Consider the following 115,343-nt stretch of genomic DNA (forward strand, 5'->3'; position numbering starts at 1 on the left):
TCGCTTCATTGCGGCTGATATTTAGGCGAAATATTTCTCAGGCTGAGGAAAGGCGATATTTAGGTGTCATGTAGTGTGGTTAAAAACAATTGCAATAGCCTACAGTATGTTGAACAGCGGGTTGACGGTATAGCTAAAACAACCAAAGAGATTTTAGCATATCAGCGCCTAATGTTAGATTATGTGGATACGGGTTATTACGCATATAATTCAAATGTTGATTATTTTATATATGAGGATAAGCCAAAACAGCAGTTATTAGGGTCTGTCAATCTTGCCCTGCATAACTATTGGAGTAAAAATGAATATTTTGCCACGGCTTCCAATGTAAATATTGATATTGATCTGGCACATCGTTCATGGCACAACTGGGCTGGGACACCAAATATCACATTCGAGCTATGCCCAAATAAGGCTTTTGAAATTAGCAAAGACTCGTTGTTTGATGGAGTGAATCGTGTCGTCATCTTTGGTGATAGCTTGTCTGACGAAGGCAATTTGTTTGCATTAACACAAGGAGTGATACCCAGTTCACGCAATTATTACAATGGAATGTTCAGTAATGGCAATACATGGTCAGCTATTTTTAGAAATGCGTTGTTACAGCATAATATCAAAGTAAGTAATTATGCCGTAGGTGGTGCAACAACTTTAAGCTATGACGATAATCTCCATTTACCCTACACTTTAACCGATGAGACTCATATGTATTATGCCAATGCGTTGTACGAAAATTGGCAGGATGCAAATTCAACTTTAGTGGTAATTTGGATTGGTGGTAATGACTATCTGACTCAGCCTAACAATCTGGATGAAAAGTCACAGCAACAGCTTACAACAAATGTTGTTGATACCATAAAGGCAACGATTGAAGAGTTAGCTGCTTCGGGAGTTAAAAAATTTGTAGTATTTAATCTGCCCAATTTGTCTTATGTGCCAGCCTCAGTCAGTATAAATAAAAATACCGCTGTAACAGAAGCACTGTCAAAACAGCACAATGATAAGCTTAAGACAATGATTGCATCACTTATTGCGACATACTCCAACGAACATGTGTTTAAGGAGATGGATATAGCTGATTTGTTTGGGCAGTTTATGGAAAAATCACAAAGGCAGCAACTTAATGGTCAATATAAACTTAAGGTAGATGTTGTCAATAAGCCATGCTATCAAGGCAATTATGCCTGGTTAAACATGGACCTCATTAAAGCTGTATACAATGCGTACACAGAACAGGTTATTCCAGGACTGGTGAGTTTAAAGAATATAATGTATGACGCCTATAAATATTTCAATGTATGTAATAATCCTGAGGCTTATTTTTTCTACGACCAGACCCACCCAAGCGCGCAAGTGCACGAAGTTATCTATGACAAGTTTGTTAAAAACACCTAGGAACTCGGCAGTTCTGATGTAGACAACATGCCGACTGAACTGTGCTAGAAAAGCCTTTAAGATTTTACGAAACAAAAAAGCCGCACAGATGGCGGCTTATATTTTTAGAGCTAATTAAGACTTATTCAGCAATAACGACTAACTTGATTTGAGCATCGACATCCGAGTGCAAATGAACAGATAATTCATATTCACCCAATGAACGAATGGTCCCTTCTGGCATGCGCACGTGACGTTTCTCAACTTCAACGCCAGCTGCAGCAATGACGTCCGCCACTTCTTTAGTCCCAACGGAACCAAACAGCTTGCCACCATCACCTGCTGCGGCAATGATTTTAAATACCTGACCAGAAATTTTCTCTGCCTTTACCTTAGCACTTGCTAAACGCGCAGCTTCTAGCTGATGCAACTCTGCTTTCTGTTTTTCAAAAGCAGCAATGTTAGCTTCTGTTGCCTGAACCGCTTTCCCAAAGGGCACTAGATAGTTACGCGCATAGCCTGGTTTTACGTTAACAACATCCCCCAGTGAGCCCAGGTTTTCTACTTTCTGTTTTAATATAACTTGCATTATCAAAGACCTCTTAACCTATGATTAGTTGAAGTGACGATCACAGTAAGGGATCAACGCTAAAAATCTTGCTCTTTTGATAGCATTAGCAAGCTGACGCTGATACTTAGTTGAAGTACCTGTGATACGACTTGGAACGATCTTACCTGTTTCAGTAATGTAACCCTTCAACATGTTTAGATCTTTATAATCAATCTCTTTAACGCCTTCAACGGTAAAACGGCACACCTTACGACGACGATTTGGACGCATACTCATCTCCTTACTCAGCTTCACTTATTTCTTTAACTTCTTTCTTCTCATCCTTTACCATCATGATTGAAGGCTCAGTGATTGCATCATTGGTGTTAAGCACCAAACGACGAAGAATTGCATCATTGTATCTGAATGATTCGTTTAGCTCATCTAGTGCATCTGTACCACACTCAATATTCATTAAGATGTAATGGGCCTTGTGAAGCTTCGCGATTGGGTAAGCAAGCTGACGACGTCCCCAGTCTTCCAGTCGATGAATCTTACCGCCTCTGGATTCAACGATTTCACGGTATTTTTGTAGCATGTTTGGTAACTGATCGCTTTGATCAGGATGAACCATGAACACGATTTCATAATGTTTCATATTTTACTCCTTTCGGTTTATCGTATTTACTCTCGATAAGCTATTACCACCCTTGCGAGTTAAGCAATAGCAAAGAGCCGCGCTATTGTCACAGTTCAGCACCCAAAACTCAAGCGCTAATTCAGGACACAAACAAAAAAGGCTTCACATGGAAGCCTTTTAAATCTCTGGTGGGTGCTGAGGGGATCGAACCCCCGACCCTCGCCTTGTAAGGGCGATGCTCTCCCAGCTGAGCTAAGCACCCGAGAACGAAGACAGATTATATGGTTTAAAAAATCAAAGTCAACGCCTAAAATTGTTATTTTTAAATTTTTTAATATTCCTGCTCAGCCCTGATTTCTGCTTTGCTTATTTTGCCACCAGCAATCTCGCGTAAAGCGACAACTGTAGTCTTGTCATTATCCCAATCAACACGAGGCTCTTTCCCGCTTAAGCTTAAAAATCTTGCTCTTTTGGCCGCCAAAACGATTAATTCAAAGCGACTATCAATTTTTTCTAAGCAATCTTCTACCGTTACACGTGCCATAAATATTCTCCTAGGTTCAAAAGCTGCTCGATTCTATAGAAATTTTGGAATTTTGCCAAGCTATGGTTGTTAAATCTTCTGGCAAATAGTTAAAACGAGTTAAGTCACCGACTTTCATCAATAATTGTCTTTAACATCTTGATATGTAAATCACTGTCATTTAGGCAGGGAATGACCCTATATTCTTTACCACCTGCATTCATAAAGGTTTCACGTTCGGTTTCGGCTAATTCCTCCAGAGTTTCCAGACAGTCAACGGCAAACCCTGGTGCCATAATGAGCACATTTTTCTTACCTTCTTTAGGTAAGTTTGCCAAAACATCTGTTGTATAAGGTTTCAGCCACTCTTTAGGACCAAAGCGTGATTGAAAAGATAAACTCACTTCAATCTTGATATCAATAAGCGCCTGCATCAATAATTCATAAGTCGATTGGCAATGCTGCCGATAAGGATCACCCTTTTGTACACATTCCAAAGGAATACCATGAAATGATAGTAAAAGCACATCTGGTTTAAAATGAATGGTTGTTAGATAACTCAAAACACTTTGCTTTAACGCCTCGATATAAGCACCATGTTGATAGTAAGGTGCAATACCCGTAATATTGGGTTGATAGCGCATACCCTGCAATACGCGAAATATTTCATCAAAAACTGAAGCTGTTGTCGTTGCGGAATATTGCGGATAAAGCGGGAAAGCTATGATTTCTGTTATTCCCTGTTTCACAAGAGAATGAAGTTTATACTCGATGTTTGGTTTACCATAGCGCATGGCAAAATCAATCAGTGTATTACCCTCCATGACTTCCGCTAATTTCTGTGCCTGCATTTGCGTATAGTGCATAAGTGGCGAGTTATTTTTAGCTTTTAACCACACCTTCTCATATAGTTTTGCTGTTTTGGGAGAGCGAAATGGCAAAATAAACAAGCGCAAAATAGGCTGCCAGATCAAAGGCGATGCCTCGATCACTCGCCGATCGGATAAAAATTCTTTTAAGTAACGACGCACATCTTTTACTTGATATGATTCTGGGGTTCCCAAATTAATAAGCAAAATGGCTTTTTTATTCATTGTTGCTGCCTTCCCTCTTTCCAAGAAAATAACTCAATATCATACTCATTTCACGATACTCACACTCGAAACAATTAATTCACACTTGTATCCAGCAAACTTGCGCAAATTCATCACCCCTGTATCAAGGATAATGTATTGCCCCTTAATGCCAAGCAGAACCCCCTCAACCTGTGAATTTTTATCCAGGTTATGTGAATTGACCTTTTGTGGGTAACTTAGCACTGGATAGTGAATATTTATCTCCTTAGTATCCACAATGTCGATTGCATGCGTACCATATTCAACTTGTAGTGATTCAATAAAGTGCTGCTCTTGTAAGAGCAATTCTCTTTTAATCGCCACCAAGTCAGTGGCATCAGGGTGTTGTTTCAACATCGCCTGCCAGTTAGTTTTGTCTGACAATGTTTGTGCCAGCTCAACTTCAATCAATCCAGATAAGCGCCGCTCACTAACCTTAATAATTGGCAAGACCTGTACGGCTCCTTGGTCAATCCAACGCATGGGAATATTTTTTTCACGCGTAATACCTACTTTTACGCCCCCTGTATTTGCCAAATACACATAATGCGGTTTAAGGCAATGTGCCTCTCCCCAAGAGCTATCACGACATGTTCCTTCGTGATAATGACACAGCTCAGGCTTAACAATACATGTATCGCATTCAGCCAGACTACGCACGCAAGGAAAACAATACCCCTGGTTAAAGCTTTTTTTGGTCAGGCGCCCACAAGCCACGCAATTGATTTGATTGAGAAATATAAGCTTGATTTTTTTACCAACCAGACCATTCATCTTGATGTCCTGCAGTTGATAGCAGGCATTGTTATCACTATCTAATGTAGTCTTCATTTTCTGCAAATGCAGCGTATATTCGCTCATTAAACCCTCTTTCCCTAGGCTTTTATTTTTTGATGAAACTCGGTGATGACCTTCTTGGCATATGACTTCACCGTCTGCCAATTCACAGGACCTGACTCATCCGCATACGCCACAGGATCTTTTAATCCCAATGCCAAAAATGCCTCGATGCGCCCAATGGACGAGGCTGATTTATAATCGCTATAACTCATATGGTCATATTCAACTGGAATATAGGATGTAAAAGTCATCTTATAAATTTCTTCGTAATTTAAATTTAGTGCTTCACAAGCATTAATACCATCACGTAAAACCACCGTCTTACTCGCATTGATATAAGGCAAATGGTAAGTCACTTTTTCGGCATCCCAATTCCCAGCAAGAAATGCCTCATAATCCTTATCGCGAAACACCTGGCGGCAATCAGGATAAGTCGCATAATCTCCACTATGAACTCCCATCGCAATAATGACAGATGTTTTTTGTGCTTCTGCTATCGATAGCGCTGCGGCTTGAATAATGGAGCTAAAAATTTTATTACGATTGGGAACAACCGTCAGGCGCATATTACTCTCATGATAATGCCCAAGCGGAACCTCTTCTCCACCACTGATCAGTGCAGAGTCTAAGAGTACTGAAAGCCCATCGATTTTAATAATATGATGCCTGATTTTGCAGCCTTTCTTTTTAAGATAATCCGTTAAGCTTGCGGCTTTCTCCAATTCCACTCTATGCTTTTGCCCATAGTCAAACGAGATTGCCATCACATCATATTCATCAGCCAGTAAACGTAACATCAATGAAGATGAATCCATCCCACCTGATAGCGATAATACGGCATATTTTTTCTTTTCCATTAGCTTTCCTTATTGCTGAGTTCACCCGCTAATTAACTGAAGTTATACACTCTCACAAATTTTGTAGTTTAGAAAACACCCCGTCAACCTTAGGTTGCCACCCCTTTTGGAAAGAGGGGAATCTAGTAACAACCTTGTCGGAAAAATTCCCCTCTTTCCAAATAGGGGTGCCGAGTCTGCCCGACCACTCTGGAGTGGTCAGCCCTTGTTCAAAAATGCAAAAGTACGTAACTCCAGTGATTAACCCTTGCAATTGCTTGCAGCAACTGCAGATTTCACCTATACCACTCGTAAATCATTTTGCGGTGTTTACCTGACCACTCTGGAGTGGTCAGGTGTAGTTGCGAAGCAGCTTGTGAAGATTTTGGCAAGTTGAATTGCAGGGAATAGCTGAGACTATTGCCAAAGTTCAACTTGTCAAAATCACGCAAAATGCAAAGCAAGAAACTCTGTAAAATGGTTTATGAGTGGTATATAGTGCTCAAAAACCTTAAGCATCATATCACAAATGATTTATCGTGTTGAAAAATATCTTGATGGCTTCTCTACCTGCTTTCGCCAATGGAACGCTACGCACTCCCATTGCCGCTTTTTGCATGGTTATGCGATCTCGTTTCGCCTGCATTTTGCCGCCAAAAGTTTAGATGAGCACAATTGGGTATGGGATTTTGGCTGGCTAAAAGACCCACAATTTCAGATTAATGGTTTAACGACAAAAGAGTGGTTTCATTATATGTTTGATCACACCGTCGTGTTATCGGAAAAAGACCCTGCACTGAAAACCTTTCAGGATCTGGAGAATCAAGGGCTGCTACAGCTTCGCACTTTGCCTTATTTCAGCTGTGAAGGCATTGCCGAATTTGTCTTAAACACGCTTAATCCCATGATCCAAGAGCATAGCAACCATCGCGTGAGTCTGTTTCGCGTTGATGTAATGGAAAACAACAAGAATCTGGGTGGCGTTGAAATTGACCACGAATTTGCCTGACTACCATAAAATTCTACCGATTATTGAGCTTTACCCTTGCTTACAGGGTGAGGGTTCTCGCCGTGGGCACCCATGTTTTGCCATTCGCACCACAGGCTGTACACATCGCTGCTACTTTGGTGAGTCTGGGGGATGGTGTGATACCTGGTATTCAAGCATTCATGCGGATAAGGGTAAGTTTTCTTTTAGCGACATCATCAGCATGATTAGGGCACACCCCGACATTAGGGAAATTATGCTAACAGGTGGCGCACCCACCATGCACCCAGCTCTTATAAATGAGATCATGCAGCTTGCGCATGCGTATCAATTATTTGTAACTTTAGAGACGGAAGGGTCTCACTTTGTTAAGACCGATTACCCGATTGATCTTGTGAGCCTGTCACCTAAATTCAGCAATAGCATTCCTCAATTAGGCATAACCACACCAAAAAACAAGGTTGTCGATCAGACATTTATTGATCAACACAACAAATATCGACTTAATATTGATGCAATAAGCCAAATGATTGCCTATCACAAAGATTATCAATTTAAACCCGTCTGCGATGGGAGTGAAGCAAATATTCAGGAGATAAAAGCCCTCATCAGTCAATTAAATATTCCTAACCACAAAGTCTATCTAATGCCTGCAGGCAGTACACGTAAAGAAATGATCAAAGCCTACCCTCTGATTATTGAACTTGCGCTACAGAATGGCTTTAATTTTACCGGACGCGATCACATTATCGCGTTTGATGACAAGATTGGAGTGTAATCAATCAGTGAGTGAAGCCCCAAAATCATATCTCAAGCAACATCCTTGAAGGATCTTCAATCAATTCTTTAATTGTTTTTAGGAACTTCACTGAAACACTCCCATCAATGATCCGATGATCATAGGATAACGCTAAATACATGATGGGGCGAACGACGATTTCGCCATTTATGACCACAGGGCGCTCAACGATATTGTGCATGCCTAAAATCGCGCTTTGTGGCGCATTGATAATCGGAGTGGATAACATCGAACCATAGGTGCCGCCATTAGTAATAGTAAACGTGCCACCCTGCATTTCCTCAAGTGACAACTTGCCATCACGCGCTTTGATCGCCATTTCGATGATTTCATTTTCAATTTTGGCAAATGATTTTTGATCAGCATTACGAATCACAGGAACTACCAGACCACGATCTGAACCAACCGCAACACCAATATCAAAAAAGCCATGATAAATAACATCGCTACCATCGATTGACGCATTGACTTCAGGAAAACGTTTTAATGCCTCTGTCGCTGCCTTTAGGAAGAAAGACATAAAGCCAAGTTTGGCATCGTGTGTCTTTTGAAATAGATCTTTATATTGTTTTCTCAAATCCATGACAGGCTTCATATCGACTTCATTGAAGGTCGTTAAAATGGCATTAGTATGCTGCACTTCAACTAAACGCTTAGCAATCGTTTGACGCAAGCGTGTCATCCGCACACGCTTTTCAAGACGACCGCCCGCAAAACTCACCGCCTCAACGCTAGGTGCTGCCACTGCTGTAACTGGCATATTAATCACATCCTGTTTGGTAATACGACCATTTTTACCTGTGCCTTGAACCGTGGTAACATCAATCTCATTGACCTTAACCGCACGACGCACAGAAGGGGATAAATGATCATGTGACTGCATAGAGGTTTCTGCACTTCTGGCAGTTGATACGGATTCAGCACTAATGGCACCTGTAGTCATTTCGGCAACTGCTTCAGCGCTTAGTACCGTATCACCTTCATTTTTAAGTTTTTTGACTAATATACCACTCTTCGAAGCAGGGACTTCCATCATGACTTTATCCGTTTCGATTTCAACCAGGGTTTCACCTTCTGTCACTGTATCACCGATATTTTTGTGCCAGGTCGCCACCGTCCCTTCAGCAATCGATTCTGGAAAAACAGGCGCATTGATAGTCACGCTTTCGGCAACTGATCCAGTCTGTATTTTTGACCCTGTAGTGACGACTTTAGCTGCTGTTTTAGCTGAGAGTTTCGCTCTACCCTCACCAATTGTACCAATCGTTTCTTGTGATAACACCGTGTCACCTTCATGCTTTTTAATTTCACCCATAATGCCAGCACTCATCGCTGGAACCTCCATCACGACTTTATCCGTTTCAATTTCGGCTAAAACATCGCCCTCTTCAACAAGATCCCCTGGCTTTTTATACCAGGTCGCTATGGTGCCTTCTGCAATCGACTCTGGAAAAACAGGAACTTTTATCTCTGTCATTTTCTTACCCTTTTTTACTTTTCTACTTTAAAAATCTACTTGCGCTGCCATATGCCCAAAAGGCGTATTCAATACGCCCCTACTATGTAAATACACAACCTAATTCAGGTTCAATTTAAGCGCTTCATTAACCAACTCAGTTTGTTGCGCATGAAATAATGACGGATAACCTACCGCAGGTGCTGCTGCCGCCTTTCTGCCAACATAGGATAAACTTTGATCTTTATGCAGCACTTTACGCAACTGATGCTGAATCATCCACCACGCACCCTGATTTTCTGGCTCTTCCTGTACCCAAACAATGTCTGTGATATGTTCATATTTCGCTAGTACTTTTCCTAAATCCACCTGAGGGAAGGGATAAAGCTGCTCAAGTCTTATAATCGCAACATCTTTTACCGCCTTGTCTGTCCGCTCAGTCAATAAATCATAATACACTTTACCTGAACACAGAATCACGCGAGACACCTCTGAAGGTTTGATATTTTCAACTTCAGCAATGACATTTTGGAACTGACCATCAGCAAGCTCATCGATACTCGAATGGACCAAGGGATGGCGTAATAAGCTCTTAGGCGACATAACAATCAAGGGTTTTCGATAGGTCCTTAACATCTGTCGGCGCAGCATATGAAATATTTGCGCAGGTGTTGTTGGCATACAAACCTGCATATTGTCATGCGCACACAACTGTAAAAATCGCTCAAGCCGTGCTGAAGAATGCTCTGCTCCTTGCCCTTCCTGACCGTGAGGCAAGAGCATGACAAGACCTGATAAAATACCCCACTTTTCCTCTCCCGCAGCAATAAACTGATCAATCACAACTTGTGCAGTATTAACAAAATCCCCAAACTGCGCCTCCCACAACACCAGTGTTTTTGGGGATGAGCAACTATAACCATACTCAAAGCCGAGCACGGCATATTCAGATAGTATTGAGTCAATAATATGGCATTGAGCATTTTGATTAATATGTCGTAACGGTGTGTAATCTAGCAAATTGGCATTACTATGATCGTAATTATGTAATACCGCATGCCGATGAGAAAATGTGCCGCGCCCAGAATCCTCGCCAGATAAACGTATATTAAAACCTTCCGACAACAGCATCGCATAAGCCAGGTTCTCAGCAAAACCCCAATTGACAGGTATTTTACCACTTGCCATTTTAATGCGATCATCCATTGCTTTTCTTACTTGCGGCTGCAAAGCTAACGCTTGCGGCAGATCATTAAGTTTTTGCGCAAGCTCTATAAGTTTATCCTTGGCAAAACGAGTGTCTACACTTTGATCCCATTTCTGGTTCACGTAAGGACGCCAATCAGCAATACACCTGCTCTTACGTTCATGCTTGCCTACGATAATATCCGCAACCACTTTTCCTGCCTGCAACCGATCACGATAAGCCTTTGCCATTTCATCAGCCTGCGCTTTTGTTACAACACCCTCTTTTTCAAGCTTTTCAGCATAAATAGCGCGCGTTGTTGGCAGCTGTTTGATAACGCTATACATGAGGGGCTGCGTCCCAGACGGTTCATCTGCTTCGTTATGACCCTGCCTACGGTAGCACACCAAATCAATGACCACATCTTTGTTAAACATCATGCGATAGTCCATCGCAAGACCTGCCACACGTATAACCGCTTCAGGATCATCGCCATTGACATGAAGCACAGGAGCCTCAACGACTTTAGCAATATCCGTACAATACAAGCTGCTACGGTTATCTTCCTTTTTATCCGTGGTATATCCAATCTGGTTGTTAATCACAATATGAATCGTACCACCCGTACCGTAGTATCGAGTTTGCGACAACGCAAAGGTTTCCATCACCACGCCTTGACCACAGAAAGCGGAATCGCCATGAATCAAAACAGGTACCACTTTACTGTGTGGGTTTTCAGTAAAACAATCCTGTTTGGCTCTAACAGCACCCTCTACCACAGGATCTACGGTTTCTAAATGAGATGGGTTAAAGGCGAGTGCCAAACGCACTTCCTCTTTTGGCGTTTTATGCCAGGAAGCAAAGCCCAGATGATATTTCACATCCCCCGACAAGAAACGCTTACTTTGCACCCCCTCAAACTCTTTAAACAAATCTTCAGGGGATTTACCCATAATATTGACAAGGACATTTAAGCGACCTCGATGAGCCATTCCTAAGCCAATTTCCTCAACAGCAACCTCACCTGCTTTATTGATGATTTCATTTAAAGCGGGAATCATCGACTCTGAACCTTCTAATGAGAAGCGCTTTTGACCAACGTATTTCATGCCAAGGTACTTCTCCAAGCCTTCAGCTGCCGTTAATCGATCCAACAGCCAGGCTTTGCGCTCATTCGACAAACTGGGAATGGTTTGTTCAATACGCTGTCTAAACCACAACTTCTCTGCCATATTGCTTAAGTGCATAAACTCATAACCGATACTACCCGCATAAATATGTCTAAGCTGTAGCAGAATATCTTTTAATGGCATAGCTTTATAGTCAGAGAAAATACCAACATTAAAGCTTTCATTCAAATTGGATGTGTTCAAACCATGAAAATCCAGTTCAAGCTCAGGCGTTTCTTGTGCTTGCTTGATGCCAAGTGGATCAAGATTTGCAATCTTATGCCCAATACTGCGATACATATACACAAGATCCATCACCGCAGAGACTTTGTCTCCGCCATCTGGATAACTACCAGAATCTATGACAGCACCTTGCGATCCATATAACGCAAAACGAAATGGATTCTTGCTTAGCGCAATAAAATCCTCTCTAACCTCCGCATGTGAGACTTCGTGCTTATTATCACGAATCGCATCAAAATATTGGCGCCAGCTACCATCAACAGCATTTGGATCTTTTAGGTAATCTTCATAGATGGCATCTAAGTATGCGCTGCTACTGCCCGATAACTGCGAACTCTGCCACCAGGAGACCATTGATTCGTGGGTTTCACTCATAGTATTACTCTTGTTCTTAATTACACGTTATTCTTTAGCATCATTGATCTTAATTTTCCAATCGCCTTTGTCGGGTTGAGCCCCTTGGGACAAACGCTCACACAGTTCATGATCGTACGACATCTAAAGACGCTAAATGGATCTTGTAAAGCGTCAAGACGCTCTTGGGTCGCGCCATCCCGCGAGTCAATCACAAAACGATATGCCTGCAAAAGACCAGATGGACCAATGAACTTCTCTGGATTCCACCAGAATGACGGGCATGAAGTTGTGCAACAGGCACATAATATGCACTCATAAAGTCCATCTAACTTCGCGCGCTCCTCAGGGGACTGCAAACGCTCCTTGACAGGCGTATCACCTTCAGCTGGAATTAAATAAGGCTTAACCTTTTCATAATTTTTATAGAACTGACTCATATCCACTACTAAATCACGAATTACTGGCAATCCAGGTAAGGGCTGTAATTTAATGGGTTGAGACAACTCGCCAATAGAAGTAATACACGCCAGGCGATTTTTACCATTGATATTCATGCCATCGGAACCACAAACCCCCTCGCGACATGAACGGCGCACTGCTAAGCTTGGATCCTGATTTTTAATAAGCTCAATTGCAGTTAATACCTTAGTCCCTTCATTTTCCACCGTGACGGTATAGTCCTGATAGTAGGGCTTGCTATCCACTTCGGGATTATAGCGATAAACTTTAAACTTGACTTCCACCGTTATCTCCTTAGTAGCTTCTTACTTTTGGTTGAAATGGTTCTAATTTTAATGGCTTCATATTGACTTCGCGCGTCGAGAACCTGTCACCATCAAGGAAATATAAACTGTGTTTCAGCCAGTTCTGATCATCGCGCTCAGGATAGTCCTCACGCGAATGTGCGCCACGCGATTCTTTACGATTAAGCGCCAAAACGGCTGTTGCTATGGCGGTTTCCATTAAGTTATCTAACTCAAGCGCCTCGACTCTGGCAGTGTTATAAACCTGTGTATGGTCAGTCAATGATGCTTTTTGTACACGTGCGCGTAAGGATTTTAGGCGCTCTAAACCATCCTGCATCTGCTGTTCGGTTCTAAAGACTGAGAAATCAATCTGCATTGCCTTTTGTAATTCGGCACGTAATTGGGCAACACCTTCGCCAGCTTTGTTACTTTCCCAACGGTTATAGCGCGCCATCGCATCATTCAAGGCTTTTTCTGTTACTTCACGCTGCTGTATGCCAGCACGTAAAACCTCTTCAGCGTGCATGCCCGCAGCACGTCCAAATACGACCAAGTCCAATAATGAGTTTGATCCTAAACGGTTTGCCCCATGCACAGAAACACTGGCGCACTCACCCACTGCATACAGTCCCTCAATTACGACGTCTTCTCCCTTGTCGTTTTGCGTTAGCGCCTGAGCGTATTTGTTCGTTGGAATTCCTCCCATCATATAGTGACAGGTAGGCACCACTGGGATAGGAGCTTTTAATGGATCAACACCTGCAAAGGTCATGGCTAGTTCACGAATCCCTGGCAAACGCTCCTTGATTACACTTTCATCTAAATGGGTTAAATCCAGATTGACACAATCAACACCTGCAAATTTTAATCCTCTCCCCTCGTTAATCTCTTGTTGCGACGCTCGCGATACCACGTCACGTGATGCCAGATCTTTGGCATTTGGTGCGTAGCGCTCCATGAAGCGCTCACCGTTTTTATTGCGTAAAATACCTCCTTCGCCGCGACATCCTTCAGTAACGAGAACCCCAGCACCCGCGATTCCCGTTGGGTGAAATTGCCAAAACTCCATATCCTGTAGTGGGAAGCCAGCTCTAAGCGCCATGCCAATGCCATCTCCTGTATTGATATGCGCATTGGTGCTTGACTCATAAATGCGCCCAGCTCCCCCTGTTGCTAAAATAGTGACTTTTGACTGGAAGAACACAATCTCCCCTGTTTCCATGTTCATCGCCAACACTCCAGCAATCGCATCCTCGGAGGCTTTTACCAAATCTAAGGCATACCACTCATTAAAAAATTTCGTTTGATTTTTTAAGTTACCTTGATAAAGGGTGTGTAGCAACGCATGCCCTGTCCTATCGGAAGCCGCACAGGTTCGGTTAGCAATATTTCCCACATCGTAATTCCGCGACATACCACCAAAAGCACGCTGATAAATTTTACCGTTTTCCAAACGTGAAAAAGGCATGCCCATGTGTTCCAACTCAATAATCGCCTGCGGTGCATTTTCGCACATAAACTCGATAGCCTCTTGATCGCCAATATAATCAGACCCTTTGACCGTGTCATAAGTATGCCATTTCCAATCATCTGAGGGTAAGCCATCGTCATGTTCAACATTGCCAAGGGCTGCGGCAATCCCCCCTTGCGCTGAAACCGTATGTGAGCGTGTGGGGAAAACCTTAGAAATCGCTGCGGTTTTAAACCCCGATTGCGCAAGCTGAAATGCTGCTTGCATTCCTGCTCCTCCTGCTCCAACGACAATGGCATCAAATTGTTGTACTGCAATTCTCATTATCAACGCCCCTTAAAACAAAATGCAAATAAGCCAAATAAAACAAGTCAAGTAACCGACAATCGCCGCCACCTGCAAAACACCACGGATACATGCACACTTCACATAATCGGTAAAAATAGTCCACATACCAATCCACGCGTGTGCCATCAATGACAAAAATGCCAAAAGGGTAAAAATTTTCACCCCTGTATTTTGGAATATTCCTAGCCACGCGTGATATGAGCCATCACCTGATAAACATAAAATAACGATCACCGCAAAAATCGCATATAGCATAATAATAATTGCGCTAATACGCTGTAAGAACCAGTCTTTCAATCCCGAACGGGTGCAAGAAGTTACATTACCCATATCCAAAGCCCCCAGAAAATAGTTACCAATACACCAAGCACTAAAACTGCAATCGAAGAAGCTTTAGCTACACACATTTCTTCGCCAAAACCTAAATCCATGATCAGGTGGCGCACTCCCGCAATCACGTGATATGAGACTGCTGAGAGAAATATCCATACAATAACGCTCCATGGCGAATGGATGAGTAAACCCTGCACATAGTAAAAGTCTTCGCTACAGCGCATGGATAAACTAAATCCCCATAACAAAAATGGCAATAAAAGCACCATCAAAACCCCTGTAATGCGGTGAATAATCGAACTTATTGCTGTGATAGGGAAAGAATAGGATTTTATTGAGCCAAGTCCTATATTCCGTGGTCCTTGATTTTTCATTTTTTTCTCCTGCATATCAAGAAAACTAAGTGGTTAGCACAAAATTTCCCGTATTCTAACATAAATAAATTGAAGCGCTACAGCGAAGAAGCAAGCAAACAGGATTATGATAACAATCACTCGATTTTACGCACATGAATCTGATAACCCTGGTGCTGCAATTGCTTGTACTGGACTCGCGACGCATTTAATTTTTTGGGTTCTTGATCGACTATTTTTACTAACGCCTGAGCCCCTTTAAAATGACAGCTCATATCCTCAGATAAATCTACCACCACGTCTTTTTCTGTACTGTCTAGAAATCCTATTTCACTAGCGAGCACCACGGGTAAACGAGCATATTCCAACTCGGTTTCATTGGTAATATAAAAATGAGGGATAAAAATATCGCTTTGATCAAACCATAAAAGCTGATCCAGTTTTTGGCACAATTCTCTGTCTGCATAAACAACAACCGATCTATCAGTTTCATAATATGCCTTGATCTGTTGCACTGTAAACTGAAGATACGCTGCCTCGGTTTGACCTGGTAAGATAAAAAACTCGACATTCACCACTGACTAAGCCTTCTTCACGAACTCCGATTTAAGCTTCATGGCGCCAATTCCATCGATTTTGCAATCGATATCATGATCACCCTCAACCAGACGAATATTTTTTACCTTGGTACCCACTTTGACTACCAAAGATGAGCCCTTGACTTTCAGGTCTTTAATTACCGTAATTGTATCACCATCCTGCAATGGCGTACCATAGGCGTCTGTTTTGGTCACCTGGATCTCCACCTCCGCGTCACTTACACTCCACTCGTAAGCGCATTCAGGACAGATCAGCATCTCGCCATCCTGGTAAACATACTCGCTTTGGCACTGTGGGCAATTAGGTAATTGTGTCATTTATTTTCCTTAAAAAATAAAAAGCCCTTTCAGCTCTAAAGGGCTTTAGTGTTATTAAGCTGTGTCGGGGCAGTGTAACAAATAATCCATAAGGCAGAAACCTATACCTGCGCACCCTCTGCAATAATCTTTAGGTCTACTCCCAACGGTAAATACCGAAAAGCTAAATAAAATTTAAGGCACTTTAGGTATCCGACAAACTTTCGTTAAATTCAAAAAAGCTTTCAAGAACCATTTGATGGAGTAAATCGTCACACTCCTCATTGTAGTAATGCGCAAGCTTATCAAGACTCTGTTGATAGTACTCTTCAGATCTTGCCAAGTTACTAATCTCAAACTTCTCCATAAGTTCCAGATAAACCTGCAGGCGAATAAGCGCCTCATCTGCAGATGCCGTGGTAAAAAACACGGGAGCTTCATCGTCATCCGCTTCACCTGCAATAATAGACACCGCATACAAGGAAGATTTCTCAGCCTGTGTGATAATTTGAAAGTCAACGGTAAAACTCCAATCTAAACGTTCACCTAACTGATCCGCCATATCATCAATCATGCGCATTTTCTCACGCACACTTTGGTTTAATTCATAATAAGTCTCAATATTTTCACTCACTTCAAACATCTTCTTTATTCCCTAGAATTCCTCTAAACATGGCTTGGCTTTAAGATTTTGGTAGATTATATTGATACTTTCCACAAATGTCTCTAATTCATTATCTACGATGTTGACATGCCCCATTTTTCGCCCAGGACGTAACTCCTTGCCGTAGCTTTTGACAAAAACATTTTCGGGTAACTCAACCGCAGGAACATTTTCTCCAATCAGGTTAATCATCATCATGTGACGCGCATTTGCATGAGGTTCAACAACTCGCGCCCCACTAATGGCTAACATATGATTTCGAAACTGGCTCACATTCGCGCCATCAATCGACCAATGCCCTGAGTTGTGCACGCGCGGTGCCATTTCATTGGCATATAGAACATTGCCCTTAACAAAAAATTCAACCGCAAACGTACCGACATAATCAAAATGCATCATCAAACGCCTGACAGACTCCCGTGCTGAAAACGTAAGCTCATCTTCTTCGTGTAAAACGTGCGTCTCGCGCAATATTCCCTCGCGATGCTCGTTACGCACCAAAGGATAAAAGGCAATATTGCCAAACTGATCAGCTGAAGCAACTTGTGAAACTTCATAGTCAAACGCCACAAAACTCTCGGCTATTAAAAGATATTGCCCAAGCAAATCCCATGCTTTAGATAAAGATTCAGGTGCTTTGACGATATACTGCCCTTTACCATCATAGCCAAAGCGCCTTGTTTTCACGATAAAGGGGTAGCCAAGACTCACTGCAGCCTCACGCAAATCAGCCCATGAGTTCACCGCTAGAAAAGTATTGGTTTCAATCTCTAACTGCTTAAAAGTAGTTTTTTCCAATAGACGATCTTGAGCGACCTTTAATCCATCAATGGCAGGAAATATGCGCGTTTCTTCGTTCACGGTCTGAAGGAGTTCAACAGAAATATTTTCAATCTCATAGGTCACGACATCATAATCTTTAAGTCTTTGCTGCCAAAGAGAAATTTCTGCCGCGGTGCTTTGCCCATTTGCGTCTATTTCAGGTAGCGGATAAGCATCAATTTCCAATGCCAGATCACTAACGCTTTCTATCAGCATTTGCGCCAGCTGACCGTTTCCTAGTATTGCGATTTTCATTGTGTATTATCCTAATTTATTTCATAAAGTTATGATGCGAACACCTCTCCCCTTGTGGGAGAGGTCGCATTGCTGTGCAATGCGGGTGAGGGGGTATATGTCATTGCTGTAACGCTTGATAAATATGTGCCAATACATTTTCTGTCTCTTTTAGTATGTCATGATTCCAAAAGCGTAAGACTCGATACCCTTGACCATGGAGGTACATTGATCTTGAATCATCATATTTTTTCTTCTCAGCTTCATTGTGTTGAGCACCATCACATTCAATAATCAACCTTTTTTCAAAACAAATAAAGTCAACAATATACAATCCAATAACCACCTGACGCCTAAACTTATATCCCGACAAATGTAGATTCCTAAGGTAATACCACAATGTAGCCTCGGCATTGGTTTGTGAAGTTTTCAACTGCTTTTGAAAAACTTTAATATTCATCCCCTCACCCGGCAAGCTTTGCTTGCCGACCTCTCCCACAAGGGGAGAGGTGAGCCTCGGTAAGTAAACAAATGCAATTTAATCATGATGATATTAGTCATTAGCTTAAATTTTCACTTAGCCTCATATTAAATTCATATTAAATTTCATACTGGTAATAGCCCCGCTTATTGGACTCATTTTTTGACAATAGAGATCTCCTCCATCCTTGAAATAAAGCCAAATAATTTCATTAAACTGTTTTAAATCCTTTGAAATGCATTTTATCTTATCGAATTTACCATCAAAATCTGTCACCAATTTGCTAATGGAATTATCCGCTTTTTTAACATCAATATGTGCAATCACATGATCACGCATCGATTTAAGCCAATCACCTTCCAAATTATTTTTAATAGTGGATTCAAGATCTTTCAGCTTATTTTTAACCTCTTCTCTACCAACACGTGGATTAAAATGATCTAAATAGTTAATCATTTTTTGCATAGAAATATCTGCATTCTTTGATCTATCTGTCAGATGGTGAATATTTAAAATAATTGCGTAAAGCAATTTTCTTTCATAATCATAGAGTAACTGGTCCGTTAACATATAAAAATATTCACTTTTCTTATCTTCGCTATACAGCGCAATCACATCCTCTAAAGTTTGAATATCATCCAAAATATTGCCCACTGTGCCCCAAAAAAAATAAAGCGCCTTATTAAATTTCTCACAATCAAAGCTTATCATATTAATTTCGTTAGAGGTCATAGTTGAAATAATAGCTTTCACAATACTTTCAGCATTTGGATGATTCTCCAGCTCACGTACAGGAACACCCGGTTCAATATTTTTATTAAGAACTTTAATAATTAATTGTTCGTTCTTACTTTCAAGTATAAACTCAGCCTCATATAATGTTTTCTTTAATTGTCCAAAAAGCTTTTTATCTAGTTTCAGTTCTTTGCATAATGTGCAAAGTTTATATAGCTTATTCAACTCAATCATATTTTTCTCCATCACAATACCTTCTGTAAACCTTATGTCACTACAATAATTTTTTTTGAAGTTCATCTTCGCTGATCACTTGAACATCAAGCGCTTGCGCTTTTGCCAACTTAGCCCCCGCCTTTTCACCGGCAATTAAAAAATCTGTTTTACTCGAAACACTACCACTGCATTTAGCACCCAATGCCTCAAGCTTAGCTTTAAGTTCATCGCGCGAGAACTCGCCAAAGCTTCCCGTAATAACAATCGTTTTTCCATAAAAAGGATTGGCTGTTATTTCATTATGCTCATGCTGATCGGCTTTAATTGGATTACTTAGAATCACCCCTGCCTCAAGTAAGTCATTGACTAACTGCACATTATAGTCATCTGCCCAAAATGCCAACAGGCTATTTGCCATGGTTTCACCCACATCATCAATGCTAACTAACGCCTCTAACGAAGCCGCTTTAATCGCTTGAAGCGAGCCAAAATGATTGGCAAGTGCTTTGGCACTAACTTCACCGATATCTTTAATGCCTAGCGCATAAACAAAACGATGAAGCTGGACTCTTTTGCTGTTTTCTAACGCTTCAAGCACATTAAGCGCTGATTTTTGCCCCATACGCTCCAGTGAACTTAACACGGGCAAGCTTAGCTGATATAAATCAGCGGGGGAGCGAATTAGATTTTTATCGACTAACTGCTCAACGATTTTATCTCCTAAACCATCGATGTCCATTGCCTTGCGTGAAGCAAAATGTTTAATACGCTCTTTGCGCTGCGCACCGCAATGCCAACCACCAATGCAACGCGCAATCGCCTGATCTTTAACATGTTCAATGGCTGATTGGCAAACAGGGCAAACGCTTGGCATCACAATGGTCGCTGATACCGTGCGATACTCGGGCAGTGAACGTACAATCTCAGGGATCACGTCACCTGCTCTGCGCACGATCACTCGATCATGCAGGTGAATGTCCTTGCGTTTTATTTCATCCATGTTGTGAAGTGTCGCATTTGAGACGATCACGCCCCCCACTGCCACGGGCTTCAATCTTGCCACAGGAGTGATGGCACCGGTGCGTCCTACTTGAAAGTCAACTGCCATAATTTCGGACTCAACCTCTTTAGCAGGAAACTTATGCGCCAACGCCCAACGTGGGGCTTTGGCAATGAAACCTGCCTTAGTCTGTAAATCCAGTCTATTTAATTTATACACCAAGCCATCAATATCATAGGGTAAATCCGCACGTTTATGACTCATGCGTTCATAGTAATCCATTAAACCATTTTCACCTGAGACTACTTCTACTTCATTCGTTAATTGAAACCCCCACTGTTTTAACTGTTGCACGAGCTCATATTGCGTTTGAGGTAATTTAAAACCTACCTGCGCCCCTACCCCATAGGCATACATTTTGAGTTTCCGCCTGGCAGCTATCCTTGAATCAAGCTGACGTATGCTTCCAGCGGCAGCATTTCGAGGATTTGCAAAACCTTTTTCCCCGCGGGCTTCTGCCTCACTATTTAATGCGAGGAAATCAGCTTTATTAATCACAATTTCACCGCGAATTTCAATCTCTTGTGGCAAATTATCGCCATTAAGGCTTAATGGAACGTTACGAATCGTTTTGACATTTTCAGTCACTTTTTCACCTTCAGCGCCATCACCACGAGTTACAGCATAATCTAACAGACCGTTCTTGTAATGAATACTAATCGCCAGTCCATCAAGCTTTGGTTCACATTCAAAACTTAACTCAGATTCGTAAGTGAGCTCAGTTAAACGTTTATAAAAATTGGCGACATCTTCCTCTTCAAAGCCATTGGATAATGACAACATCGGCACTTTATGGGTAACCACTTCAAAGTAAGGCAAAGGCTCACTACCAACGCGCTGTGTTGGCGAGTGTGATATGTCTAATATATTCTTGTATTCCCCTTCCAAATCAACTAACTGCTGATGTTTTTGATCATACACCTGATCACTGACAAGGGGCTTGTCCAAAGTGTGATAGGCATAGTTATACTGAGTTATTTCCGCACAGAGTGCTTGGTATTTCAACTGAATTTCTTTCTGCATTTCTGAGGTCAAATGGCGCATTCTGGCAACGGGCTAAATAAAGTGTGCTCATCATACTAAAGCTCTTGTAAGTTGGAAAGCTTTGGCAATGCCCTGGTTTTGGTGATGTCATAATCCTAAAAGTCTTTCATTGTTGCTATATTGCACACTGCATTAACTCTCTCAACATCCCACTTAATTTCCCCCGCTGAAATGACATTAATTGTTCCCTGCCACATGCCTGCATCAATCTGTCATGAGCTAACAGCCCATAAACAAACCACAAAACATGCGCTATTTCCAAAGCATCTGCCAGATTTTTTTCAGACTCGAACTGCATATAATTTTTGAGGCAGGCATGCTTGATCTTAAGATAGTCATGATCACGCTCTGTGAGCGCATAATGTTTCCTTACTTGGTATAAACAATTCAGCAGAGAAAAAAATGGGTGTGAGATGGAAATTTCACCCAAATCAATGATAGTGATATTTTGCGAGTTATCGCCTATCAACGTGTTGTTGTCATTAAAATCCGGTTGGACGATGGTTTGTTTAATGGCGTAGCCAGATAATTTTTCGCATAAATCAGTTATCCTTGGATGCAGCTTTTCTAATTCGTTTACTTCCAATTCAGATAACCCATCAGCTATAAACAAATCCTTCTGTGAAATCGCTTGCTGATATAACTCAGGCAGTTTGTTTAATCTCCAGTCTGGAACACCAATATTAATAAAATCATCCACATGATCTGCAATTGTTATTTGAAGAGCAGTAAATTGTTCGATTGCTTTGCAAAGCAAGTCAGTATCAAACTTCTTTTTCAAAATGCTACGCAAAGATGTGCCAGCATCTTCCATCAAAAAGCAATGTAACTCAGCATTATGCGCAATAACGGTAGGCACCTGTGCATGAAATTGGTCATGCAATATTTTGAGAATGTCAGCCTCTAAAGCAATAAGCGCTGGGGTGGTTTTAAGATAAAAAAGTTCATTCCCCGTGTTGATTCTTACAACACTGGACCAAGGCGTTTGTACAACGGTCTCTGTATTAATTTTAGTTTGTTGTAGAGTCGCCATGGCCCATTCAAGGGCGTCAGTTAATTTATCGTTAGTCACTCTTTTTTGCTATCCAAACAAGATGTTGATCTTGATCACTTTCTTTTAAAAGAATTTCAGAGCCATAGTTTTTAAGATATTGTTTGTAAACTGCGGGATCGAGGCTGTAAAAATGAAGTTCTTGGTTGTTCATTGTTGGGGCTCCTAAAATTTCATAATGTTTTCTTCATGAAGTAACGTTTTTGTCCAGCAGGGCAATTCTCAAGAACACCGAAAATCTCATAACCATGCTTTAGATAGAAATCTTTTGCTTGGTGATTAAAGGTATCCAAATGGATCAACTTGGCTCCCATAGCTTCAGCATCAGCTTCAACTTGATTAAGTAATAAAACGCCCAATCCTTTATTTCGATAATTTTCATACACAAAAAGCACGTTAATAGCCAAGCATTCTCCTAGATAAAAACAACTTCTAATGCCAGCAATAATTAAGCCGTTCTTTGATAACATAATCTTTCAAAACTTCAGTATCGCCATGAAATGAAACTTGCTGGGCAACAAAAGCATTGATTTTATTATTGAGCGCTTCTGCTTCTTCGCTTGTAGCGGGAGATAATTTGTAATCTGTCATCATAATACTTTCCTAAGAAAAATCCTTGAATGTTCACGCCAGTATTTTTTTATCTCGCCAATAGGTTGATAGCCATTTTTCAAATAAAAATCCTCGGCTTGAAAGTCCCATGTATCCAATGTTGAAAAAACACAGCCATATTTAATAGCTTCTTGTTCTGCCGCATTTATTAATTTTGTACCGTAACCTTGGTTCCTGAGCTTTTGGTCAACCCATAATGTTTCCAGATAAACTGATTCACTATCAAACTGTGCTTGTATGCCGCCGAGAATTTCTCCCGAGTCATTTTTCAAAAACACTGAAAATTCTTTGTCTCTAGACTGTCCCATTAGGCGTTCATAATCAACGACCAAACCTTCTGCCACAGCATCTTTGTCGGCTTGACTTGGCGTGTGATCGACAATTATTTTGTATGCAGCGTTTGGTATCAATTCCGCAGTTTGATCATTAGTTCGAATAATCCAATGAGCTATAGATTCGGCAACCTGATTTATTGTCAATCTTGTTGTGTCAAAAATTTTAACAAATGCTTTTCTATCCCAAGCCTCCAACTGATCCCAGGGACTAAAAGACAACTCGTTCCAACAATCTTCTTTCAGTACATGCGGCGCCCACTGCGGATCGCGGGTGTGCATGCGAAGCCAAGCAGACCAGTTCAACATATTTTGATCCGCACCATAGGTGTTGCGCTTTTTGAGGCGTTGAATACGTTCGAAATCGCTGACATCTAAAAGACAAAAGTTGATTTTATCTATTTGTTTGGCTGAAGGGCAGCTCAGTATTTCGCCTAAAACAATTTGACTCAGCAAGCAGGCATCTTTGCCTTCGCTCAATAATTTTTGAAGCCACTTTTCGGTGGATTCTTGACGCCATTTTTTATCAGCACCTTCTGGTACACCGATGTCATCAAAATCATAAACGGCGATGCAATCCTTCAGCAGCTCTTTCAAATAAGGCATCACAGCCGTTTTACCGCTGCCACTGGCGCCGCCTATAAAATATAATCTCATAAGATCTTCCTCGTGTTATTTAAGAGTCATACGCTCTCTCTATTGCACCATTCGGCAGAAAAACAGGCTGCAAGTGTTCAAAGCATTGCATCCGATCGTCACCACCTTCATCAGACAGAAAGATGTATTCACAATAGTCGCCGATGTCTTGGATGATACGTTCAAAACCATAGTAGGCGATCGCATCCTGATTGATCTTTATTTGGTCATATCCCTGATAAAATAGTGATTCTTCTTCGTCAGGCGTTAGACCACTATCCCAAATGCCAGCGCCGATAAACATCAAATCACGCTCGACGGGAGCAAAGATGAGCGTATCCCAGTCAACAATATAAAGGGCGTTTTCTTTATCAACCATCAGGTTCCAGCCATGCATATCAGCGTGGCATAAAACATAGTCGAGGGGCTGTTTTTGGATCGCGATTGCAAGCTCTTCAGCGCGCTCCACGAGTTTAAGTATTTCGCACCTTTTTGATTTCAGAAACCGTGCCATTTTTACAGCAACAGGCTCTTCAAAAACTTCATTTTCAATGCGCATAAGAAATGCTTTAACGGTTTCTCGCCATTTTGAAGAAAACGTTTCCCGCGGTACATCTTTTGTTATTGATGAAGGAATATCGGTGCTATGCAGCCTTTTAATGGCCGCACCAAATTGAACCCACTGATCTTCTGATAGTTTGGTTTCTACGCCATTACTGCCTTCGACATAAGGGTACAGAATTGCCTTGAAAGATGCCAAGCTTGTCCAAAGTTGCCCTGTTTTGGTTGCAAGAGGTGGGATCACTTGCTTGATACCGAAATCCGCCAAGTGTTTTGGAACTGATACCGAAGCTTCTAAAAATTTACCGCTCCTTAACTTTAGAAAATAATCCGTTTGATTGTTTGTTGTAACACGATAAACATCTGTACTGAAATCAGCGCCAAGGGGAAGAAATGAAATGGTTGCTATATCCAGTCCATATGCATCCTGCAAACACGCAATGATTTCTTGGTCTTTGAGATTAGGTTTTATTAGCATGGTCTGTGTACCCCAATATCAGCACTCATGCTTTCCTCGAATAAATATTGTTTTTAAACAGGGTCTCAAACCCAAGTTTTTGATAGACTCCGAGCCCTGAATCGGAGGACTCTAAAAAGCAATGACGAGCGCCTAATTTTTTGGTCTCTAACAGCACATAACGCATGAGATGCGTTGCATATCCTTTGCCTTGAAATTCAGGCAAAGTTCCCAGATCATCGATCCTTGCAATGGCGTTGTCGCACATTGATAGAGTAATTGATGCGATTGGTTTTTTCTGTTTGTACAAGCTGAAATGGCGAAGGTTAATATTCTTTTTTAAGGCATTTTCATGGGTTACTGCATAAATTGAACTAATTTCAATGGTTGATTCAAATGCCCCTATCAACGGCGTCATCCAATCATTTAATTTTTCGTCGTTGCCTCGAATAATTATTTCATCAAAGAAAGCTGGCAGAGCGGTGGCTCTGAAGTCATCTAATTTAACCGCCATCGAAACTGATTTTCCCGTTTGATGATAACCCATACTACTAAAAACACCTTCTACATCAGAGGTACAAAACTCTTGTGGGATGACAACAACAAAGGAAAGGCTGCTTTGGTCGTAAAACTGCTTGCCCTTGTTCAAAATCTTATCAAGGGAAGCGGTATTTTTTGTGATATAAACAAGATTTAAATCTGCCACTGGAACCCCTGTCATATAGGCATTAGCCCTGTTGTCCAGATTTAAGCATTTTGAGGAAATGCCTCTGAAAAAATAATCCTCGACCTGGCGGTATAAATTTACTAGTGGAGCGTTCATATTTCTTGCTAACGTAAATCAAATGAAGTGATGATAAATCAATTTCCAGACAGTTACGACAGATTTTGAGTTTACTATGTCCTAAAAGTAACGAAATATGACACTTTTAGGACATGCTAGACGCATTCATGTCCTTTAGGTTTCATTATTCGTAACCCAAAGGACATATTGATCATAATCGCTAAATTACGGTTGGTTACACACTTTCTAGAGATAGCATGTCCGTATAATTACAGTATTTGTAACCTTAGCCACATGCCTGATCATATATTGGCAAACTTCAGCTATTACTCGCATGTTTTAAGTTTATTGTGTGGCTATAATTACATTATTAGTAATTATACATACATGCTGATACAAGAAATTAAACATTTTGCTTGCGCTTTTCTGAGAATAGACGTATCATGCTCTTATAATTACACTATTTGTAATTTTGGAAGCATGGCAATCATATGAATCTACAGTCTTACATAAAACAGCTCAGGAAATATGGGAAACGAGCCTTCACGATTGAAGAGATTTTGGAAGAATTCAAAGTATCTCGCAATTATGCCAGGGTGGCTTTATATCGCCTTATTCAAAGTGGCGACCTTGTCTCCCCGGCTAAAGCTTTTTATGTCATCGTGCCTCCTGAATATCAAACATACGGTTGTATACCCGCAGAACAACTTATTCCCATACTCATGAAGCATCTAAATACCGATTATTATGTTGCCCTATTATCAGCAGGGTTGTTTCATGGAGCAACCCATCAAAAACCCGCTAGGTTCCAAGTCATGTTGAATAAAAGGATGAGCGGTAATTTGGTTTTTGGTGATGTTGAAATAGAGTTTATTTACAAAAATTCACTCTCTGGGCTTCCAACTCAAGATTTCGTTGTGGATACTGGCTATCTTAAAGTTGCATCACCTGAGCTCACTGCAATCGACTTACTTAATTACCCCTCTCATGCGGGCGGGCTTAACCACATAGCAACCGTTTTTTCTGAATTAGCTGAAGCTATAAATTCGGAAAAATTGATAGAACTTGCCGAAAAGATCAATGCCAGATACCAATTACAACGTATTGGTTATATTTTAGAGAAAATTGATGTCATGGATGAAGATAAAAAAGCTCAAATCATCGAGGCTTTAGAAGCTTTTTTAAAGGGAAAAATGAAATATTACATACCCATCGCTTCTGAAATAGAAAAAATGGGTTACCCGAGATCCAAACGATGGAAAATAATAGAAAATACTGAAGTAGAGAGCGATTTATGATCCCAAATATTTTTATACAAAATTGGTCTAATCATGTTAAATGGCAAACACCAGCCCAAATTGAACAAGATCTCATTATAAGCAGAGCGTTAGTAGATTTGTACAACGATCCACACATCAAAGACGCTTTAGTTTTCCGCGGCGGTACGGCGCTCAACAAATTATTTATTAACCCGCCGTCTAGGTATAGCGAAGATATCGATTTCGTGCAGAAAAACGCTGATCCAATCGGCCAAACAATTAATGCGATTCGTGAGGTGCTCAAACCATGGTTAGGTGAACCAAAATGGAAAATTACTCAAAGAAGTGCAAAGCTAATTTACAAATACGAATCCATAAACAAGTCTGCATCAAAACTAAAAATCGAAATAAATACGACTGAACATTTTCAAGTGCTGCCCTTAAAAAAGGTTCCTTTCTCTATGGATTCAGATTGGTTCAAGGGGACGGCGGATATTATTACTTACGAAATGGATGAGCTGATGGCGACTAAGTTACGCGCTCTTTATCAGCGTCGCAAAGGGCGGGACTTATTTGATGTATGGTATGTGGCAGATCGCAATTTAATCAACTTGAATCGAGTTTTTGATATTTTTCATCAGTATTGCACTTATAACGATTTGAAGATCACAGGCGAAGAATTTTTACAGAATCTTCAGCTTAAAAAGGATCATCGTGACTTTCATATGGATATGAGTGTTTTATTGCCATCGAAATTGCATTGGAATTTCGAAGAAGCCTATCAATTCGTTGTAGATAACGTCATTAGCAGGCTGCCGTAAATGCAAAGAATCAAACAGTACAGCAAGGTCTCAACAAGCCTCGCATGCCTGAGTAATGAGAAACTAAGAAAGATTTTGGCAGATAGCAATCTGAGAGGCCACAAAAATGGACATTAAAATTGAGACTAAACGTCTATCATTACGTTTATTGACTAAAAATGATCTTGATAATTTACAAAAATTAAACGCAGATCCAGATGTAAGGGCATTTTTTCCAGACGGAACACAAAACAGGGAACAAACAAAGAAAAGGATGCTGGAGCTAATCAATAACTATAAGGACCATAAATTACCCGGCTTCATAATATTAGAAAAAGAATCCCAGACTTTTTTAGGACGTTGTGGTTTCTCATTGTTAGAAAATAATGAAGTAGAAGTCGGGTATTTGCTGCATAAAAATTATTGGGGCAAAGGGTATGCTACTGAAGCTTTAAATACATTGCTTAATTGGGCGAAGAAAAATATTAACCGACATTATATTATAGCATTTGCTCCCACACCGCACGTTGCATCACAGCGTGTAATGGAGAAGTGCGGTATGATTTTATATAAAACTGATATTGCCCATGGAGTGGAATGCAAATTCTATAAAATTAAAAATACTCAAATCAAAGCACGCATAAGTCATGTAGCACTTTTGATAACAGACTTAAAAAAAGCAAAGCATTTTTATGGCAATATCTTAGGACTCTCTGAACTAAAACGACCACCATTTTTTATTAAAGGACTCTGGTATGATTTGGGTGACCTTGAATTACACCTTATGCTTTATGAGCAAGCAGAACAACCTCAAGTACACCCCTTAAATGAAACCGTGCAAGCGCATTTTGCCCTATCCATGCCAGAGCTTCAGTTAAACATAATTTTGGAAAAATTAAAAACCGCTGGTATAGAACTGATTACAGAGCCGTCCCTATCACCTGCAGGGGTATTGCAGGTTTTCTTTTACGATTTTGACAAAAATATGATTGAGCTTAATAATGAACCGGAGACAACATGACCATCATTATTGAAACAGAAAGGCTTATTTTAAGAACTTGGAAAGAAGAGGATGCGGATGGCTATTTTCAAATCAACCAAGATCCAAAAGTGATCGAGTTTTTACGTGGACCATTGATGATGGAGCAAGTGAATGATTTTATCCCTGCGGTTAATAATCATCAAGATAAACACGGTTACACATTATGGGCAGCCTGCCTGAAGAAAACTGGTGAATTGATAGGCTTTATCGGTCTAAATTACACTAATTTTGAATCACATTTTACTCCTGCAGTTGAAGTAGGTTGGCGTTTAGGATCGCAATATTGGGGTAAAGGCTTTGCCACGGAGGGAGCTAAAGCTTCCTTGGAATATGGGTTTAAACAGTGCGGTCTTAAAGAAATTGTTTCTTTTACCGTGCCAGCTAATATTCGCTCTATTAGGGTTATGGAAAAAATAGGATTAAAACGTGATTTAAATGGCGATTTTGCTCATCCTAAATTAGCTGCGGATCATCCTTTATCACAACATATTTTATATCGCTTGAATGTGGATGAATATTTGAAATTAAATCAACATATTTTATGAGAACATTTGAGCAAAACATCATTTTATAGGCTATCAAATTGGCTAATGACAATGACTATTTTGTTTGAGTCGAGATTTTATCTAAGCTATCAAATTTAGGCTAATCTTGTGATTTTTGAACAATATATCCAACCCCACGCAAGGTTTTAATGTATTTGCTCTGAATTTTTTTACGTAAGTTATGGATATGCACTTCTAAGGTATTTGAGTCAACTTCCTCGTCCCAGCCATAAAGTTTCTCAAGGAGCTTCGTTTTTGAAACAACCTTGCCTGCGTTTTCTAATAGACACTCTAATAGCGCAAACTCACGCCTTGATAACTTAATAAATTCACCATTTACCGTTAGTGTTTGTGCGGCGGGATCCAGCTCTAATGATTCAAATTTTATTTTAGGCTCAGCTCTACCCGCTGAACGGCGCACCAATGCTCGCATCCTTGCCAAAAGCTCCGACAGATCAAATGGCTTTGTTAAGTAATCATCTGCTCCTGAATCAAGACCTCGTACACGATCACCAACTGCATCTCGTGCGGTTAGTAATAACACAGGCACTGCATTTCCCTTGGCACGAATGCTCCTTACAATGGCGATCCCATCTTTAGATGGCAAACCGATATCCATCACTACCGCATCATAAGGTTCAGTATCTAAGGCAAGTTCAGCCATTTTTCCATCCTGCATTAAGTCTACAGCGTAGTTATGCTGTTTTAAACCTTCAACGATCCCCTCACCTAACATGACATCATCTTCAGCCACCAATATGCGCATTATTACTCCAATCTACTATGATTCTGCTCTATAAGCTAATAGCACTACCTTAAGCAATGTATGCCAACAACCCTTTGGTTGAGCTGTCATAATTGTCATGAGAAAAAACACCCTTTTGCAAACTCTCTAAGATAGGCTTGCTTAACGCTTTTCCCAGCTCAACCCCCCATTGGTCAAAACTATTAATCCCCCAAGTGACTCCTTGAACAAATATTTTATGCTCATACAAAGCGATCAACTCGCCCAGGGCATATGGCGTTAATTCATCCATAATGATGGTATTGCTTGGCTTGTTACCTGCAATGACCTTTTGTGCTGCCAATGTACTGATCTCATTTTCATTGACTCCAGCACTTTTTAATTCCTGCACAACAGATGCTAAGGTTTTGCCCTGCATCAATGCTTGAGATTGCGCTAAACAGTTTGCCAGTAACGCTTGTTGATGGTCTTTTAATCCGTGGTGTGGTTTCTTAATTGCAATGAAATCAACGGGGATAGTAATATTGCCTTGATGCAGAAGTTGATGAAAAGCGTGCTGCCCATTGGTGCCAATACCACCCCATAACACAACCCCTGTCTGCTCATGACTTAAAACCCCCTCTTTTTTACAAGACTTTCCATTGCTTTCCATGTCGGCTTGCTGTAAATAATCAACCAGGTAACGCAACCTATCATCATAGGCTAAAATCGCCTGTGATTGCGTATGATAAAAGTTACTATACAAAATAGCGGTCATTGCCAAAATCACCGGCATGTTTTGTTTTAGTGGTGCCGTTTTAAAGTGTTCATCCATAGCATGCGCACCCTTTAGCAAGTCTTCAAAAGCACTATAACCCACGGCAAAAACAATCGCCATTCCGATGGAGGACCATAGTGAATATCGACCGCCAACCCAACCCCACATTTCAAAGCAGTTTTGCAAGTCAATCCCAAAAGCTTTTACTTTGTCTAATGCGCTTGAAACGGCAACAAAGTGTCTTGCAATCGCTTTTTCATCCCCGTAATAGTCCAAAAGCCAGCGCCGCGCTGTCATTGCATTCATGAGCGTTTCCTGTGTTGTAAATGATTTTGAGGCAACGATAAACAGGGTTGTTTCAGGATTCACTTGATTTAAAACACTCAAAACAGACACTGCATCGACATTTGACACAAAATGCACACGTGTTTTATTAAGGTGATATGGTCGCAAGGCTTCAACTGCCATCTTGGGTCCCAAATCAGATCCCCCAATACCGATATTGACGACATCTGTTATTGTTTTACCCGAAAATCCACACCAACGTCCCTCATGCACATCGTCCACTAACTGTTTAACACGCTGACGCTCCGATTCAATTTCAGATTTTACATTTGCGCCGTCAACACAGACTTCTTGATGCGAAAAATCTCGCAAAGCCGTATGCAATACCGCACGATGTTCACTGCTATTAATTTTGTTGCCTGCAAACATTTTATCCCTTAGTTTTTCAACTTTTGCATCAATTGCTAAGGCAAAAAGTTCATGCAAAATATCCTCGGTTATTTTGTTCTTTGAGTAATCCAATAAAAGTGTTCCAACTTTCAAATGATATTTTTGAAAGCGCTGACTATCTTCATCAAATAGATTTTGAATGTGCAAATTTGAATATTTATTGATAAGTAAATCCTGCAATCTTTGTCTAATATGCTGATTCATGCTTTATTCCTTTTTCCTTTTAATCTGGTAATCTTTGCCAGCAAGGGTGCATTCAATATACCCCTACATTTATTCAAATAAAAAAATGGGCAGGCGTTTTTACTCTTGCCATATGAGTCGACGTGCCGCACTTTGCTCTATATGCCAAACGAGTCTTCCCTCTTTCAAATTAACCATTTTGGCGGGATAGTCGATGGTGATAGTTTCCCGATCAAATACCTTTTGCAACATATCTGCTTTTGACTCACCAGTCACCAAGAAGTCAATCTCCTTAGCATTGTTAATCACTTTGAGTGTCAACGTGACTCGAGCTTGCTTTGACATGGGGTGAGTAGCTACTTCAACCCAACGATCAGAGGATAAGGAAACACCATTTACAAATAGCGAAGCCGTATGCCCGTCTTCCCCCATGCCTAGCCATAACCAATCGAATTCAGGAAGCATTTCTTTTAGTGGCAGTTTTTTTTTCAGCTGTTGCACATAGTTTATTGCTGCCTGATCAGGTGAGATTTCACTTTGTATGGGATGTAAATTCTCTCTTGGGATAGCAACATGCCGAAACAATAACCTGTCGGCTTCTCCAAAATTACTCTCCTTATCATCAAAGCTCACACAGCGTTCATCACACCACCAAAAATGGAGCTTCCGCCAATTGATGTCGATATGTTGATTTGCTTGCGCTATTAATTCAAACACCGCCTTTGGTGTGCTGCCACCTGATAACCCAATATGGATGGCGTCTTTTTTTACCTGTGAAAAACGCACAAGTTTTTCCAGCATGGCATAGGTAATATCTTTGCTGTGTTGATAGATGATATACGACATTTTAACCTCAGGTATTTTTGTCTTTTTTATTTTGTTTAAAAACAGAGGATGGATTACGCCAGGCGTGCCCGAGCTCTGCTAGCATTTTATCCGATTCAAGCGGACCGAAAGAGCCACTGGGATAAAAGCTGAGCATGGTTTTGCCATTTTTATGCAGGTAGTGGATGATAGGGTCAATGATATTCCAGCAGGCTTCTACAGCATCATTTCTGGCAAATAAGGTATTATCTCCCTGAAGTGCATCCAAAATTAAACGTTCATAAGCCGTTGGCATTTCTTTTTGCGCAAAATCTGAATAATAAAATCCCATATCTACTTCATGCGTTTTAAATCCGCTTCCTGGTTCTTTCGCCGCGAAACTCAACTTGATTCCCTCATCTGGTTGTATACGAATCACCAGCTGATTTTTAAATTTACTAATCTTTTGTACTTGCGAGAAAAAAGGATGGGGTGTTGGCTTAAAGTTAATAACCACTTCTGAAACTCGCTGGTTTAAGCGCTTACCTGTACGCACATAAAAAGGTACATCATGCCAACGCCAATTATCGATAAAAAAGCGGATTGCCGCATACGTCTCGGTCGTGGAGCTTTTGGCAACGCCTTGCTCATCTTTATAGGCGCCCTTAATCACACCTTTAACACAGCCCTCCTGGTATTGACCAACCACCACATTTTGCCTGATATCCTCTGCAGATTTAAATCGCCGAATCGATTGAAATACTTTTAAGGTTTCATTGCGGATTGAATAAGCGTCCATCTTAGCAGGCGGTTCCATCGCGACAATTCCCAGAAGCTGGAGCAAATGATTTTGGATCATATCACGAATTGCGCCATTTTGATCATAATATCCCGCACGAGACCCAAGTCCAATCTCCTCATTCGTATAAATCTGCACATTGTCAATGTGAGCTGCATTCCACAGGGGCTCAAAAATGGCATTCGCAAAGCGAAACACCAAAAGATTTTGAACCGTCTCTTTGCCGAGGTAATGGTCAATCCTAAACAGTTGTGATTCACGATAGTTCCTCAACAAGTGACTATTTAATGCACAGGCGCTTTCCTCGTCAGTTCCAAATGGCTTTTCGATGATGATGCGCTTATATCCGCCACTTTCATCACTTAATCCCAGGTTTGCCAAATGTACTGGAATTTCGTAGTAAAGACTTGGTGGGGTAGACAGATAGAATAAAAAGTTATGTTGAAGCTCGTGCACCTTGCACAGAAGCTGTAAGCGCTTATGAAGAGACCTATACCCATCATCCGTATAGACATCAATTTCTTGATAAAAAACCTGTTTTAAAAACTTCTCAATGGCTTTTTTATCTTTCGGATATTCCTCTGATAGCGTTTCCTGCATTTTTTGACGAAAACTTTCATCGCTAAAGGCAGTCCGAGAAACGCCCAAAATAATGTTGTTTTTGCTTAGGTCTTTTTGTTGATAAAGACTGAAAATTGCAGGCATTAGCTTTCGTGCCGTGAGATCCCCTGACGCACCAAAAATAACAATAATTCCTTTTGCTAGCTTCTTTTGCATTAAGCTTCTCTAAGTAATGGTCAAACGCCGTCATTTATATCATTTTTTGCTAATAAGTTCACGTGCTAAATGCTAAAGTTTTTCGACACTATCGCACCACCTGTGTTAGCATAAGCCAAAGTGATTTTGCTACCTATGATTTAATGACTGACAAAGAAAAAGAGATAGAACGTCAAGCCAATATGACGCATAAAGAATTGTTCAAACTCAATGGCGCAAAAGCTGCCGTGCGTTCGTTAATCTTTATTTTAATTTTTGCTGTATTTTTGTACGCACTAACAGGTGATATGCTATCCCCTGAACTTGCGGTGATTTTCTTCTTGATAGATGCAAGCGTAAATACATTTCGCCATAAGTGGTTTAAATCACTGAGGAAGTAATTATGCTTTGTAACGCGCAACACTGGCTTGAATATCCGCCTTAGCAGCTTTTGAGCCTTCAAAACCGTCAACCTTTACCCATTTATTCGGTTCAAGATCCTTATAGTGTTCAAAGAAATGTTTGATTTGATCTAAAAGTAACTTAGGCAAATCGTTAATCTCCTTGACATGTTCATAGATTTTGGTCAATTTACTCGTGGGAACTGCAATAATTTTGGCATCAACTCCTGACTCATCGGTCATCTTTAGCACACCAACAGGACGACAGTTGATAATGACACCTGGTCTTAAGGCAACAGGGGCTACCACCAGGACATCAACAGGATCTCCATCCTCGGATAATGTGTTTGGGACAAAACCATAATTGCAAGGATATTGCATTGTTGTCGCCATGAAGCGATCAACCACCAGCATGTTGGCTTCTTTATCAAACTCATATTTTACAGGTTCATTATTCGCGGGAATTTCAATCACCACATTGATGTCATTTGGCACATCTTTGCCTACTTTTATATTTGAAATCATATTGATCCTTGATTTATTTCATTTCTGGTTAGCATAACTGGGTTATTCTCTTGTATTTGCTATAATTATTCAACTTTTTAATCAGCAAATAGACTATTATGATTTTCTTACTTTTATTACTTGTTTTATCTGGCTGCCTTACAGGATTTTTGGCAGGACTTCTTGGAATTGGTGGTGGCATTATTATCGTACCCGTGCTTGCTTTTGTATTTCATCAGTTACCGCAAACAGCCGATGCGTATATGCAGTTTGCTGCGGGCACCTCGCTTGGCATTATGATTTTTACTGCCATCTCTTCGCTGCCGCACAAGCTACGAAAAAGAGAAATTAATGTTGATATTGCCAAGAAAATGCTTCCCTGGATCATTGCCATGAACATAGCAGGCGCCATCATCGCGCATTTGTTAAATCCACGACTATTGGGATTACTATTTGCCTTACTCATGCTTTTCATGTTTTTGCATATGCTGCTACAAAAAGATAAAAAAACAGATGAGCCAAAACGTAGTGGTCAACGTAAAAGTGCCCTATGGGGAAGCATAGTGGGTATTAAATCAGGCTTCTTTGGAATTGGAGGTGGCATTATCACCATCCCGTACATTAATTCTCTGGGCTATTCCATTCGTATTGCCATTGGCACATCCAGTCTTTTTACCTTTATTATTGCTGTTACAGGAAGTGTGTGTTTCATCATCACAGGTTATCTAAACGAGCTCCATATTGCATGGAGCCTAGGTTACCTGTATCTTCCTGCCATTTTATGCGTTGCCCCAACCAGTATGATCTTTTCCAAGCTTGGTGCAAGCCTGTCAAGTAAAGCACCAACGCGACTGCTCAAAAGTATCTTTCTTATTATTTTGCTTATCGTTGCCATCAAAATGTTGATTCTTGCCATCTAAATGTATACCACTCTAACGTTGATCAGGTAAATATTCGCAAAATAATTTACGAGTGGTATAGAGCTACCGATTGATCAGCTTTCCCTATCATGACAATAAGCAATATCTCAACAGCTTATTTTGCCATAACTGACTTATTACCCTATGATGCTCTGATGATTTTTATTCTCATTTCACTTTAAAGGAAATTACTTACATGGCAGGGCAGAACCGCAACCAATATCAATCGGGTCATGACCACCGCAGTAATCACCGATAAAACTACGCGAACGTCAACTACTATCTGCTAAAGCAGATAGTAGTTGATAGTTTTACACAGGCAGCTTTTCCAGATATTGTGGCTTACACAAAATTAAAGCGGATAAATCAGATTAAAAATCTTCTCAGCCAGTATTTTCTGTGCCTTTGTGGTGGGATGAACATAATCCCAAAATAGATGCGTCTGTGGATTACACTCAATGGGAATATCCTGTTGGATCTCGCCATTTTGATCCACCCCACCGAAACTTTTCACGCACGCGTCTGTTGCATTTTCAAAGCCAAATGCCATGGGAGATTCCAAGGCTTCATGCAAGAAGCTATACGCATCAAGTACTTGAATTCTAAGATGTGGATACTTTCGCTGTAACACGGTAATGCCATCACTTAATCGCTTGTTTTGTCTTACAATGTTGTTTTTAATGTATTTTTTCAAATACTTGATCATAAGCCTTGGGAAGGGGGAGACTTCATAAGCGGGGGATAGCGTCACATCTGGGACATTCCAGACGATAATATCTCTAGCCCCTAACTTAATCATGCGATCAATACTGCTTAATAAGTCATTGGCAACACGATAGACTGCAGGCAGATTTAAAAAAGGTTTTTCATCATGAATAGCAAACAAAAAATTATTACCGCCCCCATTGATCATGACTAAGGCATCCCTGTTAAATCTCCCTCTTTCAGCCACATAGCGATCAATTTGTACTTGCAGTGAAAATGCATGATCTGTCAGCATTGATTTTGGATTTTTACCACTGGTGCACGCCCCACCAATAGCGTAGTTATAAAGCATCGGCTTAGCTGCTTCTTTAGCTTTAATCATATCTACTAAATATTCGCAAGCCACAAATCCATCACAAAAGCGCCCATGATCATAAGGCACTCCAGGAATATCCAAGGTTTTCATTAAGTTTCCATTATCTTGTAAGCTATCACCAAACACGACAATACTACCAACAGTCATCTTTCACTCCTTCGTAAAAATTTACCATCCACTGCGCCACCACCCTACCGTGATCGCGCATTCTAAGACTATCCATACCTGATTCAAAACAGTGCGATAGTGTTTCTTTTTGCTCCTTTATCAATAAGTGATTATGTGCGCGCAACATCTCAGGGTGTGCCTGCATTCCCCAGATTTGATCACCAATCACAAACATTTGCACAGGACAAAAAGTATTCGTCGCGATCAATTTAGCATTCTTGGGTAACTCAACGACTTGATCCTGATGATAAAACGTTAGACTCAAGTGATCATGATAAGGGCACATCCACTCCAGTTTTTCAAGTATTTTAATACACTGCACACCAACCCCCCAACCTTTGATAGAGCGCTCCACTCGCCCGCCTAAAGCCTGGGCTAATATTTGATGACCAAAGCAAATACCAATGATTTTTTTCTTAAGCTGATATAGCGTTTTTATTTTATCCTCTAAGATACAAATCCAATCCAAACGCTCAAAGGTAGTCGCCTTACTGCCTGTAATAATGTATTTCTCATAGCAATTTAAATCATCAGGGTATTCACCCACGGTGACATCAAACACATCGATATCAACAATGGTAAATACTTTCAAGAAAAGATTGGCAAACATATCAGGATAATTCCCCCCAGAGATACAGCGTCTATACTCTGGAACATGATCCGCTTGCAGTAAAGCAATCTTCATTAATGCCTCTTAAATCATCTCTTTTAATTGCAACAATGCTGCTTTTGATAACTTAAAGGTATACAGCTTACTGCCATGCTCTTTATTGGTTTTAAAGCCGATCAGACCATCATCCAGATTCAAAATCTCGTCAATCCCAACAAAAGTTTCTCTTATGCTCTGATCTTCCTTTTTCTGCCATGTTTCCTTGGCGCGAGTAATGGCTTGTCGGTAAGAGCCGTGCACTTTGTTCTCACGCACTCTTTGGATAAACTGATTGGCAAGCTGAGGCAATTCATCTTCGAGCTTTTTAAGCTCATACAGCGTTCTGACATCTTCGATAAAACCATCATCAGTTAGCGCGCGAATCGCGGCTGATGACTTGGCTAACTTTAAGCGCAATGAGACCCAGCTTGGGTCTCTTCCCAATGAGTGAGCAACATCAGCTTTATTCATTTTGCGTTTCATCACAAGCTCCGTTAAAGCGTCTGCTTCTTCAAAAGGCGACACTTTTTCACGCTGTTCATTTTCAAGTAGCTGAATGATTAAAATGTCGTTATCCGCTTCATCACGCACAATGCAAGGAATGCTTGTAAGTCGAAGCTGTTTAGCAGCTCTAAACCGACGCTCTCCCGCAATAATATGATAAAAACCATCACCTTTTTTAGGCGTCACAATAATCGGCTGAATTATCCCTCTTTCTACAATACTTTGCGCGAGCATATCAATATTCTTGAATACCTTGCGTGGTTGACTGGGATCTGGTAAAAGATCTGCCAGGCTCAAGGCAAGCAAACGTCCTGATTGGGTCGCATCTTGATTTAAAGCATCAAGTTTTAACGCCAAAAGTGTTTCTTTTTTGCTTTCAGCACTGCCATCTTGACTGCCCAACTCGTGAACACGCTTACGATTTGCTAAGGATACTTTGGCATTCATGCAGTCACTCCTGCAAAGGATGCAACAATTTCTTTTGCCAGGCGCCTGACCTGGACATGTACATTGCTCTCAGGTGCGTAATCACCGATATACATCCCAGAGGCTTCGGCCTCGACAAATTTCACACTTTGTGGGATATAGGTACTAAATGACTTCCCTTCTTCCTCTAAAACATTTAACAGGCTTCGTGACATGTTTGACCCTTTGATTACTCTATTTGCCAAGAGCTTATAAGGACGATCCGCCGTAAGTGCTAAATCTTTGGCTTCTAACAAACCTGACAAATCCATGCCGCTTGGAGCGGCGGGGATAATCACCAAATCGGCCAGTAAGGCAGCTTTGAGCGCTGCGGTTTGAAAATTAGGTGGGGTATCAATAACAATATAATCCACTTTGGATTTGATCTCAGATATCGCTTCTCTGGCATGTTTTTCATCTACTTGGATGACATAATCTATGGAATTTTCATTCTTTGCCGCCCACGACCAGGCATCAGGCTTGTCTTTATCCATATCGATCACGATGACTGAGTGCCCCAACTCCTTCAATCCGCCATAAATATTCATTGCCGTGGTTGTTTTCCCCGAACCCCCTTTTTGCTGCAAAAGAGCAATTACCTTCGCTGTTTTCATTATCAATGATTAAATTAGATTTTATGCTCGCGCTAGTATATACCAACCACAAAGCATTTTGCAGTATTTTAGCGTCTAATAAGGTGATGACAATATCTTCGCCCATGATGACGCATTGCGTAGGGGGTGTATTGCATACGCCCTTGCAAAAATGGGCGGAAATTCTGTCAAGCTCTCCAATTTCAGGCAAAATGGGCTTGAATTTGGCAAGGTGCAAAGTCGTGGAAATTGGTGCAACTCAATCATTTTGTTACCCTATTCATCATGCCCCTTATCTTTATCCAAATCGTTTTTTTGTTGTGTGCGGTAGTGATTCAGATCGATAACATTATTCGCATGGGTCGAAAGATTTTTCGTCCCTACTTCCGTCACCGTTACCTTTTGCTCATTGGATATCACCTGCAAAAAATGATTTCCATTGAACTGTAAAAACGCCCTGTAGCGATCAACCCCATCATCGCTATACTCAAACGCATATTCACGAAATAAGCACATACTGCCAATATCACTTTGCCTCGACAATCTGATCTTCGTTAAGCAGACCGTATCATCCAACAACTGAACATCCCATTGTTTCACCACCTTTAATGCGGTATGTATAGCAAACTCACGCGCGCGCATGGCGCTTCGCCATCCTAAAATAACAACCACCACAATAATCATTGCCACAGCAATACCGATACTCATATTAGCCAAGCCTACTTTTGATTAAGGTTATTTAAAATAACCGTCGCACGTTGCCCCGTATCAGGTACGGTCACTAGACCATTTTTGGTGTCATATAGCACCTTATCACCAGAAAAACGATTCCCCGCACGATCGACATGGGCTTTAGTTTGGATTGTTAATATGCTGTTAAGCAAATTAAAATCCATTTGTCTGCCTTCTGCATACATCGTTTCCTGGTCTGATGAAGCTTGTTTGGTTTTTGCCTCTTTTGGAAATGGTAAGGAGTAGAATTTAGCCATATAGGGATCCGTTGACGTCAAAGTAACCTCCTTGAGCTGCCTGTTTTGATCATCAAATAAAAGCGTTAAAATTTGCCCTGAAAGAAAACGACAACCATTTTGTTTTTTGCATACCTCTTTGGCATAGTCTAGAGACTGCTGCTGAAGCTTTTGATAATCAACATTTTGCAACGGAAATTGATACACTGACCATTTGCTGTTTTCATTGGGAACATTATGACCACCGCATTGAATATTGGCATTTTTAGTTTGCATTACCAACACATTACCTTGATAAATCATTTTATGTGCATCCTGGCTATAAGATAAGCTATCACTGCAAATGGTGATTGGACCGTCTCCTGTCGCATTTTTGCCAAACATTCCTGCGGCATCCATGCTAGCCTCACTGCTTTGTGCAAAGGATACTCCCATGCTCAACAGAGAAAGGCTTAAAAGCAATAAAGCGCCAGGCTTACATCGTTTACTGTCCTGCATAATAACTTCTGACCTCTTTTAATAATTTAAAATCACCTTTTTTAGGTGCGCTAATCATCCCAATACCAACGGTATTATTCGGTGTGCCTGGTTGACTAATAATAACCTTTTGATCTGTAGTCAAATTATCCTGATAATTATCATAATCAACCACATCCGTCATCATTTTTATTGCAGGTGAATTTTTGCCATTTGCCTTACGCTGCATGATAACATTGCCATACAATCGAATATTATTATTGCTATTAGTAATATCGGCATAGTCAGAAGTAATATGCCAGGGTTTATCTTCAGGTTTTTTTGCATAAAAAACAGCACTCACCCCATCCAATTTGGCATCCTGGTTATAAAAGCGCTTTGAGTCTTTAGCGGTTGCTGTATATTGCAGCCGACCACTTTGATTATATTTTTCATAAACAAGATCTTGTGCTGTATTTTCAACAAAATGTGCGGGTAAATCTCCATGACTGATCTGCTCTTGTGCTGATTTCACCACAAGCCAGCCGCTGGAGCCAATGACAGTTACTAGTCCAATCGTTGTAAAAAACACGCGTTTACTAAAAAACATTACCCTCGCACCTCACCAAAGGTGATGAAGTCTTGAAGCACTACCTGATAAACGCCTTTGGCATCAAGAATCAAATCGCAGATTTCCCTGACCGCACCCTGACCACCTTTACTAAGCGTTACATAATCGACTTTAGATTTAACAATGGCTACAGCGTCACTTGGCGCAAACGTCACCAGAGATTTTGCCATGATGGCTAAATCAGGCAGATCATCACCCATATAAGCTACTTCGTAGGGAGTAAATTCATATTTAGCTAACAGATCGTCAAATGCCTGAAGCTTATTCTTTTGTCCTTGATAGACATCTTTAACGCCTAGTGCCATGAGTCTAGTCTCAACAATTTTTGAAGTTTTCCCCGTAATGACCGCAAGCTTAATCCCAAATTTCTGCAGCAACAGCATCCCTAAACCATCTTTAACATCAAAGTTTTTGATTTCATTACCATCGTTACCAAGAATAATTTTCCCATCGGTTAGAACACCATCAACGTCCAATATTAACAGTTTAATTTCCGCGAGCTTTTCTTTTAATTTGGAGTCAATCATCACAAGGCACGAGTACTATAGAAATTTTGGCACAGTATAGCAGCTTTTCAACGCAGGCAACAAACGCTTTTAGCCATTCCCAAAGAGGGACTTAAACCATTTAAATCGCCTGCCATAAGGCGGGTAAAGTAGGGTTGCTGTATTAATCCGTCCACGCTGAAAAATGGATTGGACATTACTAAAGTTCTGAAACCCCTCAAACCCGTGATAACGCCCCATCCCCGAGGCGCCAACCCCACCAAAGGGCAAATCGTGTTGAGCGATATGGTTTAACAGATCATTAATGCACATGCCTCCACTTGAAATGGATCGTGTCATATATTCCTGTTGCATTTTATCGTGACTAAACAAGTAACAGGCAAGTGGTTTGGGCTTACGGTTGATATAGCTGACAACCTCATCAAGCGTTTTATAACTTAACACGGGCAATAGCGGACCAAAGATCTCTTCTTTCATTACGTTAAGTTCATCATCTGGATTGACTAATAAAGTCAGAGGAAACTTTCTTATTTCAATACTCTCAAGGCTTGCTTCTGATAAGGGTATGATGCTTATCTTTGCTTCTTTAGCCTCTATCAAATAATGCTGTAATCGCTCAAATTGCTGCAGGTTAATGATAGAACCATAGTTTTTATTGTGATTGAAATCCTGATACATGTCATTGAAAGCTTTTTTCATAGCACAAACAAAGTCATCAAGCTTACGCTCATAGATAAAGACATAATCAGGGGCAATACAGGTTTGTCCAGCATTAAGCCCCTTGGCAAAAGCAATCATTTTTGCTGCCTTATCTAACGGGAATTGCGCATCAATAATCAGGGGAGATTTGCCACCTAGCTCTAAAGTGGCAGGGGTTAAATTTAAAGCGGCTGCTTGCATCACTTTTTTAGCCACTCTGGTTGAGCCCGTAAAAAATAAATGGTCAAATGGCAGCTGACTAAACTCCTGCGCAATCTCTGACTCACCTGTTATCACTGCGACTTCATCAATAGTAAAACAATCCTGGCAAATACGCCTGATCACTGCATTCGTGTGCGGCGTAAATTCCGACATTTTGATACAGACTCGGTTCCCCGCAGCAATGGCATATACCAGGGGTGATAAGCTCAACAATATGGGGTAATTCCATGGCACCATAATCCCCACCACCCCCAGTGGCTGATAACAAACATAGCTTCTAGCGGGTTGGAAAATAAGACTGGTATGGCGCTTGTGCTTTTTCATCCATTGACGTAAGTTTTTTACCACATACCTGATAGTAGAGGTGATTTGAAAAATCTCACTTATCCAGGTTTGCTCATGGCAGCGATGTCCAAAATCTCTACTCACCGCAGCGGCAAGCTCTTCTTCATGCTTTACAATCTCATACAGCAGTTGTTTTAATTTTCCTTTGCGCAATCGATATTCAGGGTAACGATATAAAACGTAAGACTTTTGCTGCAAATTAAAAATGGCGTTCAGCTGCTGCTTTTGACTAAGATGATCCATATGATTAGCTGAAGGATGTGACAATGGCAGCATTTTCCTGACGATTTCTTTCACGCTTTTCAAGTTTTTGCACTTTGCGTAACTTTGCCGCCTCTTTAGCTTCCTCACCAATATGTGACTCACCACGCTCACGAGCAAGCTGACTCTGCTTTTCGCGCTCTAAAAAGCGCTTTCTTTGCTCTGAAGTATGATGTCCCTTGCAATGATGGCAAGAAACGCCTTGTGCATATTCAGGCTTCAACTTATCTTCCTCGGTAATCGGACGCCTGCAGGCATAACATTGATCATATTGTCCTTTCTCCAGCTCATGCGTGACCGCAACGCGCGAATCAAATACAAAGCACTCGCCCTGCCATAAACTTTCTGTCACAGGAACCTCTTCCAGATATTTTAAAATGCCACCTTCAAGATGATAGACCTCATCAAAACCCTGCTCTTTTAAGTATGCCGTTGACTTTTCACAGCGAATGCCGCCTGTACAAAACATCGCTACTTTTTTGTGCTTTGTTTTATCTAAATTCTTCTTAACAAACTCTGGAAATTCTCTAAAAGTCTCAGTCTGCGGATTAATGGCATTTTTAAAAGTGCCAATAGCGACTTCGTAATCATTGCGTGTATCCACTAATAAGACCTCTGGATCTGAAATAAGCGCATTCCAGTCACACGGCTTAATGTAAGTCCCACAGACCTTTAGTGGATCAAGTCCTTCAATGCCCAAAGTCACAATTTCTTTCTTAAGTTTTACTTTAGCGCGATTAAACGGAATATGGTCATCACAAGATTCTTTGTGTGAAATATCCGCCAGGCGGGAATCAGATTGTAGAAATTTCAGCACGGCATCAATTCCTTCTTTGATGCCCGCAATCGTACCATTAATTCCTTCTCTGGCTAACAGCAACGTGCCACGCACCCGATTATCCTCCATCACTTTTAGCAATGGTGTTCTTATTTCCTCAAAATCTTCCAACGTCACAAACTTATACATCGCAGAGACTACGTACTTTGACATGACTATACCCTTTTTATTTCTTATTCAAAAACCAGCTATTTATCTTGATCAGATGAGTAACGCAACTACAACATTCTCTTTACGGTACGGCATCCATCAAAGGTGATGCGCATTATACACCATTTCATCTAAACACCAAACCTTATCCCAACGGTCAAAGCATCGCAGAAATTCCTTAATGTTATCTGTTGCGTACTTTTACGCTTATGCGCTTGTATGGCTAGAGGATAAAATGGTTTTACTTTATACTGAATTTGCGTTCAATTTTTGAAAACGCATTATGATCAAAATGGGAAAACTATGTTACACATCAAAGCCTCAGCTTCGGCAAAGGTTATTTTTATCTTTATTATTATGGTAACGTCAATGCTTGGCATTTTTGTTTCCGACATCTATGTCCCTTCATTGCCAAGCATTAGCGAGGACTTCGGCACAGGGACACATTTACTGGCTTTTAGTGTCACTTACTACTTTATTGTCTTTGCCTCTTCACAGCTGATCTATGGACCCTTATCTGAGCGTTTTGGTCGGCGTAAAATTTTCTTATCAGGACTTGGCATAAGTATTATCGGCACACTTATTACCGTATTTAGTGTGAACTTTACAATGCTCATGACTGGGCGGACCTTTGAGGCTATTGGCATGGCAGCACCCATGTCGCTAGGACGCGTGATTTTACGTGACGTGATTCCAGAGAAAATCAAGTATGCCCGCTTTATGTCGTTTATGGGCATTGGCACATTAATGGCTCCTGTTATTGCACCAATTTTTGGCGCTTTTTTGGCACACGCTTATCACTGGCGTGCTGATTTTATCTTTATCCTAACGTTGAGCTTGATCTGCTATATTGGCGCTTACTTGTATCTCATTGAAACACTTCTTAACCCCAAGAAGCGTCTTTCTGCCAAACTATCGTTGCAAACCTACGCCTGGGTCATTAAAAACAAAGCCTTCATTAAAAATACGATCATCTCAAGTACCGTCATGGGTGCTATTATCGCCTACTTATCGCTGAGCGCTTTTCTATTTCAGCACTATTTCGGTTTAAGCGAAATCGATTATGCGATCATCTTTGGTCTCGGTGAGGCATTTATTGCCGTTGGCATGTTTGCCAATGCCATGGCACTAAAATACATTTCGATTGAAAGTGCACAAGTTTTAGCCGTTTTGCTATTTTTACTTTCAGGTATTTTAATCACTATTCAGGCGGTATTTTTTACTCAAAATCTTCTGTTTATTACGTTTGCCGTGATTATTTTTAACTTTGCAGCAGGGGTTGTTTTTCCAACCAGCAGCACCTTAGCCATCGTCACCTTCAAAGCACGCTTAGGAGCTGTTGGCAGTTTATATGGTTGCATTAGCATGCTTGCTGCAGGATTAATCAGTGGTATTGCCCTTTCAATACCACTAACTCCCAATCTGTTAATTGCACTACTTATCTTAGTGATGTCACTAGTGGCTGTCTTTGTTCTTTTTGCTATGCCTGACAAAGCATGAAGCAAGGTGGTCATTCACCATCCCCGTGGCTTGCATAAACGCATAACAAATAGTCTTTCCCACAAATGTAAACCCTTGAGATTTTATCCATTTACTCATCAACATCGATTCATGGATAAAGGCAGGAACTTTATCGGTTGTAGAATAGATGACTTGAGTTTTTGGCGCAAACTGCCACAACGCATCAACCATTGACAGAGTTTGAGACAGCTTAAGCCACTGTCTTGCATTATTAATCACGCTATTCATTTTTAACCGATTGCGAATAAGCCCAGGATCTTGCATCAGCCTTTCGACATCATGTTCAGTCATTTGCACGACTTTAGCGATTTCAAAATTATAAAAAGAGTTTCTATAGTTTTCTCGACGTTTTAAAATCGTCTGCCAGCTTAAGCCTGCTTGCGCACCTTCAAGACATAAAAACTCAAATAAGCGCTGCTCATCATAAACCGCCATACCCCATTCATAATCGTGGTAGGCTTGCATTTGTTTATTTGAGTCAGCCCAAGGACAACGTTGTTGTGCCATCATTTTTGCGTCCCTTGTAGTGCTAAACGAATCAGACTCTCCACATTATTTGCCTCGGTTTTAACTTGATGTACATATTTCTCCGCTTCTTTGCGTTTGTAACCCAATGCTTCAAGCGCATCCACTGCCTGATGCACCATTGAGTTTGCATGATAACCATCACTTGCTGATGGCATAAGATTTTGCTCATTTTGCGTGCTATGTACCCTATTTTGTGTTAGTGCATCTAGCTCAAGCATAAGTTTTGTTATCTTATCTTTCATCTCAATGACAATGCGCTCAGCTGTTTTTTTACCCACCCCTGGAATGGTACACAAAAGCCCATGATCCTGTGCTTCAATACATTGAACAAAGGTTATTCCATCCATACCAGAGAGAATAGCCAGTGACATTTTAGCACCAATACCATTGATCTTAATGAGCTCCTGAAACAATCGTCGATCTGATTTTGTGGCAAAGCCGTAAAGCTGTTGCACATCCTCACGCACGATAAAATGTGTATGCAATACGACTTCTTGCCCAATATCTCCCAGTTTATAAATTGAGCTCATCGGCACCCATATTTCGTAGCCAACGCCACCTGCTTCAACTAATATCAACGGAGGCTGTTTTTCTATAAGCTCTCCTCTTACGCGTCCAATCATCTTAAACGTCCTCGTACTATTTTTGTCGCCCCTGGAATAAACTGAAGACTATTGCGACTGTGAAAATGACAAATCGCAATCGCTAAAGCGTCAGCAGCATCCGCTTGGGGTTTACTGCTTAATTGCAAAAAGGATTGTACCATGTGCTGCACTTGAAATTTTGTCGCGTTACCATTACCGACTACGGATTGTTTAACCTGCTTTGCGGAGTATTCGTGTACCATTAAATCCTGATTTGCCAAGGCACAGATCGCTACCCCTCGCGCCTGTCCCAATTTCAAAGCAGCACCTGGATTCTGAAACATAAAGATCTGCTCAATTGCCGCTTCAGTTGGCTGATAGGCACGAACGATTTCTTCAACACCATCCTGAATCTGCTTTAAGCGCTCAGCAGTGGTTTCTTTGGTAATTCGAATACAACCACTAGTCACATACAGGCATTCCCTCGCTTCTGCCTTGATAACTCCAAAACCTGTGATTCTTGATCCTGGGTCAATGCCTAAAATAATCATGCAAGTTTTTCCAATTGCACAATCCAAGCGTTGAACACATGGCACTCCTGACAGATTGTATCCAAACCAATATCCAGGCTAATTAAGGAACCATGAAGCACCTTATCATAGGAGCTGCACACTTTTAAAAGTCGTTTTGAAGGTGCGGTTTGCACACCATCGTTGATATGTTCTGGCGTTATAAACTCAGAACTAATTTTAGTCAATTCACTGACCACACCTTTATCATCAAACCAGTTGGCAAAAACTTGAGGCGCACTAAACAATAGTCCTTCAAATTCATGGGCAGTCAAGTTTGCAATAAAGTTGGGTTGAGCAATATCATTCTGAAATACCTTACTGGCGGCTTTAACATTGCCAATTGAATCTGCTGTTTTGGTAAATGGCGGAAAGTCTTTGGGCAAAGCGTAATAGTCAATGAACGTGGTGATATAAGCTTTGCTGTCTTCTTTACATTTTTGCAAAACCTGCTGTTTCACTTTACCATAACTAACTACACCCCCCTTACCTTGAGATGATGTGCGTAAGACAATGGGGTTGATAACAATATTCAAACGTTCAAAATATGGTTGCAGTAGCTCACGAACAAAGCTTTCTTCCGTTTGCCCTTCGCAGAAAATATATACTCGAGTCATTTTGATGGTCTCCCACCAAGAATGTTTTTCTGCCACAGCTCACCCAGTGTATATTCATCCAGCCACGCCTTCAACTCGACTCTATTTAAGCGATGTAAGTTAGTCACACCTTCGCCGCGATCAGCAACAATTACATCTTCAACCTCGAATTCATTCAACAAATCAGGAGATTGAGTAGAAATAATAATTTGTTGGGTTTTGGATGCAGAGCGCAGTAAACCTGCCAACAAATGAATAGCATAGGGGTGTAATCCCAGCTCTGGCTCATCAATCAATATTGTACATGGTTTAAACTCTTCAGGCTGCAACAAAACTGTAGCCAAGCATATAAAACGCAAGGTGCCATCAGACAAAATACTTGCTTTAAAAGGGATATCCTGAGCTTTTTCAACCCATTCGAGTTCAATCTGATCTTTGGCATCAGGTAATGGTCGTAAATTAAAATCACCAAAAAATGGAGCCACCAAGCGAACAACTTTAACTATGCGCTGATAATACTCAAGATGGTGGTTTTTCAGGTGATATAAAAATGCCGCGAGATTGCGAGCATCTGGACGCAAATAGGCATTGTCATTAATACCATGGGGCTGCTTTACCAATGCACTATCGCTGGTATCGTGAAAATGGTATGCCCGCCAGTTTTTTATGACAGGGAGTGTGTAGTTTTTTATAAGTGATTTATGAGATTCCACTTGGCTTTCAAAATGTCCATAACCTACGCTGGTATCGCCTCTCATATTCCACCATAGGTCTTCACTTGCAAACATCATGCGGTTGTCGGTGGTAGGCTCTAGCATAAACTTGTAACCATTGTTACCAAAATACAGTTCAGCACTAAAACGTTCAGTCACCTTGCGACCAAAGTGCAGCATGGCATCAGGACCACCTTGCTTACTAACATACAATTGCAATTTGCCTTCAAGCATTTGTGGAAGCAGCTTAAAAAAACTAATGAAATTCGATTTGCCTGCACCGTTTGGTCCAATCAAAACATTCAACTCATGCAGCTCTAAATCGCATTGTTTAATGGATTTGAAGCCTTTTAAAACAATGCGTGACAATTGGTCACATTTCACTCTTTAACCTCCATCCATTTCCAAATTCACGAATTCAATGCTTCCATGACACTTTCGTCAAACTCAACATTAGTGTACACACTTTGCACATCATCCAAATCCTCTAAACGATCGATCATGTTCATAACCTTTTGAGCAACTTCCACATCATCAATATTCGTTTTCACATCTGCATCCATAGTGACTTCTGCTGAAGCGGGTTTTAAACCCTTTGCTATTAATGCGTCATTGACCTCAGAAAAACCAGCTGGGTCGGTAATCACATCAATCGTACCATCTGCAAAGCTCACCACATCTTCAGCCCCTGCCTCGAGTGCCACCTCCATGACAAGATCTTCACTTAAGCCTGCATCAAAACTAATAATACCCTTCTTATTAAACATATAAGAAACGGAGCCGTCTGTCCCTAAATTGCCACCTGCTTTGGTAAAAGCATGACGCACCTCAGCCACCGTACGATTTCGATTATCCGTCATGCAATCGACAATAAAGGCCACGCCTGCTGGACCATAACCTTCGTAACGAATCTCCTCTAAATTGCCTCCTTCTTCGCCACCAGCCCCTTTTTTAATCGCACGCTCAATCGTATCTTTCGTCATATTGTTAGACAGTGCTGTCGCAATTGCCGCGCGTAGCCGTGGGTTGGAATCCTTGTCACCCCCTCCCAAGCCTGCAGATATCGTGATCTCACGAATCAACTTGGTGAAGATTTTTCCACGCTTAGCATCTTCTCTTGCTTTTCTATGCTTAATGTTTGCCCACTTACTGTGACCTGCCATTTTTAAACCTCTTTCAAAGACCCTTAAACGGCAGCAATTGTATCATAAAGCCCCATAAAACACCGAGGGGATTTTTGCGAACTAAGCACTCCTCTACTACGCTTAAATCACCAAGGAAACCCTGGGAAAGGATTCAACCCATGAAGCTAGATAGTCTAATTCAGCCGATAAAAGTCATGCGCTTGCGGTATCTCCCACTCCTGATGATTTATTTTGCCTACGGTTGTAGCGTTTTTTCTGGCATTGGTGAATCTTTTTTTGTCAAAGAACACTTGAATTTATCCGCAGAAAGTCTCATTGTGATTGGGGTTTGGCTAAGTCTGCCATGGAATATTAAGATGGTATTTGGGCAGTTTGTCGACAGCCTCACCCTATTTGGATCGCAGCGCAAGGCTTACGTTTATTTGGCTGCTGTTTTAATGGCAAGCGGTTCTTTGCTTATGACTGGATTGGCTAGTCGCTGGAGTTTTGTGGTTGTGTTAGCACCTGATAATGTCATTTTTTTTATTTCATCCTTACTAACCGTTTTGGGTGTGGTATTACAGGATGTGGTTGCTGATGCCATGAGCGTTGAAGTCGTTGAGCGTGAAGGACGCTCACAACAAGACATTGATCAAGATCTTGCAATGGTGCAACTCTTGGGACGTTTAAGCTTGAGTCTTGGAATGTTTCTTGTAGCGGGTTTAGGAGGCTGGCTTGCAGAGGTAATGAGTTATCAGAACCTTTTTCTACTTACCTTGAGTATCCCCTTGATTAGCATCACGGGTATTTTATTTATTCGTTTGGATAAGGTTCCTCGCAAGCCCATTAATAAAACCGTGCTTTTTGGTGGACTCTTGTATGCCGTCTTTATTATTGTCATAGGTCTTAGTGACCTTCCTTTAGCACAGGAAATCGCGTTTGTCGTGTCTTTAATTATTATCATTTACCTGCTACGCGCGGTCACTAAAGAACTACCTCGCGATTTACTACGCGCCATTTTTGTTGCGGCCTTTATGATCTTCATCTTTCGCGCCTCTCCAACTGCTGGACCTGGTGCTCAATGGTTTATGATCGATGTGCTGGGATTTGATAAGGCTTTTTTTGGCACGTTATCACAGATTGGGGCTTTTATGTCCATTATTGGCATGTGGTTTTTTGCCCGAGTGATTACGGAGAAATCGATCACCTCTGTGCTGTTGTCGCTGACGGTTGCAGGCTTTTTATTAGAGCTACCCCTCATCGCCCTATATTACGGACTACATGAATGGACCATGGTTTACTTTGGTTTTGGCGCACGCACCATTGTACTGATTGATAGCGCAGTTGCCTCACCATTTGCCCAATTGGCGATGATTCCCATGCTAGCACTCATCGCACGCTACGCCCCAAAAGGCAATGCTGCTACCTGGTTTGCGCTGATGGCAAGCTTTATGAATTTAGCACTCACTGCAGGGTCATTATTGAGTAAGTACTTAAATAAAGTCTTTGCTGTTTCACGTGAGGTCCTCGATCACACCACAAATACCGTCATCTCCTCTGCAAACTATAGTGAGCTTGGCTCACTTTTAATTACCGTTTCAATCATTGGTTTATCTGCCCCTCTTGTAGGAATTTTGCTATACGCACGATTTTACCCAAAGGCAAAAAAACAAAAAAGACAAAATGGATAAAATAAAGCAAAAACATTTTGCCTTTACTTCACAAGCATCCTAGAATGGCAGGCTCACTGGGGGGCGAATATGGCTTCGACGGGAATGTCAATGTCTTACGGTGCATGCCGAGGGTGTATCTGCCTCGTAAAACACGTTACATCGTCAGAATAACTGGCAAAAATAAAAAAGATCGCGTTGTAGCTAACGATGCAGCTTTCGCTGCTCGTAAAGCTGCTTAATCTAGCTTAATAACCTAGATACGCACGAACCGATAGTATTTGCTTGTGAATCTATCTTATGTTCGTTCATATCCATCACAAGATCGCCAACGTGTCGGTCTAAACACTGCGGCTAAATTTTAAGACTCGCTTGAATTATGCCCTGATTTATCGGGCGGATTTGAGTCAAATATAATAGATAAGTCTAAGCATGTAGATCTGAAGATGGCGAGTTTGCGGACGCGGGTTCAACCCCCGCCGCCTCCACCAAACCAAAACTCAATAAATTCATCGACAAATTTTAAGAACACTAAAAACAGTCATAGTTGAACCCGCGGGTCTAACTCACCCGTTTGGTACAACGCATACATTTTTTCCAACGAAATTGGTTTTATCTTATCCGCCATCCCCGCGGCACCAAAGGCTTCATATCGGAGCTTACAAATATCCCTCATTGCATCTTTCGCTAGCCCATTATATTTGCGCGGGTCAAACTCAGCTCTATGAGTTGCCATAAATTGACGAATTGCACCTGTAGCCGCCATCCGTAAATCGGTATCAATATTGACTTTTCTCACCCCATATTTAATCGCTTCAACGATTTCAGCAACGGGAACACCATAAGTCTCCCCCATGTCTCCGCCAAATTGATTGATAATTTTCAACCAGTCTTGCGGCACAGAAGATGAACCGTGCATCACCAAATGCGTATCAGGGATGCGTGCATGGATTTCCTTAACACGTGAAATCGCGAGCACATCCCCTGTAGGAGGCTTGGTGAACTTATATGCGCCGTGACTTGTTCCAATGGCAATAGCCAAGGCATCCACTTTGGTGGCTTTAACAAATTGCGCAGCTTCCTCTGGATCGGTTAATAACTGATCATGTGATAGTGTGCCTTTAGCACCAACACCATCCTCTTCACCTGCCTGTCCTGTTTCCAACGAACCTAAACAACCTAGTTCACCCTCGACAGATACACCACAGGCGTGCGCCATTTCAACCGTGCGCTTAGTCACATCAACGTTATAAGCATAATCTGCTGGAGTTTTACCGTCTGACTCTAATGAACCATCCATCATTACTGATGAAAACCCTAATTGGATTGAGCGCTGACAGACATCTGGTGATGTGCCATGATCCTGGTGCATACACACAGGAATCTCAGGATATTCTTCAATGGCTGCTAACACAAGGTGGCGAATAAATGGCGCTCCTGCATATTTTCTAGCGCCCGCTGAGGCTTGCAAAATCACGGGGGCTTTGACCTTGTTTGCAGCTTCCATCACCGCACGAATCTGCTCTAAATTGTTGACGTTAAACGCAGGAATACCATAACGGTGCTCTGCTGCATGATCTAATAATTGTCGTAATGATACTAATGCCATTTTCTTTCCTTTTTTTATTAATTTGAAGGCTTGTGCAAATAGTTCGCCCAAGCATGTCGGTGGGCGGAAATACAGTCACCGCCTACATTTAAAATAACAAAAACACGGCGTACGTTTTTACACCACATTACCTGCCTGAATCACTTTAATTTTATTGGTGCCGCCATGAACGCCCATATGATCTCCACTGGTTAGCACCATCCAATCACCCTGTTTGACAATGCCACGCTTCTCAAGCTCAAGTGAAGCTTCACGGTTGACATAGAAGCGCGCCATGCGGGTTGAGTCAAACTCAATCGGTACAACCCCTCGATACAGCGTCATTTTACCTAAGGTTAAACGATTACGTGATAAAGCATAAATCGGTAGGTGCGTGTTAATTCGCGACATCCACAGTGCCGTTGAACCTGACTCAGTTAATGAAATAATCGCCTTGGCATCCACATGATTAGCCAAATAAACGGCAGCACTTGCGACCGCTTCATCAACGCGATCATGGTGACGGGTCACATTATCTTTTGACACAATATGCACAAGATTACTCTTCTCAGCCGCCGCACATACGCGCGACATGGCAGCCACGGTTTCAACAGGATATTCGCCTGCTGCAGATTCAGCAGATAACATCACTACATCGGTGCCATCCAATACTGCATTGGCGACATCAGAAACTTCAGCACGCGTCGGTGTTGAGCATGTAATCATCGACTCCATCATTTGAGTCGCCGTAATCACGACTTTATCAAGCTCACGTGTTAAGCGAATAATCATCTTTTGTGCCGCAGGAACATTTTCGTCCCCTATTTCAACTGCCAAGTCACCTCGCGCCACCATCACTGCATCAGATGCCTTAATAATTTCTTCAATATGGGTAAGTGCCTCAGTGCGCTCAATTTTGGCGACAACCCCAGCTTCAGAACCAGACTCTTGCAGCAACTTACGCGCATATTCCATATCTTTGGCATCACGCGGAAAAGAAACAGCGACATAGTCGACCTCAAGCGCTGCCGCTGTTTTAATATCTTCTATGTCTTTTTCAGTCAATGCAGGAGCAGTTAAACCGCCCCCTTTTTTGTTGATGCCCTTGTTATTAGAAAGCTTGCCACCCACTATGACCTTACAATGTACTTTCACGCCTTCAACCTTAATAACAGATAACACAATTTTGCCATCATCAAGCAATAAAATATCACCTTTTTTGACATCATTGGGTAGCTCTTTATAGTCAATGCCAACACTTGTTTCGTCACCTGCGTTTTTATCAAGCTCCGCATCAAGAATAAAGGGATCACCATTTTTCAAGATAACCTTGCCATCTTTAAATTTTGCAACACGAATTTTGGGTCCTTGAAGATCCGCTAAAATACCAATATAGGTTCCCTTTTCCTTGGCGACCTCGCGAATAAGCTGCACGCGTTTACGATGATCGTCAGCTGTACCATGCGAGAAATTACAGCGCACGGCATTTAATCCTGCGTCCACCATTTTACTTAGCACCTCTTTTGACTCACTGGCAGGACCAATGGTTGCTAAGATTTTTGTTCTTCTCATACTTTTACCTCTTGTGCACGCTCATATAAAACCTCAACACCTGGCAAGACTTTTCCTTCGATAAACTCCAAAAATGCCCCTCCAGCCGTTGAGATATAAGAAACTTTGTCTTTGATGTTAAACTTTTCAATGGCTGCAATCGTATCTCCTCCACCTGCGACAGAGAAGGCAGTTGAGTTTGCGATGGCTCGCGCAATCGCTTTGGTGCCCTCTGCAAAATGGGCAAACTCGAAAACCCCCACAGGACCATTCCATAAGATAGTCCTGGCTGATCGAATAATCTCTGCCAGTTTTTGCCCAGTTGACGGTCCAAAATCCAGAATCATATCATCCGATCCAACGGTCTCAATGGTTTTAATCTCAGCTCTGGCATTCTCATCAAAAGATTTAGCCACGCGAACGTCAACTGGCAAGGCAATTTCGACACCCTTTTGTTTGGCCTTCACCATGAGTCTCTTTGCAGTATCAACCAGGTCCGCTTCAATCAAAGAACGACCAACCTTAAAGCCTTGAGCCAACAAAAATGTGTTGGCAATACCACCACCAACAATCAGCTGATCCACCTGATCGATCAGGTTTTCAAGCACGGTGAGTTTAGTCGAAACCTTTGAGCCACCAACAATCGCCACTAGTGGCTTTTTAGGATTTTTAAGTGCCGCGCTTAGCGCATTTAACTCTTCGGTGAGTAAAAGTCCCGCACAGGCTATTGGCGCATATTTTGCCACACCATAGGTAGAGGCTTGCGCTCTATGTGCGGTAGCAAAAGCATCCATAACAAAAACCTGAGCCAGGCTCGCAAGCTTTTGTGATAGAAGTTCATCAGACTTTTCCTCACCCTTGTTAAAGCGCACATTCTCGCAAAGCACCACTTGCCCTGGCTCAATAGCGACACCATCAAGATAGTCCTTAAGCAAAGCCACATGCTGTCCTAATTTTTCTGTCAGCACATTGGCAACGGGTGATAGTGAATATTCACTATTATACTCACCCTCTACAGGTCTGCCTAAGTGTGTCATTAAAATCACTCCTGCCCCTTGCTTCAACGCATATTGAATCGTGGGGAGGGCTGCATCTATACGCACAAAACTGGTTACTCTGCCATCCTTGATAGGCACGTTAAAGTCAACGCGCATCAATACTTTTTTACCTTTCAAATTCACATCGGTAATCGATAAAAATTTCATTATTTAGACCCTTATTCAATTACTGGAGTCATGGACTTTTGCTGATTTTTAACTACCCCGTCAGCCTGCGGCTGCCACCCCTTCACAAGTGAAGGGGAATTTTTGGAAAGTTTGTCACTTAATTCCCCTTCGTTAGCGAAGGGGTGGCTGCGAAGCAGACGGGGTAGTCTTTAAAGACAGTAAAAGTGCACAGCTCCAACCAACAAAAAAGGCGCTTCAAACGCCTTTCTTATCCATGCTGATTACTTAGCAGCAAACCACGCCTTAGTGGTTCTTAACATTTGATTTGAGAAGCCCCACTCATTGTCATACCAGGAAAGTACTTTAACTAAATTACCAATGACACGCGTTTGTGTTGCGTCAAAAATCGATGGCTGCGGATTGTGGTTAAAATCCATGGAGACTAATGGTTCAACGTTATAACCTAAAACGCCTTTTAGACTTGTTTCAGATGCGTTTTTCAACAATTTATTGACCTCTTCCACACTCGTGTGTTTCTTCGCGGTAAAAGTTAAATCAACGACGGACACGTTAATCGTAGGCACTCGCATCGCAAAACCATCCAGGCGCCCTTTAAGCTCAGGCAATACCAGACCTACCGCCGCCGCCGCCCCTGTTTTAGTTGGGATCATATTATGCGCTGCGGCGCGTGCGCGATGTAAATCACTGTGATAGCTATCCACGATTCTTTGATCATTAGTATAAGCATGGATTGTCGTCATTAGACCTTCTTGAATACCAACGTTATCATTCAATACTTTGGCAACTGGCGCCAAACAGTTGGTTGTGCATGAGGCATTTGAGATAACCGTCATCGCTGAAGTTAATACGTTATGGTTTACACCATACACAATCGTCGCATCAACATCGCTACCCCCTGGCGCTGAAATTACTACTTTTTTGGCACCAGCCTGTAAATGTGCCGCACATTTTTCTTTTGAAGTAAATAAACCCGTACATTCAAATACCACATCAACGCCCAAGGTCTTCCAAGGCAAGCTCGCAGGATTGCGTTCGGCTAAAATTTTAATGCGATCCTTATTAACGACCATTTCATCATTTTGCAAAGAAACATCCGCATGAAAACGTCCATGTGTCGTGTCATACTTTGTTAGATGTACATTAATTTCAGGACTGCCCAAGTCATTAATCGCAACGATTTTAAACTCGTTTGTCAAACCTGCTTCATAGATCGCACGCAATACACAGCGACCAATGCGACCATAACCATTAATTGCAATTTTAATTGCCATTTTTTATTTCTCCTTTTTTAATTTGCCTTTATGACTTATAAACTTTCAACGACATTTTTAGCTAAAAGTGACTTAGCTTTAGCGACCGCATTTTGCGCGGTCAAACCAAATGCTTCATACAATTTCTCTATAGGTGCCGATTCACCAAAATGGTTTAAGCCAATTACAGCCCCCCCCGCTTTTGGCAGTAAACGATACCATAAATCCCCTTGTGCAGCTTCCATTACAAGTGCTGGGATATTATCTTTAATCACTGCTTGTTGGTACGCATCATCTTGCGCCATAAACTTCTCAACGCATGGCATTGAAACCACATTTACACTAACACCTTCCTGAGTCAAAAGAGTAGCCGCATCGCACAGGATGCTAAGCTCAGAACCAGTTGCAATCAAGGTAATTTCTGCGCACTGAGTTTCTTTGAGTAAATAACCACCTTTTTTAATCAACTCTATTTGTGTTTTGCTGGCAACAAGCGTGGGCAGGTTTTGCCGTGAAAGCGCCAACAATGAAGGAGTATATCGTTCTTCAATGGCACATTGCCAGGCAACTGCAGTTTCCACAACATCCGCTGGACGCCATACATTCAAATTAGGCATAACACGCAAACTGGGAAGATGTTCAATCGGCTGGTGTGTTGGACCATCTTCACCTAGTCCAATTGAGTCATGGGTCATGACATAGACGACAGGCTGCTTCATAATCGCACTCATGCGAATCGCATTTCGCGCATAATCACTAAACACCAGGAAGGTGCCACCATAAGGTCTAAAGCTACCATAGAGCGACATGCCATTCATCATCGCAGCCATGCCAAATTCACGCACACCATACGATAGGTAATTGGCATGATTTTCATGATTATTTAACCATCTACTGCCTGACCAGTTCGTTAAGTTAGATCCCGTCAAATCTGCCGAACCACCAAACATATCAGGTAAAAATTTACCTATTTCTTCCAAAGCCATTTGCGAGGCTTTACGCGTTGCCACGGTGGGTTTATCTGCGAGTAATTTAGTGAAATAATCTTCGAGATGTTCTTTAAAATGTCGCGGCAACGCTTTGTTTAAACGCGAATTAAGTTCAGCATATTGAACGGGATATGCCTGTTGATAGGCTTCAAATTTTTCATTCCAGTCTTTCTCACTGGCAACTCCTTTATCAATAGCACACCAATCCGCATAAATGTCCTTAGGGATTTCAAAGGGGGGATAATTCCAATTAAGTGCCTTACGCGTATTAGCAATTTCATCATCGCCCAACGGCGCACCATGGACACTATGGCTTCCTGCTTTATTGGGTGAACCTTGTCCAATCTTGGTCTTGCAACAAATAAGTGTTGGTTTTGATGTTTCTTGCTGTGCTTTGTGAATTGCCGCATCAATTGCGGCAAAATTGTGCCCTTCAACATGAGAAATCACCTGCCAGCCGTAGGCTTCATAGCGTTTTGCCACATCTTCAGTAAACCAGCCTTTAACATCGCCATCAATTGAAATGCTGTTATCATCCCAAAACGCAATAAGCTTGCCAAGCTTCAGTGTTCCAGCTAAAGAGCTAACTTCATGTGAGATCCCTTCCATCAAACAGCCATCGCCCAAAAATACATAAGTATGGTGATTAATAATTTCATACTGCGGCTTATTATAGGTATCGGCTAATAATTTCTCTGCCAATGCCATACCAACGGCATTAGCAAGCCCCTGCCCCAGTGGTCCTGTCGTTGTTTCAATGCCTGGCGCGTAGCCATACTCGGGATGACCTGCGGTTTTTGAATGAAATTGTCTGAAATTTTTCAAATCCTCAATGGATAGCTCATAACCCGTTAAATGCAGTAAGGAATATAAAAGCATGGAGCCATGACCATTGGATAACACAAAACGATCACGATTAATCCAATGCGGGTTTTTGGGATTGTGTTTTAAATACTTACGCCATAAAACAGTCGCAATATCAGCCATTCCCATCGGCATGCCAGGGTGTCCTGATTTTGCTTTTTGTACCGCATCCATAGATAAAAACCGAATCGCGTTTGCAAGGATTGCGTTTGAATTCATCTCTGTCCAAAATTTAGTAGTGTTCGCGGGCAAAAGTGTAACATAACTGTTTGCTAAATACAGTGCTGTTTAGTGGGCAATATTTAATTTTGACAAAAACACCAGGGTAAGTTGACTCTAAGCAAGAGCATCTCAATCTATGACCATTGAGCACGCCACAGCAGTGCTCTCATAACTAACTAAATGACGTTGTTTTAAACCACCATTTACCCTAAAATGCCGCCATACCTTTCCAGTAAAAACACCGATGCTGCAAGTAGAAGATATTCAAAGCACTGAGCTTTTTTTGGCATACCTAAAAAGGCTTGATAATGCGCCCATGTTTGTTTACAAGAATAGCTATTACACCTACTTACAAATATACCAATACACCTTGTCTATTAGCCAGTGGTTGTCAGATAATCAGATTAATAAGCTGATGTTTTCCATTACGAACTCTCCACTTTCGGTGAGCTTATTTTTTGCGAGCTGGCACCATAAGATTGAGTGCATTCCTGTCAATCCTCGTTTTATCGCCAATGAGCTCCTGGGTTTAATTAAACGAGCGCAACCTGATCGTGTTGTAGTTGAGCCACACCAGTTATCCGATGAGCTCACTCACTACTGCCAGCAAAACAACATTAAACTTCTTTCAGTAGAGGATCCAATTGCTTTTTTAGCACAGATTACAAAGCATCACAGCACTTTAAATGATGATTCCTGTGAGAAACAGCAGGAAGGTATTACGTATCACATAAGCTCTGGCACAAATGGTCATTATAATTTCCATGGTCATACGACCTCTCAGATTTTACAATACGCCTATGCGCGTCAATTCGATTACGGTCTTAAAAGAGGTGATATTTCACTTATTCACCTTTCCTTTAATCATGCCTATGCCTTTTCTTATCAGTTGTTACCCAATATCGCTTTAGGTAATTGCATGGTGTTAGCTTCAGGCTTTGAAGCTAAATCTGCGCTTGAATACATTGAAAAATATAACATCACCGCACTGGCGTTATTGCCAACGATGTATTATCAGCTTTGCCAGGAACACATACCAAGTGGCAAACCACGACATAAACTCAGGCACTTGAGTGTGGCAGGTGATCAACCAACAGATGCACTGATGCGGCTCGTTAAAGAGACGTTCAACCTCCCCTTACTCAACGGACTTGGCATGACAGAAGTCTATGGTTATGCACAGAATCTGGGCGAAGCCAAACCTTACAATAAAGTTAAACTGTTTAATGATGTTCAAGTAAACATTAAGCCTCTTTTCCATCATGAACTCAGCACGCTGGATCATCTTGATAACACTAAACAGCTCATTGGTGAGATCTATCTTAAGACACCCATGCAGCCTGTTTCCCATCAAGACCAGTGGCTTGCTACAGGCGATTATGGCTATGTGGATGACGAGCGCCATCTGTATTTTCTGGGACGCATTAAAGACATTATCGTTAAAGGTGGTTCAAAAATATCTCCTTTGGAGCTTGAGCATTATCTCTATCAAATTCCTGAGATTCAGCAAGTCGTGGTTATTGGCAAGAAAGACCCTATTTGGGGAGAAATTGTACGCGCGTGCATCGCACTTAAAACTAATACCTGCTTGCCCCTTGAAACAATTAATGCCTTCTTAACCCCCTATCTCTCAAGCTATAAACACATTGATGAAGTTATCTTCTACGATAAACTACCTCTTAATATCAGCGGAAAAATCAACCGCTACCGTTTAAAGCGAGAACTACACAATGAACCATCTGCCTGAATTTGCCTGCCTTGAAAACACTCTGGATAACGCTGAACCCAGCTATTACTTTAGTCAACCAAAAGAGAAAGTGCTGTGCATTAACCCTGATATGATTAATGACGCACTCACGCGCCTTTGGTCGCTACAACAGCAAGGCTTATACCTTGTAGGCTTTGTGAGCTATGAAACCGCCTATTATGTAAACCCTGACTTTTTCTCCCTGCAAAACCATGAACCCATTACCCATGATTCAGGGACTCCACTGATCCATTTTATCGCCTTTGAAAAATGCTCAATACAGAAACCCTCGGTTGATACAAATAAATCTACTATTTCTAAACCTGTCATTAACCTTATTTCTGATCCTCTGACCCAGGAACAATACGCTGCGGATTTTTCCGTGTTAAAACAGGCACTTATTGATGGTGAGAGTTACCAAATCAACTATACCAAACGCATTCAGCTGCGATCAGATCTTGATAGCCTATCCCTGTATAATGAACTCAAAAAACAACAACCTGTAAGCTATAGCGCCTTTTTACCTTTTTCGCCCATGCAGGTGTTATCTTTCTCACCCGAGTTATTTTTCCATAAAAAAGGAGATTGCATTACCGTTAAACCGATGAAGGGGACTTCTAAACGCTTTGATGACCCTGCCCAGGATCGTGCTTCGTATCATTTCTTACAAAACGACCCTAAAAATAAAGCGGAAAATCTGATCATTGTTGATTTGCTGCGTAATGATTTAGCGCGCATCTGCCACACGGGCAGCATTAAAGTGACTAAACCATTTGAGGTTGAGCCTTATAAAAGTGTTTATCAAATGACCTCAACCATCTGTGGCAAGGTTGATGCTGATATACGCTTTGATATCATCATCAGGCATTTATTTCCCTGCGGTTCAATCACGGGCGCCCCAAAAAAGCGCACCATGGAAATCATCCAGAAGCTTGAGCCTTCACGCAAACTTTACACAGGGTGCATTGGCTACATCATGCCCAATAATGATATGTGCTTTAACGTTGCCATTCGCACCTTAACTCGACAAGAAAATCTACTTTGGGAATGTGGTGTTGGCGGAGGTTTTACTATTCAGTCCACTCAAGAGGATGAGTGGCAGGAAATGACCACTAAACTTAATTTTATTAAACGCTTATATCAGCCAGACTTTAACCTTATCGAAACAATGCTTTATAACGTGCACGGTTTGCAATCCTGCGATCTGCACTTGGAACGCCTCATGCACTCAGCACAACATCTGCATTTTAATATTGATATTACCTGCATTAAAACATCGTTATTGGATTATTGCTCAAGCTTAATAACCACATCCCATGAATCCTATAAAGTCAGACTTGAAGTCAACGACAAAGGTGATTTGGATATTACCCATCAGCCGTTATTGACGAAAGATACTACAAGCTCAATTGAGCTTTTTATCAGCCCTTTAAACATTGATTCACGCAATCCACTCTGGCAGCACAAAACAACTGATCAAAGCACGCGTGGGTTTTATACCAGGACACACAGCAAATATTTAAACGATCGACCCAATGCCGAGCTTATTTTTCATAATGAGTTGCAGCATATTACTGAGTCACGTTTTTATAATATCATTGCCAAAATCAATGGGACACTTTACACTCCTCCCGCGACCGACGGTCTGTTACCTGGAATTGCTCGCGCTAAACTCATTCATAGTGGTAAGCTTATTGAGCGTTCCATTTCGGTGGATGAGCTTAAAACCGCAAGTAAAATTTACCTGATCAATGACGTTAGAGGTAAAATTGCAGCCGCTTTAAACACAAAACTAAGCATAGCGGAAGATGTAAACTGATATGTTAATATTTATTGATCACTATGACTCCTTTGCCCATATCTTAATGGATTACTTTTCACAGCTTGGAGAAAGTGCCTTCGCGCTAAAAACAGATCAAGTGGATGAACATATCGACCTCTCCTTATTTGATGCGGTAGTTATAGGCCCAGGACCTGGGCATCCCGATGAACTCTCTTTTCTATACCCATATATTGAACGCATGATTAAAGCGCACATTCCCCTTTTAGGTGTCTGCTTGGGGCATCAACTCATTGCGCAATATTTTGGCGCCAGGGTTGTTCATGCTAAAAAAATCATGCACGGTCAATGCAGTGAAATAGACTTTATCAAACACCCTCTCTATCAAGGACTCAGCTCCCCCATTCAAGTGACGCGTTATCATTCACTTATTGTTGATGAGTTAAGTTTACCAGAGTGTTTACAAGTCCTTGCCAAAACGACTGATAATGAACTCATGGCATTTAGCCATCAATCCCTTCCCGTATATGGCATTCAATATCATCCCGAAGCTTATTTAACCGATGGGGGTCTCATTATGCTGCAAAACTTTCTTTTGGCGAATAAGCGCTTGTGATTCCCTTAAAACCCGTTATCCTAAGCCCATCTTTTTAAACTTTCCAAATTTACATACTTTCATGGAAATTAAGCATAACAATTTGCGCGCCTTTGCTTATATTAATTTGACCAACTTGTTATATAACTTAGAAAATATTAAACGTTTACATCCCCACAAAACCATTATCGTCATGTTAAAAGCCAATGCCTATGGACATGGTGCCACCAAAATTGCCAAAGCATTAGATGGATTATGTGATTATTTTGGCGTTGCCAGCGTTGAAGAAGGCATTGAATTAAGCCAGGCGGGTGTTCATAAAACCAAGATTATTATTTTTTCTGGTTTTTTCTGTGTGGATATGGTCAAAGCACTCATTGAATACCGCCTGATTCCCATTATCCATAGTGCTTATCAATATGAGTTACTACATGAATACTTTACAACAACCTCTGCTGAAATTTGGCTTAAAGTCAATACGGGGATGAATCGTTTAGGCTTGACAGAGGAAGAGTTTACATCTCTTTATCAGAAAGCACAGTCTTATGCAAAGCCAGTAAATGCCCTGACACATCTGGCTGAATCAGAATCCACTGACCAGACGTTCACTCGTGAGCAGTTAAGACGTTTTCAGGCTTTAATAAAGGATAAAAATTTACGCCATATCAGCGCATTTAACTCAGCTGCTTCTCTACTGCAAAGGGAGGACTTTGGCACAAATACAATCCGCATTGGTTTAGCTTTATACGGCGCATGTGCCGCTGAGCAGCTGCATCTTAACTGTCGCCTTAAACCCGTGATGTCATTGCATAGTCACATTATTGCCATCCAACGAATCAACAAAGGCGCCTCAGTCGGCTACAATCGCCAATACATTGCCACAGAAGATACACACATTGCCATTGCCTCTATTGGTTATGGTGATGGCTATCCACAATCGACACCAAGCCAAACCAGTGTACTCATCAACAACCAAATTTATCCCACCGCAGGCAAAATCTCGATGGATCTTACGGCAATCGACGTAGGGCTCACTCATCACGTTAATATCGGTGATACGATTACTTTATTTGGCGGTAACGCGCTCACTGTTGATGAGGTTGCTCACCGCATTGGTACATCCAGTTATGCAATGCTTACGGCAATTAACCCGCGTGTTACGCGGTTTTACATTTTTGATGAATAGCTGGAGTTACACACTTTTGCTGTTTTTAAACTACCCCTTCAGCCTGCGGCTGCCACCCCTTCGCTAACGGGGAATTTTCGGAAAGCTTATCGCTTAATTCCCCGTTAGCGAAGGGGCGAAAACGCCTGCGGGAAATAAACAGTTTTGCTTCTTTAGTTTTGAACGCCACAAGCTCTGCGCATGAGGCTGACGGTGTAGTAAAATGCTTAAGGTAGTGCCATTGAACTCTAGATCTCTTCTTCCAGCAGGATAAGCACTGACTCAACCAGTTTATCTATCCCTTCTGCTACTTCTGCAATTGATTTCCCCAGCATATACGCTGGAGTACTCAACACTTTATGCACCTTATCCACACATACTCCTGTAGCAGATTCTATGACATGCTTAGCCCCTTTTTGTTTAAGCACTTCTGCCGTTGCCTTATCCTTGCCGATGGTGAGCTTCACGTTTGGATAAATCTCTGCTGCAATCATCGGCGCAATACAAATAAATCCTACGGGCTTATGTGCATTTTTAAACTGCTCAATAAAGGCTTTGATTTCCGCATCTACCATAAAGCTTGCATCCTGCTTAAAAGCAAAATCACACAAATTTTTAGCAACACCAAATCCGCCTGGTAAAATCAGCGCATCGTAATCTTCAGTCCTCACACTTGCTAAGTCTTTAATATTGCCCCTGGCGATACGCGCAGCTTCTACCAGCATATTACGAGATTCTGCCATCTCTTGAGCTGTCAGATGGTTGATAACGTGATACTGTGGTTTGTTAGGCGCGATAAGCTCGTAATCGATACCACGCTTTGAAAGTGCTAAAAGTGTCAGCACTGCCTCATGAATTTCACTGCCATCGGATGCTCCACAACCAGCTAATAATACAGCAACTTTTTTAGGCGCCATCATGATCTCCTTTCCTGTTTTATCCATAGCTATCATAAACCCAATACACCATAGCTTTGAAGAAATTTCTTGCATCTGCCATTATTCAAATCTGACAAACCGTGCTTAAAAACTTCCACACCTTTATTTTCTGTATGTTACAATCTGCGGCACATTTTCTAACGGTCTAGAACTATGCAATTTGATTATGATGTGATTGTCATTGGTAGCGGTCCAGGTGGTGAGGGAGCTGCTATTAAAGCGGCAAAGTCAGGATTTAAAGTTGCCATCGTTGAATCGCATTTTATTGGCGGCAACTGCACACACCAGGGCACAATTCCAAGTAAAGCCTTACGCCATGCGGTGTCTCATTTCTCATTCCATGCCAAATATCACGACTACAGCTATCCACAAATGCTGGAGAATTCGTCTTCGGTAATCAAGGCACAGACTGAGCTTAAAACGGGGTTTTATAAGCGTAATAATGTTGACATGCGGCACGGTTTGGTCAGATTTATCAATCCCCATACCATCTCCATTTGCTCCAAAAATGAAGATGGACCGATCAAAGAGCAGTTCAGCGCCAAATATTTCGTTATTGCCACAGGATCAAGACCTTATCACCCCAAAGACATTGACTTTAATCATCCACGTATCCTGGATAGCGATAGTGTCTTAAACCTCAAAAACAATCCTAAAACAATTTCTATTTATGGTGCTGGGGTGATTGGCTGTGAATATGCTTCTATTTTCAGAACGCTTAAGATACGAGTGAATCTTATTAACAATCGTGAGCGCTTACTCTCATTCTTAGACAATGAAATCATCGATGCGCTAAGTTACCACTTTAGAGAACAGGGAATCCGCACACATCACAATGAACATTATGACAGCATTACAGCTACAGATAGTGAGGTAGTTTTAAAACTCAAATCAAACAAAATCATCAAATCAGACTACCTCTTATTTGCGCAGGGGCGCACGGGGAATACCGATGAACTTGGCTTAGAAAACATCGATATTCAAACGAATATTCGAGGATCGATTGAGATCAACCAGAATTATCAGACCTTGAAACACCCACATATTTACGCCGTGGGTGATGTGGTTGGCTATCCCTCCTTAGCTTCTGCCGCATTTGACCAGGGTCGATTTGCCGCAACCCACATCACAGAAGGTCAATGTAGCACTCATTTGATTAAAGACATTCCAACAGGGATTTACACACTACCTGAGATCAGCTCTGTGGGTAAAACAGAACAAGAGCTTACCGAAGAGAAAATTCCCTACGAAATTGGACATGCTTTTTTTAAAGATTTAGCCCGCGCCCAAATCTCGGGAAAAACAACTGGCATGCTTAAACTTATTTTTCATCGCGAAACCCTGCAGTTATTGGGAATCCACTGCTTTGGCAGTCAGGCATCTGAGATTATCCACATCGGACAGGCTATCATGTCGCAGAAAGGTAAGGCGAACACCTTAATGTATTTTGTGAACACTACATTCAACTATCCGACCATGGCCGAAGCTTATCGTGTCGCCGCTTTAAATGGACTAAACAGACTATAAGGTAATGATGCTAAGTTGCTGGAGTTAAATGACAATTTGGTCGATCCATTCATTTAGCCATATCCCATATTTTTTCCAACCGCGCATCTCTTCCACACTGCCAGCGGTAAAAAGCATAACTAAGCGGATTTTTTAAGTAGTATTTTTGATGAGACTCTTCTGCCACGTAGAACCTGCTCGCAGGAAGAATTTTAGTATAAACGGGCTTGTTTAACAGTCGTTTAACCTCGTAAAGCTGCTGTTTAGCTTGGGCTTCCTGTGCTTTATTCTGATATAGAATGGCACTTTGATATTGCTTGCCTATGTCACAAAACTGTTGATCTCTCACCGTGGGATCAATGTGCCTGAAAAAATAATCAATTAAACGTTGATAACTTAACACCTCATCTTCATACCACACCTTTACCACCTCCAAGTGGTCTGTGTCACCTCTGGATATGCTTTTATAATCAGGGTATAGATACTTACCACCACTATAACCCACTTCGGTTTTAACCACGCCTTTTAACCTGTCAAGGTCAGCTTGCATACACCAAAAGCACCCGCCAGAAAAGAGAGCTGTTTTCACTTCCGCAAAGGTCATCTGCGCAGAGTAAAGCAGCGAAAGCATCACCAAAGCAGCCAACTTTCTCATGTTTGATATTCCTTTAAATTCATAACCTACTCAAGTTATAGATCATAAAATAATCAAACTCAATATACTCCCAAGACTGAGCGCCATAAGGGAGTTTGAATGAATAAAGCCACCCATCACGGATTTATTTTAGTCTGCTTGTGTTGAGCAATATCTAAGAAACACTTCTTGATGCTAATGATGAACTTTAAAAATCTCACCCCCTAAGCTCTGCGCCTAACCACTTTAAAGCGGTTAGGCGGGGTGTTCAAAAATACAAAAGTGTGTAACTCCAGTTATTTAATTTAATTTTCTAAATAAACTTAAATCTATATTGCGTTTCGCTATACATAACATAGAAACCTAGAAATTTTTTAAATATAATTTCACTGAATATGATCATATTCACTTTGTTTATAGTTGATTATGATTTTGAAGACTTTTAAACCAACAATGATGAGAATAAATATGAAAGATAATAGTATTGCTTTAGTAATTGGTACTGATAAAGAAAGTAATAAAGATTTGCAAACGCTTTTACAGCGCTATTTGTTCCAAGTAGCAATTGCCACCTCAGGTGCCCAAGCAATGGAATTACTTTCGAGCAATAAAAATACTAAATTTGTTTTGTTAGATCTTTTTTTACCTGATACATATGGTATTGAACTATGTAAGAATATTCGTGAACGCTGTCCAGGTGTACCAATCCTTTTTGTCTCCAAAATTACAGATCCCACAGAAATTGTGCTTTGTTTCGAGGCTGGAGCTGATGACTATGTTGAAATCCCCTTTAATCAACATGTTTTAATGGCGCGTATTAAAGCAAAACTGCGAGACCGCAATGCCATGAATACACAATATGCGATTACTGGCTCAGTCAATATCGAGGATATTAACATCAATAGTTACAACCAGATTCAGTTTGGCAAATGGATTTATTACCCTAGAAAATCGCTAGTAACGCATCCAGATCATGCAGAAATCTATCTGACCGACAAGGAAGGTACTTTGCTGAAAATGCTGTTATCCGATCCAAGCAAAACTTTTATGCGCGAAGAAATTGCAAGCTACCTAAATTTAAACCTCCAGGAAAGCATGATTCGCGACGTTAACATTCACGTTCATCGCTTACGCAATAAGCTCACCCAGGGGCACAACTCAAATTCCCCCATCAAGGCCGTACGCTCACAAGGTTATACCTTAGACTCTTACTTAACGTACATATACGATGGTAAAGAAGTTTCATTTTTATAACCAGGTTAATCCAAATCCGCAAGATTTCCTTTTTGCTCCAGCCACTGTTTGCGATCAAGGGATCTCTTCTTTGCAAGCATCTCATCCATCTCTTCCATATCAAAGCTTTCGTCATCTGAAAGGGTGAGCTGGACTAGTCTTCTTGTATCCATCGCCATCGTTGACTCTCTTAATTGAATGGGGTTCATTTCGCCCAATCCCTTAAAGCGCAGGACGTTTGCCTTGGCTGATTTTTTATTTTGTGCAACTTTATGCAAAATGACATTTTTCTCGGCCTCATCTAACGCATAAAAAACCTCTTTGCCGACATCTATTCTAAATAATGGCGGCATAGCCACATAGACATGCCCCTTTGCCACAAGGGGCTTAAAATGTTTTAAAAATAATGCGCATAGTAACGTGGCTATATGTAAACCATCTGAATCAGCATCAGCGAGAATGCAAACTTTGCCATATCTCAACCCTTCCAGATTGTCGCAACCAGGATCGACGCCAATGGCGACCGAAATATCATGAATTTCCTGCGAGGATAGCACTTCTGATGAATCAATTTCCCATGCGTTCAAAATTTTACCTCTTAGGGGCATAACTGCCTGAAATTCCCGATCACGTGCTTGCTTTGCCGAACCTCCCGCGGAATCACCTTCAACCAGAAACAGCTCACTATATCGCGTATCCTGAGTGACGCAATCCGTTAATTTTCCTGGCAACTGTGGACCTTGTGTCACTTTTTTACGTACGACTTTTTTTTCCGCCTTTAAACGCTTTTGTGCACGTGAAATAATTGTCTCAGCGATCTGATTAGCAACCTCAATATTCTGGTTGAGCCATAAGCTAAAAGCATCTTTAACCTGCACGGCGATAAAATTCACACAGTCACGCGAGGATAAACGCTCTTTTGTTTGTCCTGAAAATTGCGGCTCAGGCATTTTTAGCGATAAGACATAGCAAAGTCCTGCAAACACATCATCAGGCATAATTTTGACACCACGCGGTAAAATATTATGCAGTTCACAATACTCTCGCATCGCCTCTAAAAGTCCTGACCTTAACCCATTAACATGGGTGCCACCAAGTAGCGTTGGGATTAAATTTACGTAGCTTTCTGTGATTAAGTTATCCATCTCCTGTGGCCAACATAACACCCAATCAATGACATATTGGCCATCGGTAAATGAGCCTGAAAAAGGCTCCTTAGGCAAAATCTCCAAACCATCGACTTTTTCCTGCAAATAAGCTAACAATCCTCCCTCATACTGCCAGCTAGTCTGATCATTTTGCTCATCATTTTGGTAATCTACTATTAAGCCTGGACACAATACAGCTTTTGCCTTGAGCAAATTTTTTAACTTCCGAGTTGCATATTTTGCACTATCAAAATATTTAGGATCCGGCCAAAATCGAACCATGGTACCCGTATTTTTTTTACCAACCTCTCCAACGACTTTAAGCTCTTCAACCTTTTCACCATTTTCAAATGCCATAAAATAGCGTTTGCCATCACGCTTAATAAATACCTCAACGCGCAGACTCAGCGCATTTACCACGGAAACGCCCACTCCGTGCAATCCCCCAGAATACATATAGTTGTCTTTAGAGAATTTTCCCCCAGCATGCAGGCGCGTCATAATAAGCTCAACACCAGAAATCCCCTCTTCAGGATGAATATCCACAGGCATCCCGCGACCATTATCCTCCACCTCAAAACTGCCATCGTTATAAACATGAATAGCAATTTTGTCCGCATGTCCTGCCAAAGCTTCATCAATGGAGTTATCAATGACCTCTTGAGCAAGATGATTAGGAGTCTGTGTGTCCGTATACATTCCAGGTCGGCGTTTGACAGGGTCAAGTCCAGATAAAACTTCGATCGATTGAGCCGTGTATTGAGTCATAAGAAAAGAGTGCTTATCATTTGTAGGTCTGATTTTATCGTTTATTCTGGCATAAAATGCGGTAATCTTAAATCTAAATGCTGCTCCCATACTTAGAAAAATTATGAGTAGCAGTCGGATAAGCCATAGCCATTGTTGGCTATTGCTTAACTTAGTGCCATTAGTCCCTGCAATCATTCGTTGAAAAAAGCCTGGCAGGTTTGGCTTCTCATTAAATTTCAAACCCGTTATAATCCGCGATGCTTATTAACCGCATCTTTATGCCAGTATGAGGATGTATATATCAACCATAGGAGTACTATGTCTAACCTAAGTCAGTTTATCTCTGCAAACCTGCTGCTGTGCACCGTTTTTGTGCTTGCGGTGCTGGTTTATCTTATTTTTGAAATTCGTCAAGCAAGATCAGGACGCTTTCAGCTATCAACACAAGCTGCTATCAGCTTGACCAATCGTGAAAAAGGCATATTTCTGGATATTCGAGATGGTAAACAGTACAACGAAAGTCATATTGTTGGTGCAATCAATAGTCCCTTTGCAAATTTAAAATCAAGCACCAAATTTCTCAACAAATATAAAAATGCACCGATTGTTGTCTATTGCATCACGGGTTCACAAAGCGTCAATGCCTGTGATTTACTAAAAAAAGATGGCTATGATAAGGCTTATACTTTAAAAGGCGGCTTCAAACAGTGGTTAAATGACAAGCTCCCCATTGACTCAAAGGTAGATACTCATCAACCTCAGGTTGCAAATGATAGAAAAGAAAAGAACACCACAAAGTAATAAAATATATACCACTTAACCTTAAGGAAACATCATGACAGCTGAAACAAACGCACCTGACATCCAATTTCAAATCCAAAAAATCTACACCAAAGACATCTCTTTTGAGATCCCTAAAGGGGCAGAGGCTTTTAAACAAGAATGGAAACCTGAGCTTAACGTTGCCCTAAATACTAAAGTGACTCGTTTACCTGAAGATCATATGTTTGAAGTCGTTCTCACCGTCGAAGCTGACGTAAAAACAGCTAAAAGCGATGCTTTTAAAGTCGAAGTGCAGCAGGCGGGCATATTTCTTATTTCTAATATGAAGGAAGAACAACTTGATCATGCACAATATGCTTTTTGCCCAAATATCTTATACCCTTATGCACGCGAAGCTATTTCTGATTTAGTGGCAAGAGGTGGATTCCCACAATTGTGTTTAGCCCCAGTGAACTTTGATATGATCTATCAGCAAAAGCAGCAAGAACAACAAAAGCAAAAAACACGCTAATGAATCCAAAAAGCTGGCATCTTCTTGATTTTCCAAACCTTCTGGCTTGAACTAAAACAAAACACTCACATTCAGAAGGGATTTACCAAAACACCGTGGACGCGAGAGAAAGTAATAGTTACCGTTCTCGGTCAAATGGTAGAAATGTTTTGTTTTATCGACGTAAAGATAATCGTTAGTGACCATTTCCGCTAAACCCGAAATACCAATCGGAAGTTTTTTCATGTTACTGTTCCAAACTCATCAAAAACGCATTTCCGCCTGAAGCCGTTGTATTAATGCTAATCGTGCGTTCAACTGCCAAGCGATGTAAGTAGAAAGGACCGCCTGCTTTTGGACCTGTTCCTGATAAGCCCTGTCCTCCAAAGGGTTGCACTCCAACAACCGCTCCAACGATATTACGATTGACATAAATATTACCGACGCGCACATGCGTTTTGAAGAAGTTCACGGTCTCTTGAATGCGACTGTGAATCCCAAAAGTAAGGCCATATCCTGTCGCATTAATGTCTTTGACCACTTTGTCTAATTCATTCGCCTTAAATCGTACAATATGTAACACAGGACCAAATACTTCACGTTTTAATACATTAATGCTGTTGATTTCAAACACCGTGGGATAAACATAATTTCCTTTTTCCAAGGCTTTATCTTGTGGAATTTCATGCACAAGCTTTGCTGATTGACGCATCTCGTTAATGTGTTTGTTCAAATTAGCCTGTGCTTCTTGATCAATCACAGGACCAATATCGGTTTCAATGAACGCTGGATCGTATACCTTAAGCTCATCCATAGCACCCTTTAGCATATTGATTACCGTATCGGCAATGTCCTCTTGCAAATATAAGACTCTCAAGGCTGAACATCGTTGCCCAGCACTGTCAAATGCTGAGGAAATAACATCATTAACCACCTGCTCTGGCAATGAAGATGAGTCAACTACCATGACATTTTGTCCACCTGTTTCGGCAATAAAAGGCACAATCGCCCCCTCTTTTGCTGTCAGCGCTTGTTGGATAATTTTGGCGACTTCAGTGGAGCCCGTGAAAATAACGCCAGCAACACGAGGATCCTGGGTTAGCGCACGACCCACCTCTTCGCCCGTACCTGGCACAAATTGCAGCACTTCTTTAGGAATCCCCGCCTCGTGCATAAGCTTCACCGCTTCATACGCAATAATTGGGGTTTGCTCAGCAGGCTTTGCTACTACCGTGTTCCCCGCAGCAAGGGCTGCACTCACCTGCCCCAAAAAAATTGCCAAGGGGAAATTCCATGGGCTAATGCACACAACAACTCCTCGACCATGCAGGCTTATTTGATTAAGTTCTCCTGTTGGACCTGATAATATCTTAGGTTCGCTAAATTCCATGCGTGCCTGCGCGGCATAATAACGGCAAAAATCAACCGCTTCACGAATCTCGCCCACCGCATTTGACAAGGTTTTACCTGCTTCGCGTATAGCAATCGCCATCAATTTTGGCATATTTTCTTCAAGAAGACTTGCACACTTATCTAAAGCACCCGCACGTGTATTAGCATCGACTAAGCTCCAAGTATCAAAGGCATTATGCGCCACCGCCATTGCTTTTTCAGCAATTTTCTTATCAGAATTAAAAACCTTAGCAAACACCTGATTATTTGCGGGATTATAAACGTTCTCACTACTTAAGTTCGATAAATCAGTATCACATACTAAGGGTTTTGCGACGTACTCATCACGGTCAAATTGACTCATTTGTAAAGCAAGCTTTTCAAGCGTACGCGTATCGTTTAAATTATAACTTTTTGAATTCATTCTCTCTGCTCCAAACATATTTACAGGTAAGACGATTTGCGGGTGAGCCCTAAAGCCTAAGCGCTCAGCTTTTTGTACGGGATCTCCAACCAGACTTTCAATAGGAGTTTTCTCATCCACTATGCGATGCACAAAAGAAGAGTTTGCACCATTTTCCAATAATCTTCTTACCAGGTAAGGCAGCAGATGCTTATAGGTTCCAACGGGGGCATAAATGCGGCATGGTATATTAAAATTATTTTTACCAACCACATGATCGTAAAGCGCATCTCCCATGCCGTGCAAACACTGAAATTCGTAGTCTTTATAGCCTCCTGAAAGCTGCATAACCAGTGCCGTTGTATAGGCATTGTGTGTCGCAAATTGCGGATAAATATGCTTTGTATTGGCAAAGAGTTTTTTGATACATGCCTGATACGACACATCGGTATAGCATTTTTGTGTGAATATGGGATAGCCTTCTAAACCCTCCACTTGCGCGTGTTTAATCTCAGAATCCCAATAAGCGCCTTTTACAAGTCTCACCATAAACCTGTGTCCCGTACGCTCCGCAAGATCAATCAAATAATCAAGTACAGGGATTGCACGCTTTTGATAAGCTTGAACCACGATACCAATTCCTTCGAAACCCTGCAAAGATGGCTCATGCGCTAAACGATTGACAAGCTCAAGTGACAATTCCAGACGCTCAGTTTCCTCGGCATCAATGTTCAAACCAATGTTGTAGCTTTGCGCAAGCTCAACAAGCTTTAATAATTTAGGATACATCTCTGCATGTATGCGATCGGCTTGAGCAACCTCATAGCGTGGGTGAAGTGCTGAAAGTTTTACCGAAATACCAGGGTTGGTACGAACACTATTTTTTGTTGCCCCATAACCAATCGCGTCAATCGCTTGGCGATATTCGTTGTAATAAAACTCGGCATCTGCCTTGGTCGTTGCTGCTTCTCCCAACATATCATATGAGTAAGTAAAACCAATTGCTTCTTTATCTTTAGCGCGCTTAAGCGCTTTTTCAATTGTCTCACCCATAACATATTGCTGTCCTAGGACTTTCATCGCGTGCATAACAGCACGACGCACAACAGGGCGCGAGCGTTTGTCTAAAAAGTTTTTTAACACGTGTTTGAATTTATTCTGGTATTGCCCGGGTTTTAGAATTTTCCCCGTCAACATCAAGCACCAGGTTGCGGCATTAACAAATAAATACTCACTATCACCAACATACTCGTGCCAATTGGCACTGGTTAGCTTATCTTTGATAAGTTTATCTGCCGTAAGCTTATCTGGGATTCTAAGTAGCGCCTCTGCCAGGCACATCAATACAATGCCTTCATCACTCGATAAATCATACTTGGTCATAAAAGCATCCAGACCGCTTTTACTTAAGCGTGTTTCACGAACATTTGCCACCAATTCACTGGCAATATCCTGTACTGCCAAACGCTCCTTGTCCGTTAATGCTGCATCTTTTGCAAGCTCGGCGATAATCATTTCCTCATCACACAGCCAATGCCTGGATATTTCCTGCATCAGTAGCGATTGATCAAACCGATTCATTTTGTTTAGAATCATTGATAACTCCCCACAAGAGCTATTCACCGCTTTGGCTTGTCGCTGTGCATGTTGCTGCTTTACCATTAAAATTTTTCTCACCATTGCCTCATGCTTAGGATCAACCTCGGTTGACTTAATAAACCAATTAAATAAATCCTGATCTTCGCACTCCAATAAGGCATGAAAAGCCCCTCTTTCATCTTCTTGGGCAGTTAAATAAGCTTCCTCTACATAAGGCGATAAAATAAGATCTAACTCCAGCATGCCTCTTCTGGTTGCCCAGCGCAAGCGCGACAGCGCTTCGCAATCTAAGGTTTTTTGATTATCGACTATTATTTCGTTTTCCATCACAACAAAGCTGACCCACATGCTACCATTAAAATCACTTGTGAGTCGTATGCTAACATAAAAGCTAAAAAAGCGTAAAAGAAACTGGCGAGCGCTTTGATTGACGCTTCTCATTTGGTAAAGCCATGCTATGATTCTGACATGTCCTGATTTTCTATGCTCAAAGGTAAAAATGAATATTTTTAATCTAATTGAACTGCACACGTTTTTAATCGTCTGTGAAATACTTATTTTGATCGTCGTTGTGCGGATGGTTGCTGAAAAACAAAAACCAACAAGCATGATGGCATGGCTTTTAGCCATCATTCTTATTCCCTATGTCGCGGTCCCCTTTTACTTTATCTTTGGTATTCGTAAACGTAAGCGCAAGCGCCATAAGAGCGCATCTAATTTGCGCAAGATTAATCATGTTGATAGCTTTGATCCTTACACCATTCGTACGGTTTTGGTTAATCAGGAAATCCCCACGCCGACAAGCAACAATCATTTTGAGCTCTATCTTAATGGAATGGACGCTTATGATTCGTTGATAAACCACATTCATCAAACCAAAAAAAGCATCTATATCAGCACCTATGTTTTCCAAAAAGATCATGTGACTTTGCGTCTTTTAGCCGCACTGACTGAAAAAGCTCAAAAAGGTGTCACGGTCAAGTTACTTATTGACTCCTTAGGCTCTTATCGCGTGTATTTCAATCAGCGCATCTTTAAGCGCTTACGCAAGGCAGGTGGTAAGGTCTGCTTTTTTATGCCCATCATTCAGATGCCATTTCGTAACTACATCAACTTTAGAAATCATCGCAAAATATACCTGTTTGACAAACACAGCGTTTTAACGGGAGGAATGAATCTTGGAGATGAGTATATGGGACCCACGCCTTGCCATAAACGCTGGGATGATATTCTGTTTAAAATAGAAGGTCACGCGGTTTGTCATTTTCATAACCTTTTTGCCTCAGACTGGGAGTATGCCGCCAAAGAGCATATTCCTGACATGACAGAAGTTTTCAGAAAAAAAACCTATGGCAAGAATTTAATTCAGGTGGTTCCATCTGGACCTGACATTCCCAATGATGCACTCTATGAATCACTCATCGCGGGCATTTATGCTGCGCAAACACGTATCTGGATTGTTACTCCTTATTTTGTTCCCTCTGATTCGCTCTTGGAGGCGTTACAGATCGCCTACTATCGTGGTGTTGATGTTAAACTCATCACACCCAAAGTTTCTAATCACTTGATTGCTGATCTCGCGCGCAGCAATTTTATGCGTCAACTGGTAAAAACAGGTATTGAAATTGCACTCTTTAATAAAAAAATGATTCATGCCAAGGCTGTTTTGTTTGATGATAAAGCAGTGATGCTCGGCTCGGTGAACCTTGATAATCGCAGTTTATTTCTAAACTATGAAGTGGTGACTTATGCCTATGAGCCAAGTATTATCGAGCAAGTCGACAGGTGGATGAGTGAATTTCTTAAGGATGCTGACAACAAGCTGCCAATCCCAACCCGAACGCGTAAACTGGGGGAAAACATGGTCAAACTACTCGCGCCCTTACTGTAACATGTTTAAGCCGCCGCAAATTACCTTAAGCTGCAAAAGCCGAGTTAAATTATCTTTTGTGCCTGATTCTGTTACGCTCATCAGCTGGAATATCTATAAGATAAATCATAAAAATCCCATCGACTTCCAGCGCTTTATCAAGAGCCTTCAGCAAGCGTACAACGCCGGGTTTTATTGCTTACAAGAAGCTAAACACACAGATAGTTCAAGCTTCCCCCTAGATGATTTTTGCTTGCACTTTGCTCCTAATTTACAGCTTAAAACCCATGCTTATGGCGTCATGAGTGCAAGCGGTGTTGTTTGTCATAAAGCACAACAAATTCTCTCCAAGAAAACTGAATTTCTTTTTAAAACTCACAAATCAAGCCTCGCTAATCATTATTTTTTCGGGGATCACACCCCCTTAATCATCATTAATGTTCACGCAATTAATTTTAATAATTCTCGCGCCTATGCTGAAGAAATTAATCAGCTGCATGATTATCTAAGCATTCACAAAAATGCTGCCGTGATCATTGCGGGAGATTTCAATAGCTGGAATAAAAAGCGTAATCTCCTCATCCATGAGTTTTGTCAGGCACTTGATTTAACCCAAACCGTATTTGAAGAGGATCAACACATTAAACGCTTTGCCAAGCATCCACTTGATCTGGTGATGTATCGCAACCTAACGTGTGAATACGCCATCGCCATCGATAGCCAGAAAATTTCCGATCATAATCCCTTGCTTGTAAAATTTCGCAAAACGTGACTTCGTATTATGTTGACCTGGCTTAATACTAACATACAATCACTGCGGTTTTCTTTTGAACATCCTAAAGCCCCTAACTCATTATCCAAAGATTGACCCTCAAAATAGGTATTGGTCAAATCATAAAGGGTAACGATTTCTTCAAACTGAACTTTCCCAATTTTTGTCAGGCGACAAGATCAATGATCATCTGAAGCCATGAATTTTTGTAATTTTGTAGTTTCCCTTTGTCATTTTTGTAAACCCTGTGTTTATTAAAGTTCGCAACCAGGAGTTTTCTTGCTTGGGAGAAGGTAAATTGCGTCTTTATCCTATTATGCGTAAGCTCGCTTACTGACTGAGCGGGAAGCGCCATTACTGCGATCCAGGTAATCGTAATGGCAAGCATGCACATATTCAAGTGATTTATCACCGAATGCTCTAATCTTACCTGCGCTTTTTGCCTTCAGCTGGTTCTGAGAAGTTATACAAAGCACTATTTTTTCGTAACATCGTAAGCACATGAACCCTGCCGCCAAGCTCTGTTTTCAAAGGAAGATAGAGCTGACCATTGCCAAACTAGGAATCTGTCACCATAAGAATGGGTGACTTTGTCCAGGTACTGAGTTTAAGTATCATTTGGCAAGCCAAACTGATTTTACTATTAAAGCAATCACCAGTAACCTTGACAACAGAGTGATAAACGCGTGTTAAAAGAGGTAAGAATGCCCAGCGAGTATGAATGAATTTCAACAGCCCAAGTTGGACAAAACACTGTGACCAAGGGTATTTGCTTTGATTATGTTTTGCTGCATGGTCAAAGAAGTGTTCACAACCGAAGATTTGCTTGCCACTTTTAGGTGTTGTTGAATCGTCTAAAGCCGTGATAAGACGCCCATCGGTCAGCGGCAATGGAATGAGTTTGAATACGGCTTGCCAAACGATCTAGTAAACCTGACCACTAAGAATAGTGGTTACAGGTAAAGGTTGTAAGGTATCCATTAATGGGCTGCTCCTGTTTTTTTGCAGTCCCTAAGATAACAGGGATAAATGCTGGTTGACAGCCCATCAGTAGCAAATTCTTACAAAATTTGGGAAAGTTCAGATAAGGGTTTTGTGGTACAATCAGTCGTCTTTTGGAAGTCATGGAAAACGTGAGATTGAACACTGAAGTCATTGCATTAAAACAGCAAACTACACAGCTGAATTTACTGCTTCTTTCAATGCAAAAATCCTATGATCAAGTCACCCTGGCTTACCTTAAAACGCAGGCAGAATCAAAACAGGCAAATGCGATCGCTTATAGTTTAAATAACTGGCAGGAACTCACGCGCTATGTTGAGCACGGACGTGCCCATCGATAACAACGATACTGAGCGCAATGTAAAGCCCTTTGTCATTGGCAGGAAAAACTGGCTGTTTGCAGGCAACACCCGAGGTGCTAAGGCAAGTGCGAATCTCTATAGCTTGATTGAGAGCGCCAAAGTTCATGACTTAAAGGTGTTTGAGTATTTGAAATATGTTTATGATCTGGGTAGTGCTGAGTCTGATAAAGATTATGAAGCATTGACACCTCAATTTGTTAGGGAGAAATGCCCAGATATGGTTCTTGGGAGCCGCAGTAGCAAGCCAAAAAAATCTGAAGTCTCAGGCACCCCTGAAAAAAATGAGGCAACCATGCCTACGGATGGATGTGTCCTTTATGGAGCGCTTACGTTATAACTCTCCCTTGGAGTTTGAACATGTCATTAAAAAGGCAGCTTGATGACTATAAAAAATTTTTGTAAATCAATTAAAAAAACAGAGGTATTCGTGCTATGAATAAAATGCTATTAACTTTATTGATAATGTTGATTTTTCCATTACAGTCTTTCGCAGATATAGCATCAAATGTTATTACAAATTCAAGCGATAGATTGCAATCAGCCGCCGCTCAATTGATCAAAAAACATCAAAATATTACTGATAATAAGCCTAAACCAATTGATAGTACCCCAAAAAATAATCATAGAGCTAACATAGGTAAAGATACTGAATCTGAAGACACCTGTAAACTTGTATATCAAACCAAGTACATCAACTTGTCAAAGAAAATTATACAATTGACTCATCTTTCTAATGAAGACTCTAAACTATATTTTGAAAAAATATCCATAGTCCCCGAAAGCATTGGTGATCAAGGTGTTTTTAGTGTAATTGATTATAGTAATGCTAAAAATGATTATGATTATTATGGCTTAAAACAATGTTCTACAGAGACACCTATGATGCCAAATAGCACGTGTGGTATTATAGTTCAGGCGAAAAAACCAGGTGCTAAAAACGCTAGTTCAGCAGGTTATGCTCAGGGTGGAGGAAAAGATAAAGGAAATGCTGCAAATCTGAAAATTTCCTATCGCAATAAACCGATAAAAAAAGGAAAAAAAGACGGCGATAATAAGGTTAAAACAAAAAAACGCACCTTGATAGTTCATAATCAATATAACAGAAAGCTGTATATTGCAGGACAGTTTCCAGAAAAAGTGGCAAGAGATAATAGTGACATGATTGAATTCAATGCTGTTGGCAATATTGGTATTGCAAATAATGATAAAGTATATACTTTGACTAGGCACAATGATGCTCTATATGCAGGTGGTAATTTTACTGGTTGTGTTAAGTACTACTTAAACGGTCAATGGCGTGATCAAAATGTTAATAATTGTCGCAAAACAAGATCTTTGTTATCAACAGGTGATACTTTATATGCTTCTGGCGAAACGATTAATAATGCTGGATTTGTGATGCATTACAACGCAAATAACAATTGGCAAAATCTAGGTAATCAGCATGGTTTCCAACATACTGTCAAGAAAATTATAGAAAACCAAAATACGTTATATGCGCTCCATGATAATAATGTTAAAAGATATGATGCAAATAACTGGGTAAATCTTTTTGGAGACAATACATTTGACTCAATATTGCAAATGTATGATTATAATGATAGTTTGTATCTTCCTGGTGAAAGAGTCTTAGATGTAAATGGTAATAATATTGGAAATCAAAATGTCAATTTTTCAACATATAATTTAGTTCAAAATAATTTTACACCTGTCTTAAATCATATATTTGCGGATGTTGATCTTGTGATGACTGACCATAATGATACTCTATATGGGGTGAGCAATGTAAGTGTTTTTAGAAAAAGACCTGCCGGTCATTGGCAGATAATAAATAATAACCCAGCCCATGGTGACTTGTTTCCAGATAATACTAGAATTAGAGCAGCTGAGTATTATCAAGGAGCTATTTTCATAGGTCTCTCTTCTTATGGTGGAAATGACAACCTAAATAATAACTATAATCTTTCCAGATATGCTTTGACAGATAATACAAATCTTGGATTTAATGGCGTGGTTAATGGTAATGTTTATAGTATATTAGTGACTGAAGAAATTAATTAAACATTTCGGTTCTGTCGCAGAGTAGTGTTCCTGCTTGATTATGGCGAAATTTTTCGGCACTCTTAGCAGATAAGAAAACACGTCAAGAACATGGAGTTTTTATGTATACCAATGAAATTGATTCACGCTTAAAATTGATTCTTTCTGCACAAGTTGACATGCTTGATGAGCTTGAAAAAGTGTGGATGTCAGGCTATGCCCATGGCAGACAAAATCAATCTGAAGACTCAAATCCTTTCCCTGAAAATACGATTGAGGGCAACTATTGGGCTGAGGGCTTTGAAGCGGGGGAGTTTGGCGATGAGCCGCTTTTCCCGCAATACATTTCGCTCTTAAGTGAAGAGCTGGCTACTGAGAATGCCCCTGAAATCGAGAATCGCAAGAGGTTTCACTTGGATAAAATAGATGGTCTACTGGCAACAACTGGCGTTACTGTTGCCGCCGCCTCATTGGTCGCTGCAGCATTAATTAATTTTATGGCTTAACATGCAACGTACGCGAATTAAAATATGTGGTATTACAAACCTTGAAGACGCACTTTTTGCCATCAATTGCGGCGCAGATGCACTGGGGTTGAGTCACAAAAAGGCATTAAATCTCATGCCAAAATAAAAGCATTTTGTGATGCGGTCTATCAAACATACGGTTAATCGATTTTATGCGCTTGCCTTCAATTCTTCAAAATTCACTCAGCATAAACAGCGAAATCTCTCAGCTTAAGCTTGTACTCTTTTTCGATCCAGAGCTCACCTTTTTCAAAGGTCATTTCAACGATGCCCCCATTTTACCAGGTATTGCACAAGCCGATTTTGTAATCGAATTTGCTGCACGGTTTCTTGAGGTTGATAAGACCCATATTACAAGCATCCCACAGCTTAAATTTAGTAAGGTTATTTTACCCGGAATGATCCTGCATTTATGTATTGAGAAACATGAGAAGCGACTGGTTTTTAGCTACCGTGACGATCAGGAAAACACTTATTCCAGCGGAAAAATCACCCTATGCTAAAACCTGCTTTTTTAATCCCTGTTTATAATCACGGTGATACCCTGCTTGATGTGATTAGCCAGATAGCACTTTATGAGCTTCCTTGTTTGGTTGTTGATGATGGCAGTGATACGCAGACGAAAGCGCTGATTCATAACGTGGTTATGCAGTTTGACTGGGTAACCTGTATTACCCTGCCTTATAATGGCGGCAAGGGTGCAGCAATCCTTGCTGGATTTGCTCAGTTATTACAGCAGGGTTATTCGCATGCCATTCAGCTAGATGCCGATAATCAGCATCAGGTGGCTGATGTTGCGAAGTTTATTGATCTACTTAATGCGCACCCTCAAAGTCTTATCTCAGGGATGCCTGTTTATGATGACAGCGCACCGAAATCGCGCCTATATGGCAGAAAGATTACCAATTTTTGGGTTAGCATTGAAACCTGGAGTACGCAACTTGTTGAAAGCATGTGTGGCTTCCGTGTTTACCCACTTCTGTGCTTAGTAAAGATTCTGCCTAAAATATCAGGTCGTCGCATGGACTTTGACATTGAAATCATCGTTAAAGCCTACTGGCACAGTATCGACATTTGCTACATTAAAACGCAGGTTACCTATCCTGCTAAGGGGAAGTCTCACTTTCGGCTATGGCGTGATAATGTCCGCATTTCCTGGCTACACACTCGACTGTTTCTTTCGATGTTTTACTATATGCCTCGACTTCGTTTAATGCGTCTTTGCAAAACCTCTGTCACAGCTTACAAATAATCACAAGATACTTAACGACATACTCATTTGCTCTGACAGTAGTGCGGTGGATAAGTCGAAGGCGCATCCACCAATACCTAACTTGTTTGCTTTTTCGCGTGGATGCGCCTTCGGCCTATCGTCCCTACACTAGTTTAGATACTGTATCAGGAGTTCTATCTGTTGCATTAACTGGTTAGAACTGCGGTTTTCCTGCCCAACTGATCTCTGAGTTTCTCAACAATCTCTTTGTTCGCCTCTGGCATTTCGATTGTATCAAGCTGAGAAATATGCACCCATTTTCCTTCTTGTGACTCTTGCGGAGTTGGAATGCCGAAGTAGCTTGAAACAATAAAACAATGTAGCTCAACCGCTTTATGCGCATAACTATACTGCTTAATCAATAAGGGGACAAACTGCTTCACCTCGATGCCAATTTCCTCTTTTAGCTCACGATAAAGCGCATCCCCAACTGACTCACCATCCTCAATTTTTCCGCCGGGAAATTCCCACATTCCTGCTAAATCCTGATTTGATCGACGTTTTGTTAAAAAAACTTGATTTTTTTGGTCATTTAACATGACTCCAACGACAACTTTGATTAAAATCATACTTACCTCGCACCAATAAACTTAATCAGATTGAAAACATGCCTTACAGCTTAACAAACCAGTTTTTAATTGCCATGCCTAATTTGCACGATCACGCCTTTGAGCATTCGGTTATCGTCATGTGTCAAGATAATGACAAGGGCGCTATGGGCTTTATGATCAATAAACCGCTTAAACATAAACTAAAAGACTTATTTAAAGAACTTAAAATTGACTACAGCATGACCAATCATGACATCCTCGCCAAGCATATTCATATTGGCGGACCCGTGAATATTGATAATATTTTTGTCCTGTATCGCACACCTTATAACCATGAATATAAGGAAAGTACCAGGATAGCGGGTGAGTTGACAGTGACTACAAGCCCAGATATTTTACACGACATTGCCCAAAACGTTACCCCCTCTCAGTATCTGGTGATTGCAGGTTGTGCCAATTGGCAGCAGAATCAGTTATTGAGTGAGATCAAACAAAACAGCTGGCTTAATACGCAAATTAATTATGATATTTTGTTTGCCAAGGAAGATCATTTTAAATGGGAACAAACCTTTAATTTAGCTGGATTAAGAAGTCCAGCACAGCTTGCTCCGGGCTTTGGGCATGCGTAAATTCTTGGGGATTGACTTTGGTCACTCACGCATTGGCATTGCCAGTGGACAAATGATTACCAAAACGGCAACTCCCATTGCAACCATCCCCGCTAGACAAGGTGAACCTCAATGGTCAGAACTGGATCAAATTATTAAAAAATGGAAACCTAATGACATCATTATCGGCTTACCCATTGATGCCAAAGATCAGGAGACCAGGATCACCGAAGAAGCGCGTGTATTTGCCGAAAAAATCAAACTGCGTTATCAAAAGCCTGTACATCTGATCTCTGAAGCCTTTTCTACACGTGAGGCACGTTGGCGCTTGGAAGAGGTGCAGAATAGATCCAACCGCCACCTAAAAGTTGACTCATTTGCGGCGTGCGTGATCTTAGAAACATGGATGAATGAGCAGGTATAGATACTGGAGTTACGTACTCTCACAAACTTTGTAGTTTAGAAAACACCCCGTCAACCTGCAGCTGCCACCCCTCTTTCCAAGAGGGGGGAAAAAGCTCCAGAAAAGTGTGCCATTCCGCATCAAATACTCATAAAGCAATGCAAATGCAACGGGCGCACTTCTAAAATCATCAACCAAGGTGGTACTGTCATGTTTGTCAGTATCATTCTAACCTTAAATATTTGACGGTATCGTAAAATTTTACTCGCACGCAAAAAGCGGGTGTATCCATTTTTTAAATGGTTCTATTAATGGTTTAATCCTCTATTCATGGTGTCCCGAGCAGGAATCGAACCTGCATCTAGCCCTTAGGAGGGGCTTGTTCTATCCGTTGAACTATCGGAACAAACGCACGCGGGATGATGCCTGAAAAGTCGGCTATGTTCAAGTGGGTAGTGGCTATTAATGCCAAGAAAAACTACCTTGTGTTATGTGCTGACAGCGATTACAATACCGCTCACAACAGGGGTGCAAGTGCTGCATTATTGCTGGTGTTTACGTGTAAAATATCAGAAAAATGTGAGGCATAACTGCTGAGAAGGTTTGTCCTAACCCTTTGTACCTGAACTGGTTAATACTAGCGTAGGAAGTTGTATGCACTTATATGCTTTACCACTTTCTAGGCAAATAAAAGGGGAAAAGCATGGAATACATTGGTCATATCAGCATTAACATCTCATTTGTAATTTACTGCATTTATTTTTTGCCGCAGATTGTTTACAACCAGATCAAACACCAGGCGAATCGTATCAGTCATAGTACACACCTGCTGATGGTCAGCGCGAATGTGCTGGATTTGGTTTATGGCTTTGGCTTTCAATTACAATGGCAATACAAAATGGTGACAATTCTCACACTGGTGTGTTTGTTGTTTCAACAATGGCAGATATATAGAGATAGTGGGCAAAAGCGTTACCCATTTCATATTTTACTGCTAGCGATTATTGCCTCTGGTGTGACATTGCTAAACCTCAAGATTTTAAGCGTTGGCATGCTGGAGAAAGTGGGATTTGTGAGCATGTTTTGTTATGCCATATATTGGGTACCACAAATTATTAAAAACATTAACGAGAAAAATTCAACAGCGTTTAGTGTGATTTTCTTATTGCTTAATGTGCTCGCGTTGATATGCGACGAAATTTCGGCTCTCAGTTTTAACTGGCCGTTACCAAGTGTCATCAGTCCAATGGTCATCTTGAGTCTATTATGTATTATGGTTGCCCAGCACTACTACTATCAACGTCTGAGAATGATTATTGATTAGTACGGTTTCAGTACGATATGGATGATTTTAATATACAAGTAAGCAAAATTGAGTATGCTTGCAGTTATTCTAAAGATCTTGTGGATTATTACTTATGGCTATCTCTGAATTAGAACGCTACAAGGCAAGTAAACATGTGACCGTTGTCGGTATGTTTGTCAACACATCTTTGGCAGTGCTTAAAATGCTGGTAGGTTTAATTGGGCGCTCTCCTGCTTTATTTGCTGATGGTGTACATTCTTTATCTGATTTGTTAAGTGATATTATGGTACTGTTTGCATGCCAAGCATGCTAACAAGGGTGCGGATGGTAACCACCCTTATGGTCATGAGCGCATTGAAACTTTGGCAACCGTTATCTTATCCATCATCTTAATTTTGGTGGCATTACTCATTACCCATCACGCCTTGTCTAACTGGTATTTGGGCGTTTTAGCCATACCTGATCAGTGGACGATTTATGCCGCTATTTTGTCGATTGTAGCCAACGAAGGGTTGTTTCGTTATACCATGGTTACGGCTAATCGCATCAATTCAGATCTATTGCGGGCTAATGCCTGGCATAGCAGATCAGATATGTGGTCGTCAGTGGTTGTGCTAGTAGGGTTGATTGGTAGCATGTTTGGTCTTATGTGGATGGATGCAATAGCCGCCGTGATTGTATCCATTATGATTGGAAAAATGGGCGTTACCTGGTGCTATAGGGCGCTTTCAGAGCTTGTGGATACAGGAGTTGATGAAGAGACATTACACCGCATTGAAGAGACAATCAGGAAAGTGGATGGTGTTCGACACTATCATTGCTTGCGGACACGCAAAATGGCGGGGCAAATCGTATTAGATGTACATGTGTTGGTGGAGCCTCATATTACCGCATCAGAGGGGCACTATATCGCTGAGCATGTCAGAGGAGCTTTGGCATTAAAGATTAAAAATGTGAAAGATATTACCATCCATGTTGATGTTGTTGAGCATCCTGAGCAAGTAGTAGACCCCAAACATATGCCCCCTAAGCGTCAGGAAATTTTGCGGCAGTTGGAAAGCTTTATCACAAAAAACAATCAAACCGTTGATTTATGTCAAATTGAAATGTTTGTCTATTACTATCCCAGGGAGATTAAGTTATACTTGCTAGCGCAAGCTAAAGAGTTAAAAATATTGCAGGGGGTCAATGTTGAGCGCTTTAAAATAGAAGGCGTTTCAGTGACTCATGTGAGGCTCTTTGGTGGTTTACAAGATAATAATTCAACAGATAAATAAAGGTGACTTAACATATGCATAGTTTGGTGTTTGTATTCTTTCTAGTGTTCTTCGGTGCTTCTGTATTTGCAACCCTGGCACTTTACACGCGCCAGGCAATTGTTGTTGCTTATATTGTTTTGGGCGTCGTTGTTGGACCTTATTGTTTGGGATTAATTTCCGATATAACTATTGTGCATGAGATTTCTGATATTGGCATCATGTTCCTCTTGTTTTTGCTCGGGCTTAACTTAGAAATTGAAAGTATGATCAAAATGCTCGGTAGGGCGTTGTTTGTTTGTATTATCAGCAGTCTTGTATTTGTTGTTGCAACCGTGGCTATATGCTATCTGTTTGGCATTGGGGCGCAAGGTTTTATCATTGGGGCAGCGCTGATTTTCTCAAGCACGATCATCTGTTTAAAGCTTTTACCAACAACGGCGTTGCATCACAAACGAATTGGTGAACTTGTGATTGCAATTCTACTAATTCAAGATTTGCTTGCAATCTTAATGCTGACTTTTATGAGCTTGTGGTCATCACAAACAGAAAGTTTTCATTTGTTCTCACTGATTAAATTACTTTTAGCTTTGCCTGTATTAGGGGGCGTAGGGTATTTAGCGCAGAAATATTTTCTGTTCAGGCTGTTTAGGAGATTTAGCCGCTTCCAGGAATATATTTTCTTATTGTCAATTGGATGGTGTATCGGTATGGCGCAACTGGCTGTGGTATTTGGTTTATCCAATGAGATTGGCGCATTTATTGCAGGTGTGACTGTTGCAAGCTCACCGATTGCTAAATATATCTATGAGAATCTGAAGCCACTAAGAGATTTCTTTTTAATCCTGTTTTTCTTTTCCGTGGGAGCAGGTTTCCAAATTTCTCTTTTGCCATCGGTATGGGGCGTGGTACTTGTGCTAGCGGTACTTGTTTTGGTATTAAAGCCAATCCTGCATTTTGTTACTCTATGGTTTGTACGTGAAACGCCAAAAGAGTCCTTAGAAATAGGTGTGCGCTTGGGGCAAGGCAGTGAGTTTTCACTAATGCTTATTGCTTTGGCAAGTACCGCGGGTATTGCCTCAGCGGATGCTCAAATTATCGTAGAGGCAGTGGCTATTCTAAGCTTTATTGTATCGTCATATCTTGTGGTATTGACGTATCCAAGCCCGATTGCAGTTTCAGATCGTTTAAGAAGGGACTAACTAACTTGAGTCGCTAATGGCGTTATTTATTTTAAGAAACTTGGCTTACCAGTCTTAAAACAACTGATACAAAATTGCCTGGCGCATAAAAACACCATTTTTAGCCTGCTGAAAATACCAGGCATACTTGGTCGCATCAACGGAGTTGCAAATTTCCTGCACGCGTGGCAAGGGGTGCATCACAATTAAATCATCATGCGCCTGCTCCTTTAACATATTCGCTGTCAAGGTGTAGCCCATTTCGTGCATCTCGTTCTCGCTAAAGCGCTCCTTCTGTAAGCGCGTCATATACAATACATCCACGTGAGCAATGACTTCTTCCAGCTCATCCACACAGTGGAATCTGACGTTTTTTTCTTGAAGCTTCTGCGTGATTTCATGCGGGATTTGTAAAGATTGAGGAGACACGTAATAGATGGTGATGCCTTTATAATTCATCAGGGCATAGCTTAATGAATGCACGGTCCTGCCGTAGCGCAAATCTCCAATCATTGCAATTTTTATGCCATCAATCTCTCCAAATTTTTGCTTGATCGTAAACAAATCGAGCAGGGTCTGCGAGGGATGTTCATTCGCGCCATCACCCGCATTCACAATGGGAATTGTTGAAATAGACGCCGCTAACTCAGCACTTCCTGCATCAAAGTGTCGCATCACAATCGCATCAGCATATCCATTTAACATTTGAATGGTATCGCTAAAGCTCTCTCCTTTTTTGCCAAACGAGGTATTATGCGCGTCAACAAACCCGATAACATCAGCACCCAAACGGTGAATGGCCGCTTCAAAGGATAAGCGTGTCCTCGTTGAGGCCTCAAAGAAACAACTGGCAATAATCTTCCCTGTTAAGGTATTTAACAGTTTTCCCTGATACGCATCGTGCGCCAATGAAATGAGATGATCCAGGTCATGACGCTGCAAGGTCTTGATACCAACCAGATGTCTCACGGTATTTTTTTTTGAGAGCACGGTATTAAGCATGATCTGTCCCTAAACGTTATGAGTTCTACTATGAATGTCTGACAAACGCCGCTATGCTAGCAAGAAAAAAATCAAGCGTATATCAAAACATGTATCCAGTTGCATTAACAGGGGGTATTGGTAGTGGCAAAACGACGGTTGTAGAGATTTTTAAAACCCAACATGGGATTGATGTCATCTGCGCTGATCAATGCGCCAAAGAAGTTATTTTATTGCCTGAAGTTATAAGCGCTATTGTCAATCAATTTGGTGCGCCAATCCTTGATGATGGGGGTTTGATCGATCGACAAAAATTACGTTACATCATTAGCCAGGATTCATCGGCACGTCATTGGTTAAATAAACTCATGCACCCCATCATTCGTCAGCAAATAGAAGAAAAGCTCAAGCAAAGCCACTCCATTTATACGATTATTGATATTCCACTGTTAACCCAGGAAAGCCTGGCTAATTACCCTTATCTTAAAAAAATCATTTGCGTCTGTGCTTTACTTGAGAGAAAACTCGCCCGAATTATACAACGTGATAAGCAAACGAAAGACGAAGCACTGGCATTGATTCAAAGCCAAATTAGCGACGATGAACGCCGAGGGTTTAGTGATTTTGTTATTGATAATAACGGGGATATCAAGGCACTTGTGCCGCAGATTACACAGATAGATCTGAAGATTAGAAAGGGTATCTAGACGGCCACACTACATGACACCTAAATATCGCCTTTCCTCAGCCTGAGAAATATTTCGCCTAAATATCAGCCGCAATGAAGCGATGATTTTCTTTGGCTTTGTCAGCATTTCACTGATGGCTTTCGCGATAATATCAAGTCCTGCGCGCACAATGGAGCATTGGGCATATCCATGTTTTTTGGGTTTGAAAGCAAGAAGTTTTTTCGTGAGCGCGATATCCCCCTGGCGATAAGCCCAAATAAAGGCAATACTGGTCAGAAAAAACAAAGCAGATAGTCTGTCGTGGTCGTTAATATGCGTGCTTTCCAAGTTAAACCCGCGTTGTTTCATAGCGCTAAATAGCGTCTCTACTTGCCAGCGCATGCGATATAGCTCACAAACTGCCTCTTCACTAAAGTTAGATACCAGGATGAGCAGTTGACCATCCGCTAGCCGTTTACAAGCAATGGGCTTTGTTGATTAGCTTAAAATATAACCAATATTAAGTTTGAAAAGCAGCTTCACAAAAGAGAATTGACTTGTTTGTGAATATAATTGGCTTTAAAACACTCTGTTTTCTGAACATTTATCATGCTGCTGGGTAGTTACCAGTTTTTTTGAAAATTGGTCTGTCTGGACTCTTAACCCGCTACTATTGCTCTAATTTATTAATAAATGGAGAAATAAGCATAACTACTATTGCCAGAATTGCCGAGATTAAGCATATGTGTTTGAAAAAATTAAAGTATGTAGATATGCTCATCTCTTCAATAAAATTAGTCTCAATACCAGTAAAGATTGCGAGAACACCTGAGATATAACTAGCGAAAGCAATTGCTAACATAAAAACACCTATCATCAGACCCAATTGTCGAGCTGGCGAAATACACGTTATGGTAGACAGGGCAGTAGGCATCAGCAATAGTTCTCCAATTGTAAAAAATAAGTACGCAAATACTAACCAAATCATAGATGTCCCCTGATTAGTAGTTAAATAAGAACCTAGCGCTAGCATACCGAAACCTATTGATAACATTAAAAGCGCAATACCAAATTTCATTGTGGTTGTTGGATTACAATTTTTATGCTTAAGGAATGCTAAAAATTTTACTAGCAAAGGCGATATTGTCATAATAAATAATGGATTTAATGATTTATACGCACCTGCAGGTATTTGATATGAAAACACCCAACGATCAACATGTCTGTCTGTGAATAGAATTACAGATGATCCCATCTGTTCAAAAAAAGAAAAGAAAAGCATAGTAATAAACATCAGTAAGAAAATATAAATAATAGTTTTGCGTTCTTGTGGTGCGAGATTTATTGATAAGTATACGAAATAACATAGCACTAACAACCCAAAAAAAGATAATATCACACCGCTATGTTTTGGATGAGAAAGTAGATAAATAAACAAAGGTAATAGTAAAATAATGGAAAAGATTAACTTTATTATATAAACGTATGGAATAATTGCTTTATTTAACAAATCTTTTATTGATTGACTGCTTGACGGTAAAATAAAAATTCCATTATAAGTAGCGTACAAAAAAACTATTAGTCCTATGGACATTCCAACTGCTGCCAAACCAAAGCCATAATGCCATCCTAGCCATTGCGCAATAACAGTTACTAAAATAGTTGCTGAAAACGAGCCAATACTGATGCCCATGTAGAATATTATGAAACCACTGTCACGGCGAGGATCATTTTTATAATATAGTCCACCCAACATGGTAGGTACTGTCGGCTTAAAAAAGCCCGTTCCAACAATAATAAGTGATAATCCAAGGTAAAAACAAATATGATGACCGGACCAAAAAAAACTATCTGGCATTGCTAAACTTAAATGTCCACAAACAATAAGAATTCCTCCCAACAAAACAGAACGCTCATGCCCAAGATATGTATCAGCAATATACCCACCAAGCACTGGTGTTATATACACAAACGCAGTAAATGTACCATAAGTTAAATAAGATAATGTATCACTAAATAACAGCTCTTGAGTCATGTATAGTACTAAAAGAACACGCATACCAAAATAACTAAAGCGTTCCCATAATTCAGTAAAGAACAGATAATATAACCCTTTCGGTTGTGCTATTTGCAATGCGCTTTTCATTCTACAGAACCTTTTAGCTGTGTAAAATTAGCAAAAAAATTTTTGCTATGTGTGTGATTATAATACAATCGTTTCTTTGACTTTTAGTGCGCTGTCTATAGCACGTGAGAAACATGAAGCTAGTATCTGCACTTTAGTATTATCAACAGAAAGATTAGACAGTTTAAAATCATCATCAGTGATTTCATTACATGACAATAGATCTTTGCGAACATCGATACACACAGTTCCTAATTCGAGCATAAGATAATAGCCAACCATATGGGTCTCGAGTAGATATGGTTTATCATAACTAATAGGAATATTTGCCTGATTGAAATTTGTAGTTAAAGCATCTATTACGTCTTTGTTGGCGTAAATATTATTTAATAAATCACCTGTAAAAATTTCTGTTTGACGTATTTCCCCATTGAGATGACTAAGTTCAAAGGATTCGATATAGTCAAGTAAATTATCAGGTGTTTCTAATAAAATCCCTTTAGGATTTTTCAAAGACTCTTTAGGTGAATAAGGTGCCATCGAATGCAAGTCAATTGAAATAGCCCCTAACTGTTTGGCTTTTGAGATGATAGTTTTTAGGGAGTAGATATACTGCTCATGTGTATCAACCAGAATAGCTTTAATTTCTGGATATTTTTGATAATCAATAACATTACGTACACAGTGAGGATAAAATCTTCCAGGGTCAATAATCGCACGAGGCAACGTTGGCTCAACTATTAACACCTTTATATCTAATTTATCCCAACAGTATCTTGCAATGGCATGACCAAGCTCATGTGTCCCAAAATCATACTCAATAGATAGATAACGCTGAAAATCATGTTTTGATAATTTTATTAAGTGCTTAATATCAGAAATTTGATCCAAAAATTTCTCTCCAAAAGGAGCATGGGGGCATGTGATAATACAATCAAAATCAAATGTATCAGAGTAATATGTACTGATAATTGTATTATCAGTAACAACTTTTGGAGTATAACAACTTAATTGCATAATTTTCAATCCTCATATTTTATCGTTATCTGAAATTTCCAAAATTTTGTAATAAATTGCCAGAGATGAGCTGCAAACCGGAATTCATCCCTGTTATCTTAGGGACTGCAAAAAAAAACAGGAGGAGCTCATCAACGGATACCTTACTCTCCTTACTAACTCACTTGCAAGCATTTTCTTTGTACACGAAGAAAAAACTGCAAACTATAGTAGGTCATGAAAAAGAACCTCAAGCAGCTGACAGGTAGTTTAAAGGAAATTTTAACTGGCACAAATCAAGATTGGATTGTTTTGCTAACCTTTTGGTTAGCTTAATCTCCAGGCAAGCGGCAAACCTTGCCCATTTAGCACCACATTTTGCGAGAGATACCAAAATTGCTGTGATGCAAAATTCTGTGATGTGATTGTAGTGAAATAGTAGCTGGGTAAAACAAGACGCCTTTGCGAGGCTTGGGCGCAGTGAGGCGAAAGTTTCATGCTGCGTTCTTCGAGGAGCCACTCTCAATAGTGGGATTGGCTTACTCTACGATAGCCAGCAATGGTCATTGCTTATCCGACGGTAGTATAATGCACTTGCTGCTACAAATTAGAGCACCATAAACATGCTAAGCAAGGTAATGTTGACGATAGACAATATAAACATTTTACGCGCCCACTGGCTAGCGTTATCTGTTTTAAAGCCTTTGATACTTAGACCAAGCCAATAAATACCCAAGATAAGCGCAACTGCTAGATACAAAATATGCACGCGAGCCACCATGGCAAGCATTAAAGTTGCAGCCACGTAGAGCAATATAAATATCAGCATATTGACTTGAGTGTACAGCATACTGCGCTTTAAGGGTAAAACGGGAATATTAGCCGCCGCATAATCATCTTTGCGGTAAATAGCAATGGCGAAAAAATGTGGCATTTGCCAACAAAACAGAATGATAAACAGGGTAAGCGCTGCCAGGTCAAATTGATTGCTCACTGCCGTATAACCAATTACTGGAGGAACCGCCCCTGAAATAGCCCCGATAACTGTACCAAAAATTGAGCTGCGCTTAAACCATATGGTATACGCCACCACATAGGCAAATAAACCAATGGCGGCAATGCTTAGTGTAAGTAGATTAGTGCCAAGGTATAAAGTAGCAAAACCAATTATACCGAGAATAAAGGCATAACTTAGCGCAAATTTCAATGAAACAAGACCACATGCGGAGGGTCTTTTTTGCGTACGCGTCATCAGCTGGTCAATATCGCGATCGATGTAATTGTTAAGCACACAACCACAGGCTATAACCAACGCCATGCCAACGAGTGCACTTAAGAATGTGATCCAGGAAAAATCACCTTGAAGCGCGACAAAAAAGCCACCACACAGAGTCACAATATTGCCAAAAATAATACCAGGCTTAATTAGTTTGATTAGTTTCATTAACGCTACATGATCATCATCATGCTATAAAGATTGAACATAATCCATAAAGTGCCAATGACAAGAATTAAGACAACAATGACGGCAAATACAAAGCTGATCATATTCCAGCGTGCTTTTGAATCTGTGCTTAAGTGCAAGAAAAACACCAGCTGCACATAAAGCTGAATAAGTGCCAAGACCACAACAGAAACATATAAGCCAATGGGCGGGAACGCCTTACAACCCACCAATGTAAATGCAATGACTGTAATAATGACTGACAGCACAAACCCCGTTATATATGTCCTGTACGTACCATAAGCTGCACCTGTTTCGTGATCGTATAAATGTTCTTTAGCCATATTAGATTGCTCCCATTAAGTAAACAACAGAGAATACGAAAATCCACACAATATCCAGGAAATGCCAGAACAAACCAAGATAGGTGAGTTTTGTTTTACTCATTGGCGTAATGCCATACTTATGGATTTGAAAAATCATGCTTAGAATCCAGATCAAACCAATGCTGACGTGTAGTCCATGTGTTCCAACAAGCGTAAAGAAAGAAGACAAAAATGCGCTTTGTGCCCATGAATGCCCTTCCATATACAGGTGATGAAACTCATAAAGCTCCATGATAATAAAGCCTAAGCCTAAAATAAAAGTTACCCATAACCAGTTCGTGACCGTCTTTACGTTTCCTGAATTACGCGACAGCATGGCTAAACCGAAGGTAAAGCTACTGATCAAGAGTAACATTGTTTCAATAAATACAAATGGCAGACTAAACAGTTCTTTGGCACTTGGTCCACCAAAGGTGTGTGTATTAAAGACTGCGTAAACTGCAAACAGCGTTGCAAACAACACGCAGTCACTCATAATATATATCCAAAAGCCAAACACGCTCTTGGAGCCATCATAATGGTGATGGTGTTCACCGTGATGGTTTTTTACTGCTGTAGCACTCATGCGCCCACCTTCTTCATGTTTTCAATTTCACTTTCTGTTTCTTCTACTTCTTTTGCTTTGACGAAGTAGTCGATATCGTAGTTAAACCCGCGCGTAATCACAGAAGCAATGATGCCAACCAAACCAACCACGGCAAGCCACCAGATATGCCATATCATGGCAAAGCCAAACGCTAAAGCAAATGCGCCAATTACAAAAGCAACCCCTGTATTTCTCGGCATATGAATATCTTCATAAGGGCGTTTTTCAGAGGCGGGTCTGTTTTCAATATTTAAGCCCTTTTTCTTATGCTCCCAGAAGCCATCCAGTGAATCGACCACAGGATCACGTGCAAAATTATAAAAAGGCGCTGGCGATGCCGTTGCCCATTCAAGGGTGCGCCCATTCCAAGGATCACCCGTTAAATCACGGTTTTTGTGACGGTCTTTGATACTGACAATAATCTGAATGACTTGTAAAAGCACGCCAATGGCAATCAACATTGAACCGACCCACGCTACGACCAACCAAGGTTGGAAACCGGTTGAGGCGTCATAATTATACAAGCGACGCGTCATGCCAATAGCGCCAAGATAATAAAGCGGCATAAAGGCTACAAAGAAACCAATAATCCAGAACCAGAATGACCACTTGCCCAGACGTTCGTTAAGCTTAAAGCCAAACATTTTCGGAAACCAGTAGATAAGACCCGCAAAGTAACCAAAGACGACACCGCCAATAATAACGTTATGAAAATGCGCAATCAAGAACACGCTGTTGTGCATCTGAAAATCGACACCTGGCACTGACAGCAATACCCCCGTCATCCCACCAATCGTAAAGGTCACCAAAAAGCCCATCAGCCAATACATTGGCGAGGTAAAGGTAATTCGCCCACGAAACATGGTGAACAACCAGTTGAAAATCTTAACCCCCGTTGGAATCGCAATAATCATCGTCATAATACCAAAGAAGGCGTTTACATTGGCACCTGCCCCCATCGTAAAGAAGTGGTGCAGCCATACTGAGAAGGAAAGAACGGTGATGACAATGCTCGCCCCCACCATCGTTGCATAACCAAATAATTTTTTCTTGGCAAATACTGAAGTGATTTCTGAGAAGATCCCAAACGCAGGTAAAATCAAAATATAAACTTCAGGGTGCCCCCAGATCCAGATCAGATTGACATACATCATCTGATCTCCGCCGCCACTAACGGTGAAGAAATTCGTACCAAGATAACGATCCAAGGTTAATAGCGCCAAGGTTACTGTTAACACGGGGAAGGCAGCGATCACTAGAATAATTGAACACAATGAAGTCCAGGTAAATACGGGCATTTTCATCAAGGTCATGCCTTTACAGCGCATTTTGATGATGGTGACAAAAAAGTTTACTCCCGTCATCAGCGACCCGATACCCGATATCTGAAGCGCCCATATCCAATAATCCACCCCGACACTGGGACTATAAGCCGTCTCCGAATAAGGAGGATATGCCAACCAGCCCGTGTGCGCAAAGTCACCTATGAGCAAAGACATATTAACCAACACCACACCGACAACGAAAAGCCAGAAACTTAGCGAATTCAGATAGGGGAATGCCACATCACGCGCGCCAATTTGCAGTGGAATCGCGATATTCATCAAGCCAAACATCAAAGGCATTGCCACAAAGAAAATCATGATAACACCATGAGCAGTGAATATCTGATCAAAATGCTCAGGAATCAGATAACCCGTACTATCCCCTGATGCCAGTGCCTGTTGCGTACGCATCATTGCGGCATCGACGAATCCACGAAATAACATCACCAAGGCGACAAGGATGTACATGATGCCAATTTTTTTATGATCTACCGTGGTAAACCACTCGCGCCACAAGTATCCCCATTTTTTATAATACGTGACGCCACCAACTAATGCTAAGCCGCCAACCACGATGAAGATAAACATTCCAAGAATGATCAGCTGCTGGCTTACGGGTTCCCATAAGTACGGAAAAACCTCATGTGGATCACTCAGTCTTCCAATTAATGCTTCTAACATATTTTTTCCCTATTCATTCACATTTTAAGACTTGTTTCTGACATATGGTGCATATGTCCCATCATGCCTGGTTTATAGTTTGGCATCATGTAGTACATAACAATGTCGTTAAATAGATTTTTATCCACTTGACCATAATAAGTTACAGGATTGTTCACTGAGCGTATGACTAAATGATCCCAGAAATAATCCCATGTCAGATTCTTTTTATCTGATTTGACTTCTGTCACCCACTGATCAAAGTCTGCCTTAGCGGTTGCATCCGCATAAAATTGCATATGCGCAAACCCTTGCCCTGTATAATTTGCAGAGAAACCACGATATGTGCCCGGACGCTCAGCCAACAAGTGCAACTTAGTAATCATGCCAGTCATTGCATAAATCTGCCCTCCTAGCTGCGGAATGAAAAATGAATTCATTGGCGCCGCGGAAGTAATCCTAAAATTAACGGGCTGCCCCACAGGAATAACGATTTTATTCACGGTTGCAATATCGTATTGCGGATAGATAAACATCCATTTCCAATCTAAGGCAACCACCTCAATTTCAACAGGTTGCTGATCTGACTTTAATGGCTTGTATGGATTTAATGAGTGTGTTGTTACCCACGTGACAATAGCCAGTATCAAAATAATAACACAGGGGATTGCCCACCATACGATCTCAAGCGCCGTGCTGTGAGACCACTCTGGACGATATTTTGACTTGGTCGCGCCATCTCTATAGCGCCACGCAAACCAGAACGTCAAAAAAATAACGGGAATAACGACAATTAGCATCAACAAAATAGCAAATACCAATAGCCTTAATTCGTGATGTGCAACAGGTCCTTGTGGATCGAGCACGCCTGAGCTGCAACCACCCAGTAACATTACTGGGATCAAAACCATTAATGCACCTGACGGCTTAGCTAAAGGCTGTTTGCGTTTTGGTTTTCTGTACCCAGAACCAAACAAGACCGACAAATTCGCCAGCCTTTTTAGTGCAGATACGAAAAAGTGCAAATACTTCATCATATTGATTTCCTTAGTTCCTCTATATCTGGCTAAGTTATTGAAAATAACTTCGGGCATAGTATAACTATTTTTTTGCTAATTAAAACCGTGACTGCTGACTTTGTACCGAAAAGCTTTTCTAATCTCAATGTCAGATGAACAGTGCTTGGCTGGAGTGAGAAATATCGGCTCTGAGTATCTTTCCGCCCACCGTTACCCTGCGCGAAGTCGTTAGGGTTATTTGAAAGCTGGATTCCCGCCTTCGCGGGAATGACCGTGTCTCTTTTGTTTGGGCGGAAATTTTGTCTAAGCCGAATATTGAGTGCCAATGGAAGACCAGGCATTCAAGAAAGGCACCAGTAGCCAACAACCCCCTATTTCTTTCGAACTTCATCATTGAAGCAAATGGTAATCAAAGGTTCTTCTTAAGGCATCTTGCATGGAAACCTTTGGCTCCCAATTTAAATAACGTTTGGCATTTTCAATCGATGGCACACGGCGATCAACATCCTGATAACCTGCTCCATAATAATCCCCGGCCGTCGTTGCGATGATCCTGGTGTTTTCAGCGCGTGCTCTATATTCAGGATAACGCTTCATTGCTTGAAGGGTGAGCTCTGCCAGCTCTTTAATCGAGTATTCATTATCTGGGTTGCCAATATTAAAAATCCGCTGATACGCTTCCTTATCACGTTTTTTAACAATCTTAATTAAGGCATCAATCCCATCATCAATGTAAGTAAAGCAGCGCTGTTGCGTACCACCATCAACCAATTGTAAATCTTTGCCATCGATTATATTGGAGACAAATTGCGCCAGCACTCTCGCACTGCCTTTTTTAGATGACTTGATTTCGTCCTGCTTTGGACCAATCCAGTTAAACGGTCTAAAAAGCGTATAACTCAAGCCTTCTTGCATACCATAAGCATGAATCACCCGATCTAAAAGCTGCTTAGAGCATGAATAAATCCAGCGTGGCTTGTTAATGGGACCTGTCACTAAAGCGCTTGTTTCCTCATCAAAAGGAATATCTTTACTCATACCATACACTTCTGAGGTTGAAGGGAACACCAGATGTTTTTTGTGTTTTACACAAAGTTTGACGATGTCGATGTTTGACTCGTAATCCAGTTTATAGACAAAAAGCGGATCAGAGACATAAAGTGCTGGATTAGCAACTGCCACTAAAGGGAAAACAACATCACATTTTTGGATATGCTCCTCAATCCAAGCGGTACTCTCAAGTACATTACCTTTGACAAAATGCAAACGTGGGTGACCTAAAAACTCAGTAATCTTGTGATCTGACAAATCCATGCCATAGATTTCCCAGTTGGTTTCGCTCAAAATCTTTTCAACCATACTGCTGCCAATAAAGCCATTGACACCTAAAACTAATAATTTTACCGACATTTTTCTTACCTTAGTTATTGTGGGATTACGCACTAATGCACTACCTTAAGCAGTCTTATGAAAAACTACCCCGTCAGCCTGCGGCTGCCACCCCTTCGCTAACGAAGGGGAATTACACATACGCCACAATTCCCCTTCACTCGTGAAGGGGTGCCGAGCTTGCCTGCCCACTCTCGAGTGGTCAGGCTTGCGAGGCGGGGTAGTGAGTGCTTAAGGTAGTGCCATTAGGATTAGGTACTTTTGCGCAACTTCAGTTAGTTACTTATTTTCTTTTATATCTGCTGTATTACCCTCAGACTTTGACGATAAGCCCGTCGCTAAATAGTCCCTGATAATAAAGCGTGGACGTTTGCGTACCTCTTCATAAATTCGCCCGATATACTCCCCAACGATGCCAAGCCCCATCAGGAGCATACCGATAAGGAAATACATAATGGCAAACAAGGTAAAAACGCCATCGGCATCAGGTCCCCAAAAAATGCGTTTTACGATCAAAAAGACAAATAGCAAAATACTTAAAAATGACACAATAAGCCCAGACATCGTAAAGAATTCCAGTGGGGCTTTTGAAAAATTAGCGAAGAAGTCAAAATTGTACCGAATAAGCTTATACAGGTTATAGCTTGATTTGCCCTGTTCGCGTGCCGCGTGCCTGACCCCGACATCCGTGGGATTTGATGAAAAACTATGCGCTAACGCAGGCAAAAAGGTGGAGTTTTCGCCCGTTGCCACCACGCGATCAATCACCTCACGCGTATACGCCCTTAACATGCAGCCTTCATCGACCATATCAATTCCCGTGAGTTTCAATCGCAAGGAGTTATGAAGTTTGGATACTAACAAACGCCATTTTTTATCCTGGCGATCCATACGATAACCACCAACGACATCGTGCCCTTGTTCAATTTTTTCCAATAATAAGGGAATATCTTCAGGATAGTTCTGTAAATCAGCATCCATGGTGACAACAACATCACCATCGACGTGTTCAAAACCCGCCATAATCGCCATATGCTGCCCAAAGTTACGGTTAAAGTTAATGACTTTGACCTCGGTTGGACGCTCTTCATAAATCTTACGCAGAAGATCAATGGACTTGTCTTTGCTGCCATCATTGGTAAAAACTACCTCATAGGGTTTGTTAATCGCGTCTAAAGCAGGGAAAAGACGAGAGAATAGCGTTGGTAGCACTTCTTCTTCGTTGTAAACTGGAATTACTACACTTAAATAGGGTTTGGTCATTTTTGATCCTTAAACTTTTAATATTTTATGTAACGCCTCTAACACATCGTCTTGATCTTTAATCGTCATGTCAGGGAAAAGCGGTAAACTAATGACGTTCGCGCCAATTTCTTCAGCATTGGGGAAGTCACCTTTTTTAAAACCATATTTATTAACGTAATAAGGGTACAAATGCGCCGCTTCATAGTGCACTCCGCAGCCGATATTCATCTCTTTGAGTCGACTCATGAGCTCATCACGCGTTATTTGTGCAACTTGAGCATTCAATGTTGGCGCAAACAAATGCCAGGCGTGCTTGTGCTCAAAACCTGGCGCCTTTGGCAATATGAGCGCATCAAAATCAGCAAACTTTTCATAGTACCGTTTAACAAGCCTGGTACGTTTTTCAATAAAGCCGTCTAATGCGGGCAGCTGATGCACGCCCAATGCTGCCTGCAAATCCATCATATTATATTTAAAGCCAGGGTAAATGATCTGATAATGTGCACTACCCTCTTTGCCAAAACGATTCCACGCCTCGCGATCCATGCCGTGAAAGCGCGTCAATGAGATATGCCTGGCAGTCGCCTCATCCCGTGTAACAACGCACCCTCCTTCACCCGTGGTCATATTTTTGTTCGGATGAAAACTAAAAACCTGAATATCACCGAATGTCCCAAGTTTTTTGCCTTTATATTCAGCACCGATGGAGTGCGCAGCATCTTCAACAACGGTTAAATGATATTTTCTAGCCAAAGCGTAAATAGGATCCAGATCAACCGAGAGTCCCGCAAAGTGGACAGGCATAATAACCCTGGTGTTTTTGGTAATCGCTGCCTCAATTTTATTAACATCAATATTGTAAGTGCCGCGATCAACATCGACTAGTTTCAATTTCGCGCCAACAATCTCAATAACATTTAACGTTGCTGCAAAGGTCATCGGTGTCGTAATCACCTCATCTTCAGGTTTCAGATCAAGTGCCAAAAGCGCTAAATGCAATCCTGCCGTAGCTGAGCTTAAACAAAGCGCATGAGGCGCTTGATGATATTCCTGCAGCATGCTTTCAAATTTCTTAAGCTTGGGACCTGTAGTCAGCCAGCCTGAACGTAAACTATCCACAACATCAGCAATCGCTTCTTCTGATATACTCGGTTTGGCAAAAGGTAAAAATGTGTCTCTCATTGATTTATCTCTATAAAGTTAATTGATTTTGGTTTATGGCTTGGCAACTAAGTAAACCCCTAAAATAATCACAAAAATGCCTGCAATTCGCGTTGCTGTTAAGGTTTCCCCCAGCATAAAATAGCCTGCAACCGCCGTCACAATATAGCCAATAGATACCATGGGATACGCCAAGCCAACAGGTACGCGCGACAATACCAGAAGCCACACAACAACACTGATGACGTAGCACATAAGCCCAAGAATCACAAAATAACTGGTCGCCACTTTCCAACCAATTGGCCAGATGTTGGCAAAGCTAAAACTAAACTCGCCGATTCGATCCATCCCAAACTTTAAAAACAGCTGTGCTGAGGCGTTTAATAACACGCCAAATAGCAGCAGACACCAAACGACCAGGGTCATTTTATTTTATCCTCCTATGACTTAAAACCGCCAGATAACGGACTTAAGTTTGAATCACATTCAGTAGACTGGCATTGTAATGACTTTGGCTATCAAAAACAAACAAAGTCTGGTGGTCACCATAGCTTTGCCCACTTTAGTACCAGGCGAGGCAATCCATAAAACAGCGCTGGATTGCCGCGTCGCTCCCCCTTTTTATCATTCCAACGACATGAAGCTGAAGCTTAGAGTTTCAAACATTAAAGCTTTGACCACTTTGCTGCAGTTACTATAAATGCTATGCCCTATAAAGTTTAAGTGCGCAAAAAAAGACTTAAAAATCATCATTTTGTTGAATTTACTTAGATTACTTAAACTACTGTGACTATCAGTGATAATATAAGCTCAGATATACAACAAAATATAGCCTATTACAACACATGCTTATGAGAACCCTAAGCAGCTTCGCTTAAGGGAATCCATATTCACCTGGTTGAACGAGGTCAAAACCATAGTAAAAAACGTGGAGAAAAAATGGGAACGGCATTAGAAACCCTGCATGAAAAGATTAAAGGCGAATATAGTAATAAGCTGAAAAACAAGGAAACACTGCAGGATGAGAAAACACTGGCAGATACAGAGCAATATAAGCTAATTGTAGAAAGATTACATTCCACTGAATTTGAAACTAAGCTTGTCGAGTATTTTAAGCCATCTGAGAATAAAACGTCAGATAATCTCACCACCAAGACCAAAAAGTCTCAGCAACCGACGACTACACCGTTAGATAACTTTTACACCTCGCTAGAGCAACTTGCTCAAAATTTTTCTTTACTGGAAAAAATACTTGATGAGGATAATTTCAAGCCTGAGTATAAATTTACAAATCCAGAGGTTCAATCAACGTGGCTAGGAAAATGCAAGAACAATCCCAAACTATATCTGGATAACCGTCACATACCAATGATTGAAGCATGTACTTGGGAGGGAGAAAGAAAAAACAACCATCCTCAACCTTTTAAAAAGCTTGATAATAAGATTGCCAAGCAGCTAGTGGAGAGCAAGGTTACCGATTTAATGGTAAATGCTACTTTTCCAAGTGCAACGAAGGATCCACAATTGGCAAGGTTATTTTATGATTTTCAGCATAGATTTTCCCAACTAACGCCTGAATATTTTGACCAGATTATTGGATTGCCAGTCAGAACGATAGATAGCAAAATTCCTGAGAATAATTTCACATTCAGATAAATATACGTTTCGTAAGCTCAAAACGGATGATCGTGCGGGTTATATTTTGGGGCACTTAAGTTATTGCTGTCAAAGCATAGGAGCTGAGGGGGATAGCTGTGCGCGTTATGGGATGCAGGAAGAAAATAGCGGTTTTTATGTTGTTGAAGATAAGAAAGGCGATATTGTTGGTCAAGGCTGGGCAGTTTTGTACGAAGAAAAGGGGAAGCAAGTTTTAGCAATTGACTCCTGGGAAAACATACAGGATAGGTTGTCGGATAATGAGAGTAGCAAGCTGTTAGCGCACTTTGGCTATCTTTGTAAGGAGAATCAGAAGATTGACGAAATTAGGCTGGGTGTGGGCTCTGGATTTGGCGCAAGGATGGCGGATAATAAAGGACTTGTAAAAATAGAGCAGCCAACGTACCCAAACTCTGAAAAGTATAATGACGGTCAAAAGTTGTATCGTGATGGTGCAACTGCAGTAGCTATAGACTCTAAAAAGTTGGAATCTGCTAAAACAATGAACTCTGAAAGTCATACCAGACAGAATGATAAATTGACTTTGAGTATCAACAATGTGGAGCAGGATTATGTTGCCTCCCAAATCAGTGCAATTACTAGTGCTGCAGATCTGTGTAAATTGATTTGTGGCTTGCCAAAAGAGTATGGTAATAAAGTAATAGATACAGTAGCCGATCAGCTTGGTGGTGACGATGGGTTGATCAGGGATGCCTATCAATTAGAGGCTTTACTCAAAGTGGTAAGCTCAGAACAACAAACATTTGTTTTAAAGAAAGTAGCCGATCAGCTTGGTGGTGACGATGGGTTAATCGGGGATGCCTATCAGTTAGGGGCTTTACTCAAAGTGATAGGCTCAGAACAACAAACATTTGTTTTAAAGAAAGTAGCCGAGCAGCTTGTTGGGTTGATTGACCATAACTATTCGAATCAGTTAGAAGACTTACTCAAGGCGGTAGGTCCTGCACAACAAACACTTATTTTAGAGAAAGTAGCCGAGCAGCTTGTTGGTGAGAATGGATGGATTGGCTCTAGCCGCTCATTAATGAGTTTACTTGAAGCGGTGGGTTCAGAACAACAAACATTCATTTTAAACCTGGTTGCTGACAGTCTGTTGAATACAGCCTTGCTAGAGGGGATGCCTGACGAGCTAAAATCAGATGTTATGCGTAGACGCGCAGAAATGACAGAACATTCGTCTCCACCCGGTACATCTGGGAAAACTAATACACATTATGAGGAAATTTTTATGCCGACTGAAAAGGGGTCACTCCATTGTGGACCTGGGGTATAACTCCCCTTCACGTGTGAAGGGGAATTTAGCGCCCACAAATTTGGAATGCGCCCTTTGAAAAGCCTAAAAAGTCTCAAAGTTATGGCGCTGAAGTCTGACTCAATTTTACTTGCTGAAAAATCATGTGGAGTAAGAGCTAAGGTCTCGTACCTGGGAAAAACCAGCTATCTAGCTCCATAAAATGACTCCTATGAATTGCAGAGCATTGCATTTAATACTCCCAATCAATGCTGTATAGCTCACTTTTTCCTGCTCTAAACGCACATTTTTACCATACACGTTGCTGGTAAGCTTTTGATATAAGTCCAACTCATCATTTGTTAAACGTGAAAGCACTCGATGTTCAGGTTTGGGTTCTTCTCCCCAAAACTCTTTGTGACTCAGCAGGGTTTTTTCATCCATCAAGAGACTTTTCACCTGCGGCAGTTTGGTGCGAAGCTGATCTAAAATCGCAAAACCATGGCTATCGATATCGCCCCAATAATAAATATTGACATTATGTAGCCAGGTAATTTGCGCTAAATTTTCAAATCCATAGCCAGCACCGAATATCACAAGACTATGCTTAAGCCTTGGGAAACAGAGAAAATTGATTTCATTTTCGGTAAAAAATACATTCTGCAGGTTTTGCTTTATTTGCGGCAAAGTAATGAGCGTATCAAAATCGCGACTATTAACGCCTCATCAATTACTACAAAACGAAATGTGCGAGATCGGGTATTTGTCCATTCCAAACCAAACTGATACGCCAAACCTGCTTATCACAAGTCCCCCAGTTAAACACTTCAAGTCTTTCTAAACGAAAACCACTTAAGCGAATATCATCTAAATCATCAAAGTTTGCATCAATATTTAAGTCCAGTTGTTCAGCCATTATTTTTTATCCTGTAGATATTGCTTGTATTCCCCTAGCTTTTGCTCAAACTCAGACAACCACTGTGCATCGACAAACGCTTTAATAATCCGTTTGACTTCATATCGCGCCTCGGTAGCCTGAGAGCTTTGTTTTAGTTTGTACAAAAAGCCAAGCTCAACCACTTTATTGATATGCTTTTCGATTTGATCCGTAAGCTTCACCTCATTGCTTGATTCGGGTAAAAACACCTTCAAAAGTTCGACGATTTCAGCTCTGGTCAATACCAATCGCGTATCCGATCCAGAGGCATCAAATTCAGCGAGCTTCTTTCTGAGCAGGGCTAACAACAGGCTCACAGGGAAAGACAGTGGTCTTCTAGCAAATAATCTAAGCTCTGAGGCACTATTATTGTGATCAGTTTCTTCGCCATCTATCGGCATCTGTTTTGCGCGTAAAAAGGCGTAGCCTTCAGCTTCATCTAAAATAAGCTCAAGCGCAAGCACCTCAATGTAATCGCAAACCTGGGCATGCAAACGAATCAAAGCATTCCAACGCTTAGGATCCGTATCCTGATAAATCACGCCTTTAAGCAGGGAGATCACAATGGGTGATAACCCAACTGAACTGTCAGCGTTTTCTTCTAAATCTAAACTCAATTGATCACTGTTCATCGTTATACTTCATTTGATTTGATTTGATTTGATTGATTGTTTACTTAAAATACAATATGCGAGGAAATGTGGCGCTTCTTGTTACATGCGGCAGGTCTTTTGCCTCAACTTGCCAGCTAATCGTATCTTCCTTGCTTTCATCCACGATTACACTAAAGCGATCTTTATACGTATCACTATCCATTTCCAGATAAGCCACAAGCTCAGCTAAACCCTGTGTTAATGGACGCAAGTTGCATAATTCCACTAAAGTGGCTTGCGACTTCCGCTGCAAATGCTTACGAATATGCTGGGCAATAGCCTGTTTATCGATAATGGTTTGTGAAAAAAAACGCTTGGATCAGCATCCTCAAGACCTTCTGTAATCTTGATATTTGCAAGCTTAACTTTCAATGGCGGTCGATAAAGGGTGCGCTCCATGGGTAAATCAATGACAGCACTGGCAGAATCAATTAACATAAATGGGGTTGCTGCGTCAACGCTAAAAAAGCGCTCTCTATCGGATAACGCAGATGATTCAATACCATGAATAATCTCCATAATTCGTTTATTTTCCAGACATGCCTGATCATCTAAAAAGCGGCGTAGTTGTGATGATAATTGTGCTACAGTTCGTTGTGTATGTTCTCCTGCCTCCAACCAATCGTAGTGGATGCGATTAGTGCGTCTATCTGGATTCAGTGAAGCAACGGCTGATAACTTAAGTGTGTCATTGAGCATTTTACTAAAATCTTCCTGGCGACTTGGCGACATCAAAAAATCCCAAAATGCCTGGAAACTTGTGCCTTGATCAGAATCGGCAATGGCATCTCGTTCTCCCATAATACCCTCAAGCAGCTCTCCTTTTTTGCCACCCCATAAGGCAATTCGCTCGCGCACACTTCTATCTAAGAGTGCGAAAGTTATGCTCAACCTGACGAAAATCAGATAATAGCTCACGCGCTTGCTGACTAAATTGCATAAAGCGATCTTTAAGCGCAATATCATCTAACAGCGTCATATTGCCCTGCATGACTTGTGCAATCTCTGCATCGATTATCTGGCGCTGTTTCTTAAGCTCTTGCAATCTCACTTCAGGGCCTATGGCACTGCCTTGAGTAATTTGTTTGAGTAGATCAAATAACATTAAAAGTCTGGACTCTGTGCCAACAAAACTGCGCTGCCCCAAAGAGGATAGCCACGAAATGGCTTTTTCAGTGGCAGGCATTAAATCAAAATAAGCCTCATCTGAATCCTGACGATAAAATCGCCGCCCAGTCATTCAAATAATCACGAGCTGGTTTGGGAAAGCTTCGTTCTCCCAATCTTTCTCTTAACTCGAACAAAACGTCTTCAAGAGCTTCAATCAGATCAGCTTCAGCAACAACGCGGACGTTCTCAGCAATAAAGACACGATTCAAAAAGCTTGCAATTAAAGGGGCATGCGGACTGACCAATAAGCGCCAGGCAGGATGATTTTGACGAAGTGATTCCAGGGTTTGATAATCAAGCTGCATAAAGAATTTACCGCAATCTCTTAAAAAGAAAGTATTTCAAAAACAAATCGGCATTGTAACGCGTGCTGGCTAACAGAAAAACCTGATTTTTTGTAACTGGCACAATTATTGTTTATGCAACTGTATTTAGTTGCAATAAAAGCAAATCAACTAGGCACTTCAGTTAATGATTTCATAAAATCAGCGATCAATAATCAACTCAACTCCAACATTCTGTAAGTTAATGGCACTAAGTTAAGCTGTTTTTAGGACCACCCCATCTGCCGCTTCGCATTGTCTTCTAGCTGCGCACAAAGCTTGCAGCGTTCAGCGTTGAGTGCATAGGGATCTCAAATTTAATAAGATACCCATTTATTTTGACGGTAGTAGGGTGGATAAGCCGAAGGCACATCCATCAATACTCAACCTATTTGCTTTTCTGCGTGGATGCGCCTTCGGCTTATCCACCCCACACTGAGGTACGTTATTAACCTGGAGATCCTATAAAACAGTTAAACAGTAGCTGCACTCGTTCCTCCCCCATCTTCTAGCCCCCATCCAATGTTTTTGCCTCTTTTTTGTAAAAATCCTGGTAATCGTGGTTTATCCAAAACTCAAAAAGGCTTTGCATAGCCTTGTACTTGACTTCACCTATCTCACCATTGCTCTGCTTGCCGCCAAAAGTTTTTATAGCATGATTAAAATCCCTTGCAGAAGGGAAGAAGTCCATATATACCGCCCGTAAACCATTTTGTAATCGTTCCCGATTATGCCAAAATAACTCACCGCTAGAGTATTTGGATATTTACATACCTATGTTTTTCAGCAAAAAAACAGATCACAATGAGCTAAAAAAACTTGCTGCAAGGGCCGCACTTGAATACATCAAACCAGGCATGGTCGTTGGTGTTGGTACAGGATCAACCGTCAACTTTTTTATTGATGAATTAATTAAGATAAAATCCAAAATTGAGCTCACGGTCTCAAGCTCTGAAGGAAGCACTAAGCGCCTTAAAGCACATGGCTTTGAAGTCGTCGATTTGAATTACCCTGGCAAAGTAGACATCTATATTGATGGCGCTGATGAAGCGAATAAGCATCGCGAGCTTATCAAAGGAGGAGGAGCAGCTCTTACGCGTGAGAAAATTTGTCGTGTTGCCAGTGAAAAATTTGTTTGCATTATCGATCAAAGCAAGCTTGTGCCACAATTAGGCAGATTTCCTTTACCCGTTGAGGTCATTCCAATGGCCAGAAGCTATGTTGCCAAAGAACTAATAAGGATTGGGGGGCAGCCTGTTTATCGTGAGGGAGTTGTGACCGATAATGGCAATATCATCATTGATATTCATAATCTGATGATCGACAACCCATTAAAGCTTGAACAACAACTCAACCAAATTACAGGTGTTGTCTGTAATGGTCTGTTTGCGGTGAATCCTGCTGATGTGCTTCTGATCGCCAATGACAACGGAAAGATTGATACGATTTCATAAAACATACCTATCATAGATCACGGCGTTGAAATTTATGCTTATGCTTAAGGTAGAAGATAGGACTCAATAAACTCTATCCATCGCTTTTTCTACCCATTTGTAACTGTAAAACGCTCTACAAGTGAGATACAATCTCCACACTTTTAATCCCTTCCTTTGGAACAATAAACCAATGAGAACCATTAAACGCGCTTTAATTAGCGTTTCTGACAAAACGGGAATTGTCGACTTTGCCAAACAGCTACATCAACTTCACATAGAGATTTTATCCACAGGGGGTACTGCCAAACTACTTATGGAAGCTGGAGTTCCCGTCATTGAAGTTTCTGACTACACGGGTTTTCCCGAGATGATGGGTGGACGAGTTAAGACATTACACCCTAAAATTCATGGAGGTATTCTGGGGCGCCGCGATCGTGATCGAGAAATTATGCAAAAACACCAGATTCCTGAAATTGATCTGATCATTGTTAATCTTTATCCTTTTAAGCAAACAGTTGAGAAGCCGAATGTAAGCTTTGCTGAAACGATTGAAAATATCGACATTGGAGGTCCTGCGATGCTGCGTTCAGCTGCGAAAAATCATCAGGATGTTGCGGTTATTTGCGACCCTAACGATTACGCTGAAATCATACAGAAACTAAACCACACCCAGGGTGCTTTAGACTTCGCAACGCGGTTTCGGCTGGCTTGTAAGGTCTTTGAACACACTGCACACTATGATGGCATGATTGCTAACCATCTTGGCGCATTCAATCCAGAAACTGGTAATAAAGGGCAACGATTTGCCAATACTATTAATTTGCAATATACGAAGGCACAAGAAATGCGCTACGGTGAAAACCCGCATCAGCAGGCTGCACTTTATATTGAGCCAAACTATCCCAACGCATCGGTGGCACGCGCCAAACAGCTGCAGGGCAAAGCGTTATCATATAACAATATTGCTGACACGGATGCAGCCCTGCAGTGCGTTAAAAGCTTTGATTTACCCGCTTGCGTTATTGTTAAACACGCCAATCCTTGCGGTGTTGCGATTGGGAGCTCCTTAAATAAAGCCTATCAAAAGGCTTTTCAAACCGACCCAACCTCTGCCTTTGGTAGCATTATTGCTTTTAATCAAGTACTTGACGGCATAACTGCTAAAGCAATTATCGATCAGCAGTTTGTTGAAGTAATTATCGCCCCTGAAGTGACGGCGGATGCCTTGAAGGTTCTGGCCAATAAGCCTAATGTCCGCGTCCTTGCCTGCGGCTATGACAGAAAGCCAAATTTACCTGAGTTAGAACTGAAAAAAATTGATGGAGGTCTTCTTGTGCAGGATAAAGATGTCCATCAGCTAAACGAGAATAAGCTTACTATCGTAACAAAGACAGCTCCTACTGTTAAGCAAGTACAAGATCTGCTATTTGCCTGGAAAGTAGTTAAGTTTGTTAAATCAAATGCAATTGTCTATGCCAAAAACCATATGACCATTGGCATAGGGGCTGGACAAATGAGTCGAGTATTTAGCTCTAAAATTGCTCTTGAGAAGGCTCAGGATGCTAAGCTTAATGTTCACGATTCAGTGATGGCATCTGATGCTTTTTTCCCTTTTAGAGATGGAGTGGATGCTGCGGCTAAATCAGGCATTAGCGCAATTATTCAACCAGGTGGCTCAATGCGCGATCAGGAAGTGATCGATGCAGCAAATGAGCATGGCATTGTCATGGTATTTACAGGGGTGAGACATTTTAGGCATTGATATCCAGCGCATTCATTGCTTTTAGGATAATGACAGCTTCAGCCAGTTGCTTATCCTTTTGCAATAATTGCTGCATGGTTTGATACTCTTTTTTATATTTTGCCAGAGCTTCTTTGGTAGACTGATCCTTTTCTACACCACTATTTGATGCAATCGCATGCTGGAAACTACTCTCTTCAAACTCAAAATCTGCCGTTTTATTTTCCTCTATAGCTTTACTTGCTTCTGTTATCAATACCCTTTCATCTTCCTCCACCACCACATCTGGAATCACTCCCTTTGCCTGAATAGCTGTACCATTTGGGGTGTAATATCTTGCGGTCGTAAGTTTGACGGCGTTAGTCTCAGAAATAGGGATAACAGTTTGCACCGACCCCTTGCCAAAAGTTTTAACCCCAACAAGCACCGCTCTGTGGTGATCTTGCAGTGCCCCTGCCACAATTTCAGATGCTGAAGCAGAGCCCTTATTCACCAGTACAACCATTGGTAAACCATGAATATAATCATCACTGACGACATAGCTTGTGATTGACTCATGGGGATTTCGCGACTTAGTGAACACAATTTTCTTAGGGTTCCCAGGGCTGACTTGTAAAAAAGTATCACTCACCGCAACGGCCGCATCCAGTAAACCACCTGGATTATTGCGTAAATCGAGCACGTAACCTCTCAGCTTGGGGTTTTTATGCGCCAATTGATCAATGTTTTTCCTAAGCTCTTCTGCTGTATTTCCTTGAAACTGACTAATCCTTAAATAACCATAATCCTCGGCAATAAGTTCAGAGTTGACCGAGTTCAATTTTACGTTCTCACGCACGAGCGATAATGTGATCGGCTTTGGTGCTTTAGGACGCAAGATGGTAATTGAAACTTCCGTACCAGGTTTCCCGCGCATTTTTTTTACTGCTTCGTCTAACGTCATTCCCACAACGCTGACATCATCAATTTTAATAATATAATCACCTGCTTTCACCCCTGCTCGATGCGCTGGCGTATCATCGATAGGGGAAATTACTTTGATCTTTTCATCAACTGAACTGACGTGCATTCCAAGACCTGCAAACTCGCCATGAATCGATAGCTGCAAATCGGCAAAATCCTCATCATCTAAGAAACGTGAATGCGGATCTAAAGATTGCAGCATGCCATCTATTGCTCCTTCTAAAATTTTCTCATCGCTTAACTCATCCACATATGCCTGCTTAACTAAGCCTATGCTACGGGATAATTTATCGATATGTTGTTGTGTTTCCTGATCTTGCATCTGACTCTCTTGAGCAAAAATTGATGTAGACGACAAGCTCAAAGTGAGCGCATATAGAAAATATTTAGATTTCATCATAACCAGTACCTCATGTAGCTCCAAAAACATCCATTTGTAATATTATTCTGCCTCAAGTGTAGGAGCTATTTATAGAATTTCAAACTCATTGAGAGTGATAAAATTATATTAACTTTTCCGCAATTAATGCACACGGGATGATTCTATGACATACTACGCCGAAAAATTTGATGCTTAGTTTGTAATGAAACACACAGGACTTTTTGAACGAACCGCTATCCTTGTCAATGATCGTGGTATTGATCAGTTAAAAAACGCACATATTCTCTTGGCTGGCATCGGGGGTGTTGGTTCTTTTGCCGCAGAAAGCTTAGCGCGCGCGGGTATTGGTAAAATAACGCTTATTGATCATGACGTGGTTTCAGCATCAAATCTGAATCGCCAATTAGTTGCGCTTAATTCAAATATTGGCATCAAAAAGGCGGTCATTATGCGTGAGCGTATTCTGGATATTAACCCTGATTGCAAGATTAATATTATTGACGATTTTGTCCGCAAAGAGGATATGGAACGGATTTTTGATAAGCCATATGACTTTGTGATTGATGCCATTGACAGCCTGGCTTGCAAGGTCGCCCTTATTGCTTATGCACATGGTAAAGGTTATAAGGTCATTTCAAGCATGGGCGCAGGGGGAAAGCTTGATCCAACACAAATTAAAGTCGCTGATATTTATCAAACCAGCATTTGTAAGCTTGCCAAGTTTATACGCGTCCGTTTACGCAGACTCAAGATCAAAAAAGGTATCCTTGCCGTTTATTCAACAGAGAGCTCACTGCCTCCTTTGCCACCTGAACCTGTGGCAGGAAGTGGGCGTGACAGGGCAGTAAATGGAACGATAAGCTATATGCCTGCTTTATTTGGTTTAACCATAGCGGGCATGGTGATTAAACAAATCATTGCGGAAAATTTAAATATTAATAACTAATCTAACTGAAGTTACGCGCTTTTGCTGGCTTTAAAGACTACCCCGTCAGCCTCACGCGCAGAGCTTGTGGCGTTCAAAGCTAAAGAAGCAAAACTGTTTGCTTCTTTCGGGCGCTTTTCACCCCCTTCGCGAACGAAGGGGAATTAACAAAAAGCTGCCAAACATTCCCCTTCACAAGTGAAGGGGTGCCAAGCCTGCGAGGCGGGGTAGTTCAGCAAAAGTGCATCTAACAGCAGCGCTACTTCACACGACCTGGTTTACCCCTAAACAGGCGCGTAACCGCTCCAGATAAAGCGTAAGTCATAAAAACTACAAACAGCGTAATGGAAGGATCGATAAAAATAATCGCTATGATAAAAACCACCAAAACGGTTTGGGTAAAAACCATTTTTCCTTTTAAATCATAGTCCTTAAAACTTCTAAACTTAATGTTGCTCACCATCATGGCGGACAGATACAGCGTAATGACAGTCGCAAAAAAAGTGACCCACCCCTCTGCCGAAGAATGTCCAAGCGTGTTACAAAACCATACAAATCCAGCAATCGCCGCCGCAGCAGCAGGGCAGGGAATCCCCGTGAAGTATCGTTTACTCTCAGGGGTATTGTCATCAAGCTGTGTGTTAAAGCGCGCTAAACGTAACCCGACGCAAGCCAGATAAATAAATGCTACAGCCCAACCAAATTGTGCTAAGTGCTTTACTGCCCAAAAGTAGATAATCAAGGCAGGCGCTACACCAAAAGAAACCATGTCGGCTAATGAATCATATTCCGCGCCAAAAGCACTCTGTGTGTTTGTCAAGCGTGCCACACGCCCATCTAAAGAATCCATGATAGCCGCAATATAAATACACACTGATGCTAAAACAAAATGGCTATTAAATGCCGCGATGATCGAATAAAATCCTGCAAATAAACTCGCTGAAGTAAATAA

The 115,343-nt window shown here is 41.1% G+C and carries 119 protein-coding genes, 2 tRNA genes, 1 other RNA gene, 1 pseudogene and 1 riboswitch (1 of these 124 only partly in view); of the genes and pseudogenes, 40 read left to right on the forward strand and 83 right to left on the reverse strand.

Going from position 1 to position 115,343, the window contains the following annotated elements; all coding sequences use genetic code 11:
- Positions 1–63: 63 nt before the first annotated feature.
- Positions 64–1,395, forward strand: a complete 1,332-nt coding sequence (locus CU053_RS01660) for an SGNH/GDSL hydrolase family protein (protein WP_158106920.1) — start codon at positions 64–66, stop codon at positions 1,393–1,395.
- A 121-nt stretch (positions 1,396–1,516) separates the two neighbouring features.
- Here the strand turns inward: CU053_RS01660 and rplI are convergent, their stop codons facing one another.
- The 8 genes from rplI to CU053_RS01700 all read right to left on the reverse strand — a co-directional run bounded on the left by rplI (position 1,517) and on the right by CU053_RS01700 (position 5,899).
- The gene (gene rplI / locus CU053_RS01665; RefSeq protein ID WP_100550629.1) at positions 1,517–1,963 is read right to left on the reverse strand and encodes a 50S ribosomal protein L9; all 447 of its coding nucleotides are present in this window, start codon (positions 1,961–1,963) and stop codon (positions 1,517–1,519) included.
- Positions 1,964–1,987: 24 nt separating this feature from the next.
- Positions 1,988–2,215: a 30S ribosomal protein S18 gene (gene rpsR / locus CU053_RS01670; RefSeq protein WP_100550630.1), complete on the reverse strand. Its 228-nt coding sequence runs from the start codon at positions 2,213–2,215 to the stop codon at positions 1,988–1,990.
- A 10-nt stretch (positions 2,216–2,225) separates the two neighbouring features.
- The gene (rpsF, locus tag CU053_RS01675; protein ID WP_100550631.1) at positions 2,226–2,582 is read right to left on the reverse strand and encodes a 30S ribosomal protein S6; all 357 of its coding nucleotides are present in this window, start codon (positions 2,580–2,582) and stop codon (positions 2,226–2,228) included.
- Positions 2,583–2,750: 168 nt separating this feature from the next.
- Positions 2,751–2,826 (reverse strand) — tRNA-Val (locus CU053_RS01680).
- 69 nt (positions 2,827–2,895) lie between these two features.
- Positions 2,896–3,108: a DNA-directed RNA polymerase subunit omega gene (gene rpoZ, locus CU053_RS01685; RefSeq protein ID WP_100550632.1), complete on the reverse strand. Its 213-nt coding sequence runs from the start codon at positions 3,106–3,108 to the stop codon at positions 2,896–2,898.
- A gap of 104 nt (positions 3,109–3,212) precedes the next feature.
- Entirely contained in the window at positions 3,213–4,181 is a 969-nt protein-coding gene (gene hemH / locus CU053_RS01690) for a ferrochelatase (protein WP_100550633.1), read from the reverse strand.
- Between the two features lie 45 nt (positions 4,182–4,226).
- Positions 4,227–5,063: a DUF2797 domain-containing protein gene (locus CU053_RS01695; protein WP_100550634.1), complete on the reverse strand. Its 837-nt coding sequence runs from the start codon at positions 5,061–5,063 to the stop codon at positions 4,227–4,229.
- Between the two features lie 14 nt (positions 5,064–5,077).
- The gene (locus tag CU053_RS01700) at positions 5,078–5,899 is read right to left on the reverse strand and encodes a 7-cyano-7-deazaguanine synthase (protein WP_100550635.1); all 822 of its coding nucleotides are present in this window, start codon (positions 5,897–5,899) and stop codon (positions 5,078–5,080) included.
- Positions 5,900–6,407: 508 nt separating this feature from the next.
- On the opposite strand from CU053_RS01700, the gene CU053_RS01705 reads away from it, so the two are divergent.
- Both CU053_RS01705 and CU053_RS01710 read left to right on the forward strand, forming a co-directional pair.
- On the forward strand, positions 6,408–6,887 hold the full coding sequence (locus CU053_RS01705; RefSeq protein ID WP_100550636.1) for a 6-pyruvoyl trahydropterin synthase family protein: 480 nt from the start codon (positions 6,408–6,410) through the stop codon (positions 6,885–6,887).
- Positions 6,862–7,644: a 7-carboxy-7-deazaguanine synthase QueE gene (locus CU053_RS01710; protein ID WP_233263308.1), complete on the forward strand. Its 783-nt coding sequence runs from the start codon at positions 6,862–6,864 to the stop codon at positions 7,642–7,644. Before CU053_RS01705 ends, CU053_RS01710 begins: the two co-directional genes overlap by 26 nt.
- Before the next feature lie 25 nt (positions 7,645–7,669).
- On the opposite strand, the gene odhB is transcribed toward CU053_RS01710, so the two are convergent.
- The 20 genes from odhB to CU053_RS01805 form a co-directional block, all read right to left on the reverse strand.
- The gene (gene odhB, locus CU053_RS01715; RefSeq protein ID WP_100550638.1) at positions 7,670–9,142 is read right to left on the reverse strand and encodes a 2-oxoglutarate dehydrogenase complex dihydrolipoyllysine-residue succinyltransferase; all 1,473 of its coding nucleotides are present in this window, start codon (positions 9,140–9,142) and stop codon (positions 7,670–7,672) included.
- Positions 9,143–9,241: 99 nt separating this feature from the next.
- Positions 9,242–12,094 carry a 2-oxoglutarate dehydrogenase E1 component gene (locus tag CU053_RS01720; RefSeq protein ID WP_100550639.1) on the reverse strand — a complete coding sequence of 951 codons (2,853 nt, stop codon included), beginning with the start codon at positions 12,092–12,094 and terminating at the stop codon, positions 9,242–9,244.
- Between the two features lie 20 nt (positions 12,095–12,114).
- Positions 12,115–12,819: a succinate dehydrogenase iron-sulfur subunit gene (locus CU053_RS01725; RefSeq protein ID WP_100550640.1), complete on the reverse strand. Its 705-nt coding sequence runs from the start codon at positions 12,817–12,819 to the stop codon at positions 12,115–12,117.
- 10 nt (positions 12,820–12,829) lie between these two features.
- Positions 12,830–14,617 carry a succinate dehydrogenase flavoprotein subunit gene (sdhA, locus tag CU053_RS01730; protein ID WP_100550641.1) on the reverse strand — a complete coding sequence of 596 codons (1,788 nt, stop codon included), beginning with the start codon at positions 14,615–14,617 and terminating at the stop codon, positions 12,830–12,832.
- A 12-nt stretch (positions 14,618–14,629) separates the two neighbouring features.
- Positions 14,630–14,971, reverse strand: coding sequence for a succinate dehydrogenase, hydrophobic membrane anchor protein (sdhD, locus tag CU053_RS01735; protein WP_100550642.1), 342 nt, complete (start codon positions 14,969–14,971; stop codon positions 14,630–14,632).
- Positions 14,959–15,348 (reverse strand): succinate dehydrogenase, cytochrome b556 subunit, encoded by a 390-nt coding sequence (gene sdhC / locus CU053_RS01740; RefSeq protein WP_100550643.1) that lies wholly within the window; start codon positions 15,346–15,348, stop codon positions 14,959–14,961. The genes sdhD and sdhC overlap by 13 nt, the downstream gene beginning before the upstream one ends.
- A gap of 116 nt (positions 15,349–15,464) precedes the next feature.
- Entirely contained in the window at positions 15,465–15,902 is a 438-nt protein-coding gene (locus CU053_RS01745; protein WP_158106921.1) for a DNA polymerase III subunit chi, read from the reverse strand.
- Between the two features lie 6 nt (positions 15,903–15,908).
- Positions 15,909–16,244, reverse strand: a complete 336-nt coding sequence (locus tag CU053_RS01750) for a zinc ribbon domain-containing protein YjdM (RefSeq protein WP_100550645.1) — start codon at positions 16,242–16,244, stop codon at positions 15,909–15,911.
- Positions 16,245–16,428: 184 nt separating this feature from the next.
- Entirely contained in the window at positions 16,429–16,866 is a 438-nt protein-coding gene (locus CU053_RS01755) for a hypothetical protein (protein ID WP_100550646.1), read from the reverse strand.
- Between the two features lie 12 nt (positions 16,867–16,878).
- Complete coding sequence (locus CU053_RS01760; RefSeq protein ID WP_100550647.1) at positions 16,879–17,964, reverse strand: 5-(carboxyamino)imidazole ribonucleotide synthase; 1,086 nt, start codon at positions 17,962–17,964, stop codon at positions 16,879–16,881.
- Between the two features lie 100 nt (positions 17,965–18,064).
- A complete protein-coding gene (locus tag CU053_RS01765; RefSeq protein ID WP_100550716.1) occupies positions 18,065–18,403 on the reverse strand; it encodes an endonuclease domain-containing protein in 339 nt (112 codons plus the stop codon).
- Between the two features lie 123 nt (positions 18,404–18,526).
- Positions 18,527–19,405, reverse strand: a complete 879-nt coding sequence (locus CU053_RS01770) for an AbiU2 domain-containing protein (protein WP_158106922.1) — start codon at positions 19,403–19,405, stop codon at positions 18,527–18,529.
- A gap of 28 nt (positions 19,406–19,433) precedes the next feature.
- Entirely contained in the window at positions 19,434–21,458 is a 2,025-nt protein-coding gene (ligA, locus tag CU053_RS01775) for an NAD-dependent DNA ligase LigA (RefSeq protein WP_233263309.1), read from the reverse strand.
- A 136-nt stretch (positions 21,459–21,594) separates the two neighbouring features.
- Positions 21,595–22,551, reverse strand: a complete 957-nt coding sequence (locus tag CU053_RS01780; RefSeq protein ID WP_100550650.1) for an aminoglycoside phosphotransferase family protein — start codon at positions 22,549–22,551, stop codon at positions 21,595–21,597.
- Positions 22,544–22,684, reverse strand: a complete 141-nt coding sequence (locus CU053_RS01785) for a hypothetical protein (RefSeq protein WP_158106923.1) — start codon at positions 22,682–22,684, stop codon at positions 22,544–22,546. The genes CU053_RS01780 and CU053_RS01785 overlap by 8 nt, the downstream gene beginning before the upstream one ends.
- A 19-nt stretch (positions 22,685–22,703) precedes the next feature.
- Entirely contained in the window at positions 22,704–22,937 is a 234-nt protein-coding gene (locus CU053_RS01790) for a GNAT family N-acetyltransferase (protein ID WP_233263310.1), read from the reverse strand.
- 25 nt (positions 22,938–22,962) lie between these two features.
- Complete coding sequence (locus CU053_RS06440; protein ID WP_199244175.1) at positions 22,963–23,124, reverse strand: hypothetical protein; 162 nt, start codon at positions 23,122–23,124, stop codon at positions 22,963–22,965.
- Positions 23,121–24,131, reverse strand: a complete 1,011-nt coding sequence (locus tag CU053_RS01795) for a GNAT family N-acetyltransferase (protein WP_100550651.1) — start codon at positions 24,129–24,131, stop codon at positions 23,121–23,123. The genes CU053_RS06440 and CU053_RS01795 overlap by 4 nt, the downstream gene beginning before the upstream one ends.
- A gap of 19 nt (positions 24,132–24,150) precedes the next feature.
- A complete protein-coding gene (locus tag CU053_RS01800; protein WP_100550652.1) occupies positions 24,151–25,149 on the reverse strand; it encodes an aminoglycoside phosphotransferase family protein in 999 nt (332 codons plus the stop codon).
- 25 nt (positions 25,150–25,174) lie between these two features.
- Positions 25,175–25,834 carry a GNAT family N-acetyltransferase gene (locus tag CU053_RS01805; RefSeq protein WP_199244176.1) on the reverse strand — a complete coding sequence of 220 codons (660 nt, stop codon included), beginning with the start codon at positions 25,832–25,834 and terminating at the stop codon, positions 25,175–25,177.
- Between the two features lie 674 nt (positions 25,835–26,508).
- Here CU053_RS01805 and CU053_RS01810 point away from each other — a divergent pair.
- The 4 genes from CU053_RS01810 (at position 26,509) to CU053_RS01825 (ending at position 29,558) form a co-directional block, all read left to right on the forward strand.
- Positions 26,509–27,210, forward strand: coding sequence for a type IV toxin-antitoxin system AbiEi family antitoxin (locus CU053_RS01810; protein WP_233263311.1), 702 nt, complete (start codon positions 26,509–26,511; stop codon positions 27,208–27,210).
- Positions 27,207–27,992: a nucleotidyl transferase AbiEii/AbiGii toxin family protein gene (locus CU053_RS01815; protein ID WP_100550655.1), complete on the forward strand. Its 786-nt coding sequence runs from the start codon at positions 27,207–27,209 to the stop codon at positions 27,990–27,992. The genes CU053_RS01810 and CU053_RS01815 overlap by 4 nt, the downstream gene beginning before the upstream one ends.
- 106 nt (positions 27,993–28,098) lie before the next feature.
- Positions 28,099–28,992, forward strand: coding sequence for a GNAT family N-acetyltransferase (locus CU053_RS01820; RefSeq protein WP_158106925.1), 894 nt, complete (start codon positions 28,099–28,101; stop codon positions 28,990–28,992).
- Positions 28,989–29,558, forward strand: a complete 570-nt coding sequence (locus CU053_RS01825; RefSeq protein ID WP_100550656.1) for a GNAT family N-acetyltransferase — start codon at positions 28,989–28,991, stop codon at positions 29,556–29,558. The genes CU053_RS01820 and CU053_RS01825 overlap by 4 nt, the downstream gene beginning before the upstream one ends.
- A 100-nt stretch (positions 29,559–29,658) precedes the next feature.
- Here the strand turns inward: CU053_RS01825 and CU053_RS01830 are convergent, their stop codons facing one another.
- The 4 genes from CU053_RS01830 to zwf form a co-directional block, all read right to left on the reverse strand.
- A complete protein-coding gene (locus tag CU053_RS01830; RefSeq protein WP_100550657.1) occupies positions 29,659–30,324 on the reverse strand; it encodes a response regulator in 666 nt (221 codons plus the stop codon).
- A gap of 49 nt (positions 30,325–30,373) precedes the next feature.
- Positions 30,374–31,999, reverse strand: a complete 1,626-nt coding sequence (gene pgi / locus CU053_RS01835) for a glucose-6-phosphate isomerase (RefSeq protein ID WP_100550658.1) — start codon at positions 31,997–31,999, stop codon at positions 30,374–30,376.
- Positions 32,000–32,098: 99 nt separating this feature from the next.
- Positions 32,099–32,824 (reverse strand): 6-phosphogluconolactonase, encoded by a 726-nt coding sequence (gene pgl, locus CU053_RS01840; protein ID WP_100550659.1) that lies wholly within the window; start codon positions 32,822–32,824, stop codon positions 32,099–32,101.
- 7 nt (positions 32,825–32,831) lie between these two features.
- Positions 32,832–34,358, reverse strand: coding sequence for a glucose-6-phosphate dehydrogenase (gene zwf / locus CU053_RS01845; protein ID WP_100550660.1), 1,527 nt, complete (start codon positions 34,356–34,358; stop codon positions 32,832–32,834).
- A 62-nt stretch (positions 34,359–34,420) separates the two neighbouring features.
- Here zwf and CU053_RS01850 point away from each other — a divergent pair, with 62 nt between their 5' ends.
- Positions 34,421–34,738 (forward strand): hypothetical protein, encoded by a 318-nt coding sequence (locus tag CU053_RS01850; protein WP_100550661.1) that lies wholly within the window; start codon positions 34,421–34,423, stop codon positions 34,736–34,738.
- Here the strand turns inward: CU053_RS01850 and ppa are convergent, their stop codons facing one another.
- Positions 34,739–35,263 (reverse strand): inorganic diphosphatase, encoded by a 525-nt coding sequence (gene ppa / locus CU053_RS01855; protein WP_100550662.1) that lies wholly within the window; start codon positions 35,261–35,263, stop codon positions 34,739–34,741.
- Between the two features lie 98 nt (positions 35,264–35,361).
- Between ppa and CU053_RS01860 the strand changes: the two genes are divergently transcribed.
- Positions 35,362–36,162, forward strand: a complete 801-nt coding sequence (locus CU053_RS01860; protein ID WP_100550663.1) for a sulfite exporter TauE/SafE family protein — start codon at positions 35,362–35,364, stop codon at positions 36,160–36,162.
- A 352-nt stretch (positions 36,163–36,514) separates the two neighbouring features.
- Here CU053_RS01860 and CU053_RS01865 read toward each other — a convergent pair whose 3' ends face one another.
- The 10 genes from CU053_RS01865 to trhO all read right to left on the reverse strand — a co-directional run bounded on the left by CU053_RS01865 (position 36,515) and on the right by trhO (position 44,701).
- Positions 36,515–37,390: an SGNH/GDSL hydrolase family protein gene (locus CU053_RS01865; protein ID WP_100550664.1), complete on the reverse strand. Its 876-nt coding sequence runs from the start codon at positions 37,388–37,390 to the stop codon at positions 36,515–36,517.
- Positions 37,377–38,096, reverse strand: a complete 720-nt coding sequence (locus CU053_RS01870) for a glutamine amidotransferase-related protein (RefSeq protein ID WP_100550665.1) — start codon at positions 38,094–38,096, stop codon at positions 37,377–37,379. The genes CU053_RS01865 and CU053_RS01870 overlap by 14 nt, the downstream gene beginning before the upstream one ends.
- A 9-nt stretch (positions 38,097–38,105) precedes the next feature.
- Positions 38,106–39,011 (reverse strand): ParB/RepB/Spo0J family partition protein, encoded by a 906-nt coding sequence (locus CU053_RS01875; RefSeq protein WP_100550666.1) that lies wholly within the window; start codon positions 39,009–39,011, stop codon positions 38,106–38,108.
- The gene (locus CU053_RS01880) at positions 39,008–39,649 is read right to left on the reverse strand and encodes an AAA family ATPase (RefSeq protein ID WP_199244177.1); all 642 of its coding nucleotides are present in this window, start codon (positions 39,647–39,649) and stop codon (positions 39,008–39,010) included. The genes CU053_RS01875 and CU053_RS01880 overlap by 4 nt, the downstream gene beginning before the upstream one ends.
- A 249-nt stretch (positions 39,650–39,898) precedes the next feature.
- Positions 39,899–40,330 carry a DUF3301 domain-containing protein gene (locus CU053_RS01885; protein WP_100550668.1) on the reverse strand — a complete coding sequence of 144 codons (432 nt, stop codon included), beginning with the start codon at positions 40,328–40,330 and terminating at the stop codon, positions 39,899–39,901.
- A gap of 11 nt (positions 40,331–40,341) precedes the next feature.
- Positions 40,342–41,088, reverse strand: coding sequence for an LptA/OstA family protein (locus CU053_RS01890; protein ID WP_100550669.1), 747 nt, complete (start codon positions 41,086–41,088; stop codon positions 40,342–40,344).
- The gene (gene lptC / locus CU053_RS01895; protein WP_100550670.1) at positions 41,075–41,656 is read right to left on the reverse strand and encodes an LPS export ABC transporter periplasmic protein LptC; all 582 of its coding nucleotides are present in this window, start codon (positions 41,654–41,656) and stop codon (positions 41,075–41,077) included. The genes CU053_RS01890 and lptC overlap by 14 nt, the downstream gene beginning before the upstream one ends.
- Positions 41,656–42,204: a KdsC family phosphatase gene (locus tag CU053_RS01900; protein ID WP_100550671.1), complete on the reverse strand. Its 549-nt coding sequence runs from the start codon at positions 42,202–42,204 to the stop codon at positions 41,656–41,658. Before CU053_RS01900 ends, lptC begins: the two co-directional genes overlap by 1 nt.
- A 69-nt stretch (positions 42,205–42,273) precedes the next feature.
- A complete protein-coding gene (locus CU053_RS01905) occupies positions 42,274–43,746 on the reverse strand; it encodes a coniferyl aldehyde dehydrogenase (RefSeq protein ID WP_158106926.1) in 1,473 nt (490 codons plus the stop codon).
- Complete coding sequence (trhO, locus tag CU053_RS01910) at positions 43,697–44,701, reverse strand: oxygen-dependent tRNA uridine(34) hydroxylase TrhO (protein WP_100550673.1); 1,005 nt, start codon at positions 44,699–44,701, stop codon at positions 43,697–43,699. The genes CU053_RS01905 and trhO overlap by 50 nt, the downstream gene beginning before the upstream one ends.
- A 300-nt stretch (positions 44,702–45,001) precedes the next feature.
- Here trhO and CU053_RS01915 point away from each other — a divergent pair, with 300 nt between their 5' ends.
- The gene (locus CU053_RS01915) at positions 45,002–46,198 is read left to right on the forward strand and encodes an MFS transporter (protein ID WP_100550674.1); all 1,197 of its coding nucleotides are present in this window, start codon (positions 45,002–45,004) and stop codon (positions 46,196–46,198) included.
- On the opposite strand, the gene CU053_RS01920 is transcribed toward CU053_RS01915, so the two are convergent.
- The 6 genes from CU053_RS01920 to CU053_RS01945 are packed head-to-tail and all read right to left on the reverse strand — an operon-like array spanning position 46,154 to position 50,372.
- Positions 46,154–46,729, reverse strand: a complete 576-nt coding sequence (locus tag CU053_RS01920) for a DNA-3-methyladenine glycosylase I (protein ID WP_233263312.1) — start codon at positions 46,727–46,729, stop codon at positions 46,154–46,156. The genes CU053_RS01915 and CU053_RS01920 overlap by 45 nt on opposite strands.
- Positions 46,726–47,370, reverse strand: coding sequence for a Holliday junction branch migration protein RuvA (ruvA, locus tag CU053_RS01925; protein ID WP_100550675.1), 645 nt, complete (start codon positions 47,368–47,370; stop codon positions 46,726–46,728). Before ruvA ends, CU053_RS01920 begins: the two co-directional genes overlap by 4 nt.
- Entirely contained in the window at positions 47,367–47,882 is a 516-nt protein-coding gene (gene ruvC / locus CU053_RS01930) for a crossover junction endodeoxyribonuclease RuvC (RefSeq protein ID WP_100550676.1), read from the reverse strand. The genes ruvA and ruvC overlap by 4 nt, the downstream gene beginning before the upstream one ends.
- Complete coding sequence (locus CU053_RS01935) at positions 47,879–48,517, reverse strand: DUF4276 family protein (protein ID WP_100550677.1); 639 nt, start codon at positions 48,515–48,517, stop codon at positions 47,879–47,881. Before CU053_RS01935 ends, ruvC begins: the two co-directional genes overlap by 4 nt.
- A complete protein-coding gene (locus tag CU053_RS01940) occupies positions 48,514–49,593 on the reverse strand; it encodes an AAA family ATPase (RefSeq protein ID WP_100550678.1) in 1,080 nt (359 codons plus the stop codon). Before CU053_RS01940 ends, CU053_RS01935 begins: the two co-directional genes overlap by 4 nt.
- Before the next feature lie 26 nt (positions 49,594–49,619).
- Positions 49,620–50,372 (reverse strand): YebC/PmpR family DNA-binding transcriptional regulator, encoded by a 753-nt coding sequence (locus tag CU053_RS01945; protein WP_100550679.1) that lies wholly within the window; start codon positions 50,370–50,372, stop codon positions 49,620–49,622.
- Positions 50,373–50,512: 140 nt separating this feature from the next.
- Here CU053_RS01945 and CU053_RS01950 point away from each other — a divergent pair, with 140 nt between their 5' ends.
- Both CU053_RS01950 and ssrA read left to right on the forward strand, forming a co-directional pair.
- A complete protein-coding gene (locus CU053_RS01950; RefSeq protein WP_100550680.1) occupies positions 50,513–52,024 on the forward strand; it encodes an MFS transporter in 1,512 nt (503 codons plus the stop codon).
- Positions 52,025–52,083: 59 nt separating this feature from the next.
- Positions 52,084–52,494, forward strand: a transfer-messenger RNA (tmRNA) gene (ssrA, locus tag CU053_RS01955).
- A 50-nt stretch (positions 52,495–52,544) separates the two neighbouring features.
- Here the strand turns inward: ssrA and fba are convergent.
- The 5 genes from fba to tkt form a co-directional block, all read right to left on the reverse strand.
- Complete coding sequence (gene fba / locus CU053_RS01960; protein ID WP_100550681.1) at positions 52,545–53,612, reverse strand: class II fructose-bisphosphate aldolase; 1,068 nt, start codon at positions 53,610–53,612, stop codon at positions 52,545–52,547.
- Between the two features lie 117 nt (positions 53,613–53,729).
- Positions 53,730–55,163 (reverse strand): pyruvate kinase, encoded by a 1,434-nt coding sequence (pyk, locus tag CU053_RS01965; RefSeq protein ID WP_100550682.1) that lies wholly within the window; start codon positions 55,161–55,163, stop codon positions 53,730–53,732.
- Positions 55,160–56,347: a phosphoglycerate kinase gene (locus CU053_RS01970; RefSeq protein WP_100550683.1), complete on the reverse strand. Its 1,188-nt coding sequence runs from the start codon at positions 56,345–56,347 to the stop codon at positions 55,160–55,162. The genes pyk and CU053_RS01970 overlap by 4 nt, the downstream gene beginning before the upstream one ends.
- Before the next feature lie 242 nt (positions 56,348–56,589).
- On the reverse strand, positions 56,590–57,600 hold the full coding sequence (gene gap, locus CU053_RS01975) for a type I glyceraldehyde-3-phosphate dehydrogenase (protein WP_100550684.1): 1,011 nt from the start codon (positions 57,598–57,600) through the stop codon (positions 56,590–56,592).
- A gap of 35 nt (positions 57,601–57,635) precedes the next feature.
- Complete coding sequence (gene tkt, locus CU053_RS01980) at positions 57,636–59,651, reverse strand: transketolase (RefSeq protein WP_100550685.1); 2,016 nt, start codon at positions 59,649–59,651, stop codon at positions 57,636–57,638.
- 247 nt (positions 59,652–59,898) lie between these two features.
- Here tkt and CU053_RS01985 point away from each other — a divergent pair, with 247 nt between their 5' ends.
- The 4 genes from CU053_RS01985 to alr all read left to right on the forward strand — a co-directional run bounded on the left by CU053_RS01985 (position 59,899) and on the right by alr (position 64,962).
- Complete coding sequence (locus CU053_RS01985; protein ID WP_100550686.1) at positions 59,899–61,401, forward strand: class I adenylate-forming enzyme family protein; 1,503 nt, start codon at positions 59,899–59,901, stop codon at positions 61,399–61,401.
- On the forward strand, positions 61,385–63,220 hold the full coding sequence (gene pabB, locus CU053_RS01990; protein WP_100550687.1) for an aminodeoxychorismate synthase component I: 1,836 nt from the start codon (positions 61,385–61,387) through the stop codon (positions 63,218–63,220). The genes CU053_RS01985 and pabB overlap by 17 nt, the downstream gene beginning before the upstream one ends.
- A gap of 1 nt (position 63,221) precedes the next feature.
- Positions 63,222–63,797, forward strand: coding sequence for an anthranilate synthase component II (locus CU053_RS01995; protein ID WP_100550688.1), 576 nt, complete (start codon positions 63,222–63,224; stop codon positions 63,795–63,797).
- Between the two features lie 61 nt (positions 63,798–63,858).
- Positions 63,859–64,962 carry an alanine racemase gene (alr, locus tag CU053_RS02000; RefSeq protein ID WP_158106927.1) on the forward strand — a complete coding sequence of 368 codons (1,104 nt, stop codon included), beginning with the start codon at positions 63,859–63,861 and terminating at the stop codon, positions 64,960–64,962.
- A 227-nt stretch (positions 64,963–65,189) separates the two neighbouring features.
- Here alr and elbB read toward each other — a convergent pair whose 3' ends face one another.
- Positions 65,190–65,933, reverse strand: a complete 744-nt coding sequence (elbB, locus tag CU053_RS02005) for an isoprenoid biosynthesis glyoxalase ElbB (RefSeq protein WP_407643787.1) — start codon at positions 65,931–65,933, stop codon at positions 65,190–65,192.
- A 99-nt stretch (positions 65,934–66,032) separates the two neighbouring features.
- On the opposite strand from elbB, the gene sthA reads away from it, so the two are divergent.
- Entirely contained in the window at positions 66,033–67,406 is a 1,374-nt protein-coding gene (sthA, locus tag CU053_RS02010) for a Si-specific NAD(P)(+) transhydrogenase (RefSeq protein ID WP_100550691.1), read from the forward strand.
- A gap of 49 nt (positions 67,407–67,455) precedes the next feature.
- Here the strand turns inward: sthA and msrA are convergent, their stop codons facing one another.
- Entirely contained in the window at positions 67,456–68,040 is a 585-nt protein-coding gene (gene msrA, locus CU053_RS02015) for a peptide-methionine (S)-S-oxide reductase MsrA (protein ID WP_100550692.1), read from the reverse strand.
- 447 nt (positions 68,041–68,487) lie between these two features.
- On the opposite strand from msrA, the gene CU053_RS02020 reads away from it, so the two are divergent.
- Positions 68,488–69,273 (forward strand): response regulator transcription factor, encoded by a 786-nt coding sequence (locus CU053_RS02020; protein WP_158106928.1) that lies wholly within the window; start codon positions 68,488–68,490, stop codon positions 69,271–69,273.
- Between the two features lie 5 nt (positions 69,274–69,278).
- Here the strand turns inward: CU053_RS02020 and parE are convergent, their stop codons facing one another.
- Positions 69,279–71,168, reverse strand: coding sequence for a DNA topoisomerase IV subunit B (gene parE / locus CU053_RS02025; RefSeq protein WP_100550718.1), 1,890 nt, complete (start codon positions 71,166–71,168; stop codon positions 69,279–69,281).
- A gap of 300 nt (positions 71,169–71,468) precedes the next feature.
- On the opposite strand from parE, the gene CU053_RS02030 reads away from it, so the two are divergent.
- Both CU053_RS02030 and secB read left to right on the forward strand, forming a co-directional pair.
- Positions 71,469–71,951, forward strand: coding sequence for a rhodanese-like domain-containing protein (locus CU053_RS02030; RefSeq protein ID WP_100550694.1), 483 nt, complete (start codon positions 71,469–71,471; stop codon positions 71,949–71,951).
- A gap of 34 nt (positions 71,952–71,985) precedes the next feature.
- Complete coding sequence (secB, locus tag CU053_RS02035) at positions 71,986–72,444, forward strand: protein-export chaperone SecB (RefSeq protein ID WP_100550695.1); 459 nt, start codon at positions 71,986–71,988, stop codon at positions 72,442–72,444.
- Between the two features lie 51 nt (positions 72,445–72,495).
- Here the strand turns inward: secB and CU053_RS02040 are convergent, their stop codons facing one another.
- The gene (locus CU053_RS02040; protein WP_100550696.1) at positions 72,496–72,669 is read right to left on the reverse strand and encodes an AAA family ATPase; all 174 of its coding nucleotides are present in this window, start codon (positions 72,667–72,669) and stop codon (positions 72,496–72,498) included.
- Between the two features lies 1 nt (position 72,670).
- Complete coding sequence (gene putA / locus CU053_RS02045; RefSeq protein ID WP_158106929.1) at positions 72,671–76,144, reverse strand: bifunctional proline dehydrogenase/L-glutamate gamma-semialdehyde dehydrogenase PutA; 3,474 nt, start codon at positions 76,142–76,144, stop codon at positions 72,671–72,673.
- Positions 76,145–76,316: 172 nt separating this feature from the next.
- On the opposite strand from putA, the gene CU053_RS02050 reads away from it, so the two are divergent.
- Positions 76,317–77,708 (forward strand): phospholipase D-like domain-containing protein, encoded by a 1,392-nt coding sequence (locus CU053_RS02050; protein WP_158106930.1) that lies wholly within the window; start codon positions 76,317–76,319, stop codon positions 77,706–77,708.
- Position 77,709: 1 nt separating this feature from the next.
- Complete coding sequence (locus CU053_RS02055) at positions 77,710–78,459, forward strand: endonuclease/exonuclease/phosphatase family protein (protein ID WP_158106931.1); 750 nt, start codon at positions 77,710–77,712, stop codon at positions 78,457–78,459.
- A 166-nt stretch (positions 78,460–78,625) separates the two neighbouring features.
- On the opposite strand, the gene CU053_RS02060 is transcribed toward CU053_RS02055, so the two are convergent.
- Complete coding sequence (locus CU053_RS02060) at positions 78,626–78,871, reverse strand: hypothetical protein (RefSeq protein WP_158106932.1); 246 nt, start codon at positions 78,869–78,871, stop codon at positions 78,626–78,628.
- Between the two features lie 712 nt (positions 78,872–79,583).
- Between CU053_RS02060 and CU053_RS02070 the strand changes: the two genes are divergently transcribed.
- From CU053_RS02070 to CU053_RS02100, 6 genes are all read left to right on the forward strand, one after another.
- Positions 79,584–79,802, forward strand: coding sequence for a hypothetical protein (locus tag CU053_RS02070; protein WP_100550703.1), 219 nt, complete (start codon positions 79,584–79,586; stop codon positions 79,800–79,802).
- Positions 79,774–80,160 (forward strand): IS66 family transposase, encoded by a 387-nt coding sequence (locus CU053_RS02075; protein WP_100550704.1) that lies wholly within the window; start codon positions 79,774–79,776, stop codon positions 80,158–80,160. The genes CU053_RS02070 and CU053_RS02075 overlap by 29 nt, the downstream gene beginning before the upstream one ends.
- Before the next feature lie 95 nt (positions 80,161–80,255).
- Positions 80,256–81,884 (forward strand): hypothetical protein, encoded by a 1,629-nt coding sequence (locus CU053_RS02080; RefSeq protein ID WP_100550705.1) that lies wholly within the window; start codon positions 80,256–80,258, stop codon positions 81,882–81,884.
- Positions 81,885–81,985: 101 nt separating this feature from the next.
- Positions 81,986–82,369, forward strand: a complete 384-nt coding sequence (locus CU053_RS02085; protein ID WP_100550706.1) for a hypothetical protein — start codon at positions 81,986–81,988, stop codon at positions 82,367–82,369.
- 173 nt (positions 82,370–82,542) lie between these two features.
- Positions 82,543–82,893, forward strand: coding sequence for an ApeI family dehydratase (locus CU053_RS02095; protein ID WP_100550707.1), 351 nt, complete (start codon positions 82,543–82,545; stop codon positions 82,891–82,893).
- Positions 82,887–83,642, forward strand: coding sequence for a glycosyltransferase family 2 protein (locus CU053_RS02100; RefSeq protein ID WP_100550708.1), 756 nt, complete (start codon positions 82,887–82,889; stop codon positions 83,640–83,642). The genes CU053_RS02095 and CU053_RS02100 overlap by 7 nt, the downstream gene beginning before the upstream one ends.
- A gap of 167 nt (positions 83,643–83,809) precedes the next feature.
- Here the strand turns inward: CU053_RS02100 and mutT are convergent, their stop codons facing one another.
- Positions 83,810–84,232, reverse strand: coding sequence for an 8-oxo-dGTP diphosphatase MutT (mutT, locus tag CU053_RS02105; RefSeq protein ID WP_100550709.1), 423 nt, complete (start codon positions 84,230–84,232; stop codon positions 83,810–83,812).
- A gap of 74 nt (positions 84,233–84,306) precedes the next feature.
- Between mutT and CU053_RS02110 the strand changes: the two genes are divergently transcribed.
- Together CU053_RS02110 and ruvX are read left to right on the forward strand one after the other, a co-directional pair.
- Complete coding sequence (locus CU053_RS02110) at positions 84,307–84,843, forward strand: YqgE/AlgH family protein (RefSeq protein ID WP_158106934.1); 537 nt, start codon at positions 84,307–84,309, stop codon at positions 84,841–84,843.
- Positions 84,836–85,246: a Holliday junction resolvase RuvX gene (ruvX, locus tag CU053_RS02115; protein WP_100550711.1), complete on the forward strand. Its 411-nt coding sequence runs from the start codon at positions 84,836–84,838 to the stop codon at positions 85,244–85,246. The genes CU053_RS02110 and ruvX overlap by 8 nt, the downstream gene beginning before the upstream one ends.
- A gap of 310 nt (positions 85,247–85,556) precedes the next feature.
- On the opposite strand, the gene CU053_RS02120 is transcribed toward ruvX, so the two are convergent.
- Positions 85,557–85,631 (reverse strand) — tRNA-Arg (locus CU053_RS02120).
- Positions 85,632–85,739: 108 nt separating this feature from the next.
- A riboswitch (TPP riboswitch) is annotated at positions 85,740–85,891 on the forward strand.
- 37 nt (positions 85,892–85,928) lie between these two features.
- Here CU053_RS02120 and CU053_RS02125 point away from each other — a divergent pair.
- From CU053_RS02125 to CU053_RS02135, 4 genes are all read left to right on the forward strand, one after another.
- The gene (locus CU053_RS02125) at positions 85,929–86,549 is read left to right on the forward strand and encodes a PQ-loop repeat-containing protein (RefSeq protein WP_100550712.1); all 621 of its coding nucleotides are present in this window, start codon (positions 85,929–85,931) and stop codon (positions 86,547–86,549) included.
- 94 nt (positions 86,550–86,643) lie between these two features.
- On the forward strand, positions 86,644–86,844 hold the full coding sequence (locus tag CU053_RS06545) for a cation transporter (RefSeq protein ID WP_267901793.1): 201 nt from the start codon (positions 86,644–86,646) through the stop codon (positions 86,842–86,844).
- A complete protein-coding gene (locus tag CU053_RS02130; RefSeq protein WP_267901794.1) occupies positions 86,807–87,808 on the forward strand; it encodes a cation diffusion facilitator family transporter in 1,002 nt (333 codons plus the stop codon). Before CU053_RS06545 ends, CU053_RS02130 begins: the two co-directional genes overlap by 38 nt.
- A gap of 14 nt (positions 87,809–87,822) precedes the next feature.
- A complete protein-coding gene (locus tag CU053_RS02135; protein ID WP_100550713.1) occupies positions 87,823–88,989 on the forward strand; it encodes a cation:proton antiporter domain-containing protein in 1,167 nt (388 codons plus the stop codon).
- Positions 88,990–89,043: 54 nt separating this feature from the next.
- Here the strand turns inward: CU053_RS02135 and pyrB are convergent, their stop codons facing one another.
- Positions 89,044–89,970, reverse strand: a complete 927-nt coding sequence (pyrB, locus tag CU053_RS02140; protein ID WP_100550714.1) for an aspartate carbamoyltransferase — start codon at positions 89,968–89,970, stop codon at positions 89,044–89,046.
- A 53-nt stretch (positions 89,971–90,023) separates the two neighbouring features.
- Between pyrB and coaE the strand changes: the two genes are divergently transcribed.
- Positions 90,024–90,656 carry a dephospho-CoA kinase gene (gene coaE, locus CU053_RS02145; RefSeq protein WP_100550715.1) on the forward strand — a complete coding sequence of 211 codons (633 nt, stop codon included), beginning with the start codon at positions 90,024–90,026 and terminating at the stop codon, positions 90,654–90,656.
- Positions 90,657–90,665: 9 nt separating this feature from the next.
- Here coaE and CU053_RS02150 read toward each other — a convergent pair whose 3' ends face one another.
- The 12 genes from CU053_RS02150 to CU053_RS02205 all read right to left on the reverse strand — a co-directional run bounded on the left by CU053_RS02150 (position 90,666) and on the right by CU053_RS02205 (position 103,379).
- Positions 90,666–91,103: a transposase gene (locus CU053_RS02150; RefSeq protein ID WP_325063824.1), complete on the reverse strand. Its 438-nt coding sequence runs from the start codon at positions 91,101–91,103 to the stop codon at positions 90,666–90,668.
- A 184-nt stretch (positions 91,104–91,287) separates the two neighbouring features.
- On the reverse strand, positions 91,288–92,763 hold the full coding sequence (locus CU053_RS02155) for a peptide MFS transporter (protein ID WP_100550451.1): 1,476 nt from the start codon (positions 92,761–92,763) through the stop codon (positions 91,288–91,290).
- Positions 92,764–92,820: 57 nt separating this feature from the next.
- Positions 92,821–93,759 (reverse strand): hypothetical protein, encoded by a 939-nt coding sequence (locus CU053_RS02160; protein ID WP_100550452.1) that lies wholly within the window; start codon positions 93,757–93,759, stop codon positions 92,821–92,823.
- Between the two features lie 586 nt (positions 93,760–94,345).
- Positions 94,346–95,182 (reverse strand): heme o synthase, encoded by an 837-nt coding sequence (gene cyoE / locus CU053_RS02165; RefSeq protein WP_100550453.1) that lies wholly within the window; start codon positions 95,180–95,182, stop codon positions 94,346–94,348.
- Positions 95,183–95,187: 5 nt separating this feature from the next.
- Positions 95,188–95,526, reverse strand: a complete 339-nt coding sequence (cyoD, locus tag CU053_RS02170; RefSeq protein ID WP_100550454.1) for a cytochrome o ubiquinol oxidase subunit IV — start codon at positions 95,524–95,526, stop codon at positions 95,188–95,190.
- Between the two features lies 1 nt (position 95,527).
- Positions 95,528–96,133 carry a cytochrome o ubiquinol oxidase subunit III gene (gene cyoC, locus CU053_RS02175; RefSeq protein ID WP_100550455.1) on the reverse strand — a complete coding sequence of 202 codons (606 nt, stop codon included), beginning with the start codon at positions 96,131–96,133 and terminating at the stop codon, positions 95,528–95,530.
- Positions 96,130–98,160, reverse strand: coding sequence for a cytochrome o ubiquinol oxidase subunit I (cyoB, locus tag CU053_RS02180; RefSeq protein WP_100550456.1), 2,031 nt, complete (start codon positions 98,158–98,160; stop codon positions 96,130–96,132). The genes cyoC and cyoB overlap by 4 nt, the downstream gene beginning before the upstream one ends.
- 17 nt (positions 98,161–98,177) lie before the next feature.
- Positions 98,178–99,050 (reverse strand): ubiquinol oxidase subunit II, encoded by an 873-nt coding sequence (gene cyoA, locus CU053_RS02185; RefSeq protein WP_100550482.1) that lies wholly within the window; start codon positions 99,048–99,050, stop codon positions 98,178–98,180.
- 498 nt (positions 99,051–99,548) lie between these two features.
- A complete protein-coding gene (locus CU053_RS02190) occupies positions 99,549–100,568 on the reverse strand; it encodes a bifunctional UDP-4-keto-pentose/UDP-xylose synthase (RefSeq protein ID WP_100550458.1) in 1,020 nt (339 codons plus the stop codon).
- Between the two features lie 258 nt (positions 100,569–100,826).
- On the reverse strand, positions 100,827–101,810 hold the full coding sequence (locus tag CU053_RS02195; protein ID WP_100550459.1) for a glycosyltransferase: 984 nt from the start codon (positions 101,808–101,810) through the stop codon (positions 100,827–100,829).
- Between the two features lie 9 nt (positions 101,811–101,819).
- A complete protein-coding gene (locus CU053_RS02200) occupies positions 101,820–102,974 on the reverse strand; it encodes a DegT/DnrJ/EryC1/StrS family aminotransferase (protein WP_100550460.1) in 1,155 nt (384 codons plus the stop codon).
- A gap of 33 nt (positions 102,975–103,007) precedes the next feature.
- The gene (locus CU053_RS02205) at positions 103,008–103,379 is read right to left on the reverse strand and encodes an EamA family transporter (RefSeq protein WP_100550461.1); all 372 of its coding nucleotides are present in this window, start codon (positions 103,377–103,379) and stop codon (positions 103,008–103,010) included.
- 513 nt (positions 103,380–103,892) lie between these two features.
- On the opposite strand from CU053_RS02205, the gene CU053_RS02210 reads away from it, so the two are divergent.
- Positions 103,893–104,609, forward strand: coding sequence for a hypothetical protein (locus CU053_RS02210; RefSeq protein ID WP_100550463.1), 717 nt, complete (start codon positions 103,893–103,895; stop codon positions 104,607–104,609).
- A 46-nt stretch (positions 104,610–104,655) separates the two neighbouring features.
- Positions 104,656–105,903, forward strand: a complete 1,248-nt coding sequence (locus CU053_RS02215) for a hypothetical protein (protein WP_158106935.1) — start codon at positions 104,656–104,658, stop codon at positions 105,901–105,903.
- A gap of 168 nt (positions 105,904–106,071) precedes the next feature.
- Here CU053_RS02215 and CU053_RS02220 read toward each other — a convergent pair whose 3' ends face one another.
- The 6 genes and pseudogenes from CU053_RS02220 to CU053_RS06630 form a co-directional block, all read right to left on the reverse strand.
- Complete coding sequence (locus CU053_RS02220) at positions 106,072–106,548, reverse strand: DUF2220 domain-containing protein (RefSeq protein ID WP_199244178.1); 477 nt, start codon at positions 106,546–106,548, stop codon at positions 106,072–106,074.
- A 46-nt stretch (positions 106,549–106,594) separates the two neighbouring features.
- Positions 106,595–106,777, reverse strand: coding sequence for a hypothetical protein (locus tag CU053_RS02225; RefSeq protein ID WP_100550465.1), 183 nt, complete (start codon positions 106,775–106,777; stop codon positions 106,595–106,597).
- Complete coding sequence (locus tag CU053_RS02230) at positions 106,777–107,430, reverse strand: DUF4194 domain-containing protein (protein ID WP_100550466.1); 654 nt, start codon at positions 107,428–107,430, stop codon at positions 106,777–106,779. Before CU053_RS02230 ends, CU053_RS02225 begins: the two co-directional genes overlap by 1 nt.
- A 40-nt stretch (positions 107,431–107,470) precedes the next feature.
- Positions 107,471–107,704, reverse strand: a complete 234-nt coding sequence (locus CU053_RS06550; RefSeq protein ID WP_267901795.1) for a DUF3375 family protein — start codon at positions 107,702–107,704, stop codon at positions 107,471–107,473.
- Positions 107,677–108,309: a DUF3375 family protein gene (locus CU053_RS06450; protein WP_267901796.1), complete on the reverse strand. Its 633-nt coding sequence runs from the start codon at positions 108,307–108,309 to the stop codon at positions 107,677–107,679. The genes CU053_RS06550 and CU053_RS06450 overlap by 28 nt, the downstream gene beginning before the upstream one ends.
- A 4-nt stretch (positions 108,310–108,313) precedes the next feature.
- Positions 108,314–108,926 (reverse strand): annotated as a pseudogene (locus CU053_RS06630) (DUF3375 family protein).
- Positions 108,927–109,720: 794 nt separating this feature from the next.
- Between CU053_RS06630 and rpiA the strand changes: the two are divergent.
- Positions 109,721–110,398, forward strand: coding sequence for a ribose-5-phosphate isomerase RpiA (gene rpiA, locus CU053_RS02240; RefSeq protein ID WP_100550468.1), 678 nt, complete (start codon positions 109,721–109,723; stop codon positions 110,396–110,398).
- A 172-nt stretch (positions 110,399–110,570) separates the two neighbouring features.
- Complete coding sequence (gene purH, locus CU053_RS02245) at positions 110,571–112,142, forward strand: bifunctional phosphoribosylaminoimidazolecarboxamide formyltransferase/IMP cyclohydrolase (RefSeq protein ID WP_100550469.1); 1,572 nt, start codon at positions 110,571–110,573, stop codon at positions 112,140–112,142.
- Here purH and CU053_RS02250 read toward each other — a convergent pair.
- A complete protein-coding gene (locus CU053_RS02250) occupies positions 112,132–113,484 on the reverse strand; it encodes a S41 family peptidase (protein WP_158106936.1) in 1,353 nt (450 codons plus the stop codon). The genes purH and CU053_RS02250 overlap by 11 nt on opposite strands.
- Positions 113,485–113,668: 184 nt before the next feature.
- On the opposite strand from CU053_RS02250, the gene CU053_RS02255 reads away from it, so the two are divergent.
- Entirely contained in the window at positions 113,669–114,412 is a 744-nt protein-coding gene (locus CU053_RS02255) for a tRNA threonylcarbamoyladenosine dehydratase (protein WP_100550471.1), read from the forward strand.
- A gap of 238 nt (positions 114,413–114,650) precedes the next feature.
- Here the strand turns inward: CU053_RS02255 and pssA are convergent, their stop codons facing one another.
- Positions 114,651–115,343: the 3' portion of a CDP-diacylglycerol--serine O-phosphatidyltransferase gene (gene pssA, locus CU053_RS02260; protein ID WP_100550472.1), read on the reverse strand. The gene runs 69 nt beyond the window's last position; the window shows 693 of its 762 coding nt (coding positions 70–762); the start codon falls outside the window, past its right edge; its stop codon occupies positions 114,651–114,653.

It is taken from the genome of Caedibacter taeniospiralis, assembly GCF_002803295.2.
Taxonomy (GTDB): domain Bacteria; phylum Pseudomonadota; class Gammaproteobacteria; order Francisellales; family Francisellaceae; genus Caedibacter; species Caedibacter taeniospiralis.

Excerpts from the sequence above, each read along its gene's own strand:
- CU053_RS02125 (WP_100550712.1), top strand. The coding sequence starts at position 85,929 with ATGGAATACATTGGTCATATCAGCATTAACATCTCATTTGTAATTTAC.
- CU053_RS01760 (WP_100550647.1), bottom strand. The coding sequence starts at position 17,964 with ATGAAAATCGCAATACTAGGAAACGGTCAGCTGGCGCAAATGCTGATA.
- CU053_RS01970 (WP_100550683.1), bottom strand. The coding sequence starts at position 56,347 with ATGAAATTTTTATCGATTACCGATGTGAATTTGAAAGGTAAAAAAGTA.
- CU053_RS02160 (WP_100550452.1), bottom strand. The coding sequence starts at position 93,759 with ATGCAATTAAGTTGTTATACTCCAAAAGTTGTTACTGATAATACAATT.
- CU053_RS02110 (WP_158106934.1), top strand. The coding sequence starts at position 84,307 with ATGCCTAATTTGCACGATCACGCCTTTGAGCATTCGGTTATCGTCATG.
- sdhD (WP_100550642.1), bottom strand. The coding sequence starts at position 14,971 with ATGGGTAATGTAACTTCTTGCACCCGTTCGGGATTGAAAGACTGGTTC.
- CU053_RS02230 (WP_100550466.1), bottom strand. The coding sequence starts at position 107,430 with ATGAACAGTGATCAATTGAGTTTAGATTTAGAAGAAAACGCTGACAGT.
- ruvX (WP_100550711.1), top strand. The coding sequence starts at position 84,836 with ATGCGTAAATTCTTGGGGATTGACTTTGGTCACTCACGCATTGGCATT.
- CU053_RS01720 (WP_100550639.1), bottom strand. The coding sequence starts at position 12,094 with ATGAGTGAAACCCACGAATCAATGGTCTCCTGGTGGCAGAGTTCGCAG.
- CU053_RS01765 (WP_100550716.1), bottom strand. The coding sequence starts at position 18,403 with ATGAATATTAAAGTTTTTCAAAAGCAGTTGAAAACTTCACAAACCAAT.
- CU053_RS01815 (WP_100550655.1), top strand. The coding sequence starts at position 27,207 with ATGATCCCAAATATTTTTATACAAAATTGGTCTAATCATGTTAAATGG.
- CU053_RS02255 (WP_100550471.1), top strand. The coding sequence starts at position 113,669 with ATGAAACACACAGGACTTTTTGAACGAACCGCTATCCTTGTCAATGAT.
- cyoE (WP_100550453.1), bottom strand. The coding sequence starts at position 95,182 with ATGAAACTAATCAAACTAATTAAGCCTGGTATTATTTTTGGCAATATT.
- fba (WP_100550681.1), bottom strand. The coding sequence starts at position 53,612 with ATGGCATTAGTATCATTACGACAATTATTAGATCATGCAGCAGAGCAC.
- CU053_RS02030 (WP_100550694.1), top strand. The coding sequence starts at position 71,469 with ATGTCTAACCTAAGTCAGTTTATCTCTGCAAACCTGCTGCTGTGCACC.
- coaE (WP_100550715.1), top strand. The coding sequence starts at position 90,024 with ATGCTAGCAAGAAAAAAATCAAGCGTATATCAAAACATGTATCCAGTT.
- CU053_RS01750 (WP_100550645.1), bottom strand. The coding sequence starts at position 16,244 with ATGACACAATTACCTAATTGCCCACAGTGCCAAAGCGAGTATGTTTAC.
- CU053_RS02085 (WP_100550706.1), top strand. The coding sequence starts at position 81,986 with ATGTATACCAATGAAATTGATTCACGCTTAAAATTGATTCTTTCTGCA.
- CU053_RS01950 (WP_100550680.1), top strand. The coding sequence starts at position 50,513 with ATGAAGCTAGATAGTCTAATTCAGCCGATAAAAGTCATGCGCTTGCGG.
- cyoC (WP_100550455.1), bottom strand. The coding sequence starts at position 96,133 with ATGAGTGCTACAGCAGTAAAAAACCATCACGGTGAACACCATCACCAT.
- CU053_RS01700 (WP_100550635.1), bottom strand. The coding sequence starts at position 5,899 with ATGGAAAAGAAAAAATATGCCGTATTATCGCTATCAGGTGGGATGGAT.
- trhO (WP_100550673.1), bottom strand. The coding sequence starts at position 44,701 with ATGTCAAAGTACGTAGTCTCTGCGATGTATAAGTTTGTGACGTTGGAA.
- CU053_RS02155 (WP_100550451.1), bottom strand. The coding sequence starts at position 92,763 with ATGAAAAGCGCATTGCAAATAGCACAACCGAAAGGGTTATATTATCTG.
- sdhC (WP_100550643.1), bottom strand. The coding sequence starts at position 15,348 with ATGAAAAATCAAGGACCACGGAATATAGGACTTGGCTCAATAAAATCC.
- CU053_RS01870 (WP_100550665.1), bottom strand. The coding sequence starts at position 38,096 with ATGAAGATTGCTTTACTGCAAGCGGATCATGTTCCAGAGTATAGACGC.
- secB (WP_100550695.1), top strand. The coding sequence starts at position 71,986 with ATGACAGCTGAAACAAACGCACCTGACATCCAATTTCAAATCCAAAAA.
- msrA (WP_100550692.1), bottom strand. The coding sequence starts at position 68,040 with ATGAGAAAGTTGGCTGCTTTGGTGATGCTTTCGCTGCTTTACTCTGCG.
- ppa (WP_100550662.1), bottom strand. The coding sequence starts at position 35,263 with ATGATTTCAAATATAAAAGTAGGCAAAGATGTGCCAAATGACATCAAT.
- tkt (WP_100550685.1), bottom strand. The coding sequence starts at position 59,651 with ATGAATTCAAACGCAATCCTTGCAAACGCGATTCGGTTTTTATCTATG.
- CU053_RS02250 (WP_158106936.1), bottom strand. The coding sequence starts at position 113,484 with ATGATGAAATCTAAATATTTTCTATATGCGCTCACTTTGAGCTTGTCG.
- CU053_RS06440 (WP_199244175.1), bottom strand. The coding sequence starts at position 23,124 with ATGATGACAGATTACAAATTATCTCCCGCTACAAGCGAAGAAGCAGAA.
- CU053_RS01985 (WP_100550686.1), top strand. The coding sequence starts at position 59,899 with ATGCTGCAAGTAGAAGATATTCAAAGCACTGAGCTTTTTTTGGCATAC.
- CU053_RS01900 (WP_100550671.1), bottom strand. The coding sequence starts at position 42,204 with ATGATTGACTCCAAATTAAAAGAAAAGCTCGCGGAAATTAAACTGTTA.
- pabB (WP_100550687.1), top strand. The coding sequence starts at position 61,385 with ATGAACCATCTGCCTGAATTTGCCTGCCTTGAAAACACTCTGGATAAC.
- CU053_RS02135 (WP_100550713.1), top strand. The coding sequence starts at position 87,823 with ATGCATAGTTTGGTGTTTGTATTCTTTCTAGTGTTCTTCGGTGCTTCT.
- rpsF (WP_100550631.1), bottom strand. The coding sequence starts at position 2,582 with ATGAAACATTATGAAATCGTGTTCATGGTTCATCCTGATCAAAGCGAT.
- sthA (WP_100550691.1), top strand. The coding sequence starts at position 66,033 with ATGCAATTTGATTATGATGTGATTGTCATTGGTAGCGGTCCAGGTGGT.
- CU053_RS02050 (WP_158106930.1), top strand. The coding sequence starts at position 76,317 with ATGAATATTTTTAATCTAATTGAACTGCACACGTTTTTAATCGTCTGT.
- rplI (WP_100550629.1), bottom strand. The coding sequence starts at position 1,963 with ATGCAAGTTATATTAAAACAGAAAGTAGAAAACCTGGGCTCACTGGGG.
- CU053_RS01995 (WP_100550688.1), top strand. The coding sequence starts at position 63,222 with ATGTTAATATTTATTGATCACTATGACTCCTTTGCCCATATCTTAATG.
- CU053_RS01755 (WP_100550646.1), bottom strand. The coding sequence starts at position 16,866 with ATGTTTGAAGTGAGTGAAAATATTGAGACTTATTATGAATTAAACCAA.
- CU053_RS01945 (WP_100550679.1), bottom strand. The coding sequence starts at position 50,372 with ATGGCAGGTCACAGTAAGTGGGCAAACATTAAGCATAGAAAAGCAAGA.
- zwf (WP_100550660.1), bottom strand. The coding sequence starts at position 34,358 with ATGCAAAAGAAGCTAGCAAAAGGAATTATTGTTATTTTTGGTGCGTCA.
- ruvC (WP_100550676.1), bottom strand. The coding sequence starts at position 47,882 with ATGATTATTTTAGGCATTGACCCAGGATCAAGAATCACAGGTTTTGGA.
- CU053_RS01695 (WP_100550634.1), bottom strand. The coding sequence starts at position 5,063 with ATGAGCGAATATACGCTGCATTTGCAGAAAATGAAGACTACATTAGAT.
- hemH (WP_100550633.1), bottom strand. The coding sequence starts at position 4,181 with ATGAATAAAAAAGCCATTTTGCTTATTAATTTGGGAACCCCAGAATCA.
- CU053_RS01885 (WP_100550668.1), bottom strand. The coding sequence starts at position 40,330 with ATGAGTATCGGTATTGCTGTGGCAATGATTATTGTGGTGGTTGTTATT.
- CU053_RS02210 (WP_100550463.1), top strand. The coding sequence starts at position 103,893 with ATGGGAACGGCATTAGAAACCCTGCATGAAAAGATTAAAGGCGAATAT.
- CU053_RS01890 (WP_100550669.1), bottom strand. The coding sequence starts at position 41,088 with ATGCAGGACAGTAAACGATGTAAGCCTGGCGCTTTATTGCTTTTAAGC.
- CU053_RS01770 (WP_158106922.1), bottom strand. The coding sequence starts at position 19,405 with ATGGAGAAAAATATGATTGAGTTGAATAAGCTATATAAACTTTGCACA.
- pyk (WP_100550682.1), bottom strand. The coding sequence starts at position 55,163 with ATGAGAAGAACAAAAATCTTAGCAACCATTGGTCCTGCCAGTGAGTCA.
- CU053_RS02195 (WP_100550459.1), bottom strand. The coding sequence starts at position 101,810 with ATGACCAAACCCTATTTAAGTGTAGTAATTCCAGTTTACAACGAAGAA.
- CU053_RS02020 (WP_158106928.1), top strand. The coding sequence starts at position 68,488 with ATGAAAGATAATAGTATTGCTTTAGTAATTGGTACTGATAAAGAAAGT.
- putA (WP_158106929.1), bottom strand. The coding sequence starts at position 76,144 with ATGGAAAACGAAATAATAGTCGATAATCAAAAAACCTTAGATTGCGAA.
- elbB (WP_407643787.1), bottom strand. The coding sequence starts at position 65,933 with ATGCAAGAAATTTCTTCAAAGCTATGGTGTATTGGGTTTATGATAGCT.
- pgi (WP_100550658.1), bottom strand. The coding sequence starts at position 31,999 with ATGAATCAGCATATTAGACAAAGATTGCAGGATTTACTTATCAATAAA.
- CU053_RS01820 (WP_158106925.1), top strand. The coding sequence starts at position 28,099 with ATGGACATTAAAATTGAGACTAAACGTCTATCATTACGTTTATTGACT.
- gap (WP_100550684.1), bottom strand. The coding sequence starts at position 57,600 with ATGGCAATTAAAATTGCAATTAATGGTTATGGTCGCATTGGTCGCTGT.
- alr (WP_158106927.1), top strand. The coding sequence starts at position 63,859 with ATGGAAATTAAGCATAACAATTTGCGCGCCTTTGCTTATATTAATTTG.
- CU053_RS02100 (WP_100550708.1), top strand. The coding sequence starts at position 82,887 with ATGCTAAAACCTGCTTTTTTAATCCCTGTTTATAATCACGGTGATACC.
- CU053_RS02225 (WP_100550465.1), bottom strand. The coding sequence starts at position 106,777 with ATGGCTGAACAACTGGACTTAAATATTGATGCAAACTTTGATGATTTA.
- pgl (WP_100550659.1), bottom strand. The coding sequence starts at position 32,824 with ATGTCGTATATCATCTATCAACACAGCAAAGATATTACCTATGCCATG.
- CU053_RS01935 (WP_100550677.1), bottom strand. The coding sequence starts at position 48,517 with ATGACTCGAGTATATATTTTCTGCGAAGGGCAAACGGAAGAAAGCTTT.
- lptC (WP_100550670.1), bottom strand. The coding sequence starts at position 41,656 with ATGTTTTTTAGTAAACGCGTGTTTTTTACAACGATTGGACTAGTAACT.
- CU053_RS01830 (WP_100550657.1), bottom strand. The coding sequence starts at position 30,324 with ATGCGCATATTGGTGGCTGAAGATGATGTCATGTTAGGTGAGGGGATC.
- CU053_RS01860 (WP_100550663.1), top strand. The coding sequence starts at position 35,362 with ATGATTTTCTTACTTTTATTACTTGTTTTATCTGGCTGCCTTACAGGA.
- CU053_RS01705 (WP_100550636.1), top strand. The coding sequence starts at position 6,408 with ATGATTTATCGTGTTGAAAAATATCTTGATGGCTTCTCTACCTGCTTT.
- CU053_RS01920 (WP_233263312.1), bottom strand. The coding sequence starts at position 46,729 with ATGATGGCACAACAACGTTGTCCTTGGGCTGACTCAAATAAACAAATG.
- ligA (WP_233263309.1), bottom strand. The coding sequence starts at position 21,458 with ATGCAGAAAGAAATTCAGTTGAAATACCAAGCACTCTGTGCGGAAATA.
- CU053_RS01865 (WP_100550664.1), bottom strand. The coding sequence starts at position 37,390 with ATGACTGTTGGTAGTATTGTCGTGTTTGGTGATAGCTTACAAGATAAT.
- CU053_RS02095 (WP_100550707.1), top strand. The coding sequence starts at position 82,543 with ATGCGCTTGCCTTCAATTCTTCAAAATTCACTCAGCATAAACAGCGAA.
- sdhA (WP_100550641.1), bottom strand. The coding sequence starts at position 14,617 with ATGAGAATTGCAGTACAACAATTTGATGCCATTGTCGTTGGAGCAGGA.
- cyoB (WP_100550456.1), bottom strand. The coding sequence starts at position 98,160 with ATGTTAGAAGCATTAATTGGAAGACTGAGTGATCCACATGAGGTTTTT.
- CU053_RS02080 (WP_100550705.1), top strand. The coding sequence starts at position 80,256 with ATGAATAAAATGCTATTAACTTTATTGATAATGTTGATTTTTCCATTA.
- CU053_RS02055 (WP_158106931.1), top strand. The coding sequence starts at position 77,710 with ATGTTTAAGCCGCCGCAAATTACCTTAAGCTGCAAAAGCCGAGTTAAA.
- CU053_RS02200 (WP_100550460.1), bottom strand. The coding sequence starts at position 102,974 with ATGAGAGACACATTTTTACCTTTTGCCAAACCGAGTATATCAGAAGAA.
- CU053_RS06545 (WP_267901793.1), top strand. The coding sequence starts at position 86,644 with ATGGCTATCTCTGAATTAGAACGCTACAAGGCAAGTAAACATGTGACC.
- mutT (WP_100550709.1), bottom strand. The coding sequence starts at position 84,232 with ATGATTTTAATCAAAGTTGTCGTTGGAGTCATGTTAAATGACCAAAAA.
- rpsR (WP_100550630.1), bottom strand. The coding sequence starts at position 2,215 with ATGCGTCCAAATCGTCGTCGTAAGGTGTGCCGTTTTACCGTTGAAGGC.
- CU053_RS01800 (WP_100550652.1), bottom strand. The coding sequence starts at position 25,149 with ATGCTAATAAAACCTAATCTCAAAGACCAAGAAATCATTGCGTGTTTG.
- pyrB (WP_100550714.1), bottom strand. The coding sequence starts at position 89,970 with ATGCTTAATACCGTGCTCTCAAAAAAAAATACCGTGAGACATCTGGTT.
- rpiA (WP_100550468.1), top strand. The coding sequence starts at position 109,721 with ATGTTTTTCAGCAAAAAAACAGATCACAATGAGCTAAAAAAACTTGCT.
- CU053_RS02205 (WP_100550461.1), bottom strand. The coding sequence starts at position 103,379 with ATGACCCTGGTCGTTTGGTGTCTGCTGCTATTTGGCGTGTTATTAAAC.
- CU053_RS01785 (WP_158106923.1), bottom strand. The coding sequence starts at position 22,684 with ATGAACAACCAAGAACTTCATTTTTACAGCCTCGATCCCGCAGTTTAC.
- CU053_RS02070 (WP_100550703.1), top strand. The coding sequence starts at position 79,584 with ATGGAAAACGTGAGATTGAACACTGAAGTCATTGCATTAAAACAGCAA.
- odhB (WP_100550638.1), bottom strand. The coding sequence starts at position 9,142 with ATGACAGAGATAAAAGTTCCTGTTTTTCCAGAGTCGATTGCAGAAGGC.
- cyoD (WP_100550454.1), bottom strand. The coding sequence starts at position 95,526 with ATGGCTAAAGAACATTTATACGATCACGAAACAGGTGCAGCTTATGGT.
- ruvA (WP_100550675.1), bottom strand. The coding sequence starts at position 47,370 with ATGATTGGACGCGTAAGAGGAGAGCTTATAGAAAAACAGCCTCCGTTG.
- rpoZ (WP_100550632.1), bottom strand. The coding sequence starts at position 3,108 with ATGGCACGTGTAACGGTAGAAGATTGCTTAGAAAAAATTGATAGTCGC.
- cyoA (WP_100550482.1), bottom strand. The coding sequence starts at position 99,050 with ATGGTTTTGATCCCAGTAATGTTACTGGGTGGTTGCAGCTCAGGCGTG.
- parE (WP_100550718.1), bottom strand. The coding sequence starts at position 71,168 with ATGACTCAATACACGGCTCAATCGATCGAAGTTTTATCTGGACTTGAC.
- CU053_RS02040 (WP_100550696.1), bottom strand. The coding sequence starts at position 72,669 with ATGAAAAAACTTCCGATTGGTATTTCGGGTTTAGCGGAAATGGTCACT.
- CU053_RS02075 (WP_100550704.1), top strand. The coding sequence starts at position 79,774 with ATGTTGAGCACGGACGTGCCCATCGATAACAACGATACTGAGCGCAAT.
- purH (WP_100550469.1), top strand. The coding sequence starts at position 110,571 with ATGAGAACCATTAAACGCGCTTTAATTAGCGTTTCTGACAAAACGGGA.
- CU053_RS01915 (WP_100550674.1), top strand. The coding sequence starts at position 45,002 with ATGTTACACATCAAAGCCTCAGCTTCGGCAAAGGTTATTTTTATCTTT.
- CU053_RS01875 (WP_100550666.1), bottom strand. The coding sequence starts at position 39,011 with ATGAATGCCAAAGTATCCTTAGCAAATCGTAAGCGTGTTCACGAGTTG.
- CU053_RS02190 (WP_100550458.1), bottom strand. The coding sequence starts at position 100,568 with ATGTCGGTAAAATTATTAGTTTTAGGTGTCAATGGCTTTATTGGCAGC.
- CU053_RS01825 (WP_100550656.1), top strand. The coding sequence starts at position 28,989 with ATGACCATCATTATTGAAACAGAAAGGCTTATTTTAAGAACTTGGAAA.
- CU053_RS01795 (WP_100550651.1), bottom strand. The coding sequence starts at position 24,131 with ATGAGATTATATTTTATAGGCGGCGCCAGTGGCAGCGGTAAAACGGCT.